Origin of the sequence: Paracoccus spongiarum, from assembly GCF_030732095.1 — a bacterium.
In the GTDB taxonomy this organism is placed as follows: Bacteria; Pseudomonadota; Alphaproteobacteria; order Rhodobacterales; family Rhodobacteraceae; genus Paracoccus; species Paracoccus spongiarum.
Genome location: NZ_JAVAMQ010000002.1, coordinates 55,211 through 166,646 on the forward strand (window position 1 = coordinate 55,211; position 111,436 = coordinate 166,646).

Consider the following 111,436-nt stretch of genomic DNA (forward strand, 5'->3'; position numbering starts at 1 on the left):
GCCGTTTTAGAAGCCGCAGAGCGCCTTGAGCATTATTCCTATGATGATGCCCCGGATATCGCTCCTGCCCCTCCTGCGCCCGCTCTGCCAGCCTCATCGCCCTTGGGCGCGGCGGTCGATGATTTCATCGCTGAGCATTCCCGCCAATGGGCTGGTAAGACCATCGGCCAGAACCGGGCCTACCTGAACATCCTTGTCGAATACTTTGGCCCGGATCGACTGCTTGCCACGATCACCAAGCAGGATGCGAGCGAGGTCAAGAAGGTGTTGCAAGCACTACCAGCTAGCCGGAACACCAAGCCCAAGTTGAAGGCCATGCCGTTGATGCAGGTCATCAAAGAACCGGGGCACAAGAAGATCGCGGCCAAGACTATCAACAGCCATATCCAGATGTTCAAGATGTTCTTCGACTGGGCGGAACGGCACGGCCATTCTCCGCACACGCTCTTTGAAGGTATGAAGGTGAAGAAGGACAAGGCCAGCGAGAGCGAGCGCAAGCCCTTCACACCGGATCAGGCGCGGTTGATCTACACCGAGTTGACGGAAAACCCGTCCGGGCTGGTGCGCAAAGACAGCCACAAGTGGGGAATGCTCTTAGGCATGTTCACCGGGGCGCGCCTGAACGAGATTTGCCAACTCGACATTGCCGATGTGAAGCAGGACGGCGACACATGGTTCCTGAACATCACGGACGAAGGCGACGACACCAAGAGCGTCAAGTCGAAAGCAGGACGGCGCAAGGTGCCGCTGCATTCCGAGTTGATCCGCCTTGGCTTTCTCGACTTCGTGGAAAGCCGCCGGAACGGCACACGCCTGTTCCCAGACTACAGTTACAGCGCCAATGGCGGCTACGGTCGCAACTTGGGCCGCTGGTGCAACGAGAGTTTCTTGCCCAAGTTGCGGATTAAACAACCGGGCCTAGTGTTCCATAGTCTGCGGCACACGATGGTAACGCGGCTTGGGCAAGCAAACGTGCCAGAGCCGATCATCCAGTGCATTGTTGGCCACGCCCGGTCAGGTGTCACGCAGGAAGTCTATCTGAGGGAAGGCTACACGCTGGCACAGTTGAAAGACGGCATTGACCGCTTCGCCATTGAACAGGCTAACTAGCCGGGCGGCTGGTCGGGGCCATCCCGCATGGCCCCTTCCATCGTGTAAGCAAAACGGCCAGCTACATCTGACGTGCAAGGTTATTCCACTACAGCCATGCAATCATTGAACATTGCAACGTCTTTGTGCTGGTCGAACCGGGCAAAGCAATGGTCGAAAATGGGCGTGCACGAAAGGTGGTTCATAGGCGTACATCTGTTCATCCCGCTTATCGCCACTGCTGCTCTCAACTCATGCCATGTCTGATCTTCGGGTGACACGGTTGCAGTGATTTGCAAGGCATCCTCAACAGCGGTGTGCAGACCGGACAAATCCCAGCAAGCATCTTGCTGGCCGCAAAATGTGACAAACCTCGCACAAAGCGTCTGACTATTTAGGATGTCACGAAACGTCTCCGCGCCTGCGGGTGAGGAGCTACGAGGAGCTGAACGCACTTCTGATCGACAAGTGCGTCGCCTGGGCCAAGGCCAATCCGCACCCCGAGATGACGGACCGGACCGTGTGGGAGGTGTTCGAAGCAGAACGCCCGCAGCTTGTGCCCTATGCCGGACGCTTCGACGGCTTCCATTCCGTGCCGGCGGCCGTGTCCAAGACCTGCCTCGTGCGGTTCGACAACAACAAATACTCGGTGATGGCCAGCGCGGTGGGGCGACCGGTCGAGATCCGCGCCTATGCCGAACGCATCGAGATCCGGCAGGACGGCCGACTTGTCGGGGATCACCCCCGCTGCTTTGGCCGGGGGCGGACCGGTTACGATCCATGGCACTATGTGCCGGTCCTGGTGCGCAAGCCTGGGGCGCTGCGCAACGGCGCGCCGTTCAAGGACTGGGTGTTACCCGGTGCCCTGGAGAAGGTGCGCCGCAAGCTGAAGGGCGTCGATGACGGTGATCGCCAGATGGTCGACATCCTCGCCGCCGTCCTGACCGAAGGCCTGCCCGCGGTGGAGGCCGCTTGTGCCGAGGCCATCGCGCAGGGCGTCCATTCCGCCGATGTCATCCTGAACATCCTGGCACGCCGCCGCGATCCGGCGCCGCCGCCCTTGCTGCTGACTTCATCCGCAACGGGGCCCGTGGCCGCTTCTTCAACGTCGTGGATCTGGTCAACAAGCTGGAGGCTGAAGCCCGCGCCGGGCGCGCCGGGCGCTTGGCCGAACATTTGATGCGCCTCGACTTCGTCGTTCTGGACGAACTGGGCTATCTCCCCTTTGCCCAATCCGGCGGGCAGCTCTTGTTCCACCTAATCAGCAAGCTTTACGAACAGACCTCGGTCATCGTCACCACAAACCTTGCCTTCGGAGAATGGCCGACGGTCTTCGGAGACGCCAAGATGACGACCGCGCTGCTCGACCGCCTCACCCATCACTGCGACATCGTCGAAACCGGCAACGAGAGCTGGCGCCTCAAAACCCGCGTCTGAACCCGGCTGAAACGCTGGCCCGAGACGGCTGCGCTACCTGAAAAGCTACGCCGCCTCGGGCCAGCTCACGTCCCGCCAGAGGGGTCCCTTTTGGACGCCGATCAGGGGGCCCAATTGGATGCCGATTGACAATCGGCGTGGATGACGCTGCCATTGCCACGCACACGTCCGGTCAACCCGACCCGGACTTTCATTCACTGGCCTATGATCCCGACACCCATGTTCTGATCTTCAAGGTGGCCGTGGCCACGGGCTTTGACGCGCCCCGCGCGTGGACGCTGGTTTCCGTGCGCCCGAACCGGGGCCGCGACTTCGGTATGCAGATCGTGGGACGGATCATGCGCGTGCATCCCTCCGTGCGGCCTATCCATGGGCAGGATGCGTTGTTGGACAGCGGCTATGTTCTGCTGACGGACCCGGACATGCAAGTTGGGCTGCAAGCGGCGGTGGACGAGTTGAAGGCGGTGCGCGAAAGCATCGAACTGATAACCGACAATCTGGACGTGTACGAGTTTGGCAATGCCGAGAAACAAGCCATCGCGTCGGATGTTCCAAAGCCGCCCTTCACACCCAAGCCACCGGAAAATGAAGCAGAGCGGCAAGAGCGCCTGACGAACCTGATCGAACAAGGCGTCGTCCGGGCAGATGTGCAGAACATGCCCGACACGGAAAAGGACCGTGCCATTGTCGCGGGTGAGACGTGGCAGAGCATGAGCGACACGCCGCTCTTTGGCGATCTGCCGGAAAGCAAGAAGCCTGATACCGACAAGGGGCCGAGCAAGCCGAAACTCCGGCCCTATCCGCTGCGCAAGGACTTGGACTTGCCCAAGGCACTGGTCCGGGAACTGCCACCCGACCCGATGAAGCTGAACGATCTGGTGCAGGACATAGCGCGCGAGTTTTGCCGCTCTGCCGATATGCCCGGTCTGCTACAACGCAAGCTGACAAAGGCGCATCTCGACTTGCGCGACTTGTTCGCGTCTGAGTTACAGGAAACGGTGGACCTGCGCTTGCGACTGTCCAATGCGCGGGTGGCTGAGAAGGCGCAACTGGCCTTCAACTTCAATGACGCCATCGACCCACGCCTTTTGAAGCGCGCACTGGTGGAGGAACTGCGCGGCATCGTGGACGACAAAGGCATCGAAGCCGAGGAACGTGACCTGCGCCGCGCTATTGATCTGGCCGGGATGATGGAACCCGAGAAGCTGAAAGAGGCCATCAAGACCGCACAGGCCCGCAATGTGCGAACCGACACCAGCGAACCTGTACCAGAGCAATACTTCGGACCGGATGGGCTGAGTGAAGCTGAGAAGTCAGCCTACGGCGTGTTCCCGCATCGTCTGAACAAGGAAGAACAGGACTTCGCCGCGTTTCTGGACGCAGACAAGACAGGGACAGTTAAGTGGTGGATGCGAAACCCAGAGAATGAAACTTGGGCAACTCGCCTGATACTGCCGTCCGGGCACCGGTTCTTTCCTGACTTCGTTGTGGGTGTCAGCGGTCGGACGACGCCAGACGCCATTGCATTGGTTGAGATCAAGGATGACGGCGAAACAGGGCGGCTACAGTCAGACCGGAACGTGGAGAAAATCCGCGTCCAGCATCGCGAATATCGGAATGTCTTCTGGACTTACCGTTCTGACGGCACGTGGATACGCGCGCGCTATGCGGAAGGGCTGCACAAGATCGTTCCCAATGACCGCTTTGACGTTAAGGAACTTGTCTACCTCGGATAAGCTATCAGTCAGAAAAATATGACGATTTTTTCCGTGGTCCCATCTACACATCGCCATGGGCCAACTTCCCCCATACCCCACCCGCGCGGGCAGGGATACGCCCCGCCTCGCGACCCAGCTTCACCATCGGACGGAAGAAGACGCCGGGTGTCAGCAGCCGCACCACCGATAGAGCGGACGAAGCGTCGCGTCGTGACCCGCCGCCACTATTGGACGAAGGGAAAGCCAAGGCGGCATTCGGGCCACCTATAGGACGACAGGAAGGCCACCTGAGCGGCACCCGGCGGTTGACAGAAACACAACCAAGACAGCATAAGTGTGACACGAAGTGCGACACACAACTCAACCTCGCACTCGATTTTTCAAGCCTACCAGTGGCTTAGAAAAATGGTAGCGAGTCCGGTACCCGCCTCCAATTCCTCCACCCATCGCCGGTTCGCCGCCAGCTTTCGCGGGACATGGGCATTGATGTGAAGCGCGAGGGTGGTCGTGGCGATGGGTCGCGGCAAGGCGCGCGAGGGCCTTGCACGCGTCGCGGCGGACGGCTGCGCACGTTCCCGCGAGATGCGGGATGCAGATGAGCCGCTGGCGCGATCCGTCCTCGCCTGCTGTCCAGAGGCATTTTGCCGCGTCCTTCCGATGGCTCGCCCCTCAACCCGGCCAAGCCGCGACGCCCTGCGCCTCTTGCCGTGGCGGCGGTCCGGACTGCACGGTGCAAGAGGCGCAGCGGGGGAATGCGCTGGCCGGACGGCGGTGACGGTCGCGCTGCGGCATCGGCACGCAGGCCGGCGTGACGCTTGCGACGGGCCGAGGAGGCTTCGGACCGTGCCAGCGGTCCGGGGCTTGCCGGTCGCGCCCGGAATGCCCCGATCATTCGAGTCCTGCGCAATCGCCTTGTGCGTCCGTCCTGCATCGCGGAGACGCCCCGCCTCGGCGCGCGCGCGGGCGACGCGTTCGGGCTTGCTTGCCGTCCAATCGAGCTGCCGCCGGTGTCTGTCCGGGAAATGGCGGCCCGGATCGAAAATCATGCCATCAATCAGGATTTCGCCCCCGCCGACGGTTTCGATCTCGATCTCCGCGTGCCGTGCACACTCAGAAAGGGGGGGCCGTGGCTGCGCCACCCCTGGACTTCTTCAAGATCGACATGCAGCAGCGCTGCCCCAGCCGCCCGGCAGATCGTCTCGAGCGGCGCCAGCGCATCCGGGACATACTGGCTGCCACGATCCGGCGCGATTTCCAGAAAGACCCTCTCGCTGACGAGATCGTCGCGGTTTTCCTCGGCGTGGCGTCGAATGACAGCGCTGATAGCGGATGGTGCGGCTTACCTTTGCGGCCTCGTCGATGTCGTCCGGCAAGGTCGTGAAGCGGGCCCATGGAACCGGCAGCGTCCAGTAGAAACCGACGGCTTTGCGCATGGATTGCCGATCCTCCGACCCGAACCGAACCGGAAAATCCCGAGCGATCCGCGCGCGCACCGATTCCGTCCCATCCATAAACCACCAAAGCAAAGGAGACCGAGATGATCCAGTCCGATGTCAGGCCGGCCGCCGCCGCGCTGCTGGCCGCCGTGATCGAGGCCGTGATCGAGGCCGTGATCGAGGCCGGCGCCATGATCCGCGCCGAGTTCCATCGCAGCGGCGGGCCGCGTGGCGGCTGGGCGACGGCGCCGATCGACATCGCGGTTGATGCCGTTCTGAATGCCAGCCTGCGCGCCCTGCTTCCCTGCGCCTTCGTCCAGAAATCAGCCATGTCACCCCCGGCCGCCGACAATGTCTGGGTGGTAGCCCCGCGGGACGGCACCCGCGGCTTCCTGGCCAGGCGTCGGGGCTCGGCGGTGTCGGTCGCGCTGCTGCGCGATTGCCGGTCCATCCTCGGCGTCGTCTTTGCGCCGGTCGGTCCGGACAATCGCGGCGACCTGATCGCCCGGGCCGAGGGCGCCACGCTGACCCGCGACGATCAGGCCATACAGCGCGGTGCTGCGGGCGAGCCGGCGGTGGTCGCGATGAACGCCGATGCCGCGAACTACGCCGCGCAAAATCACGAGACCCTGCCCGGAATCCGCATCCGCGCGCTGCCCAGCCCGGCCTGTCGCCCGGCGCTGGCGGCGGTGGCCGAGGTGGATGCCGCGGTCAGCCTGACGCGTGGCCTTGAACACTAGGACATCGCTGGGGCCACGCGCTGCTGATCGGCGCCGGCTGCACGCTGGTCGATCTGGCAGGGCGTCCGGTCAATTACCAGAGGCCCGGCCTCGACGGCTGCATCGGCGGACCGGCTGATCTGGTGACGCGCCTTGTCGCGCTGAAGCCGCAGGCGGGGCGGGCGGCGGCGCGCGACAGCGCGCGGCCCCGTCGCCGCAGCGCAGACGCGCAGCGTCTGGTGCGGGCGCAGGGTTGCCTTCCGGGCCAGCTTGCCGGCAACGCGCTGGGTTCGGCCTTCGAGTTCCGGTCGGCCGCCGACATGGCCCGCAGCCCCCCCCCCGGGGCAGGGCCCGGCTGACCGATGGCGGCTCGTGAGACCTGATCGCCCGGCAGGCCGCCGATGACAGCAAGATGGCGCTGGCGCTGGCCCGTGCGATCGCGTCGGAGGGCGGCTGCGATGCCGCAACGGTGGGCGAAGCCTAGTTGCGCCGGGGGCGCTCGCGGCCCTTCGACATCGGGGGACGACGTGCGATCGTATCCGGACGATCGACGAGGGTCGTCAGGCCCGGTCGGACAGCCAGTCGAACGGCGCCCTGATGCGGGTCAGCCCGATCGGACTCCTTGCCGTCGGCGATCCGGCGCAGGCCGTCCGCGATCGGCTGACGCTCGCCCGCTCCGCGGCGCCCGGCGATTTTCAGCGCCAGCTGGGCTGGGTGCTGACCGCCCTGCAGAACGCGTTCCTTCACCTGCTGGCCGGAACGCCGCTTGCCGACGCGGTCTCGACCACCGTTGCGCGGGCGGACACCGACACGAACGGGGCGATCTGCCGGGCGCTGCTGGGCGCTGCTGGGCGACTGCCAAGGCCGCGAGGCGATCGCGCGGCAGTGGCGCAACACCGTGCTGACGTGCCGGCCGGTGAACGCCTTCGGGGTCAAGCACCCCCGGCCGCAGGAATACTGGCCCGCCGCCACGCTGGAACTGGCCGAGGCCTTCATTGTCGCGGCCGAGAGAGACGCGGCCTGAGCGCCGGACCTGCCCGATACCACCGCCCGCGCGCCGTCTGGCGCCGGGCTCATCACAGCCAAGCTGACAGAAAGCGATCGCGCGATGCATGACATCCCTGATGCCGATGCCTATGGCGCGGTCATTTTCTGCGCCAGGGTCTGGGTTCTCCCGCGCGAATCGGCCGACCATTTCGGCGGCTGCGTCTGGACGTTCCCGAAAGGGAAGCCCCGTGCCGGGGAAAGCCCGGCCGGGACGGCGGCCGGCAGTGCCTTGGACAAAACCGGCTATCGCGTCGACCTTCTGGACGTGATCCGGGGCGTGTTTGCGGGCACAGCCTCGTCCTCGGCCTCCGTTCTGGCGGGCGCGCGGGGCAAGCAGCGCCAGACCACGCTCGAGACCGCATCGACGCGCTGGGTCCGTGTCGAGGAGGTCAAGGAGCATATTGCGCAGACCAGAGTGCGCGAGGGACGCGAACGTGACCTTGCGAATCTCCGCGCGGCCGGCGACCTGCACGCGCACATGCCTTGGGATCGGCGACCGGCAAGGAGGACTGAAACGCAAGGCCCCTGCCGCGCAAGCGGGCGACCATCAGGCGGGAGATGACCTTCGACGATGCCGCAATGGCCCGGATCCGCAGGGGCTATCTGCCGATGGTCATGGAGCGCTAATGGTTCGCCTGGTATGAGGCGCAAGTTCTGCACCTGCACTGCGGATGGCCGGGCTGGGGCATCTGTCAGGTCCGCTTCCGCAAGGAGGCCGCAGGATGGCGGGCGGTGTCAGCGACAGTCAACCGCGACCCCAGGCATTTCTGCAAGACCGATGACGACAGTGATCGTCGCATGATCGCCGAGGTCATCGAGATGTTCATGGTCAGCGGCCCGGCCGTTCCGCCGACCGACCCGCTGCTGGCGCTGCTGACGCAGGCCGCCAAGACGACCTATCTCGGCTCGCCGAAGGTGGTCTCGGACCCGATCCAGCAGATCCTCCCGGCATCCGTGGCGTATGTCAGGCAGGAGGCTGCTTCACCGCCGTCCGGGGTCTGATCCGGGATCTCGCCCGGAGGATGGCCGAGGGTGACGACCATGTGCGGATGGCCGGGTGGCACACGCCCCAGGGCCTCGGCAAGGCACTCTTGCCGTCCATGGGCGTTCGGGACGATGACGGCTTCGCCGACGATCCCGGCTAATTCCTGTCCGAGCCTTTCATGGCCCTGCTTCTCGCCGCCCCGAGAATACTGCAGGATGGCGCACACCACCCGGCGGCAGACCGGGATACGCATGTCCGGGACCAGCTGACCGAACTTCATCAATGGGCCGTTCAGGTTTTCCTCGGAACCGACAGGATCCTGCACCCGAATCTCACGCCGCAGGATTTCCGGTGGCGTCGGATCAACCGCGACTACGGGCGAGACGAAACGTCGATGCCATGCGAGGGAGCCCGCCCCGGACAAAGAGGCAACGGGGCCCTTCTCGCCTGCATCGCAGTTCCACCGGCCCGGCCCGCATGGATTGTGGGGGGGGCCGGACGGGCATAGCCCCGTTCGTCACAGGTGGCGGGGAAACTCGATCTTCGGGCAGCGGTCCTGAATGACGGTGACGCCCTGCGCCCGCGCGCGCCGGGCCGCATCGTCGTCGCGCACGCCCAGCTGTGTCCAGATCACCCTCAGACCTGGCAGTTGCGCCAGCGCCTCGTCCACGATCGCGGCCACCGCATCCGACCGGCGGAAGATGTCGACCATCTCGACCCCGGCATCGGCCGGGATGTCGGACAGCCTCGCGTGGACGGTTTCGCCCAGGATACTGTCGCCGGCATGGGTCGGATTGACCGGAATCACCCGGAAGCCCTGCGCCTGAAGATAGCGCGCCACGCCCCAGCTGGGCCGATCCTCCCTGGGCGACAAACCGACCATTGCGATCACGCGGGTCTCCCGCGCGATTCGCGCGATGTCCTGATCATCGTCCAGATCCAGCTCCACGGCGGGCCTCCCTCCTCTGCCATAGGTTGCGGCACCCTGACACAGAAAAGGCGCCCGGTCCAGAAAAGGCCGGGCGCAAGTCGCGGAACGAGGGACAGTGATCCGAACATGACCGTTCCGGGGCCATGTCCTGAAAAGGAAATGTGCATCGACCCCGGAAAGTTCCAGATCTGTCTCGATATCGTGAACGCGGGGGCCGGCCGCCCCTACTGGCGCAGCTTGATCCAGGTCCGCTTGGCCCGCATCAGGACGTCGCGGGGCGCCGCCATGATCTGCTGTTCGGCCAGTTGCGAGCGCAGGAGGTAGAGCCGCTTGCCGATGATGACGAAATGCCGCGGATCGCCCTCTTGCGCCCTGCCCATCGACAGCGACACCGGGCAAAGACCGCCGAAGCCCGGCATGTAGGCACGCGGATCGGCCTCGAAGCGGGCGCGATTCTCTTCGGTGGCGAAATGCCACTGCCGGCCCTTCCACATGGTCGCGATGTCGCTGCGCCCCGGCACCGGCTGGCCGCCGCGCAGGTAGGACACCACGTCATAGCCATCCAGCGCCCAGTCGTCCGCGACCGCAGGGACCACGGCGACGAGGCTCAGCAGCAGGGCAAGGACGATGTTTTTCATGGCGAATCGAATGGGTGCACCTGCCTAGTAGGCCGACTGCCGCGCGAATCTCAACGGATGGCCTCGATCTTTCGCAGGCTTGTGAACTCATCCCCGGGCGGCGGCGTACAGCGCGACCGCCGCCGCGTTCGAGACATTCAGCGATCCGAAATCCGCGGCGAAGGGAATCCGTGCCAGGTGGTCGCAACTCTTGAGGGTCAACTCGCGCATGCCCGGACCCTCGGCGCCCATCACCAGGCAGACCGCCCGGCCGGGCAGGGTGGCCAGCAGGTCGGGCAGCACGGCCTCGCCGGTGCCGTCCAGCCCGATCAGCGTGAAGCCCATGCCCTTCAGCTGTGACAGCGCCTCGGCAAGATTGGGGACGCGCAGATAGGGCTGACGTTCAAGCGCCCCTGACGCGGTCTTGGCCAGGGCGCCGGTCTCGGGGGCCGAATGGCGGGCGGGCGCGATGACCGCGCGGGCGCCGAACACCTCGGCCGAGCGCAATACGGCCCCGATATTGTGCGGATCGGTGACGCGGTCCAGCGCGACCAGCAGCGGCCGCGTCTCGCCGGGGGCCTCGCGCAGGGCAACCTCGCTGAGACTGCCCCATTTCAGCGGCCTGACCTCCAGCGCGGCGCCCTGATGCACGCTGTCGGGTGCCAGCGGCACCGCCTTGGCAAAGCTGCGCGGATCGGTGATCTCGGGCGTCATGCCGTGCAGATCGCCCAGCCGGTCCAGCGCGTTGCGGGTCACCACAAGCCGCAGCCTCTGCCGCGCCGCATTGGCCAGCGCATCGCGCACGGCATGCAGGCCGAACAGCCAGACCGTCTCGGCCGCCGCCGCCCGCCGGGCGCGTTCCTTGTCGATCACCCAGTCGGGCTTGCGGTTGCTGTGCGGGCGTTCGGCCATGATCGCATCCTTCTGTCCTGCCCCTCTCTGCGCGCGCGGGGACCGTGGCGCAAGCCCCGGAAATCCGCTTGACGCCCCCGGCAGGTCTCGCTAATCACCCCCCACGCCGACGGCGATCGGCGGGCGACGTGCTGCAAGGTGCGGCAGCGGACTGTAACTCCGCCGGGGAGACCCATGCCTGGTTCGATTCCAGGGTCGCCCACCACTCTCCCCCACTTTTCCCCGCATCATCCGACCTCTCAGCGTGAGGCCAGCGCGGCGGCCTCCTGATCGGGGTCGAGGGGCGCGCCGGCGCCCAGTTCGGCCAGGAAATCGTCAAGTCCCGCAAGATCGCCGCTGGCCGGCACGAAGCCGTCGGCGGCGATGGTGGCCGTGGCGAAACGCTGCGCCCAGGCCCCGGTCGCGCCGTCACCGCGGCAGGCGACCACCACCTCGATGCTTTCGGCCTGCCGGGTCTCGAACTCGCGGCAGAATTCGCCGCCCGCGGCGCGGTAGGACGCGATCAGTGTCAGGTCGCGCCCGTCCGCCAGCATCTGCCCCTCGCCCGAGGGCAGGCTGTCAAGCGCCGCCGCAAGTTCGGGGGCAAACCCGCCCCGCGGGTCCGCGCCCATCTGCCACCAGCCCAGCCCGACCACCGCCGCGGTCAGCGCGGCAGCCAGCGCCGCAAGGGGCGCGCGGTTGCGGTTGGCGGCAGGTGTGGCCGGCGGTGGCGGCGTCTGCCGCACCCGCGCGACGGCCGCCGCGCGGATCCGCGCGATCAGCGCAGCGTCGCCGGGGGCGGCCACCCCGTCCTGCGCCGCCAGTGCCTTCAGCCGTTCCCGGCTGTCGGTGAACCGGCGCAGACGCGCCTGCGCCTCGGGGTCCGCCGCGACCAGGGCGCCGAGGCGCGCGGCCTCGTCGGCATCCAGTTCGCCATCGGCCAGCGCCATCAGGGTGACATCATCGATCTGCACTGCCGCATCCTCGTCTCTGGCGGGTCATGCCGGGCCTACGCGCCGGGCCCTGATATATTCCTGCCATCGCCACATCACCGTCACTTTAGGCCAAGGGCCTGCGCCAGGGCCAGCCTTGCGCGCGACAGCCGGCTCATGACCGTGCCCCTTGGAATGTCCAGCACCTCGGCGGCCTCGGCATAGCTGAGGTCCTGAATGCAGACCAGGTGCAGGATCTCGCGCTGATCCTCGGGCAGGTCCTGCATCGCGCGGCGGGTGGCCTGCAGCATCAGCCGCGCCTCGATCGCGGCCTCGCCATCGGTGGCCACGGCATCGGGAAACTCGTGGATGTCGACCCGGCTGCCCTCGCTTTTCTGGCGGCGGGTCATGTCGATGAAGGCATTGCGGGCGATGCGCAGAAGCCAGGGCGCCAGCTGTGCGCCGGGCTGGAAACTGCCAGAGGCGGCGATCGCGCGCTCGACCGTGATCTGGACGAGGTCCTCGGCAAGATCGGGTCGCCGCGTCAGCGACAGCGCATAGCGCCGCAGGTTGGGCAGCAGCCGGATCAGGTCTTCGCCGAAGGCTGCGTCCATTCACTTTGCCTTGTGCAGATGCCAATAAATTCGTGGAATAATTGTCGCGCCAACGCGTAGCTGTCCAGACAGGTTGCATAACCGGAGGTCCCATGTCCAAGTTTATCGTCGCAGCCCTGACCGCCACGCTGATGCTGGCGCTGCAGCCGCAGCACGACTTCGGGCGGCTGACGCTGCTGGCCGCGGCCCATGCCGATGACGACGACGATGAGGGCGAAGGGCGCAGGCTGCGGCGCGGCTCGGACGACGACGACGACGACGCCCAGCCGCGGCGGCGCGCCCGCGCGCCCGCCCCGCCGCGCGCCCAGCCGGCCCCGCCGCCGCCGCGCCGGGCCGCCAACGAGATCCTGGCGCGCGGCCTCGACGAGCCCGACCTCGCGACCCTGCAGGCCGAGGGCTTCGAGGTCATCCAGCGCCGCGTGCTGACCGGCGGCGAAAGCCTGTTGCGGCTGCGCAAGCCCGCGGCCCTCGGCATGCAGGCCGCGCGCGGCCGGGTCCGCCAGCTGGCCTCGGCCCCGGCCGCCGATTTCAACCATTTCTATCGCACCGGGCAGGCCGAAGATGGCGGCCCCTGCCCCGGACGGCAATGCCTGATGCGCGAGATGATCGGCTGGGTCTCGGCGTCGGGCTGCGGGCCGCTGCCGCGCATCGGCATGGTCGACACCGGCCTGAACGAGGATCACATCGCCTTCCGCAGCGCCCGGCTGAGGGTGCATCGGCTGGGTGACGGCGCACAGCCCTCGGACGCGCTGCACGGCACCGCGGTCGCCGCGCTGCTGGTCGGCGACGAGGACAGCCGCAGCCCCGGCCTCGTGCCGGGCGCGGACCTGGTCGCCGTGGATGCCTTCAGCAAGGTCCGGTCGGACGAGCGCACCGACGCCTTCGCGCTGATCGACGCGCTGGACTACCTGGCCGCGCAGCAGGTGCGGATCGTCAACCTGTCGCTGGCCGGCCCGCCCAACGACGAACTGGAACGCCAGATCGGATTGCTGGCCGAACGCGACGTGATCATGGTGGCCGCGGCCGGCAATTTCGGCCCGCGCGCCGAACCGGCCTATCCCGCCGCCTATGACTCGGTGCTGGCCGTGACCGCAGTGGACCGGCGCGGTCAGGTCTATCGCCGGGCCAATCGCGGAGACTATATCGACCTGGCCGCGCCGGGGGTTGATGTCTGGACCGCCGCCTCGGTCAGCGGTGCGCGTACCAAGACCGGCACATCCTATGCCGTGCCCTTCGTGACCGCCGCCGCGGCGCTGTGGCTGCAGCAGCAGCCGACGCTGAGCCCGGACGAATTGCGCGCGCGGATGACCGGCGCGGCCCGCGACCTGGGGCCAAGCGGTCGTGACGCGACCTTCGGCAACGGCCTGCTGAGCCCGCCGCCGCCCTGCACGCGGCAAGCGCCCGCGCCGGCCCCCTAGCGGGGGCGGGCGCGGCGTCAGACCGCCTTGGCCTGGTTGACCCGCGCCGACAGCGCCGCGTGGCTTTCGACGCGTTCGGAATAGCGGTCCACAAGATCGTCGCGGATGTCGCGGGTCAGCAGGGTAAAGCGGACCAGCTCTTCCATCACGTCCACGATCCGGTCGTAATAGGCCGAGGGCTTCATCCGCCCGGCCTCGTCGAATTCGTCCCAGGCCTTGGCGACCGAGGACTGGTTGGGGATGGTCAGCAGCCGCATCCAGCGACCCAGAACGCGCAGCTGGTTCACGGTGTTGAAGCTTTGGCTGCCGCCACAGACCTGCATCACCGCCAGCGTCTTGCCCTGCGTCGGCCGGACCCCACCCAGCGACAGCGGAATCCAGTCGATCTGCGCCTTCATCACCCCCGACATGGCGCCGTGGCGTTCGGGCGAGGACCAGACCATCCCCTCGCACCAGCCCACCAGATCGCGCAGTTCGGCGACCTTCGGATGGTCGGCCTCGACCGCATCGGGCAGTGGCAGGCCGCGCGGATCGAACAGCCGAAGCTCGGCGCCGAAGGCGGTCAGCAGACGTGCGGCCTCCTCGGCGGCATGGCGCGAGAAGCTGCGGGCCCGCAACGAGCCGTAGAGGATCAGGATGCGCGGCGGATGGGTGCTGCGGCGGGCCGGAAACAGGCTGTCGGCGTCCACGGTGCGAAAGGCGTCCGGGTCGAGGTTCGGCATGTCAGTCAAGGAATTCCCCCCGCTCGTTCAGGATCATCTCGCCATCCTCCTTGTAAAGCGGCCCGGCGGGAAGCCTCTCCAGCAGCGGCAGCACCGCCTGCGACGGCCGGCACAGCCGCACGCCTTTCGGCGAGGCGACGATGGGCCGGTTCACCAGCACGGGATGCTCGATCATCGCCGCGATGATCGCCTCGTCACCCACAGCCTCGTCCAGAAGGCCCAGTTCGGCGGCAGGTGATTTCGTCCTGCGCAGCGCCTGCCGGGGCGTCAGTCCGGCCGCGGCGAACAGCGCCAGTAGCTGCGGCCGCGTCCAGCCCTCGGTGAGGTAGTCGATCACCACCGGCTCGGCGCCCGAGGCGCGGATCACGGCAAGCACGTTGCGCGAGGTGCCGCAGGCGGGGTTGTGGTGAATGACGATCATGGCGTCCCCGCGGGAAAATGCCGGCGCGTGCGGTTGGCAATGGCGACCAGCGACAGCATCACCGGCACCTCGACCAGCACGCCGACCACCGTGGCCAGGGCCGCGCCCGAATTCAGGCCGAAAAGGCTGATCGCCACCGCGACCGCCAGCTCGAAGAAGTTGGAGGTGCCGATCAGGGCGCAGGGCGCCGCGACGCGGTGCGGCACCTTCAGCGCCCAGGCCGCGCCATAGGCCAGCGCGAACATCGCATAGCTCTGGATCAGGATCGGCACCGCGATCAGCAGGATCAGCAGCGGCCGGTTCAGGATCGCCTCGCCCTGAAGGCCGAAGAGGATCGCGACGGTGGCGATCAGCCCCATCATCGACAGCGGCTTGATGCGCGCGGTAAACGCCGCGATCGCCTCGGGGCCGGCCAGCGCGCGGCGCGTCACAAGCCCCGCGACCAGGGGCAGCACCACATACAGCAGCGTCGCCAGAACCAGCGTCTGCCAGGGCACCGCGATCTCGGTCACGCCCAGCAGGAAGGCCACGATGGGCGCGAAGGCCACGACCATGATGAGGTCGTTCACCGACACCTGCACCAGCGTGTAGGTGGCATCGCCCCGGGTCAGTTGCGCCCACACGAACACCATCGCCGTGCAGGGCGCGGCGCCCAGCAGGATCAGCCCCGCGATGTATTGCGCGGCATCCTCGGGCGCGATCCGGGACGCGAAGACATGCTCGAAGAACAGCACCGCCAGCGCCGCCATCGTGAAGGGCTTGATGAGCCAGTTCACCGCCAGCGTGATCATCAGCCCGCCCGGCTGCCGCGCGACGCCCGCCACGGCGCCGAAATCGACATTGACCATCATCGGATAGACCATCGCCCAGATCAGCACCGCCACGACGAGGTTGATCGAGGCGACCTCGGCCCCGGCGATGGCGCCGACAAGGCCGGGCGCCACGATCCCGAGGACAAGCCCCGCCCCCATCGCCAGAGCGACCCACAGGGTCAGCCAGCGTTCGAAGGTGCCAAGCGGGCTTGAGTCCGGGCGGATGTCGGCGGTGCTGTCTGTCATGCTGTCCTCAGGTCGTGGCGGGTTCGGCGTCGGTCTTGCCGATCTGGTCCACGCGCGCCTGCAGCGACAGTCGATCCAGCGAGTCGACCGGCAGATTGGTGAAGATGCCGATGCGGTTGCGCAGCATCCGGTAGGTGTCGGCAAAGGCCAGGGCGCGCTCGGCCTCGCCGCCGGTCACGGCGGCCGGATCGGACATGCCCCAATGCGCTGTCATCGGATGGCCGGGCCAGACCGGGCAGGTCTCGCCCGCGGCATCGTCGCAGACGGTGAAGACGAACTGCATCTGCGGCGCGTCCGGGCCTGCGAATTCGTCCCAGCTTTTCGAGCGCAGCCCCTTGGTGGGGTGGCCCTCGCGGCGCAGCAGGTCCAGCGCCAGCGGGTTGACCTCGCCCTTTGGCCAGGATCCGGCCGAATAGCCGCGGAACCTGCCCGCGCCCTCGCGGTTCAGGATCGACTCGGCCAGGATCGAGCGGGCAGAGTTTCCGGTGCAGAGAAACAGGACGTTGTAGATCGTATCCGACATGGCTGACCTCAGCAGTTGCAGGCAATCTGGTCCACGACCGGCTGGCAAAGCTCGGGCCGGCCGCCGCAGCAATCCTGCAAGAGGAAGACCAGAAGTCCGCGCATCGCCTCCATCTCGGCGAAATAGCGGATCGAGCGTCCCTCACGGACCGACCGCACCAGCCCCGCCGCCGACAGGATGGCAAGGTTGTTCGACAGGGTATTGGGGCGGATCGCGCAGGCGGTGGCGATCTCGCCGGCGGCCATGCCCTCGGGTCCGGCCTGGATCAGTTGCCGGAACACGTCGAGGCGCGTGTCATGGGCCAGGGCCGAAAGCGAGTCGAGGGCACGTGTCTTTTCCATAGTTCATGTATTGTCGATTAATCGGGCCGGCGCAACCCCCGTCACCGGAAGCCCCGTCACCGCAAGCCCCGTCACCGCGGCCCTGCCCCGGCAGCCTCGCGGGCAGGGCCGCCGCAGCCGATTTCGGCAGGGAAAGACAGGGCAAGGGGCAAATGCGCTTGACCTTTGATGCCCCCTTCTGTTGAACCGGCGCGACTGACGCGCTGACAGTGGTGAGGGTATGGAAGACAACAACCGCAATCTGATCCTGGCGACAGTGCTGTCGTTCGTGGTGATCCTGATCTGGTATACTGTCTTTGCGCCCGAGCCGCCGGTCGAGCAGACCGCCGATGCGCCCGCCTCGCAGCAGATCGCGGCAGACAGCGCCGCCGCGCCCGCAACACCCTCGGCGGGCGGCGCGCCCGCGGAACTGGGCGACGCGGCCACCAGCCCCGAAACCCTGCGCGCCGGGCGCGTCCGGATCGAGTCGCCCGCGCTGAGCGGGTCGATCTCGCTGGCCGGCGGGCGGATCGACGACCTGCTGCTGACGCGCTATCGCGAGACGCTGGATGCCGGCTCGGCCGATGTGCGACTGCTGGCGCCCTCGTCGGCGACGGCCGATCCGTCGATCGCCGCGGCCGGCGCAAAGCCCTATTACGCGGTCTATGGCTGGACCCCGGGCGCGGGCACCGACCCGGCGCTGGTGCCCGGCCCCTCGACGGTCTGGGAACGGGAATCGGGCGAGGTGCTGTCGCCGGGCCAGCCTGTCACCCTGGTCTGGGACAACGGCGCGGGCCAGGTGTTCCGCCGCAGCTTCGAACTGGACGACAACTATCTGTTCACCGTCTCGCAAAGCGTGCAGAACAACGGCGACAGCGCCTTCAACGCCGCGCCCTACGGAATCATCGCCCGGCACGGCCGCCCCGACACGCAGAACTTCTTCGTGCTGCACGAGGGTGCGGTGGGGATGCATGACGGTCAGCTGATCGAGTTGAAATACAAGAACATCGTCGATCTTGAACCGGTCGACCGCGAGGGTCGCGCCGAGGTCATCGAGGTCAACGAGAACGGCTGGATCGGCTTTACCGACAAATACTGGATGACCACCCTCGCCCCCGCCCCCGGCCAGCCCTTCAGCGCCGTGGTGAAATACGCCGACGGCGCCGACATCTTCCAGGCCGAGGCCCGCTATCCGATGCAGACGGTGGCGCCGGGCGGCGAGTTCACCTCGCAGGGCTACCTGTTCGCGGGCGCGAAGGTCTGGGAGGTCGTGAGCGGCTACGAGGAAAGCCCTGGCATCCAGAGATTCGTCGACTCGATCGACTGGGGCTGGTTCTATTTCCTCACCAAGCCGATCTTCCGGCTGCTGCACTGGCTGAACGGCTTCATCGGCAACATGGGCTGGTCGATCATCGCGCTGACCTTCATCCTCAAGCTGCTGGTCTTCCCGCTGGCCCGCAAATCCTACATCTCGATGGCCAAGATGAAGGAATTGCAGCCGCAGATGGAGGCAATCAAGGAACGCACCGGCGACGACCGGATGAAGTACCAGAAAGAGGTGATGGAGCTTTACAAGTCCCAGAAGGTGAACCCCGCCGCGGGCTGCCTTCCGGTGCTGCTGCAGATCCCGATCTTCTTCGCGCTCTACAAGGTGATCTTCGTCACCATCGAACTGCGCCACGCCCCCTGGATCGGCTGGATCCGCGACCTTGCCGCGCCCGATCCGTCCAGCCTGCTGAACCTGTTCGGGCTGCTGCCCTTTGCGCCGCCCGCGCAGGGCACGCTGCTGCACTCGCTGTCGCTGCCGGCGCTGGCCATCGTGCTGGGCATCAGCATGTGGATGCAGCAGAAGCTGAACCCCGCCCCCGCCGATCCGGCGCAGAAGATGATCTTTGCGTGGATGCCGTGGATCTTCATGTTCATGCTGGGCGGCTTTGCATCGGGGCTGGTGCTGTACTGGATCACCAACAACCTGATCACCATCGTCCAGCAGTATTCGATCATGACGATGCATGGCCACCGCCCCGACTTCTTCGGCAACATCAAGGCCTCGGTCCCGAAACGGCCCAAGAAGGAAGCCGCCAGGGACAAGGGCAAGTGATCGCCCGCCTGGCCCATATCCACCGTCATCCGATCAAGTCGATCGGCGGCGAGGGGCTGGGCCGGGTCAGCCTGCGCGCGGCGCGCCGCCTGCCGGGCGACCGCGAATGGGCGGTCCTGACCGAAGCCGGCGAACGCAATGCGCAGGCCAGCCAGACCGGCGGGCAGCCCGATCGCTGGCTGCCGAAATCCTGCTTCGTGCGGGGCGTCGCCGCGGCGCCGGTGCAGGCGATCCGGGGCGGCTGGCAGGGCGCGCGGCTATCGCTGCGCCACCCCGACCGGCCCGATCTGGACTTCGACCCCGAGACCGAATCCGCGCGGCTGATCGACTGGCTGGCCCCGCTGTGGCCCGCCGAGGCCGCGCCGCCCACGCGGCTGGTGCGCGGCGCGGCGATCTGGACCGACCAGAAATGGCCCTGGATCTCGATCCTGTCGCTGTCGAGCCTGGTCGATCTGGAAGCCCGCGCCGGACAGCCGCTTGGCCTCGACCGCTGGCGCGGCAATCTGTGGGTCGAGGGCTGGGCGCCCTTCGCGGAGCGCGACCTGATCGGCCGGGTGATCCGCATCGGCGCGGTCGAGTTGCGCGTGACTGCCCACATCGGCCGCTGCGAGGCGACCAGCGCCAGCACCCGGACGGGTCGGCGCGACATCGACATGCTGAAAACGCTTGAGGAACAGTATGGCCACACCGATTTCGGCATCTTTGCCGAGGTGGTGACGGGTGGCGACATCGAGACCGGCGACGAGGTGACGGCATGAAGGTGGCCTTCCCGGTCGCGCCCGAGCCCGAGGCCGGACCGGCCGAGGCCGCCCGCCTGCTGTTCGCGGGGCCGGTCGATTTCCTCAAGGGCGTCGTCCACATGGACGGGCTGCCGCCGGCCGACCGTCCCGAAGTCTGCTTTGCCGGCCGAAGCAATGTCGGCAAGTCCAGCCTGATCAACGCGCTGACCGGGCGCAAGGGGATCGCGCGGGCCTCGAACACGCCCGGCCGCACGCAGGAGATCAACTATTTCACCCTGGGCGAACGCAGCTATCTGGTCGACCTGCCCGGCTATGGCTTTGCCAGGGCGCCGGTGGCGGTGGTCGCCAGGTGGCAGGCGCTGCTGAAGTCCTATCTCGCCGGTCGGCCGACGCTGCGGCGCGCCTTCTGCCTGATCGATTCGCGCCACGGCGTGAAGCCCGTCGATCACGAGATCATGACGCTGCTGGACCGCTCGGCCGTGCCGTTCCAGGTGGTGCTGACCAAGGCCGACAAGCTGGGGCCCAACGCCATCAGGCCGGTGCTGGAGCAGGTCGAGGCCGAATTGCAGAAACACCCCGCCGCCTTCCCGGAACTGGTGGTCACCTCCTCCGAGGGTGGGCAGGGCATCGCCACGCTGCGCGCGATCATCGCCGGGCTGGACTGATCGCGCCCCGCGTCCTAGGGTCCGCCCGTCGGCAAGGGACCCCGAGGATGAGAACGCAGAACATGAACCGTGACTGGATCGCCACCGCCCGCACGCTGTCCGAGGCCCTGCCCTATCTGCAACGCTATTCCGGGGCCGTGGTGGTGGTGAAATTCGGCGGCAACGCGATGGGCGACGATGACGCGATGGCCGAATTCGCCCGCGACATCGTGCTGATGAAGCAGGTCGGCATGAACCCCGTGGTCTGTCATGGCGGCGGCCCGATGATCAACCAGTTGCTGGACAGGCTGGGCATCGAAAGCCGCTTCGTGCGCGGCAAGCGCGTGACCACCAAGGAAACCGTCGAGGTGGTCGAGATGGTGCTGTCGGGCCTCGTCAACAAGCGCATCGTGCAGGCGATCAACGATGCCGGCGGCCGCGCCGTGGGCATCAGCGGCAAGGATGACGACATGATGGTGTGCGAGGCGGACGACCCGGAACTGGGCTTCGTGGGCCGACCGATCGAGATGAACGTGCAGATCATCCGCGACCTCTACACCGCCGGAATGATCCCGGTGATTGCGCCCGTCGCCACCGGCATGGAGGACAACGAGACCTTCAACGTCAATGGCGACACTGCCGCCGGCGCCATCGCCGGGGCGCTGCGGGCCGACCGGCTGCTGCTGCTGACCGATGTCGCGGGCGTCAAGGACGCGTCCGGGCAGGTGGTGACGCAGCTGCATCCCGACCAGGTCCGCAGCATGATCGAGGATGGCCAGATCGCCGGCGGGATGATCCCCAAGACCGAAACCGCGCTGAAGGCCATCGACGAGGGCGTGCGTGCGGTGGTGATCCTCGATGGCCGGGTGCGCAACGCCTGCCTGCTGGAACTGTTCACCGAACACGGCGCGGGAAGCCTGATCCGCACCACCGAGCCGCGGGTCAAGCCGCGCGGGCTGCGGCAGGGCGAGGATGGGCTGTGATCCGGCCGATCCCGAACGCCTGACCCCACCGGCGGGGCTTGTGGTCGCGGGGCGCTGCCGCGACGGCGCGGATGCGATCGTCCTGCTGTCCCCCGACGGGCCGGCCTTGTGGCGGATCTTTTCCGCCGCGCCCGAATTCGCCGATGGCGCGGCCGACCCGCTGGACCGATGGTCGCGGCGGATCGTGCTGCCCTGGGCCGCGGCGCTTGGCGGGCAGGCGCTGTTCCCCTCGGACGGGCCGCCGCATCCGCCCTTCGTCGCCTGGGCATTGGCCAGCGGTCGCTGCTGGTCGTCGCCGGTGGGGATGCTGGTGCATGACCGCCTGGGGCTGTTTGTCAGCTTTCGCGCCGCGCTGCGCCTGCCGGGGCGGGCGCCGGAGGAGGTTGCGGCTGCGACCGGCCCCTGCCAGACCGCCCCCTGCCAGACCTGCACCCGCCCCTGCCTTGCCGCCTGCCCGGTCGACGCCTTCCGGACCGGCTATGACACCGGGCGATGCCACGACTGGTTGAGCCGCCCGCAGGGCGTTGACTGCATGAATTCCGGCTGCCGTGTCAGACGCGCTTGCCCCCTCAGCAAGGGCTGTGGCAGGCTGCCCGAACAATCGGCATGGCATATGAGGCAGTTCCACCCATGACCCCCCTTGGACATCGACGCCTGATCCTGACGCGCCACGCCAAATCGGCCTGGGACGACCCGACGCTTTCGGATCACGACCGGCCGCTGAACGATCGCGGGCGCCGCTCGGCAAGGGCGCTTGGGGACTGGATGGCCAGCCGCGGCTATGAGCCCGAGGAGGTGCTGTGTTCCTCGGCGCGGCGCACGCAGGAAACCTGGGCGATGGCGGCCGGGGCGCCGCTCGAGGTGCGGCCGCTGCTGCGGATCGAGCCGGGCCTGTATCATGCGGGGCCCGACAAGATGCTGACGATCCTGCGCACCGCCAGCCACCCGACGGTCATGATGATCGGCCACAATCCTGGCATTTCGGAACTGGCGGCCCTCTTGCCGGCGCGGCCGCCGCTGGACCCGGACTTCCGCCGCTATCCGACCGGTGCGACGCTTGTGGTGGATTTCCAGGTCGACAGCTGGTCCGAGGTGCAGCCCGGCGAGGGCAGCGTGATGGATTTCGTGCGCCTCGACGGGCGGCACTGAGGCGAAACGGCGCGTCGCAGGAGGGGCGTGCGACCGACGCCCCCATCGAGGGGTCTGCGGCCGCCGGGGGCTGCGCCCCCGTGCGCGTCCCCGCAGCGCGGTCGGGCGCGGATCCGGGGTACGGTCGGGCGGGGTAAGACGTGCCGGGGATCAGCGGAAGGGCGGCGCGTACATCAGCCCGCCCTGAGTCCATTGCGCGTTCAGGCCGCGGGCAAGGCCGATCGGGGTCTGTTCGCCGATATTGGCGGCGAAGATCTCGCCGTAATTGCCGCCGGCCTGGATCGCCCGCCGCGCCCATGCGGCGTCGAGACCCAGCATCGCGCCCAGATCCTCGGTCACGCCCAGCAGGCGCTGGACCTCGGGGTTGGCCGAGGACTTGATGAGTTCCTCGATGTTCTTCGAGGTGACGCCGTATTCCTCGGCCGCGATCAGCGCGAAGAGGGTCCAGCGCACCACATCGGCCCAGCGCGCCTCGTCCTGCCGGACCACCGGGCCAAGCGGCTCCTTGGAGATGATCTCGGGCAGCACGATGTGGTTCTCGGGGTCGGCAAAGGCCGCCCGCGTGGCCGCGAGGCCCGAGGCGTCGGTGGTGTAGGCCTCGCATTCGCGGGCCGAATAGCGCCGCTCGCCCTCGGCATCGCTGTCCACATCGACCTGCTTCAGGGTCATCCCGTTGGCGCGGAAATAATCGGCCAGGTTCTGCGCGCTGGTCGATCCGCTTTGCACGCAGATCGTCACGTCGTTCAGTTCCTTGACCGAGGTGACGCCCAGATCCTTGCGCACCATGAAGCCCTGGCCGTCATAGTAGTTCACACCGGCGAATTCCAGTTCCAGCGCCGTATCGCGCGAAAAGGTCCAGGTCGAGTTTCGCACCAGCAGATCGACCTTGCCCTCGGCCAGCATCTGGAAGCGGCTGGCGAGGTCGGTCGGCTGGAAGCTGACCTTCGAGGGATCGCCCAGCACCACGGCGGCAACCGCCTTGCAGAAGGCGACGTCGAAGCCGGTCCAGTTGCCGTTGGCATCGGGTGCCGCAAATCCCGCGAGCCCCGCATTGACCCCGCAGGACAGCTGGTCGCGGGCGCGGATGTCGTCCAGGACATCGGCGCCCGCAGGACCGCAAGAAAGTCCGGCCGCGGCCACGGCGCCGAGTATCACGCGTTTCATCATTCCTGTCCCTTTTGCGGACCCGTCCGCAGGCTTGCCCCGGCCCTGCCCGTTACCCTTGGTCCCTTCCATCGCCCGGACGATCGCGGCGGCGTCATTTCCTGCGCCGCCCGCACCGCCGCGGATGAGCAGCATTGTGCCGATACGGGGTGTGAGGTCAAGCGGACCCTTGCCTTTCGCGACGTTTCAACTGCGGCGCGACAGCGACCAGAATCGCGCTGCCACAAGCAGCGCCTGACGGCGGTTTTCGGCGGCCTCGGCGGCCTCGTCGTCCTGTCCCCACTGCTCGGACTGGAAGGCTTCGTCGATCCGCGACAGCTGATGCGCCTCGTCCGCGCCCAGCCTTCCGCGCAGCACGGCCAGTCCCAGCACCAGCGAGCCGGGCAGGGTCACGAGATCGTGCAGAGCGGTCAGCCCGAAGACGTCCAGCGCCAGCACGGCGTCGTGCATCCGCTGCAGCGATGCGGCCGGCTGCGGCACCGGGATCACCCCGTGGGTGATGCGCAGCGGCGCGTGCAGTTCCGCGGCGGCCCAGTCGATCAGCGGGTCCCAGGCCTCGGCCTGCCGGCGGATCAGCCGGTCCGGGGCGGTGGCGCGGTAGCACAGCAGGTCGGTGCCGCCATAGTCCGCAAGCATCGCGGCCACGGCCGCGAATTGCGGGGCCACCTTCTCGATGGCCGCGTTGGCGGCGCGGGTCAGCGGCATCGTGGCGGGCCGGATGATCTGGTCCTGCGCGTCCCATTCGGCGGCCACCGCCGCGGCCAGCGCCTCGGTCGGCAGGATCAGCGCATGCTTGCCCGGCGTGCGCAGCGGGCGGTCGTCCAGATGCACCTGCCAGCCCGCCGCGCCGTCGGGGTGGACACCGGCGGCGGCCCAGAACCTGCGCGCCTTCCATTCGGTCATGCGGCCCAGTCCTCGATGGCGCGTGACAGCGCGGCAAAATCGGCGGCGACCATCGCGGCCCCTGCGGCCCGCAGCGCGGCGGCGGGATGATAGCCCCAGCCGACGCCGAAGCCGGTCATCCGCGCCGCCCGCGCCATCTCGATGTCGAAGGACGTGTCGCCGACCATCGCCGCCCGGTCCGCATCGATGCCGGTTTCGGCCAGCGCGGCCAACAGCATCGCCGGGTCGGGCTTCGAGGGATGGTCGTCGGCCGTCTGCAGCGAGACGAACCGCCCCTGAAGCCCATGCGCCTCGATCATCGCCAGAAGGCCGCGCCGCGACTTGCCCGTGGCGATCGCCAGCAGCATGTCGTCGCGCCCGGACAGCGCATCAAGGCAGGCCAGCGCGCCGGGATACAGCGGCGCGTCCTCGGCGATGCGCGCCATCATGAAGGCGGCGCGATAGCCTGCGACGATGCGGGCCTGCGTCGGCGGGTCGGCCTCGGGCGCCAGCTGGGCCACCGCGACCGGCAGCGACAGCCCGACGATGCCCAGCACGTGCGGCGAGGGCAGCGGCTCCAGCCCGGCATGTTCGAAGGCGATGTCCATGGCGCGGCAGATATGGTGCTGGCTGTCAACCAGCGTGCCGTCGACATCGAAGACGACCAGCTTCATTCGGCCTCCGAGAAGGGGTCTTCGGGCACGTCGCCGGCCTGCCAGCCCATCATCTGCCATGTGCGGGCCATGTGGTCGGGCAAGGGCGCGGTCAGGGTGATCCGCCGTCCGGTGACGGGATGGTCGAAGGCGAGGCTGCGGGCATGCAGGTGCAGCTTGCGGCTGACCTCGCCGCCCAGCTGCGCGCCCCAGCCGTCGCCCAGGTTCTCTTGCCCCGAGCCGCCATACTTGCCGTCTCCCACGATCGGGTGGCCCAGCTCGGCCATGTGGGCGCGCAGCTGATGGGTGCGGCCGGTGATCGGCACCAGAGCGCACCAGCTTGCGCGGGTGCCAAGCGCGTCCAGAACCGCGTAATCGGTGGTCGCGCGCTTGGCGCCCTCGGTCGCCTCGATGTCGCGCGGATGGATGGCAACCATCTTCTCGCCCTCGCCGCCGCGGCCCCGACCCGGCGCCTTGACGAGGCCATAGCGGATGGTGCCCTTGCGCGGGTTGGGGACCCCCGCAACGGCCGCCCAGTAGATCTTGCGGGTGCTGCGCAGGCGGAACGCCTCGGACAGGGCGCGGGCGATCCGGTCGGTGCGCGCCAGCAACAGCACGCCCGAGGTGTCCTTGTCCAGCCGATGCACCAGCTTGGGACGTTCCTTGTAGCCGAACATCAGCGCGCCGGTCAGCCCGTCCACATGCCGGCTGCCCTGCCCGCTGCCACCCTGCGAGGGCAGGCCCGGCGGCTTGTTCAGCGCGATGATGTGATCGTCCTTCCACAGCACGGCGGCCTGGATCATCCGGGCATCGTCAGGACCGATGCCGGGGCCGATGGGACGAGGCCGGGCCGCGACGGGCTGCGCCTCGGGCAGGGGCGGCACGCGGACCTCCTGCCCCGGCTGGATGCGGGTCGCGGCCTTCACCCGGCCGCCATCGACGCGCAGCTGGCCGGTGCGGCACATCTTCTCGACCGCGCCCTGGGTCAGCTGCGGGAAACGCTTGCGCAGCCAGCGATCCAGCCGCATGTCGCCGTCGTCGCCCGACACGGTGATGACCTGCACGCCGCTCATGCCCAGAGCCCCCGTCCGATGGCCAGCCCGGCGATGACCGCCGCCAGCGACAGCATCACCGATGCAGCCACATAGATCGCGGCGCCGACGGTCTGGCCCCGCTCCCACAGGGTCAGCGCGTCCAGCGAGAAGGCCGAGAAGGTCGTGAAGCCGCCCAGCACGCCGGTCAGCAGCAGGGGCGCGAACTGGGTGTTCCAGCGATGCGCCATCAGCGCGGCAACGAGGCCCATCAGCAGGCTGCCTGCGACATTGACCACGCCCGTCGCCACCGGGAAACCCGGGCCGTGCCAGCCGATGCCGCGATAGACCGCATAGCGCGCCGTCGCCCCGATCGCGCCGCCGATCGCCACCTGAAGATAGGGATTCATCATGCCGCGTAACTGTCGCCGGGCGCGGGCAAAGTCAACCGCCGCGCTTCAGCCGCTGCGACACGAACCAGTCAAGCCGCTTCTTCAGCTCGCGCTCGAAGCCGCGCTCGACCGGAAGGTAGAGAACCGGGCGCTTCATCCCGTCGGGAAAGTAGTTCTGGCCCGAAAAGGCGTCCTCGGCGTCGTGGTCATAGGCATAGCCCGCGCCATATCCCTGATCCTTCATCATCTTCGTGGGCGCGTTCAGGATATGGGCGGGCGGCATCAGGCTGCCGCTGCGCCGCGCCTCGGCGCGGGCGGCCTTGTAGGCCGCGTAGCCGGCATTGGATTTGGGCGCCAGCGCCAGATAGATCACCGCCTGCGCCAGCGCCAGTTCACCCTCGGGGCTGCCAATGCGTTCATACAGCGCCCAGGCATCCAGGCATTGCCGCTGCGCCGCCGGATCCGCCAGGCCGATATCCTCGATCGCCATGCGGGTGATGCGCCGCGCCAGATAGCGCGGATCCTCGCCGCCCTCCAGCATCCGCGCCAGCCAGTAGACGGCCGCGTCGGGATCGCTGCCGCGCACCGATTTGTGCAGGGCCGAAATGAGATTGTAATGCTCGTCGCCCGACTTGTCGTATTTCGCCGCCCGCCGCATCAGGCGCTGCGCCATCGCCGGGGCGGTCACCGGCTGGTCGGTCTTCCACGCCGCCACCTGTTCGATGAGGTTCAGGGCCGCGCGGCCGTCGCCATCGGCCATCTCCAGCAGCGCCGCCCGGGCCTCGGCGGTCAGGGGCAGCGCCCGGCCCAGTTCGCGCTCGGCGCGGCCGGCCAGCAGTTCCAGATCGGCGAGGCCAAGCCGGTCCAGCACGACCACCTGGGCGCGCGACATCAGCGCGGCATTCAGCTCGAACGAGGGGTTTTCGGTGGTGGCCCCGACCAGCAGGATGGTGCCGTCTTCCATATGCGGCAGGAAGCCGTCCTGCTGCGCCTTGTTGAAACGGTGGATCTCGTCCACGAACAGCAGCGTGCCGCGACCCTGCTGGCGGCGCAGGCGGGCGGCCTCGAAGACCTTCCGCAATTCGGGAACGCCGGTGAAGATGGCGCTGATCTGCACGAAGGCGAGGTCGGTCTCGTCGGCCAGGAGCCGCGCGATGGTGGTCTTGCCGACGCCGGGCGGGCCCCACAGGATCAGCGAGGACAGGCTGCCCGAGGCCAGCATCGACCCCAGCGGGCCGTCCGGGCCGAGGGCCCTGCCCTGGCCGATCACCTCGCTCATGCGCACTGGGCGAAGGCGATCAGCCAGAGGTCTCACCGCCGGGGCTGGCGGAGGACCTGAAGATGCGGGCGTGTCGAACAGATCGGCCATGGCCAGGCCATACTAGGGCCGCGACAGGGGGCCGAACAGCCCCGATCGGATCGCAGGCCGTCTCAGTGCATCTTGCCCGACAGGTCGATCGACACGCACTGGAAATCGCCATCGTCGATCCACATCTGCCGGCCGATCGCCTCGGCATCCAGCCCGCAGCGGCCATACCAACGCGGCCAGTTGGCGCCGGTCAGCGCGATCAGCCGGGTGGCGCCCAGTTCGCGGGCCGATCCGGTCATCGCCTCGACCATCTTGAAATGCACCTTGCGGCGATACATCTGCGGGATCGAGTGGCTGACAAACACGCGCGAGCATTCCCATGTATGCTCGTCGACCGGGGCCTCGCCGAACAGCAGGTCCTGCGGGATCGAGCCGCCGAGGATGCCCTTCTGCGCATCCCGGATCATGTAGCTGTAGATGCCGCAGCGCGCGGTGGTCGGGGTCAGGCGGATCCCGGCCATCACCTCGCCCTTGTCATGGATCGCGATCCACCGGCTTTGCGGCGTGTCGTACTGGTCGAACTCCATGTCGTCGGCTTCGGGCAGGTCCCAGTTCTTCTGGATGATGAAGCTTTGCTTGCGCGCCCGGAAAAGGTTGGCGAACAACTCTCCGTGGTTGTGGAGGTTCGAGAATGAAAGGGTGGTCGTCTGCATTTGTAACGTACTCCTGGGGTGTGAGGGGACCCCCCACTGCCTCACGGTTCCCCTGGGCGAACGCCTACAGCAGACGGTATTCCTTGGCCCGCTGCAGCGCCTCGGCGGTCGTCTTGGCCTTCAGTCTTTCGCGGACCGAGATCAGACGTGCCTTGAACGCGCTTTCGGTAATGCCAAGTTTGGCTGCCGCCGCCGCGTGACGATCGCCCTCCGCGATGCAACGAAGGGCTTCTTTCTGAGCCTTTGTCAGACTCGCCGGCGGCTCCGTGATGTCATGGAGCCGTCGAACCGTTGTCGAGATCTCGCCGATCTCGTCATCCGAGAACTCGCGGTCATCGCGCGCGAAGCTGGCGATGGTGCGAGAGGTGATGGGTCCGTGCGACACCGTCAGTCCGAAGGTCAGGCCGTGGGCGGCCGCGTCCTTGAGGATGTTGAACGGGTCGGGGATGGGCAGGCTGGACCAACGGCACGCACCGGTCGTCGAGAAACCCCAAGCGATCGTCGGGTCCCTGAGCGCATAGCCGTTCTGCGAGTAGAATTCCGACCATTCCTCGGCATAGGTCTGAAACTGCATCAGCGGCGCCGCAAAGCGGATGTGCAGGCCCACGAAATAGCCCGACGGGGCAATCTTGCCCAGTTTCCGCAATCCGGCGTTTATGTCTGCGCGTGAGGACATGGCTTTTTAGACAAATTGCGATCGTTACCGTCAACGTTCAAAGTAAACATGGAGCAATATAGTTGCTAGTAAGTTAATTGTGCCGGAGTTTGCGAGATGACCAATTCGGACGAGCCGACGACGCTTCCAGACAAGATCCGCCAACAATTGCTGGACTTCCGGCAGGCTGGGCTGATTGACGCCGATGAAATGGATCAGGCCGCCGTGGCAGTTTTGCAGCGGCTTGCATGTCCCGCAATTCGCCATAACCCGTGGACCGGCAACAGAAACGCCCCGCCACTTGCGCAGCGGGGCCTGTGATTCGGCCTCATGCGCGGGGCCTGCGGCCCGCGCGCGACCCGGTCAGGCCTGATCTTCGGCGGTCGCCTCGGCCTCGAGGCGGGCGCGGTCGGCGGCACCCTTGGCCGAGGTGTCGCGGTCGACCAGTTCGATGATCGCCATCGGCGCCATGTCGCCATAGCGGAAACCGGCCTTCAGGACGCGGACGTAGCCGCCCTGGCGATCCTTGTAGCGGCCGCCCAGCTCGTCGAACAGCTTGGCAACATGCATGTCCTGCTTCAGCTGCGATGCGGCCTGGCGGCGGGCATGCAGATCGCCACGCTTGGCCAGCGTGATCAGCTTCTCGACGATCGGGCGCAGTTCCTTGGCCTTGGGCAGCGTCGTCTTGATCTGCTCGTGCTCGATCAGCGAGCCGGCCATGTTGGCGAACAGCGCCTTGCGGTGTTCGTGGGTACGGTTGAGGCGGCGATAGCCGCGAGCGTGACGCATGATGGTCTCCTACAGCGTTTTTGCTTTGTCCGGCGGCCCATGCGTGCGGGCCGCTCTCCTTGGGGCGGGATGCCCGGTCGTCGGCGGGGGGGGCGCCCCCCGCCGCAATCCTCAGAACTGATCGTCGAAGCGCTTGGCCAGATCCTCGATGTTCTCGGGCGGCCAGTCCACGACATCCATGCCCAGATGAAGGCCCATTCCCGACAGCACTTCCTTGATCTCGTTCAGGGATTTGCGCCCGAAATTCGGGGTCCGCAGCATCTCGGCCTCGGTCTTCTGGATCAGGTCGCCGATATAGACGATGTTGTCGTTCTTCAGGCAGTTGGCCGAACGCACCGACAGCTCCAGCTCGTCCACCTTCTTCAGCAGGCGCGGGTCGAATTCCAGCCCGTCCTCGGCATCCTGGCGGTTGGCCGATTCCGGCTCGTCGAAGTTCACGAACACCGACAGCTGGTCCTGCACGATGCGCGCGGCATAGGCCACCGCGTCCTCGGGCGTCAGCGAGCCGTCGGTCTCGATCTTCATGGTCAGCTTGTCATAGTCCAGCACCTGCCCCTCGCGGGTCGGCGTGACCTCATAGCTGACGCGCTTGACCGGCGAGAAGATCGCGTCGATCGGGATCAGCCCGATGGGCGCATCCTCGGGGCGGTTCTTGTCGGCGGCCACATAGCCCTTGCCGGTCGCCACGGTCAGTTCCATGCTGAGATCGGCGCCGTCGTCCAGATGGCAGATGACGTGATCGCGGTTCAGCACGGTGATGCCGGCGGTTTCCTGGATGTCGCCGGCCTTGACCTCGCCCGGTCCCTTGGCGGACAGGGTCAGGCGTTTCGGCCCCTCGACATCCATCTTCAGCGTGACGCCCTTGAGGTTCAGCACGATGTCGGTGACATCCTCGCGGACGCCGGCGACGCTGCTGAACTCGTGCAGCACGTTGTCGATCTGGACCGAGGTGATCGCGCCGCCCTGCAGCGACGACAGCAGCACCCGGCGCAGCGCATTGCCCAGCGTCAGGCCGAAGCCGCGCTCCAGCGGTTCGGCGATCAGCGTTGCGGTCCGCGTCGCGTCGGCGCCGGGCTTGACCAGCAGCTGCGTCGGCTTGATCAGTTCGGCCCAATTCTTGTGGATCATGGATGTGCCTCCATACTTGTTCCCGGCCCATGACCAAGGTCGGAAACGCCCGAGGTGAAATGCGAAAAGCCCGGACCGCGCGGGGACGCGCGATCCGGCGAGGAATGATCCAGGATCAGACGCGGCGACGCTTCGGGGGGCGGCAGCCGTTATGGGCAATGGGCGTCACGTCGCGGATGGCGGTGATGTTGAAGCCCGCAGCCGCCAGCGCGCGCAGCGCCGATTCACGACCCGAACCGGGGCCCTGAACTTCGACTTCCAGCGTCTTCACGCCATGTTCCTGCGCCTTGCGGCCCGCATCCTCGGCGGCCATCTGCGCGGCATAGGGGGTCGATTTCCGCGAGCCCTTGAAGCCCATGGTGCCGGCCGACGACCACGAGATGGCGTTGCCCTGCACGTCCGAGATGAGGATCTTGGTGTTGTTGAAGCTGGAATTCACATGCGCCACGCCCGTGGCGATGTTCTTGCGTTCCTTGCGCTTCATGCGCGTCTTGTCGCGTGCCATTGTCCGTCCCCCTTATTTCTTCTTGCCGGCGATCGGCTTCGCCGGGCCCTTGCGGGTGCGGGCATTGGTGTGGGTGCGCTGGCCGCGAACCGGCAGGCCGCGACGGTGACGCAGGCCGCGATACGAACCGAGGTCCATCATGCGCTTGACGTTCATCTGCACTTCGCGGCGCAGGTCGCCCTCGACGGTCAGGTTGCCGTCGATATATTCGCGGATCTGCAGCACCTCGGCGTCAGACAGGTCGTTCACGCGGCGGGCGCGGTCGATCCCAACGGCCTCGCAGATCTGTTCGGCGAACATCGAGCCGATGCCGTGGATATAGGTCAGGGCGATGGGGACACGTTTCCCCGTCGGAATATTGACGCCAGCAATACGAGCCACGCGTTTTCCTTCTCGGTTGCGGTTCCGTAGCGCCGGAACCTTTTTTCACAACGTAAGGCCCGAAAGCCATGCCTTCGGGCCGGATTATGGTCCACCCGGCCTGCGGGTGATTCTCTTGCGAGATGCCGTGGTCTAAGCGCAGACCCCGGCGCCGTCAAGGGCGGGCCCTGAAAACACTTGACAAGAGGCGGAAACGGCGTTCGGGCCTATTTGCCGTTCAGCGCCGCGGCGATCTGCGCGCCCACCTCGTCCATCGCGGCGAGGCCGTCGACGGGCGCGAGCTTGCCCTTGGCATAGTAGTAGCCGATCAGCGGCGAGGTCTTCTTGTAGTATTCCAGCAGCCGGGTTTTCAGGCTGTCCTCGTTGTCGTCGGCGCGGCGCCCGAGGTCGGTCGAGCCGCAGGCGTCGCAGACGCCGGGCTTCGCGGTGGGCTTGGTCTCGTCGTGATAGACCTCGCCGCAATTGCCGCAGGTGAAGCGTCCGGTGATCCGGCGCACCAGCGCCGCGTCATCGACCTGCATCTCGATCACCGCATCCAGCGTCATGCCGGTCTCGTCCAGCAGCGCGCCAAGCGCGTCGGCCTGCGCCAGCGTGCGCGGGAAGCCGTCGAAGATGAAGCCGTTGCCGCCTTCGGCCAGTTTTTCGCGGATCAGGCCGATGACGATCTCGTCGGTGACCAGCTCGCCCCGGTCCATCACCTCGGCGACGCGCCTGCCCATCTCGGTGCCCGAGCTGCGGGCGGCGCGCAGCATGTCGCCGGTGGACAGCTGCACCAGGCCCCGTTCTTCCTCCAGCTTGCGCGCCTGCGTCCCCTTGCCGGCGCCGGGAGGCCCCAGCAGAATGATGTTGATCGTCATGTAGCCTGTCCCCCTCGGCTGGCCTTTGCGGCCGGTCTCAGCGACGCGACGGCGCGCGGCGCGGTTTTGCGCTTCCCGTCTTGCGTTTACCACGCAGCTGGGATTTCTCAATCAACCCTTCGTATTGATGGGCCAGCAGGTGGCTTTGCACCTGGTTGATGGTGTCCATCGTCACCGACACGACGATCAGCACCGAGGTGCCGCCGAAATAGAACGGCACCGACCACTGGTTGCGCAGGATCTCGGGCAGAAGGCAGACCGCGGCCAGGTAGGCCGAGCCGATGACCAGCACCCGGTTGACGACGTAATCCAGGTATTCCTCGGTGCGCTTGCCCGGCCGGATGCCGGGGATGAAGCCGCCCTGGTTCTTCAGGTTGTCGGCCACCTCGTCGGATTTGAAGCTGACATTCTGCGTGTAGAAATAGGCGAAGAACACGATCATTGCCGTGAAGAACAGCAGGTACAGCGGCTGGCCCGGCCCGAAATAGGCGAGGATCGTGGACATGATCGGCCCGGTCTGGTTGCCCGAGAAAGTCGAGATGGTGATGGGCAGCAGCAGCAGCGAGCTTGCGAAGATCGCCGGGATGACGCCCGCGGGGTTGACCTTGATCGGCAGGTGCGAGGACTGGCCGTCATAGATCTTCATGCCGACCTGGCGCCGCGGATACTGGATGCGGATCTTGCGCAGCGCGCGTTCCATGAACACCACGAAGGCGATGACCGACACGACCATCACGATCACGCCCAGGATCACCGGCGTCGAGATCGCGCCCGACCGGCCCTGCGCGAAGAAATTGGCCAGCGCCGCCGGGATCTCGGCGACAATGCCCACGAAGATGATCAGACTGATGCCGTTGCCGATGCCGCGGGCGGTGATCTGCTCGCCCAGCCACATCAGGAACATCGTGCCGCCAACCAGGGTGATGACCACCGAGGCCTGGAAGAACAGGCCGGGATCATGCGCCAGCCCGCCGGCCTCAAGGCTTTTTGCCAGGCCGTAGGCCTGGAACAGCGCCAGCGCGACGGTGCCATAGCGGGTATACTGGTTGATCTTCTTGCGGCCCTGCTCGCCCTCTTTCTTCATCTGCTCCAGCGCGGGCACCATCGAGGTCATCAGCTGCACGATGATGGAGGCGCTGATGTAGGGCATGATGCCAAGGGCAAAGACGCCCATCCGGCCCAGCGCGCCGCCGGTGAACATCGACAGGATGCCGCCGATGCCCGACTGCGCCTGTTCCATGAAGTTGCGCAGCGCCGCCCCGTCGATGCCCGGCACCGGGATGTAGGTGCCGAGGCGATAGATGATCAGCAGGCCGATCGTGAACCAGATGCGCTGGCGAAGTTCCGTGGCCTTGCCGAACGCCCCCCAGGAGAGGTTCGCGGCCATCTGTTCTGCGGCTGACGCCATGTGTATCCGTCCCGTGTCATGACAGCGCCGCCGACCCCTTTTCCGGGGACCGGCGGCGCCAGGAAAACCTGTTGGCTATCTATGAGGCGCGCGCGCCCCGTTCAACAGCTTATTCGGCTGCCGCGGCCTTCGCCGGCAGGCTGACCTTGCCGCCCGCCTTCTCGACCGCCTCGACGGCGGCTTTCGATGCGCCGGTCACGGCGATGGTCAGCGCGGCCTTCAGCTCGCCCTTGGCCAGCAGGCGGATGCCGTCCAGCTTGCGGCGCACCAGCCCCGACGCCACCAGCGCGTCCTCGGTCAGTTCCGCCGCGCCGTCAATCTTGCCGGCGTCGATGAAGGTCTGGATCTGGCCCAGGTTCACGACGGCGAAGGATTTCGCGTTCGGCTTGGTGAAGCCGCGCTTCGGCAGGCGGCGATACAGCGGCATCTGGCCGCCCTCATAGCCGCCCAGAGCCACGCCCGAGCGCGATTTCTGGCCCTTGATGCCGCGGCCCGCGGTCTTGCCCTTGCCCGAACCGGGACCACGCGCGACGCGTTTCTTGGCGCGGTTGGCGCCGTCATTGTCGCGGATTTCATACAGTTTCATGTCGCTTCTCCTTGGCCGGACGCGCCCCCGAAGCGAAGATGGGCGGACACGGCATAACGGTTGCTGTCAGGTCGGCCCCCTGCGGGGCACGGCGCGCTGATAGCCAAGGCGGCGGTCCGGGTCAAGGGCGCGGCATCGGCGAGGTGATGCGGAAGGGCACCGGACGAGGCGCGACGCCCCTAGTCGGGCCGCAGCGGAATTTCGAGGCTGCAATGACTGCCCACGGCCATCGCGACCGAGATCGAGCCGTCGCGCGGCCCGGCACCGAACTGCGACAGGCCGGCCCCCTCGGCCTTCTGCGCCGCGTCCAGCGTGAAGAGGATACCCTCGCCGGCGCCGCGCGGCTTGGGGCTGGCCCGCCAGATGCGGGTCTGGCCCGGCAGGCGCAGCGCGCTGCGCGCGAAATCGCCGGCGGCGCACCAGTAATCGGGATCGTCGCGACCGGGCCGGAAGGCGACCTCGATGCGCTGCGGACCCGCCTCGCGCACCGTCATGCCGTTGCGCGACAGCCAGGCCGCGGCAGGGCCGGCCTGCGCGCTTGCAAGAACCAGCGCCGCCAGCGCCGCGGGCATCCGCCGGCGCGGCGATGCGGCGCTGCTGCCCGCCCGCGATGGTCGGCGCGGCGCCATCTCAGTGGCGGTGGCCCGGAAACCACATCCCCATCCAGGCGTCGATCCAGGCGCGCTGCCATTCCTGCATCATATGGCTCTGGCTGCGGCTCATTTCGGCCATGATCTGGCCGCGCGCGGCGCCGGTCATGCTGTTGGCGGCCGACAGCCAGGCGCTCATCCAGGGGTTTTTCATCATGCTCTCCTGCGGGTGGGGCGATCCGGGACAACGGCCCGCGGGGCGGGGCGGTTCCGGCCATGATCGGGCGCGGCGCGATGCCTTGCCGCCGCCACCAGCCTGGGCCCCGGCGCGGCACAATGCAAGCGCGGCGATAACGCTGGCCTGCAGGCACCGGGCTCGGGGCCGCGCCCGGGCTGGTGCCGGGCGCCGAGACGCGGGCCGTTCACGGGGCGGTCTGGCGTCGCGATCGCCATGCCCGCCATCTTGATCGGCGCAGGATGGGGCCCGTCTCAGAACGCGACGCCGGACCACAGGCAGATATTGGCGTAGGGCGTGCATTCGCCGGTCCGGACCACCGCGCGCGCAAGGCGCGTCGCCTGCTTGAAGTGGTGATGCGGCAGGGTCTCGACCGCGCCGATCTCGCGCTGCTGGAATTCCGCCGCCAGCGCTGCATCGATCTCGGCCGCCAGGGCGGCGCGTTCGACGACCAGTTCCGACAGCACCGCGTCCAGCACCGCGAACAGGCCGGGCACGCCGCGGCTGACGGCCAGATCGATGCAGCGCACCCCCGGCGGCACCGGCAGCCCGGCATCGCCGATCACCAGCAGGTCGCCATGCCCCATCGCCGCGATCAGGCCCGACAGTTCGGCATGCAGCAGCGGACCGCGCTTCACGGCTGTTCCACGGGCAGCACCTCGGCCAGATAGCGCATCATGTTGCCTCCCATCACCTTGGCGATCCGGTCCTCGTCCAGACCGGCATCCATCAGCGCCTGCGTCAACGCCGCCATGTTCGCGGCATCGAAGGGCGCATCGACCGAGCCATCGTAGTCCGACCCCAGCGAGACGTGATCCTCGCCCACCACTGCGATCGCGGCGCGGATCGCCCCGGCGATGTCGGCGGGTGTCTCGCCGCAGACCACATCCGACCAGAAGCCGATGCCGATCACCCCGCCCTTCTCCGCGATCTGGCGCAGCAGCCCGTCCTCGAGGTTGCGCGGGCTGTCGCAATGGCTGCGGATCCCGGTATGCGACAGGATCGGCCGGGCGCCGTCGATGGCCAGCACGTCGCGCACCATCTGGGGCGAGGCATGGGCCAGATCGATGACCATGCCGCGCGCGATCATGCGGTCGACCACCTGCCGGCCGAACCCTGACAGGCCCGAGCCGGTGCCGCCCTCGCCATGCAGGCTGCCGCCCAGTTCGTTGTCGAAGAAATGCGTAAGCCCCAGCAGCCTGAAGCCGGCCTCGTGGAGGACGTCCAGATTGGCCAGATCGCCCTCCAGCGGATGCGCCCCTTCGGACCCGAGGATCGCCCCCAGCACCGCCTGCCCGCCGGCCCGGTCCTGAAGCAGCCGTTCCAGATCGTCGCGGGTGCGGATCAGCCGCAGGCTGCCGGACGAACGCGCGGCCATGTCGCGCAGCGCCGTGGCCTGCACCAGAGCGCGCTCGCGCAGCGAAAACCACGACTCCACGGGGCGCAGCTGGCCGATGAACAGGGGCGTGATGTTGTCGGGGGCCCCGGCGCTGTTCTGGTCGTAATTCTGCCCGCGCGGGCTTTTCGTCACGGTGGTGAAGACCTGCACCGCGACATTGCCTTCCAGCAGGCGCGGAATGTCGGTGTGGCCGCGATTGCCCCGTTCCAGCAGGTCGCGGTCCCACAGCAGCGGGTCGGCATGCCAGTCGCCGATCACCAGCCGGCGGTGCAGCGCCTCGGCCTCGGCCGAGACCGGCCAGCCCTCCTCGGGCATCCGCAGCGGGTTCAGCGCGCGTTCGACCTGCCCCGGTGCCAGCACGAAAAAGGCCGCGGCGGCGCCGACGAGGACGATCGCGAGAACAAGCAGGATCCGTCGCATCCTTCACCCCATCCTTCTTGGCGCAGCGCGGGCCCGCGCCGGCCCGTCAGTCCTCCAGCGCCTCGATCTGGTCGATCAGTCCCTCGATCATCGACAGCCCCTTGTCCCAGAAGGCCGGGTCCGAGGCATCCAGCCCGAAGGGCGCCAGCAATTCGCGGTGATGGCGCGATCCGCCCGCCGACAGCAGGTCGAAATACTTCTGCTGAAAGTCGGGCAGGCCGTCCTCATAGGCGGCATACAGCGCGTTCACCAGCCCGTCCCCGAAGGCATAGGCATAGACGTAGAAGGGCGAATGGACGAAATGCGGCACATAGGTCCAGAACGTCTCGTAGCCGGGCATGAAGTCGAAGACCGGCCCAAGGCTTTCGGCCTGCACGCTCATCCACAGCGCGTTGATGTCGTCGGGGGTCAGCTCGCCCTCGGCGCGGGCCGCATGCAGCCGGCATTCGAAATCATAGAACGCGATCTGGCGGACGACAGTATTGATCATGTCCTCGACCTTGCCGGCCAGCAGGGCTTTTTTCTGCGCCGGATCGGTGGTCGCGGCCAGCAGCGCGCGGAAGGTCAGCATCTCGCCGAAGACGCTGGCGGTCTCGGCCAGGGTCAGCGGCGTCGAGGCCAGCAGCTCGCCCTGCCCCGCCGCCAGCCGCTGATGCACGCCGTGGCCCAGCTCGTGCGCCAGGGTCATCACGTCGCGCGGCTTGCCGAGATAATTCAGCAGCACATAGGGATGCACGGTTGTGACGGTCGGATGGGCGAAGGCGCCGGGCGCCTTGCCGGGCGTCACCGCGGCGTCGATCCAGCCCTTCTCGAAGAAGGGTTCTGCCAGTTCGGCCAGCCGCGGCGAGAAGCCGGCATAGGCGTCCATCACGGTGGCCCGCGCCTCGTCCCAGCCGATCATCCGCGGCGTCTCGGTGGGCAGGGGCGCGTTGCGGTCCCAGACCTGCAGGCGCTCGAGGCCCAGCCATTTCGCCTTCATCGCGTAGTAGCGGTGCGACAGCCGCGGATAGGCCGCGGTGACGGCATCGCGCAGCGCGGCTACCACCTCGGGCTCGACATGGTTCGACAGGTGCCGCGCATGCTGCGGCGAGGGCATCTTGCGCCACTTGTCCTCGATGGCCTTTTCCTTGGCCAGCGTGTTGTGGATGCGCGCGAACAGCTTGACATTGCGGCCGAACACCTCGGCCAGCGCGCGGGCGCCCGCCTCGCGCCGCGACCGGTCGTGATCGGTCAGAAGGTTCAGCGTCGCCTCAAGGCCCAGCAGCTCGTCCCCGACCCGGAATTCCAGCGCGGCGGCGGTCTCGTCGAACAGCCGGTTCCAGGCGGCGGCGCCGACCACCGAATTGTCGTGCAGGAACTGCTCCAGCTCGTCCGACAGCTGGTGGGGCCGCATCGCGCGCATCCGGTCGAAGACGGGCTTGTAGCGGGCCGGCCCGTCCGCCGCCGCGAAGGTGGCCTGGTAGTCTGCCTCGGGGATGCGGTTGAACTCGAGGCCGAAGAAGACCAGCGCGGTGGTCATGTCGGTGATCCGCGCCTGCAGGTCGCCCATCATCTTGCTGCGCGCGGGGTCGGTGGTGTTCTGGTAATAGCGCAGCCCGGCATAGGACATGATGCGCCCGGCGGTGATGTCGATGCGCTGGTAATCCTCGATGCAGGCCAGCATCGCGGCGGGCCCCAGCTCCGCCAGCCTGCCTTGATAGCGCGCCGCGAAATCGGTCGTGGCAGCCGCCAGCCACTCGAGGTCCGCGGCCAGTTCGGGCGCGTCCGGGGCGGCATAGAGGTCGCTCAGGTCCCATTCGGGGAGGCTGCCGAAGGGGCGGTCCTTCGCGGGCTCGGCGGCATCGAAACGGGGCTGTGACGGCATGGCTGTTCCTCTGTTCTGCGCCCTAGATGTGGACCGGACCTGCACGGACTGCAACCCCGCACCCGGCGTCACGCGCAAGCCGTCGGCCGGACGGTCGGGTGGCGCAGCCACCCCGCGCCGCGCCCCCCTCGACGGGGGGCGGGGCGCGCCCCGGGCCGGGACGGACCCCCTGTACGGTCGGCATCCCCCAGCCGCAGTCACGGCCTTCGCCTCACATCGTGGCCGCGGATCGCAGCCCCGAACCCGCGCCCGGCGCCGCCTCAGCGGGCATCGCGCAACACCTCGGCCAGCAGCCCGGCCGGCACGTCGTCGCGGATCTCCGCCGCGCCGATCCCGCGCGCCAGCACAAAGCGCAGCCGTCCGTCCTGCACCTTCTTGTCCTGCCCCATCAGCGCGATCAGCGCCGCCTCGTCGGGCAGATCGCCGGCGATCTCGGACAGCCGCGCGGGCATCCCCATCCGCCGCAGATGCGCCAGCACCCGCGACGGCGCCTCCTGGCTGCACAGGCCCATCCGCGCCGACAGGTCGAACGCCAGCGCACAGCCGATCGCCACCCCCTCGCCATGCAGCAGGCGGTCGGAATAGCCGGTCGCGGCCTCCAGCGCATGGCCGAAGGTGTGGCCCAGGTTCAGCAGGGCGCGCTCGCCCTGCTCGGTCTCGTCACGCACCACGATGGCGGCCTTCATCGCGACCGAATGGGCCACCGCCTGCTGGCGCAGCGCCGGATCGTCGCGCAGGCGCGGCGCGTTTTCCTCGAGCCAGTCGAAGAAGCCCGCATCGCCCAGCAACCCGTATTTCGCCACCTCGCCATAACCGGCCAGGAAATCGCGCGGCGCCAGCGTCTCCAGCGCCGCGATGTCGGCCAGAACCAGCGCGGGCTGGTGAAAGGCGCCGATCAGGTTCTTGCCATGCGGGCTGTTGATGCCGGTCTTGCCGCCGACGCTGCTGTCCACCTGGGCCAGCAGCGTGGTCGGAACCTGCACGAAACGCACCCCGCGCCGCAGGATCGCCGCGGCGAAGCCGACCAGATCGCCGATCACCCCGCCGCCCAGCGCCAGGACCACGTCGCGCCGCTCGATCCGCTGCGCCAGCAGCCATTCGACACATTCGGTCAGATGCGCCCAGCCCTTGGTGGCCTCGCCGGCCGGCAGCACCAGGGCCTCCGCCTCGATCCCCGCGCGGGCCAGCGCGGCACGCAGCGGCGGCAGATGCAGCGGGGCCACCCTGCTGTCGGTGACGATCGCCACGCGCGGCCGCGCCAGCAACGGCGCGATCTCGGCCCCGGCCCGGTCGATCAGCCCGACGCCGATGCGGACATCATAGGCGCGGGCACCCAGGGGGACGTGAACGGTGACGGGATCGGTCATTTCGGCTCCAGGATCTGGGGATCGGCGGCGCGGATTTCCTCGATCAGCCGCGTCGCGGCGGCCTCGACCGAATCCGCGGGTCGCGCGTCGAAGGTCAGTTCGGCCTCGGCATAGACCGGATAGCGCTGCGCGATCAGTGCCGCCAGCGTGCCCTTGGGATCGGCGGTCTTCAGCAGCGGCCGGGTGCTGCGCTGGCGGACCCGGTGCCACAGCGTCTCGAGGTCGCATTTCAGCCAGACCGACAGGCCGTGCCGCCGGATCAGGTCGCGGTTCTCGCCGCGCATCCAGGCCCCGCCGCCGGTCGAGACGATGCCCGGCGCGCCGGCCAGGATCCGGCCCAGCACCTGCGTCTCGCGGTCGCGAAAGAAGCTTTCGCCGTCGCGGGCAAAGATCTCGCTGATGCTCATCGCGGCAGCGGTCTCGATCTCGGCATCGGAATCGGTATAGGGCACGCGCAGGCGCCGGGCCATCTCGGTCCCGATCGCGGTCTTGCCCGCACCCATCATGCCGATCAGCACGATCTGCCGTCCCAGACGCTGCCTCATCGCCCCCGCCCCGTTTCGCCGCGTGACTGAATGGCGTGATCTTTCGGAAATTGCCATATATATTCGGCCGCAACCGGTGCCCGAAGCATCGGAATCAACGTGAACGCAGGTCGAGCGAGGCGAAAATCGATGCGGGTCTTGAAGCTTCTGGTGGTGCTGGTCCTGGCGGCTGTCGTCGGTCTGGCGGGCTATGCCTATCTCGGCGACATGGAGCCAAGCCGGCAGGAAGTCCGCAGCCCCGTGGCGGGCGCCGGCGGGACTGCCGGCGGAACCGGCAGCGAGGCCGGCAGTGACTGATCCTTCCCGACGCCGGCCGCGTCGAACGGGGCTGCCGGCTGCATTCCCGGCCATCGCTCTCGCGCTGGCGGGCCTTGTTGTCGCCGGCCTGCCCGCCCCGGCCCCCGCCCAGACGCGCGAGCCGCTGTCGGCCAGCGACTGGCTGTCGGGCAGCGTGCGGGGGCCTCAGCGCGAAAGCTCGGCCTGGCGACCGGGCCAGCGGCCGCCGCAGCGCGACGCGGGGCCGAAACCCGTGGCCGCCAGCGGCGCGGTGGGCGCTGTGCAGGTCTCGCGCCTCGACGGCAGCAACCCCGATGCGACCGGCACGCTGACCGCGCGCAAGGCCGGGCTTGCCCCGGGGCTCTGGCAGGGCAGCGATGCCGGGGATCTTGCCCGGCAGATCCTGACCACGCCCGCGCGGCTGCCGGCGATGAATGCGCTGATGCGCCGGCTGCTGAGCGCGCAGCTTGCCCCGCCGGCCAGCGGCCGCAGCGGGCAACTGTTCCTGGCGCGCGCCGACCGCCTGCTGGACATGGGCGCGCTGGATCAGGCGCAGGCGCTGCTGCTGGCGGCCGGGCCGGGCGACCCCGAGGTGTTCCGCAGGCTGTTCGACATCGCCCTGCTGCAGGGCGACGAGGGCAGGGCCTGCCGGATCATGGACGGCACCCCCGGCGTCGCGCCCAGCTTTTCCGCCCGCATCTTCTGCCTCGCGCAGACCGGCGACTGGGCTGCGGCCGCGATCAGCCTGCAAGGTGCCGAGGCGCTTGGCCTGATCGAGGCCCGGCAGGCGGTGCTGCTGACGCATTTCCTGGACGATGCCTTCGTGGACGACCCCGGGGCGCTGGCGCCGCCTGACCGGATCACCCCGCTGGAGTTCCGCATCCACGAGGCGATCGGCCAGCCGCTGCCGACCACCGGTCTGCCGCTCGCCTTCGCGCAGTCCGACCTGCGGCTGAACAATGGCTGGAAGGCACGGCTGGAGGCGGCCGAGCGCCTGGCCCGTGCCGGGGCGATTCCGCCCGCCACCCTGCGCCAGATCTACGCCGAGCAGAAGCCGGCCGCCTCGGGCGGGGTCTGGGAACGCGCGGGCGCGATGCGCACCATGGAGGCGGCGATCGCATCGGGCGGGACACTGGCCGCCCTGCCCCGCGCCTTCGACGAGTTCCGCCGCGCCGGCATGGCCGATGTGCTGGCCGGGATGGTGGCGGCCGACCTGCCCGAGCCGGACCCCGCCGAGGACGGCGAGGCCGCGACCATTGCGGGCTGGCTGCGCCAGTGGCAGGGCCTGCCCGTGCCCGCACCCGTGGCGATCCTGCCCGAGCTTGGGGCCGAGGCGCCGCCCGTGCCCGACAGCCGGCAGGGCGAGTCGCTGCTGGCCGCGATGGCCGATGTCGATGCCGGGATCGAGGGCGACCTGCCCCGCGCCGCGCGCGGGCTGGCGATGCTGCGCGCGCTTGGCCTCGAGGGCGATGCCGCGCTGGCAGCGGCCCAGCTGTCGCTGCTGCCCGCGATGGGCGATGCGCGCTGATGCCACGGGGCGATCACGGCGCCATTTCGGCCTTTCTCGACGCGCAGGCAGCCGAGGCGGGCGCGGCGCGCAACACCCTGCTGGCCTATGGCCGCGATCTTCGCGACCTGTCGGACTGGCTGGCGCGGCGCGGCGCGGCGCTGTCGGACCTGACCCGCGCGGTGATCGAGGATTATCTCGCCCATTGCGACGCGCAGGGGCTGGCGCGCGCCACGCGCGCGCGGCGGCTCTCCTCGATCCGCCAGTTCAGCCGCTTTGCCCTGGACGAGGGCTGGCGCGCGGACGACCCGGCACTGCGCATCGCCGGCCCCGGACGCGCGCTGCGGCTGCCGCGAACGCTGGGCCGCGACGAGGTCGAGGCGATGCTGGCCGCCGCCCCCCGTGTCGGGCGCGGGCCGGCTGACCGGGCGCGCAACCTGTGCATGATCGAACTGCTTTACGCGACCGGGATGCGGGCCAGCGAACTGGTCGCGCTGCCGGTCGGCGCCTGCCGGGGCGATCCGCAGATGCTGCTGATCCGCGGCAAGGGCGACAAGGACCGCATGGTGCCGCTGACCCCGCCCGCCCGCCGTGCGCTGCACGCATGGCTGTCCCATCGCGACGCCCCCCCCGAGGACAGCCCGCTTGCGCGGCTGATCGCCGGCAAGGGCGCGCGCTGGCTGTTTCCCGCCACCGGGGCGGCCGGGCACCTGCCCCGCCAGACCCTTGGCCGGCTTCTGAACGAGATCGCGGTCGCGGCCGGGCTTGACCCGCGGCGCGTGACCCCTCATGTGATCCGCCATGCCTTCGCGACCCATCTGCTTGACGGCGGCGCCGACCTGCGCAGCATCCAGACGCTGCTGGGCCATGCCGACCTGGGCACCACGGAAATCTACACGCATGTCCTGGACCAGCGCATGCGCGACCTGGTGCTGAACCATCACCCCCTTGCCCGCCCGACCCCCGAGTCGGCACGCAGGGGCCGCAACGACCGATAAGGACCATGGACGACCCTTCGACGATGTTCGACGCCGCCTTCTGGATGACCTGCGGGGCCATCCTGCTGCTGCTGATGATGTCCGGCTTCTTCTCGGGCTCGGAAACCGCGCTGACGGCCTCGAGCCGGGCCAAGCTGCGGGCCCGCGCCGACCGCGGCGATCCGGGCGCCGAGGCCGCCCTGAAGGTCACCGAGGACAGCGAACGGCTTATCGGCGCGATCCTGCTGGGCAACAATGTCGTCAACATCCTGTCGGCCAGCCTCGCCACGGCGCTGTTCACCCGGCTGCTGGGATCGGGGGGCGTGGCGCTGGCGACGCTGGTGATGACGGTGCTGGTGCTGATCTTTTCCGAGGTGATGCCCAAGACCTATGCGATCTCGTCGCCCGAGACGGTGGCCAGCCGGGTCGCGCGGCCGATCCGCTGGGTGACGCTGATCCTGTCGCCGATCGTCGCGGTGGTGCGGCTGATCGTGCGCGGCATGCTGGGCCTCTTCGGGTTGAAGACCGACCCCGCCTCGAACATGTTCTCGGTCCACGAGGAAATCGCCGGCGCGCTGTCGATCGGCCACGCCTCGGGGGCGGTGCTGAAGGAGGATCGCGACCGCCTGCTGGGCGCGCTGGACCTGGGCAACCGCACCGTCGAGGAGATCATGCGCCACCGCTCGGAGATCGAGATGATCGACGCGGCCCTGCCCGCGACCGACATCCTCGACCGGGTGCTGGCCAGCGCCCATACGCGCCTTCCGGTCTATCGGGAGGAACGCGAGAACGTCGTCGGCGTGGTCCATGCCAAGGACCTGCTGCGCGCCGTCAACAAGGCCGTCCGCGAGGGCGCCGAGGCCGACGGGCTGCGCAACTTCGACATCATGGCCGTGGCGATGAAGCCCTATTTCGTGCCCGACACCACGGCGCTGGACGAACAGATGCGCGAATTCCTCAAGCGCCGGACGCATTTCGCGCTGGTGGTGGACGAATATGGCAGCCTGCGCGGCCTGATCACGCTGGAAGACATCCTCGAGGAGATCGTGGGCGAGATCACCGACGAACATGACGCCGATGACGACCAGACGCTGACCCCGAACGCGCAGGGCGACTATACGGTCGAGGGTGGCATGACGATCCGCGACCTGAACCGGCAACTCGACTGGACGCTGCCCGATGACGAGGCCAATACCGTCGCCGGGCTGGTCATCCACATGGCTCAGTCGATCCCCGACCAGGGACAGGTATTCTCGTTCCACGGTTATCGCTTCGAGGTCGTGACCCGCCGCGAGAACCGCATCACCCGGCTGCGCGTCCGCCCCCTGCAGCCGGTCCGGCCCGAGGACTGAGGCAGGCTGCCCGCCCCGCGCGGCGCCCGGCCTGCCCGTCCCGGCCCGCGCGCTTGCAACCGGCCGGCATCGCCCCTAACCATCGGCACTGCATCCCGAACCCAAGGAGCCGCCATGGACATCGACGCCCGCCGCAAGGCCGACCCCGCGCATTGGCGGCTGGCCACCGCCATCCGGGTGCTGGCGATGGATGCGGTCGAGGCCGCGAATTCGGGGCATCCCGGGATGCCGATGGGCATGGCCGACGTGGCCACGGTCCTGTTCCGCAAGCACCTGAAATTCGACGCCTCGGCGCCGCAGTGGTTCGATCGCGACCGCTTCGTGCTGTCGGCCGGGCATGGCTCGATGCTGCTTTATGCGCTGCTGCACCTGACCGGCTACCGGCAGATGACGATGCAGCAGATCCGCAATTTCCGTAAGCTGGGCCACATCACCGCAGGCCATCCCGAATACGGCCATGTCGAGGGCGTCGAGACGACCACCGGCCCCCTGGGTCAGGGGATTGCCACGGCGGTGGGCATGGCAATGGCCGAGGCCGCCATGCGCGCCGAATTTGGCGAGGAGCTGTGCGATCATCGCACTTGGGTCATCGCCGGCGATGGCTGCCTGATGGAGGGCATCAGCCAGGAGGCCATCGGCCTGGCCGGCGCGCAGGGGCTGGGCCGGCTGATCGTGCTGTGGGACAACAACGACATCACCATCGACGGCCGGGTCGGTCTGTCGGATCGCACCGACCAGCGCGCCCGCTTCGAGGCATCGGGCTGGCGCGTGCTGGCCTGCGACGGCCACGACGCCGCGCAGATCGACCGTGCGCTGCGCGAGGCGAGCGAGGATGACGGCCGCCCGGTGCTGATCGATTGCAAGACCATCATCGGCTTCGGCGCCCCGACCCGGTCCGACAGCGCCAAGGCGCATGGCTCGCCGCTGGGCGCCGACGAGATCGCCGGCGCGCGCAGGGCCTATGGCTGGGACGCCCCCGCCTTCGAGATCCCCGAGGACATCGCCGCCGACTGGCGCGCGATCGGCGCGCGGGCCGCCGCAACGCACAAGGCGTGGCAGGATCGCGTCGACGCGCTGGCCACCGACAGCGGCAGAGAGTTCGCCCGCCGCATCGCGAATGGGCCGAATCCGCATCTGGACCCGGCGATCGTCGCCCTGAAGGCGCAGTCCTCCGAGGCGCTGCCGAAGGTCGCGACCCGCAAGGCCAGCGAGACCGTGCTGGAGGCGCTGAACCCGCAGATGCCCGAGAATTTCGGCGGCTCGGCCGATCTGACAGGCTCGAACAACACCCGCACGGGCGGCATGTCCCCCTTCACCGCCGCGAACCGGCTGGGCCGATACGTCCATTACGGCATCCGCGAGCACGGCATGGCCGCCGCCATGAACGGGATCTGGCTGCATGGCGGCTTTCGCCCCTATGGCGGCACCTTCCTGACCTTCACCGATTACGCCCGCGGCGCGATCCGGCTGTCGGCGCTGATGGGGCTGCCGGTGGTCTATGTGATGACCCATGACAGCATCGGGCTGGGCGAGGACGGCCCGACCCATCAGCCGGTCGAGCATCTGGCGATCTGCCGGGCCACGCCCAACCTGCTGACCCTGCGCCCCTGCGACCAGGTCGAGACCGCCGAGGCCTGGCAGATCGCCCTGTCGCAGACCGACCGGCCCGCGGTGCTGGCGCTGTCGCGGCAGAATCTGCCGACGCTCCGCCACACCCACCAGGACGAGAACCTGTCGGCGCGCGGCGGCTATGTGCTGCGCGAGGCGGCCGGCGGCACCCCCGCGGTGGTGCTGATGGCCACCGGCTCCGAGGTCGAGATCGCGATCGCCGCGCGCGACGTGCTGGAGGCCGAGGACATTCCGACCCGCGTCGTCTCTGTCCCCTCGATGGAACTGTTCCGCGCCCAGCCCGCCGACTGGCGGCGGCAGGTGCTGGCCGAGGGCAGCGTGCGCATCGCCATCGAGGCGGCGGTCCGCCAGCCTTGGGACTGGCTGCTGCTGGGCGCGGGCGGGTGCGAGGAACGATCCGCGTTCATCGGCATGACCGGCTTTGGCGCCTCGGGCCCCGCGCCCGACCTCTATCGCGAATTCGGCATCACCGCCGAGGCCGTGGTCGCCCGCGCCAAAGCCCTGCTGTGAGCCGGCCCCCTCCCCGCGTCCCGCCCCGCTTGCGGGCCCGCGCCCGGCGCGGCGCCTGATGCGCGCCCTTGCCCGCGCCTTCGCGCTGATGGGGCGCGAGCGCGACGGCCTTCGCCGTCCCGGCCACGACCAGACGCTTGGCATCGCGCTGCTCTGCGCCGCGATCTTCAGCTTCACCCTGATGGACGCCACCGCCAAGCAGCTGACGCAAGCCTATTCGCCGCTGCAGGTGGTCTGGGCGCGCTTTATCGGCAATGTCGTCATTGTCGTTGCGCTGTATCGCGGCAGGATCCCGTCGCTGATGCGCAGCCGCAGGCCGGGCCTGCAATTCGGCCGTGCGCTGACCCAGCTGGCCTCGGTGGGGCTGTTCTTCACCTCGCTGCAATATATCGGGCTGGCCGAGGCGACGGCGATCATGGATGTGAACCCGGTGCTGATCACCCTGGGCGCGGCGCTGTTTCTGGGCGAACGGATCGGTCTGCGCCGCGCCCTCGGCATCGCCGCGGCGCTGGTCGGTGCGCTGCTGATCATCCGGCCCGGCATGGGCGTGTTCCAGCCCGCCGCGCTGCTGCCCCTGATCGGCGCCTTTACCTATGCCACCGGCGCGCTGCTGACGCGGGTGGTGCGCAGCGATTCCGTGGCCACCTCGGTGCTGTGGTCGGCCTTCGTGGGCGGCGTGCTCACCTCGCTGGCGGTGCCCTTCGTCTGGCAGCCGATCGCCGCCGCCGACCTCTGGGCCTTCGCGCTGCTGGGCCTGTTCGGCACGGTCAGCCAGGCGCTGCTGATCCGCGCCTTCGCCGTGGCCGAGGCGGGGGTGCTGGCGCCCTTCGGCTACACCGGGCTGATCTGGGCGGGCATCTGGGGCTGGCTGTTCTTCGGGCAGTTGCCGGACCGCTGGACCATCACCGGCGCGATGATTATCGTGGGGGCCGGGCTTTATGTGTGGTCCCGCGAGGCCCGCGCGGCGCGAAGGAAGCGATGAGCGAGGACGACAGCCGCCCCCCCTTCTCGGACCGGCTCGGCAACGGCGCCTTTCTGGCGGTGATGGCCCTTGCGCGACTGATGCCCTATGAACGGCGCATCCCGGCGGTCGGCTGGCTGTTTTCGCATCTGCTGGCGCCGCTGGCGGGCTGGCGGCGCCGCATCCGCGACAACCTGGCGCTGGCGCGTCCCGACCTTGGGCGCGACGAGGTCGCGGCGTTGCTGCGCGCGGTGCCCGACAATGCCGGTCGTTCCGTCGCCGAGATCTATTCCGGCAAGGAATTCACCGACCGCATCCATCGCGACGATCCCCTGGAGGGTCCGGGCCTTCCCGCGCTGGAGGCCGCCTTCGACGCCGGCCGGCCGGTCATTGTCGCCTGCGCCCATTTCGGCAATTACGACGCCATGCGCGCAGCCCTGGCGGGGCGCGGCTGGCCGGTCGGCGCGCTGTATCGGCCGATGAACAACGAGGCATTCAACGCCCATTACGTCCCCGCCATCACCGCGATTGCCGAGCCGCTGTTTCCGCGCGGGCGGGCCGGCCTGTCGGCGATGCTGCGCTTTCTGAAGGGCGGCGGCTGGCTGGCGCTGGGCTTCGACCAGCACGATCACAACGCACCCGAGCTGCGCTTCTTCGACCTGCCCAGCCGGACGGTGCAGACCCCCGCCGAACTGGCGCTGCGCTATGACGCGCTGATCCTGCCGATCCACGCCATCCGCCAGGCCGACGGGCTGCGCTTCCGGGTCCATGTCGGCCTGCCGGTGCCGCATTCCACGCCCGCCGCGATGATGCAGGCATTGAACGACGATCTGGAGATGCTGGTGCGCAGGCACATGGGCCAGTGGTTCTGGGTGCATCGCCGCTGGAAGTGACAGGGCGGCCCGCAAGCCGCCCTGTCGCCGTCTGGTGCTGTCGCGGCGCGGCTCAGCCGGCCTTGCTGTCGCGGCGCGGGTCGGCGCCGGCCTCGCGGCGGCTGCGCAGTTCCTCGGCGACAAGGAATGCGAGTTCCAGCGACTGGCTGGCGTTCAGCCGCGGGTCGCAGGCGGTGTGATAGCGGTCCGACAAATCCTCGTCGGTGACCGCGCGCACCCCGCCGGTGCATTCGGTCACGTCCTGCCCGGTCATCTCGAAATGCACCCCGCCCGGGATCGTGCCCTCGGCATTGTGGATCGCGAAGAACTCGCGCACCTCGCGCAGGATGGAATCGAACGCCCGCGTCTTGTAGCCGGTCGAGGACTTGATGACGTTGCCGTGCATGGGGTCGCAAGACCACACGACGTTCGCCCCCTCCTCGCGCACCGCGCGGACGAGGCGGGGCAGATGCTCGCCAACCTTGCCGGCGCCGAAGCGGGCGATCAGCGTCAGCCGGCCCGCCTCGTTCTGCGGGTTCAGCCGCGCCATCAGCACCTTCAGATCATCGGCGGTGGTGGTCGGGCCGCATTTAAGCCCGATCGGGTTCTGCACCCCGCGGCAGAATTCCACATGCGCGCCGTCCGGCTGGCGGGTGCGGTCGCCGATCCAGATCATGTGGCCCGAGCCGGCCACCGGCAGCCCGGTGGTCGAATCCGTGCGGGCCAGCGCCTCTTCATATTCCAGCAGCAAAGCCTCGTGGCTGGTATAGAAATCCACCTTGGACAGCTGGTGCGCGGTGTCGGAATTCACGCCGGCCGCCTGCATGAAGGCCATCGCATCGCTGATCCGGCCGGCGATGTCGCGATACTTGGCGGCCTCGGGACCGCCCACGAAATCGGCGATCCAGCTTTGCACGCGGTGCATGTCGGCATAGCCGCCGGTCGAGAAGGCCCGCAGCAGGTTCAGCGACGCCGCAGCCTGGGTATAGGCCGCCAGCATCCGCTGCGGATCGGGGATGCGGGATTCGGCGGTGAAGTCGAAGCCGTTGATGATGTCGCCGCGATAGCTGGGCAGCTCGACCCCGCCGATCACCTCGGTCGGGGCGCTGCGCGGCTTGGCGAACTGGCCGGCCATCCGGCCCACCTTCACGACGGGAAGTTGCGCCCCCCAGGTCAGCACGACCGCCATTTGCAGGATCACCTTGAAGGTGTCGCGCAGGTTGTCGGCGCTGAACTCGCTGAAGCTTTCGGCGCAGTCGCCGCCCTGCAACAGGAAGGCGCGCCCCGCCCCGACCTCGGCCAGCTGTTCGCGCAGGCGGCGCGCCTCGCCTGCAAAGACCAGCGGCGGATAGCGGCGCAGCTGCGCCTCGACCGCGGTCAGCGCCTCGGGATCGGTATAGTCGGGCATCTGGACGCGCGGATAGGCGCGCCAGCCGGCCTTGTCCCAGTTCTGGGTGGCGGTCTTGCGGTGATCCTGCGTCATGGCACGGCTCCTTGGGAAAACTGTCGCGCTGATATAGTCTGTTCGCACAGGCAGGGAAAGGGCCGGCGGGCGGACCCGCGCCTCATCCCGATGGTTGAGGGACCGATTCTGCGCTTGCGGTGCCGCCGGTTCCCTGATGTGAGGACGCGGAGTGCCACCCCCCTTGAGACAGCCCATGCCATCCGACAAGCCGCGCCGTTTCACTTTTCTTCTGGTCGACCGCTTCACGATGCTGCCCTTTGCGGCGGCGATCGAGCCACTGCGGCTTGCCAACCGCGCTTCGGGGGCGACGCTGTTCGAGTGGCGGCTGGTCGGACCCTTGGGGCAGCACGCGACCTGTTCCAACGGCGCGCGCATCCTGCTGGATGGGGGGCTGGACAACGACCAGCCGGCCGGGCGCGACGACGTGGTGATCGTCTGCGGCGGCACCGAGATCGCGCGCGAGGCCAGCAAGCCGGTGCTGAACTGGCTGCGGCGGCAGGCGCGCGGCGGCGCATCGGTCGGTGCAGTCTGCACCGGCGCCTGGGTGCTGGCGGAAGCCGGGCTGCTGGACGGCCGCAAGGCGACGATCCATTGGGAAAACCATGATGGCTTCGCCGAAGCCTTCCCCGAGGTGGACCTGTTCCGATCGGTCTTCGTCCACGACGGCAACCGGCTGACGGCGGCGGGCGGCACCTCGTCCATCGACCTGATGCTGCACCTGATCGCCGAGGCGCATGGCGACCAGCTGGCCGCCGAGGTGGCCGACCAGATGCTGCACACCGCGATCCGCACCGACCAGGATCGCCAGCGCCTGTCCATCCCGACCCGCATCGGCGTGCGCCATCCGCGCCTGTCGGCGGTCATCACCCGGATGGAGGCCAATCTGGAAGACCCGATCAGCCCCGCGCAGCTGGCCGCCGATGCGGGCATGTCCACGCGACAGCTTGAACGGCTGTTCCGGCGCTATCTGAACCGCAGCCCCAAGCGGTACTACATGGAAACCCGGCTGTCGCGGGCCCGCAACCTGCTGATGCAGACCGAGATGTCGATCATCGAGGTGGCGCTGGCCTCGGGCTTTTCCAGCCCGTCGCATTTCTCGAAATGCTATCGCGCCCAATATGGCAGCACCCCCTATCGCGAGCGGGGTACCGGCGCGGTCCAGAAAGGCGGCACGGCTGAGGCGTGACCGAATGCACCCGCACGGTGGTCAGCAGCTCGGATCGCCGAAATCCTGCAATTTAAAGTTGCGTTAACACTTCGTTAACGCAGTCTGGTTAACAAGGCCACCAGAGGACGTGCGACGTCCCATCGAGCAGGATTCCATGACCGCCGGGCGGGTCCCGGTCGGGACAGGCACGAGGTGGCAGGCGGCGATGGATTACAAGATCACGATGCTGACGGTCAGTCAGCCCATCCCCTCGGCCTCGTCCGGCACCGGCCTCTTCGCGCCCTGGTCCACCGTCAGCGGCAAGATCGTCTTTCAGAACCCGGTGCTCAGCACGATCAGCATCACCGACGACGATCCGGTGCTGACCTCCAGACAATATTCGCAGGACCCCAGCCAGCAGGCCCTGACCCACGACACCACCTTCGGGCACGGCGCCACGGCGGTGACGCTGCCGGCCGGCACGAAGATGCAGAACTTCATCTCGTCGGTGATCGCCGACAGCCAGGGCAACAGCTTCGTGATGCTGTTTCCGCGCACCTATGACGCCCCCAACTCGGCGCCGATCCTGGGCGGCAAGCACTCGGTCCTGGTCTTTCCGCAGCCCAAGACCAACCCCGACACCGGCGAGGTCACCTATCCGGTCTTCGACCTCCAGGCCTCTTACAGCTTAAAGAGCATCAAGACCATCCAGAACGCCGGCCGCGACGCCGAGCCCTACCCGCCGCAAAGCCCCGCCCCCTGCTTTGCGCAGGGCACCATGATCGACACGATCTTCGGGCCGCGCGCCATCGAGACGCTGTCGGTGGGCGACATGATCCGTACCCGCGACAACGGCTATCGCTGGCTGTCCTGGATCGGCGCCACCCCTCTGGACGCCGCGCGACTGGAATTGCAACCGAACCTGCGCCCGATCCGCATCCGGGCCGGCGCCCTGGCCAATGGCGTCCCGGCGCGCGACCTGACCGTGTCGCCACAGCACCGGATGCTGGTGCGGTCCTCGATCGCGCAGCGGATGTTCGGCGAGGCCGAGATCCTCGTCGCCGCCAAGCATCTGGTCGGGCTGCCGGGCATCGAGATCCTGCGCGCCGAGGCAGGCGTCACCTACTGGCACATGCTGTTCGACGGGCACGAGGTGGTCATGTCCGACGGCGCGTGGACCGAAAGCCTGTTCACCGGCCCGCAGGCGATGGAGGCCGTCGGCCCCGCCGCCCGCCGCGAGATCGTCGCGCTGTTTCCGCAGCTTCAGGATCCCGGCTTCACCCCCGACGGCGCGCGGCGGATGCTGAACGGCCGCGAGGGGCGGCGGCTGGCCGAGCGCCATGCCCGCCATCAGCGCCAGCTGGTCGAGGAGATCTGACACCGGCAGACGGGGAACGGCGGGCCTAGCTGAGTTCCAGCCGGTCCAGCACCCGTCCCACCGCCTGCATGAACAGCTGCTGCGCGGGGCCGTCGGTGGAATCGGCGCGGGTCATCATGCCGACCGGCCCCTCGGTCAGGCCGGTGGCGACGGGCAGGCGCACCAGCCGCCCCGCCGCCACCTCGCGCGCCACGACCCCGGCCGAGATGAACCAGACCGCGTCGCTGTCGGGCACCAGCGCCCGGCCGAAGGCGCCCGAGACGGTCTCGATCCTCTGCTGCGGCGGCGCGATCCCCTCGGCGATCAGCAGCCGCTCGACAAAGGGGCGGATCGCCGATCCGGGCGAGGGGTAGATCACCGGCCAGTCGCCGATCCGCCGCAGGTCGGGATCGGCGAGGATAGGATGGCCGGGTCGCACCACCACCGCGACCTGCTCCAGATACAGCTGGGTAAAGCGCAGCCCGCGCATCGTGTCCGGCGCGCCCAGCCGGCCGATCACCATGTCCAGCGCGCCGCCGCGCAGCTGCCCGGTCAGATAGCCATGCGGCCCGTCGACGATCACAAGCCGCAGCTGCGGGGCCTCGGCGGCGATCTCGGTCGCCACCTCGGGCATGAGCCGCGCCGCCACCGAGGGCAGCGCGCCCAGCCGCAGCTGCAGCGCGCCGGCCCGGCCGGCCTCGTCGATGCCGGCCAGCCCCTGCTCCAGCGCCGACAGGCTGGCCTGCGCATAGCGGTGAAAGAATTCGCCCTGCGCGGTCAGCGTCACCCCGCCGCGCCCGCGGTTCAGAAGCTCGGCCCCGACGATCTCCTCAAGTTCGGCCAGCGTGCGCGAGATGGCCGGCTGGGTCAGATACAGCCGTTCGGCCGCCCGCTTGAGGCTTCCCTGCCGGATGATCTCGGTCAGGGCCTGAAGATGACGGATCTTGATGCGTCGGTCCATGCTGATCGATTCTGGTAACTATCGCTGCGATTATCTCATTTTACTTGGCGAATTCCATATGCAATCCTGATCTCGATCGGGAGGAACCATGCGGACACAGGTCGTCATCATCGGCGGCGGACCTTCGGGCCTGCTGCTGGGACAATTGCTGCACCGCCGCGGCATCGAGGCCGTGGTGCTTGAACGCAAGACCCGCGACTACGTGCTGGGCCGGATCCGTGCCGGGGTGCTGGAAACCGGACTGGTGCGGCTGATGGAGGAAGCCGGCGTCGCCGAGCGGCTGCACCGCGAGGGCCATGTGCATGACGGCACCCGGATCGCCGCGGGCGGCGAGATGTTCCACCTGGACTTCAAGGCGCTGACCGGGACGCCCGTCATCGTCTATGGCCAGACCGAGGTGACGCGCGACCTGTACGACGCCCGCGAGGCCGCCGGCGCGCGCACCGAGTTCGAGGTCGATCACGTCGCCATCCACGATGCCGACAGCGACCGCCCCCATGTCACCTACACCCAGCAGGGCAAGGATCACCGCATCGACTGCGATTTCGTGGCCGGCTGCGACGGCTTCCACGGCGTCAGCCGCCAGACGATCCCGCTGAGCGTGCGGCGCGAATACGAAAAGACCTACCCCTTCGGCTGGCTTGGCATCCTGTCGCGCACGCCGCCGGTCGATGACGAGTTGATCTACGCCAATTCCGAACGCGGCTTCGCGCTGTGCTCGATGCGCAATGCGAACCTGTCGCGCTATTACATCCAGTGCGCGCTGTCGGACCACCCCGAGGACTGGACCGACGCGGCCTTCTGGGGCGAATTGCGCCGGCGCATCCCCCGCGAGGTCGCCGAACGGCTGGTCACCGGGCCCAGCATCGAGAAATCCATCGCGCCGCTGCGATCCTTCGTGACCGAGCCGATGCGGTGGGGCCGGTTGTTCCTGCTGGGCGATGCGGCGCATATCGTGCCGCCGACCGGGGCCAAGGGGCTGAACACCGCGGCCAGCGATGTCCATTACCTCTATCACGGGCTGTGCCAGTTCTACGAGGACAGCGACCCCGAGGGCATCGACCGCTATTCCGAACGGGCGCTGCTGCGCGTCTGGAAGGCCGAGCGCTTCAGCTGGTGGTTCAGCGGCTTGCTGCACCGCTATCCCGACCAGAGCCCTTTCGACCTGAAGATGCAGCAGGCCGACATCGCCTTCCTGCGCGACAATGAAAGCCAGCAGCGCGCCTTTGCCGAAAACTATGTGGGATTGCCCTACTGATGATGCATGCAATCGTGAACGGGGTCGGCCTGCACCATGCCGACCAGGGACCGAAGGACGGCCCGGCGCTGGTGTTCGCCAATTCGCTTGGCACCGACCTGCGGGTCTGGGACGCGCTGCTGCCGCATCTGCCCGCCGGGCTGCGGCTCGTGCGCTATGACAAGCGCGGGCATGGCCTCAGCGAAGAAACCGCAGGTCCCTGCGACATCGCCCTGCTGGCCGACGACGCCGCCGCGCTGATGCGGCATCTCGGCCTTGGCCGCGCGGTCTTCGTGGGGCTGTCGATCGGCGGGCTGATCGGGCAGTCGCTGGCCGCCCGCCATCCCGACCTTCTGGCCGGGCTGGTGATCTCGAACAGCGCGGCGAAGATCGGCGAGGCACAGATGTGGCGCGACCGCATCGCCGCGATCCGCGCCGACGGCCTGTCCGGCATCGCGCCCGCCACGATGGAACGCTGGTTCTCGCCCGCCTTCCGCGCGCGGGGCGAGGCCGCGCCCTGGCAGCGGATGCTGGAACGCCAGCCGCGGGAAGGATACATCGCCTGCTGCGAGGCCATCGCCGCGGCCGACCTGCGCGCCGACAGCGCGGGGCTGGACCTGCCGGTGCAACTGATCGCCGGCTCGCTGGATGGCGCCACCCCGCCCGCCATCGTGCGCGCCACCGCCGCGCTGATCCCCGGCGCCCGCTTCGACGAGATCGAGGGCGCGGGCCACATCCCCTGTGTCGAGACGCCGCAAGCCCATGCCGCGATCATCACCCGCTTCCTGAAGGAGATCGGCCATGTCTGACACCCACGCCACCGGCATGCGCGTGCGCCGCGAGGTGCTGGGCGATGCGCATGTCGATCGCGCCGAGGCGCAGAAGACCGATTTCGACGCACCCTTCCAGGATCTGATCACCCATTCGGCCTGGGGCACGGTCTGGGCCAGCGACGGCATCAGCCGGCGCGAACGCTCGATGATCACCCTGGCGCTTCTGGCCGCGACCGGAAACTTCGAGGAAATCCCGATGCATGTCCGCGCCACCGCGCGCACCGGGGCCAGCCGGCGCGACGTACTGGAGGCGTTCCAGCATGTCGCCATCTATGCCGGCGTGCCGCGCGCCAACCACGCGCTGAAGCTGGCCCGCGACACCTATGCCGAAATGGATGCCGCCGTATCCGCCGGCCAAAGCCCCGCCACCCAGCCTGCCGAGGAGGGCAAGCCATGACCGCAGCCACCGCCGCCGCCGAATATCACCAGCGCGACCGCCGCCTGCATCCGCCCGCGCTGACGCCGGGCTACAAGACCTCGGTGGCGCGCAGCCCGCGCTATTCGATGATCTCGCTGGAGAATACCCTCAGCGAGATCACCGGACCGCGCTTTGGCCATTCCGACATCGACGCGCTGGACAACGACCTGATCCGCAACTACGCGCGCAGCGGCGACCCGGTCGGCGAACGCATCATCGTTCACGGCCGGGTGCTGGACGAGCATGGCCGCCCGGTTCCCAACACCCTGGTCGAGATCTGGCAGGCGAATGCCGGCGGTCGCTATCGGCACAAGAAGGACAGCTACCTCGCCCCGATCGACCCGAATTTCGGCGGCTGCGGGCGCACGCTGACCGATGCCGAGGGCCGCTATGTCTTTCGCACCATCAAGCCGGGGGCCTATCCGTGGCGCAACCTGGTCAACAACTGGCGGCCCGCGCATATCCATGTCTCCGTGTTCGGATCTGGCTTCCTGCACCGGCTGATCACCCAGCTTTACTTCGAGGGCGATCCGCTGATCCCGATCTGCCCCATCGTGCAGACCATTCCCGATCCCGACGCGATCCAGCAGCTGATCGCGCGGCTGGACCTGAACGCGACGATCCCGCTGGATTCGATCGCCTACAAGTTCGACATCGTGCTGCGCGGACGCCGCTCGACCCTGTTCGAGAACCGGCTGGAGGGGAACTGATCATGCCGCAAACACTGGATTATCTGCGCGAGACCGCCTCGCAAACCGCCGGACCCTATGTCCATATCGGCCTTGCGCCGGGGGCCGCCGGCTTCGACATCTACCGCGAGGAACTGGGCCGCGACATCGCCGGGCCCAATGCGACGGGCCAGCGGATCCGGGTCGAGGGGCTGGTGATCGACGGCATGGGCAGCCCGGTCAAGGACGTGCTGCTGGAGGTGTGGCAGGCCAATTCCCAAGGCCGCTATGCCCATCCCGAGGGCGGCGGCGCGGTCGAGGACGGATTTCGCGGCTGGGGCCGGGTCATCACCGATTTCGCAACCGGCGAATGGGGCTTCGACACCGTGAAGCCCGGCCCGGTCCCCGGACGCAACGGCACCCGCCAGGCCCCGCATCTGAACTTGTGGCTGGTCGCGCGCGGCATCAATATCGGCCTGAACACGCGCATGTATTTCGCCGACGAGGCGCAGGCCAATGCGGATGACCCGGTGCTGAACCTGATCGAATGGGAAAACCGCCGCGCCACGCTGATCGCCCCGCGCGGCGAGGATCGCGACGGGCTGCCCGTCTATCGCTTCGTCATCCGCCTGCAGGGCGATGGCGAGACCGTCTTCTTCGACATCTGAGGCATGCCATGACCGACACCACCACCGCACCCTGCATCCTCTGCGTGGCGATCACCGGATCGCTGCCGACCAAGGCCGACAACCCGGCCGTTCCGATCACCATCGAGGAACAGGTCGCCTCGACGCAGGAGGCCTTCGAGGCCGGCGCCACCATCGCCCATTGCCATGTGCGCGACGATGCCGGCAAGCCGACCAGCGATCCCGAACGCTTCGCCCGGCTGAAGGAAGGCATCGAGGCGCATTGCCCCGGCATGATCGTGCAGTTGTCGACCGGCGGCCGGTCCGGCGCGGGGCGCGAGCGGGGCGGCATGCTGGGTCTTGCTCCGGACATGGCCAGCCTGTCGGTCGGGTCGAACAACTTTCCCACGCGGGTCTACGAGAACAGCCCCGACCTGGTGGACTGGCTGGCCTCCGAGATGCGCAGCCACGGCGTCAAGCCCGAGATCGAGGCCTTCGATCTTGGCCACATCTTCCAGGCGGCGGCGATGTGGCGCGACGGCCGCATCCTCGACCGGCCCTATGTGCAGTTCGTGATGGGCGTCAAGAACGCCATGCCGGTCGATCGCGAGGTGTTCGACTTCTACATCCACACCGTCAAACGCCTGTTCGGCGAGGACGCGCCGTGGTGTGCCGCCGGCATCGGCCCGAACCAGATCGTGCTGAACGAATGGGCGATCGCGGCCGGCGGCCATGCGCGCACCGGGCTCGAGGACAATATCCGGCTGGATCGCGACAGCCTTGCGCCCTCGAACGCGGCGCTGGTGAAACGCGCGGTCGCGCTGTGCGAGAAATACGGCCGCCCGGTCGCGACGCCGCAGCAGGCCCGGCAGATCCTCGGGCTGAGGGCCGCATGATCCTGACCGACGGCCTGTTCGGCGATGACGAGCTTGCGCGCATCATGGGCGCGCAGGGCCAGTTGGCCGCCATGCTGCGGGTCGAGGCCGCGCTGGCCCGCGTCCAGGGGCGGCTGGGGATCATCCCGGCCGATGCCGCCGAAGCCATCGACGCGGCGGCGGCGGCCCTGCGTCCCGACCCGGCCGACCTGGCCGCCGCGACCGCGCGGGCCGGCATCGCCGCACAGGCGCTGGTGGGCGCGCTGAAATCGGCCTGCGGGCCGCATGGCCCCTGGGCGCATTTCGGCGCCACGTCGCAGGACATTCAGGACAGCGCGCTGGCCCTGCAACTGCGCGAGGCCCTGCTGCCGATCGAGGACCGCTTGCGCAGGCTGGACGCGGCGCTTGCCTGCCGGGCGCGCGATCACGCCGCCCTGCCCATCGCCGCGCGCACCCGCTTCCAGATCGCCGCGCCGACGACGCTTGGCGCCAAGATCGCCGTCTGGCGCGCACCGCTGGCCCGCCATCTTCAGCGCCTTGACGAACTGCGGCCCCGGCTGCTGGCGGTGTCGCTGTTCGGAGCCGCCGGCACAGGCGCCGCGCTGGCCCCGCGCATGGCCCAGACGCGCCATGCCCTTGCGGCGGAACTGGGCCTGACCGCGACCGACACGCCCTGGCACGCCGCCCGCGACGCGATCTGCGAGACGGGCGGCTGGCTGGCGCTTGTCACCGGCTCGCTCGGCAAGATCGGCGCGGACCTGATCCTTCTGGGCCAAAGCGAGATCGGCGAAGTCACCGCCGGCAGCGGCGGCGGCTCATCCACCATGCCGCAGAAGTCGAACCCGGTTGCGGCCGAGGCCCTGGTCGCCCTCGCGCGGCTGAACGCGGGCAACTGCGGGACGCTCTTCCAGGCGATGATCCACGCGCAGGAACGCGACGGCTCGGCCCTTGCGCTGGAATGGTCGTGCCTGCCCGACATGGTGATCCGCACCGGCGCCGCGCTGCGGCTGGCGCTGAACCTGGCCGAGACCCTGGCGCCGCGCCCCGAGGCGATCGCCGCGACCTTCGCGGCCGATCGCGGCGCCATGCTGGCCGAGGCGGCGGGCTTTCACCTGGCGCGGCACATGCCGCGCGCCGAGGCGCTGCGGATCGTCGGCGCGGCGCTGGCCGATCTGTCGGCCGACGGCACGGAAACCCTGGCGGGGGCGCTGTCGCGCCGCCAGCCGGGCCATGACTGGGCGCGGATCCTCGCGCCCGGCGACAACACGGGCGATGCCGAGGCTCAAGCCCGAGGATGATGCAGTTCAGGGAGGAACGCAGATGAAGACTTTGCTGATCGCGGGGGCCGCGCTGGCCGCCATCGCCGGGCAGGCCGGCGCGCAGGAGGTGACCCTGCGGGTGCATCACTTCCTGTCGGCCGAGGCGCCGATCCAGACCGGCGTGCTGGCGCCCTGGGAAGCCGCTGTCGAGGAACAGTCCGGCGGGCGCATCGACGTGCAGATCTTCCCGTCGATGCAGCTGGGCGGCAAGCCGCCGCAGCTGTTCGACCAGGCCCGCGACGGGGTGGTGGACGTGGCGTGGACGCTTCTGGGCTATACCCCCGGCCGCTTCCCGGTCTCCGAGGTGTTCGAGCTGCCCTTCATGTCGGGCAGCGCGACCCAGACCACCACGGCGCTGCAGGGATATCAGGCCAAATACATGGCCGATGAGCTGAAGGACGTGCATCCGCTGCTGATCCACGCCCCCGCCGCCTACAAGATCCACACCAAGGACAAGCCGGTCGCCGCGATGGCCGACATGGCGGGGCTGAAGATCCGCGCGCCATCGCGCACCATGACCGACGCGCTGAACGCGCTCGGCTCGACCGCCGTCGGCATGCCGGTTCCCGAGGTTCCGCAGGCGCTGACCACCGGCGTCATCGACGGCGCGGTGATCCCGTGGGAGGTGTTCGGCAGCCTGCGCATCGAAAGCGTCACCCGCGACCACACCGAATTCGGAACCGAGAATGGCGGCATGTCCACCTCGGTCATGGCGCTGGTGATGAACAAGGGCGTCTATGACGGCCTGCCCGACGACCTGAAGGCGGTGATCGATGCCAATTCCGGCGCCGCGCTGGCCAAGATCGCGGGCGAGGCCTTCGACGCGGCCGAGGATGCGGAACGTCAGAAGGCCGTGGATGCGGGCAACACCATCACGCTGATCCCCGAGGCCGAACTGGCCGAATGGCAGACCGCCAGCCAGCCGGTCGTCGACGCCTGGGTGGCGGCGATGAACGATGCCGGCCAGGACGGACAGGCGATGCTCGAGGATGCCCGCGCGATGCTGTCGGCGGCGTCGGGCAAGTAGCCGGGCAACAACAACGGGAATGGAGGGGGCGGAATGGCCGAGGAACTGACCGAACATGCACACAAGGTGCCGTTGCCGGGCTGGCTGACCGCCCTCTGCCGCCTGTTCGCCGCGCTTGGCGGGCTGACCCTGCTGGCGATGATGCTGATGACGGTCGTCAGCGTCACCCGCCGGACCATCCTCGGCGCGCCGATCCCCGGCGATTTCGAACTGGTCGAGATCGGCAGCGCGATCGCGATCTTCTGCTTCCTGCCCTGGTGCCAGTCCAGCGGCGGCAACGTGCTGGTCGATTTCTTCACCCAGAAGGCCTCGCCCCGCACCAACCACCTGCTCGAGGCCGCGGGCGACCTGCTGTATCTGCTGATCGCCGCGCTGCTGGCATGGCGCCTGTGGCATGGCGGGCTGGAGATGCGCGAATACGGCGAACAGTCGATGGTCCTGCGCATCCCGGTCTGGTGGAGCTTTACCGTGATCCTGCCGGCGATGGCCTTGCTGGTCGCGACCTGCGCGGCGACCATGGCGGGCCATCTGCGGATGGCGCGGGCATGACCGGAATCGCCGCCGGGCTGACGGGTTTCGCGGTGCTGCTGGCGCTGATGGCGGTGCGCGTGCCGATCGGGGTCGCGATGCTGGCGGTCGGGGTCGGCGGCTACGGGCTGCATACCGGCACCACGCCGCTGCTGGCCTTTCTCAAGACCTCGACCTACTACCAGTTCTCGACCTATTCGCTGTCGGTCATTCCGCTGTTCGTGCTGATGGGCGAATTCGCCACCAAGGCCGGGATGAGCCGCGCCCTCTACCGCACCGCGGCCGCCTTCCTCGGGCATCGCAAGGGCGGGCTGGCGATGGCCTCTATCGGCGGCTGCGCGGCCTTCGGCGCGATCTGCGGATCGTCGCTGGCCACCGCCGCGACAATGGGCCAGGTCGCCCTGCCCGAGATGAAGCGATACAATTACAGCGGCGCGCTGGCGACCGGCTCGCTGGCGGCGGGCGGCACGCTGGGCATCCTGATCCCGCCATCGGTCATCCTTGTCCTCTATGCGCTGATGGCCGAACAGAGCATCGCCAGGATGTTCGTGGCGGCCATGGTGCCGGGCGTTCTGGCTGCGGTCGGCTACATGCTGGCGGTGGCGGTCTTCGTGCATCGCAACCCCGCCGACGGCCCCGCCGGCCCGCGCCAGACATGGCCCGAACGCCTGGCCGCCCTGCGCGAGACATGGTCGCTGATCCTGATCTTCGCGCTGGTGATCGTGGGCATGTATCGCGGCTGGTTCACGCCCACCGAGGCCGCCGCTGTCGGCGCCTTCGGCACCGGGCTGCTGGCGATCCTGCATGGCGGCATGCGCCTGCGCGGCATCGCCGACTGCCTGCGCGGCACGGCCACCACCTCGGCGATGATCTTCCTGATCCTGCTGGGCGCCGAGACCTTCAACGCCTTCCTCGCCCAGACCCGCACCCCGATGCTGCTGGCCGAGGCGATCCAGCAATCGGGGCTGACGCCCATGCTGGTCCTGCTGGCGATGCTGCTGCTGTATCTGGTGCTGGGCTGCGTGATGGATTCGATGTCCATGCTGCTGCTGACCATCCCGATCTTCTATCCGATCATCGCCGGACTGGATTTCGGCATGCCGCGCGAGGACACGCTGATCTGGTTCGGCATCCTGGCCGTCGTGGTGGTCGAGGTCGGGCTGATCACCCCGCCGGTGGGCATGAACGTCTTTGTCATCAACGCGATGGCCCGCGACGTGCCGATGCTGGAAAGCTTTCGCGGCGTCCTGCCCTTCCTCATCAGCGACATCATCCGCATCGGCGCGCTGATCGCCTTTCCGGTCATCACCCTGGGGCTTGGCCGGCTGCTGGGCTGAGGCCCTCCCACCAGCAGACGAGGCGCTTCCCTGCGGACGGCGAAGCGCCTAGTCTGGCGTCAGTTCCGGCGGTTGCGACAAAGGGGAGGAGACGCGATGCCTGTCTATCTGATTGCGGATGTCACGGTGACGGACGACGCCTGGGTGCCCGACTATGCCGCGAAGGTGCATGACATCGCGGCCCGGCATGGCGGCCGATACCTGTCGCGCAGCGGCAATATCGAGACGATCGAGGGCGCGCCCCCCGGCAGCACCCTGATCGCGCTGATCGAGTTCCCGTCGCGCGAGGCGGTTGCGGCCTTCGCGGCGGACCCCGACTACGCGCCCTTCGCCGAAGGCCGCAAGGCCGGCAGCATCAGCAACTTTCACGTCATCGACGACACCGATCTGGCCGGCGGCATTCCCTATCTTCCGAAGGGCTGACCCGCCGGGCAGCCCCGCGCGGCCGGCTCAGCCGCCGATCACCATGTGCGACATCCCCGCGAAGGTCACCAGCAGGCCAACCGCGGCGAACAGCGCGTCATGCAGCGGGTCCCAGACCCGGTGCCGGATCGCCAGACGGATGATGAACAGATGCAGCACCCAGCCGGCCAGCATCTGCCCGATGATGGCCCCGGCAAGCCCGCCCATCTCGGCGCCGATCAGGAAGGCCGCGATCTGCACCCCGGCCCGCAGCATGGTCAGCAGAGACGGGCTGCGGCTGTCGCCGGCCGCCAGCGCCGCCTGCGGGTAGGTCATGCCCAGAACGACCGGCACCTGCGCGCAGGCGATCAGCGCCACGATCGGGCCTGCGCCCTGGTAGCGGATGTCATAGAGCAGGTCGATGATCCACGGCCCGCCAAGTGCCATCACCGCGATCATCGACATGACGATCGCCGACAGCCCCATCCGCATCCGCCGCACCGTCGCGAAGTTCTGCGCCGACTCCTGCGGCGGGCTGTCGCGATAGACCGGGATGATGGTGCGGCCGGTGATGTTCTCGGCCAGCGCCATCGGGAATGAAGCGAGGAAGAAGCCGATATTGTAGACGCCCAGCTGCTCGAGGCTCAGATACTTGCCCAGCACCGCCTTGTCGCCCTGCGACAGCACGAAACCGCAGGCCGAGCTGAGGGTGATCCACTTGCCGAAATGGATCAGCTCGTGCAGGGCGTCGCGGTCCATCTCGAACCGGGTGGCGGGCCCGGGCAGATAGTGACGGGTCAGCGCCGCCTTGACGCCCGCCGCGACGAACTGCCCGAAGACCAGCGCCCAGATGGACCGGGTGGCCAGCGCGAACAGTACCATCGCCGCGACCGAGGCTGCCTGGCTGGCAAGGTCGATCTTGGTGACCATGCCCAGCCGGATATGGCGCATCGCATGTTCGATATTGGGCGACACCAAGCCGCCGATCAGCAGGCTTGCCCCGACAGCGGGCATCAGCTGCACCAGCTGCGGCGCGTCGTAGAACTGCGCCGCGGGCCAGGCCAGCAGGCAGATCACCACGAAGTAGAAGCCGTGCAGCATCATCTTGACCGACCAGGCGGTGTTGAGGAATTTCGGGTCGTCGCCCCGCTTGCTCTGCATGATCGAGGGGGTCAGCCCGACATCGGTCATCATCACCACGCCGAGGACGAACATCGTCACCAGCGCCATCAGCCCGAAGGCGTCGGGAAACAGCAGCCGTGTCAGGATCAGGTTGCTGGCCAGCCGGATGCCCTGGCTGAGAAAATACCCCATCCCCGAGATGGCCGAACCGCGCAGCACCCTCTGGGTGATGCTGGTTCCCGAAAGATAGCTGGTCAGGGGTCTCATGGCCGCATCGCTTCCTCGATCAGGCGGGCCAGCCTCGCGGCCTCGCGGTCTATGTCATGGCGCTGCATCACCCGCGCCCGCCCGGCCCGGCCCATCTCGGCCAGTCGCGCGGCCGGCGTGGCGGCGGCGGTGGCGAACAGATCGGCCAGCGCCTCGGCATCGCCCGCCGGCACCAGCCAGCCGGTCTCACCCGGCAGGACCAGTTCGGGATTGCCCGCGATCGCCGTGGCGATCACCGGCCGGCCCGCGGCCATCGCCTCCATCACCACCATCGGCAGCCCCTCGGCAAAGCTGGGCAGCACCAGCGCATGGCTGTCGGCCAGCACCCGGCGCACGCCGGCCTCGTCCAGCCAGCCGGTCAGCGTCACCGCATCGGCCACACCATGCCGGGCAATCGCAGCCTCGATCTCGGCGCGCATCGGGCCGTCGCCCACCAGCGTCAGGTGCAGGTCGACCCCACGCGCGCGCGCCATCGCGAGGGCCTCGGGCAGCAGCAGCTGGCCCTTCTGCTCGGCGAACCGGCCGATAGTCACCAGCCGCAGCGGCCCTTCAGCGGGCATCGGTCCGGGTTCGGGAAAGCGACCGGGCTCGATCCCGCAATGGATCACCCGGATGCGCGGCCAGTCGGCATAGGCAGCCCAGCGGCTCAGCTGGCTGCGGCCATGCCACGAGATCGCGACGGCAAAGGCCGACGCCGCCACCTTCTCGCCAAGGCTCAGGGCCTGCGGGCTGTCGAATTCCTCGGGGCCATGCACGGTGAAGCTGAAGCCCGGCCCGCCCAGATCCTGCACCAGCGCCGCCACGGTGGCCGAGTTGGTGCCGAAATGGGCGTGCAGATGAACGAGTCCCAGGGCTTCGGTCCGGTGGGCGACATGGGCCGCCTCGGCCAGATAGATCATGTGCCGCAGCCGGCCCTGCGCCGACCTGCCGCCCATCCGCCAGGCACGGGCAAGGGCACGGGCGAAGCCGTGGGGCCGCGTCAGCGCAAGGCGCAGCGCAGCCTTGGCCAGCCGAGGCGCACCGGCCTGCAGGACCAGTTCGGTGCGGTCGTATTCCGCGACGTCGGCCGGATCGACCAGGGCCGCGCGGTCGCTGCGCATGGCAAAGCGATGCACCTGCCAGCCCAGCCGTTCCAGCGCGTGGATCTCGCGCCGCACAAAGGTCACGCTGGACTGGGGATAGGTGTTCAACAGATACCCGATACGCACGCCGAACCTCGTCTCAGGCCGCGACCGGCGGCGCCACCGGCCTAGCCTGTCCGGCGTCGCGGCGATAGTCGAAGATCGCAGCCATTCGAGACAAATTCATCGGCCGCGCGACCAGCCGGCACCGCCGCCGCGCCGCAGGCGCACCGCGACCGACACCGCCGCATAGACCGCAAAGCCCACCGGATCGCGCAAGGCCAGCCGCAAGGCCCCGCCCGTGCCCAAGGCAGGCTTTCCCTCATTGGCCAGCAGATGCGGCCAGCGTTCCGCGATCTCGGTGACGCCGGCATCCTGCCGCCGGCGCACCCGCACCAGCCGCGACCAGCCCTCGACCATCGGCCAGCTGTAGGGGGCGGCGACGCCGATGCGTTCCTGCGGCGCGAAGTGCAGCCGCACGAAGGTGTCGTCCGAGATGATCCGCGGAAACGTACCCCACCGGGCCCGGCCGGCGGCGTTGACGGCGAAAAGCCCGTAGCCGGGTGCCTCGCTGCGCGCGAAGGGCAGCCGTTGCCACAGCCGCGCATAGGCGCGGGTCACGGCGCTGTCGGCGCGGGGAATTGTCGCGGTTCCGCTGGCATAGGCGGCACCGGGCGCATCGGCCAGTGCCGTCGCTAGATCGGCCATCAGCGCGGGGCTGACGATCACGTCGGCATCCAGATAGGCGCGCAGCGCGCCCCGCGCGGCGGAGTCGCCGGCGTTCAGCGCACCGATCTTGTCACCCTCGGCCCGTTCGATGACCTGCAGCGGCCAGCCTGCGGCGGCGGCGGCGGGCGCCATGGTCCGGGCCACATCGGCGGTGCGGTCGCGACAGCCATTCGCGACCACGATCACCTCGGCGCCGCCCGGCACCGGATCGCCCGCGATCAGCGCGGCGAGGCAGTCGCCCAGCCATGCCTCTTCGTTGCTGGCCGGCAGGATCACGCTGAGGCGCGGCGCGGGGGTCATTTCTGGGGCTCCGCGACGGCGTCCCAGCGGGGGTTCTGGTCGTCCAGAAAGCGCAGCACGCCCCAGCTGCCGTATTCTCCGGGTGTGTCGATGGCGGTGTAGAAGTTGAAGGGCTGATCGCTGACCTTGCGCCAGCCCGCCAGCAGGCGGCGGTAAAGATCGCCCATGCCCGGCGCATAGTTCAGCGCCACGAGGAATTCCGTCAGTTCCGCGTCGTTCATCGCGGGTCCAGAGGCGACGACATGGCTGCCGCCCTCATACATGACCAGTTCCAGCCCAAGCTGCGCGGCGGCGCGGCGATGATAGGGGAACAGCTGCGAGATCGTCCACTGCACCGTGCCCTCGGGCTTGCCGGACAGCGCGCCGGCGCGCAACTCGGTGATCGCCTGCTCGATCGCCTGATCGAAGCGATGCGCGGACACATAGCTGTCGCGCCCCGCACCCGACAGGCCGCGCTGGCGCGCCTGCGCCTCGGCCCTCTCGCGGCTGGCCTTCAGCGCATCGCGCAGCATCGCCATGCGTCCGGGATCCTCGAGATTGGCGTAGAAATAGCCGGTGATCGCATAGGCATCGAATGATTCCGCGAGAGGTTCCCAGCTCTCGGGATCGGCGGCCTTCCAGGCAGGCGCCATCAGCATGTCCTGCTCAGAGCCGGTCGCGCCGGTGAAGGTGCCGATCACCCGCACCAGCCGGCCCGCGGCCGAGGGCGCGAACTCCTCGGCCCAGATGTCGGCGACCTGGGCCGCCCGCCAGGCGCCATATTGCATGCCCGCCCCCTCGACGCCCCACAGCGCCAGCGCCTGTTCGTCGGCCCATGCCCTCTGGTCGAAGGCCCAGTTCCAGACCTCGTTCGAGAACTCGACCCAGGCCCGGCGCCCCGAATCCAGCCGGTCGCGCACGCGCCTCGCATAGCTGCGCATCAGCTCGTCATCGCCCAGATGCGGCAGGGTGAACCACGGGTCCAGTTCCAGTTCGTTGGCCAGCGCCACCATCACCTCGGGCGGCACGCCGCGGTCGGTGCTCCAGACATAGTCATCGACCGAGGGCAGGTCGGCGACCGTGCGCAGCGTCGCGTTGTTGGTGCGCATCCAGCCCATGAAGCGCAGCACCTCGGCACCGCGCAGGCGGGCCAGGAAATCGGGGTTGAAGATCTGCCCGGCATCCGCCAGCGGCAGGCGGTCCTGCCGCACCACGCTGATGCGCCGGACAGGATCGCCGGGGTCGGTGGCCCGCAGATGGATCATCACGCTGCCCGGGCCGGGGGCGTAGTCGAACGAGATGCGCCCCGGCTCGTAGCTGATGTTGCGGGCCCGGCCCTCGATCTCGATGCGGCCCGATCCCTGATAGCGCAGCACATAGCGCCCCGCGACCGAGATCATCCGCGCGTCCAGCCCGCTGAGGATCAGCGTGCTCAGATGCGTGACCTCGCCGGGCATCCGCAGCGGCCAGCCCTCGGCATCGAGATATCCCGCCTCGCGCAGCAGCGGCGCGTCGAAGCCGCCCCACTGGCCCGGCAGGTGACCGATCCAGGGCCGCGCGGTCTTGAACACGTCCAGAAAGGGCTGCTCGACCGACCAGTCGTTGACGCTGGACAGGTTGTACGCGATGCCGGGCTGGTTGACGCCGCCCAGATAGGACGCCTCGGGGTCCTGCCACAGCGGCCGCTGCGCCGCGTCCGAGACGGTCGCGTTGACCAGCAGTTCGGCCTGACGGCGCTGCGCCGCGTCGCGGGGGCCCGTCGCCTGACCGCTGACCCGCAGGGCGATGCGCTGCATCGCCTCGGCCATCGGCGCGGTCACCGCCTCGTCAAGGCTGGCGGGGCGGTTGCGGCCCAGCCAGACCGGCAGCCCGGTGGGGTCCTCGCCGCTGAGCGAGGCATGCATCAGCATCGCCGCAAAATAGGTGCCGCGCCCGTTCAGCTGGCGGTTGTCGGAAAACAGCTGCGACAGATCGTCCAGCCCCGGCACCTCGCCCGCGGTGATCGCATCGGACAGCGCCAGCAGCCCCTGCGCCAGCGGGATCAGCCGCATCGGCGGAGCGTCGCCCGGCTTGCGGCCATCCTTGTTGACGGCGGCCACGAAGGCCTGCCACAGCGGCGCCGCCTCGGCCACCGCGTCGCGCCAGGGCTGCGGGCCGACGGCGGTCAGCGCCGGCCAGCTTTCGTAAAGATAGGTCTGCGCATCGGGATTGGCCCGCAGCGCCAGGTCGCGGAAGCGGCTGGCGTAATCGACGCTGCGGTGCCGGCGCAGGCTGTCGGCCAGTGGCAGCGCCTCGGTCATCACCACCTGGTCGATGCGGCCCGAGGCCAGCGCCAGGCGCGGATCGATGCCCGGCCCGGCCGCGGCGTTCAGCCAGTGATAGCCCAGCGGCCCTTCGGGCGCGGTGCGCGTCTCGACCACGGTCTGCTGACCCGACATGCGCCCCGCCGCCTCGACCATCTGCGGCAGTTCCGGGCCCAGAAGGCCCAGACCCACGAAGAGGATGTCGTTCAGCAGGGCAAGCGGCGTCATGCGGCCACCCCGGTCAGCGGATCGCCCGACACCACCTGCCAGACCAGCTGCTGCGCCCGGGCCGCGGCCTCGGGCGCGAGGGCCTGCGCCGCGCTGCCATCGGCGCGCAGCAGCGCGGCGGGCAGGCCCTCGGGGCTGCGATGATACAGCACCGCATAATGCGCCAGCGCGACGACATAGTTGCCAAGGTCGCCGGCGTGGATCTGGTCGACCTCGCCTTGGGGCGTGCGGGCGAACAGGTCCTCGCGGCGGGTCAGCCCCGGCAGTTCGCCCGCCTCGGCGGCCAGCGCCACCGCCGCCAGCGCCGCGCCACCCGGGATGCGGTAGATGACCCCCACGCCGTCGGCCCCCATCGCGCGGCGCATCACCTCGTCCTGCCACAGCGGCTTCGAATCCGCGGCGATGCGCTGGCTCCAGCCCGCCTCGTCGTCAAGCCGGTGCCAGGTCTCGTAGAGATACAGCCGGATATCGGGCCGCGCCCCCCGCGCCAGCCGCGCCCATTCCGCCAGGTAATTGCCGCTGGCATGCCATTTGATCGCGTCGCGGATCTCGACCATCTCGGTCAGCACCAGGGCGTCATAGCCGCCACCGCGCAACTCCTCCTGAGCAGGGCGGTAGGCCGGATGGTCATTTTCCTCGGCAAAGCCGGGCACCTCGTCGGGACCAAGCCAGTGCGACCGCAGCGTCGCCCCCCAGCCAAGCTGCGAGGCATAGTCGTGCCCGGGCGGTGCAAGCTGGGCCAGCATCGCCGGCATGTCGCGCCCGACGAGGCTGTGGCCGAGATGATAGACCCGAAGCGGCCCGGACGGGGGCGACAGCGGACGATGCGCGGCGGCGAAGGCCTCGGCCGGCATCATCGGCAAGGGAGCCGGGGCCCCCGCGCGGCGCTGGCGCACCAACAGGCCGGCGCCAAGGGCCGCCGCCCCCAGCAGGCCGAATCCGCCCAGAATTCCCAAACGCCGGTTCATCGCACGCCCCCCTGACCGCTCATCTCAGCCGACCTGCCGCAGGAAGCCTGCGACGACAAGCCCGCCGGTCCGGGCAAAGCGGCCCTGCAGGCGTGCGCCGGCCGGAAAGGGCGCATAGGCGCGGTTGAACACCGCCTCGAGCGCGCCGGCGGCGGGATCGACGCGGACCGACATGGCGTCAAAGCCGAACAGGGCGCAGCTGGCCGGATACTGGCACTTGAACGCTGCCTCCTTGGCGCAAAAGATCAGCCGCGCCCATCGCAGCGGCTCGGTCTGGCCGGCAAGCCAGGCGCATTCGCCGCCGTCGCAGATCTCGGACAGCACATCGCGCGGCAGTGGCGCGTCGGGCTCGACATCGAGGCCCAGCCCCGCCACCAGCGTGTCGGGCGCCGCCACCGCCAGCGCGACATCCTCGGCATGGGTGATGCTGCCGACCACCCCCTCGGGCCAGACCGGCGCGCGATCCGGCGCGGCGGGGATCGCCGCCCCGGACAGCCCGGCCGCGGCCATCGCACAGCGCGCCGCATGGCGTCCGGCCGCGAATTCGGCACGGCGGTGATCGACCGCGCCGGCCACCGCCTCGGCCTCTCCGGGCCACAATTCACCGCCGGCACCGATCGGCACGACCCCATGCCCGACACCGTCGGGAAAGAGGCCGGCCAGGATCCGCGCCAGCCCGATCATGGCTAGCCCTGCCCGCGTCCGGCGCGCAGCGCGCGGCGATCGGACATCGCCTTGGCCCGCGCCGCGGCGCGATCCTCGGCGCCCGCCGCCGCCTCGGCCGTCGGTTGCGCAGCGACATTGGCCGCCTCGCCGCCGCCCAGATGCCCGGCCAGCGCCTCCAGCGTCGGGAACTGGAAGATGTCGGTGATCGACAGCCTGACCCCGCCGCCCAGCGCCTGCCTGATCTCGCGATGCGCCTGCACGGCCAGCAGCGAATGGCCGCCGAGGGCGAAGAAATTGTCCCTCGCGCCGATCTGCGGGCGGTTGAGGATGCGCGACCAGACCTGCGCGATGGTAGCCTGCACGCCAAGCGCCGGTGCCACATATTCGCCGGTCGGGGGCGCCGCGGCGTCGGCCGGCGCCGGCAGCGCCTTGCGATCGACCTTGCGATTCGGGGTCAGCGGAAACTCGGGCAGGCTGACCACATGGGCGGGCACCATGTGCGCAGGCAGGACCTGCGCCAGATGCTGGCGCAGCGCCTCGGTCGACAGCCAGCTGTCGCCGGTCACATAGGCCACCAGCCGCATGTCGCCGGGCTGGTCCTCGCGCGCCATGACCACCGCCTGCCGCACGCCGGCAAAGCCCTCGGCCACGGCCTCGATCTCGCCCAGCTCGATCCGGTAGCCGCGCAGCTTGACCTGATGATCGGCCCGTCCCAGGAATTCCAGCCGCCCATCGGCCTGCCAGCGCACCAGATCGCCGGTTCGGTACATGCGGCCCGGATGGAACGGGTTCGCCTTGAAGCGTTCGGCGGTCAGATCGTCGCGGCGCCAATAGCCGCGCGCCACCCCTGCCCCGCCGATCCACAACTCGCCCGGCGCGCCGACCGGCACCGGCTGCATCGCCTCGTCCAGCACATAGACCTGCGTGTTGACGATGGGCGTGCCGATGCTGGCCACCGGCTCGGCCGCGTCGGCGGTCGCGGTGGTGGACCAGATCGTCGTCTCGGTCGGGCCATACATGTTCTCGATCCCCGCCGGACTGGCCCGGTTGAGATCGGCGACCAGCGATCCCGACAGCGCCTCGCCGCCGATCATCAGGTGCCGGACGCGGGCCAGCGCGGCGCGAGCATCGTCGTTCATCGCGATCATCCGCGCCATCGAGGGCGTGCATTGCAGATGCGTGACGCCGTGGCGCCGGATCTGCGCCGCGATCGAGAAGTCATCCGCGGCCGGCGCGCTGCCGGCATTGCTGCGGGCCAGCAGTTCGGCCAGCGGCTTCAGCCCCTCCAGCACCTGATCGCGGGAGATGCCGTAGTCGATCAGCGCCGCGATCTCGGTCACGCCGATCCGCTTCAGCTGCTCGACGCGCGGCAGCATCTCGTCGACGGTGCCGAACAGGCCCGAATCCTCGAAATAGCGGTTGAAGGCGAAGTCGAGGATCGCCTCGTTCTCTTCGTCGCTGAGGCTGCCGAGGTCGATCTGCATCGGGTTGCTGACGCCCTGCGGCTTCTTGAAGGCCGGGAAGGCCCAGGCATACTGCTTGACCAGCGCCGCCGCCGAGGCGAGGTAATCCTTCATCGGCTGTCGGGCGACCTCGCGCGCGGTGTCGCGGTCCGCCGCCAGATAGCTGTGCAGCATCAGCGTCACCCGGTATTTCGACGGATCGCGGCCGCTGTCGCGCAGCGCCTGGTGGTAGATGGCGATCTTCTCGCCCACCTCCTCAATGGTCTGGCCCAGAAGATGGGTCAGCACATGGGCACCCAACTCGCCCGCCTCGCGCCAGGTTGCCGGATTGCCGGCAGTCGTCACCCAGATGTTGATCTCGTCCGAGACCGGGCGCGGCTGTGTCAGCACATCGACCATCTTGCCGCCGGCCATCGGAAAGGCCACCGTCTCGCCCCGCCACAGCCGCCGCAGGATGTCGATGCTGTGATACATCGCGGGCTTGTTCTCGGGCGGCGTGTTCTCGGGACGCAGCACGAAATCCTCGGGGTGCCAGCCCGAGGCGATGGCCAGTCCGGTGCGGCCATTGGTCAGGTTGTCGATCACCGCCCATTCCTCGGCGATGCGGATCGGATGGTGCAGGGGCGCCACGCAGCTGCCGGCCCGCACCTCGAGGTTGCGGGTCACCGCCGCGACCGCCGCGCCGGTCACCGAGGGGTTCGGATAGGGGCCGCCGAAGGCGTGGAAATGCCGCTCGGGCGTCCAGACCGCGCAGAAGCCGTGCTGGTCGGCGAATTTCGCGCCCTCCAGCAGCAGGTGATACTTCTCGCGTCCCACGCCGTCGTCATTGCCCCAGTAGAACAGGCTGAAATCCATCCTGGTGTCGCTGACCGCCGCGCCGCCCGAGACCAGCCCGCGTTCGGCATCGCCCATCAGCACCAGCCGGAAGCCGCGTGCCAGCGTCCAGAACAGTTCCAGCACCGAGATGTCGAAGGACAGCGAGGTGACGGCCAGCCAGACCCCTGCGGGGTCATGCTGAATGCGGTCATCCATGCCGGCGAAGAAGTTCGCGACATTGCGATGTTCCAGCATCACGCCCTTGGGCCGCCCGGTCGAGCCGGAGGTATAGATCAGATAGGCCAGGTCGTCGGTCGTCACGCCGCTGTCGGGATTGTCCGAGGCCGCGGCCCCGATGCGTGCGTCCTGATCCAGCACCAGAAGGCCCGCGCCATGGGCCGGCAGCCCCTGCGACAGCGCCGCCTCGGTCACGATCACCGGGCAGCCGCTGTCCTCGACATACAGCGCGATCCGGTCGGCGGGATAGCTCGGGTCCAGCGGCACATAGGCGCCGCCGGCCTTCATGATCGCCAGCGTCCCGACCAGCAGATGTTCGTTGCGGCCGGTATGGATGCCGACCAGCGTGCCGGGACCGACGCCCATCTCGCGCAGCACATGGGCCGCGCGGTTGGCGCGGGCATTCAACTGGGCATAGCTGAGATCGCGATCCTCGACGGTCAGCGCGACGGCATCGGGCGTGCGCGCCACCTGCGCCTCGAAAGCGTGGTGGATGCAGATGTCGGGGATCTCGCGCGCCGTCCGGTTCCAGCCGGTCACGACCTGCTCGCGTTCGGTCGCGGGCATCGGCGCGATGTCGCCGACCTGGCCGCCCTGCGCCGTCGCACGGGCCAGATGCGACAGACGCGCGGCCAGCAGTTCCGCCGCGCCGCGCCCGATCCGGGCGGCGTCGACATGCAGCCGCCCGCTTTCCGGCGCCAGCGAGATCACCGTGCCGGGGACGGGGGCATCGCCCGCCGCCGCCACACCGATCTGCGGGCGTTGCGGCAGGTCGATCGCCGGGTCGCGCAGCGGCAGGTCCAGCGCGAAGGCCGGATGGAGGCGCGCCCGTTCCACCTGCGCGGCCATGCGCGCGCGCAGCGCCGCCGTCGTCTCGGAGGGGTCGGCATGGGCGCGCAGCGGCACCCAGTCGGACAGATAGCCGGGCGCCCGCGGCCCGGCCGGATCGTGCAGGGCCAGATCCACCGCCTCGCCGCCCGACAGCGTGCTGGCCAGCAGCGCGACCGCCACCAGCAGATCGCCCGGCGCGCCCTCGACCGGCAGCGCCTGCCAGTCCGCGTCGCCCTGCGCGGCCCGCGCCAGGGGCACCGTCGCCGCGGCGAATGATTTCAGCGCCGTGCGCCAATAGCCCTCGCCCGGCGCCACCGCAGCCATCGCCCCGGTCAGGTCAGGTCCCTCGGCCGGCCTCGGGATGACCCGACCCGACAGCGCGGCCGGGTCGATCTCGCCGCCGTCAAGCGGCTTCAGCCCGGTCAGCCGCAGCGCGCCATCGGCGAACATCACCGTCAGGGCGTCGGCCGATGCGGCCAGGATGGTGCCGGCCGCGCCCGCGCCCTCGGCCGGTTCGCCATGCGACACGGCGATGACGCGGCCGTCCAGCGCCACCTTGGCCAGCGCCAGCGGATTCGGATAGTCGCCGTGATCCAGACCCCGGATCAGCCGCCATGCGGCCTCGCGCGGACTGCCGACATCCAGAAGCGCGGCCGCGGCAGGGCGGTCGGCGCGGGCGTGGTAACCACGCTGCGACAGGTCCTGCGGCTGCCGGCGCAGCCCGGTCTCGACCTGGTCGATCACCGCGCCAAAGCTGTCGATCGCCGCCTCGAAGGCGCGGGCATTCAGGGTCAGGGTGGTGTCGTCGGGGGCGATGTCGAACAGCCGCTGTTCGAGGATGTCGCCCTCGTCCACGCCGCCCTCGATCAGGTGCCAGGTGATGCCGTGCCGGCTGTCGCCCTGAAGGATCGCCCAGGCCGGCGTGTTCAGCCCCGCCCGGCGCGGCAGCGGGCCGTCGTGAAAGTTGATCGCCCCCCTCGCCGCCCGCGTCAGCAGCGCATCGGGCACCAGCGACAGGTTGGCCACGCTGAACAGCCAGTCATAGGCCAGATCGCCCGGCTCGCGCGTCGTGGCCTGCGCCGCCACCCGGATCCCCTGCGCCTCGGCCCAGCTGCGGATCGCCGGGTCGCGGGTCAGGATCGCGGCGATGCCGTGACCGCGGTCGCGCCACTGGCTGGCGCATTGGATCAGCAGGGATTCATTGCCGATGAACAGGGCGGTCTGCGTCATGTCGTCCTCTCGGTGACGGAAACATCGTCGGGATGAATGGCGGCCGGGCGGATGCCGGTCGCCAGCGCGCGGATGTCATGGGCCAGCAGGTCGCGGGCAAATCGCCGGCCGCCACTGCGCCGCGACGATCCCAGCATCAGGCGCAGCCGGTTGATCGCAAGCCCCGCCGATTGCGCCAGGGTCGCCGCGATGGCCGTCGCGAGGCCGTGGTTCTTGCGGAAATAGCGCCACCGGCTGTCGAACCAGTAGCCCGGCGTCCGCGCCCATTCCTTCATGCCCGTCGAGGCCGAGCCGATATGCGCCACCCGGCTGGCGGGCACGTAATCGGTCTGCCAGCCCGCCCGCGCGGCGCGCAGGCACAGGTCGGTCTCTTCGAAGTAGAGGAAATACTCCTCGTCGAAGGCGCCGATCCGGTCCAGCATGTCCTGTCGCATCATCAGGCTGGCGCCCGCGACCCAGTCCATGCGGGTGGTCCGCTGGGGGATCGGCTGGGGGATGATCGCGTGGCGCAGAAGCCGGCTGATGGGGCCGGTCTGCGCGGCACCCTCGAGTTCCGAGGCGACCGAGGGGAAGCGGAAGCAGGTCACATGCGGTGCATCGTCGGTGCCGTGGATATAGCTGCCCGCCATGCCGCTGCCCGGACTGGCCTGCAGGTGATCCAGCAGCAGCCGGATCGCGTCGGCCGCGGGAAAGGCGTCCGAGTTCAGCAGATAGACGAAATCCGGGCGTCCGCCATCGGGCAGGCCGGCGCGGATGCCGACATTGTTGCCGGCACCAAAGCCGCCATTGCGGCCGGACTGGATCACCCGCACCCGGTCCCAGCCGCGTTCGGCGACCGCGCGCCGCAACACCTCCTCGGAGCCGTCGCCACTGTCGTTGTCGACGATGACGATGCCGCCCTCGATGCCGTCCATGGCGCGGATCGCCGCCTCGGCCGAGCGCAGCGTCATCGGGGCGGTGCGCCAGTTCAGGATGACCGTCAGGACCCGAGCCATCGCCTACTCCGCCGCCTGCGCCATCGGCGGGGCGATGCCCGCCTCGGCCTCGGCGATCACCTCGCGCATCCGGGCGGCCATCACCCGGACATTCGGTTCCAGAACCATGCTGTCATGATCGCCGGGCACCTCGATGACCTGCAATTGCGGGGCAAAGCGGGTCAGATCGTTGTCGGGGAACACATATTCCTTGGCAGAACTGACCCATCGGCCGCCCGAGACCTGCCAGTGGCGGTCCAGCGGCGGACGGAACAGCACCACGCGACCCTCGCGCGGCTGCATGTCATAGCCCGGCAGCGCGGCCCGGAACGCGGCCTCGATGGCGGTGTTGTGGAACTGGTTGGCGGCCTCGGGCGCAGCCTCCGCGCGTTCGGCCTGCTGCCGCTTCCACGCGGCCCGGGCCCGCGCCCATTCCACCACATAGCCCGGCCCCTTGCGGCGCAACTCGGCCATCTTGATCAGCGCCTTGTCCTGCCGGCTGAGCCAGGGGCGCATCGGCAGGGGCGTGTCGAGGAGCACCGTCAGCGCCACCTCGTCGCCCCCGGCCTCAAGCTGGCGGGCCATCTCCCAGGCGATCAGGCCACCGCCGGAGAAGCCGCCCAGAAGATATGGCCCCTCGGGTTGAACCTGCTTCAACTCGGCAATGTAATCCCTTGCCGCATCGACGAAATTGTCATGCGGCTGATCCTCGCCAAACAGTCCGCGGGCCTGCATCCCGTAGAAGGGTCGGTCGCCGCCCAGAAGTTGGGCCAGGTGGCGCAGGTTCAGCACGTTGCCGAACATGCCCGCCACCAGGAAGAAGGGCCGCTTGCCGCCGCCCTCGCCCTGATGCATCGGCACCAGATGGGTAAAGCGCCGCGCCGGAGCCTTTCGGGGCGTCGCCGCCGCCTCGCCGTCCTGCGGGCCGATGCGATCCTCGATCATCGCGGCGCAGGCGGCTATGGTCGGCGCCTCGAACAGCACCGAGATCGGGAAATCGACCGAGAAGGTCTTGCGGATCATCGCGAACAGCCGGACGGCGATCAGCGAATGACCGCCCAGGTCGAAAAAGCTGTCCTCGACCCCCACCTGCCCCACGCCCAGCAATTCCTGCCAGAAGCCGACCAGCGTCCGTTCGATGCCGTTGCGCGGCTCGACATAGTCGCTGTCAAGCTGCGGACGCTCGAAGCCCTGACGCTCGACGGTTTCCCCGGCGCCCTGCGCGGCCTGCCGGATCAGGTCCGGCAGCGGCATCGACGACACCACCACCTGCGACTGCCCGGTTGCCAGCGCCCGCAGGAAACCCTCGGCGCCCTCGTCGGGGCGGATGCCCTGCGACAGGTTGTGCTGCAGCCGTTCCTCGGCCGGCGACAGGCGCCGGTCGGCCTGCTGCGCATCAGGGAAGACGACGTCCCGCCGGCCGGTCTGGCCGGTGAAATCCAGTTCGCCGTCAAGGCGATGGATCGTGAAGCCGGAAATGTCGATCAACACGCGGCCCGCGGGATCGGCCAGCGTCACGTCGAAGCGCGCGAAGGGGTTGTCGCTGCGATTGTCGGCGCCGTTGCGCACCCAGCTGCGGATCTCGGCGGTCAGCGGGGCGTGAACCCGGATCGTGCCATAGCTGACCGGCACCCAGAGGTGATGGGCCTGATAGCCCTCGATCAGCCCCATGGCCCAGCCGGTGGCCAGGTCCATCAGCGCGGGATGGATCGGATAGCCCTGCTCGGGCTCCGAGCGGAAGGCGTCGGGCAGCGCCAGCTCGGCCAGACCCTCGCCCGCGCCATAGGCCCGGCGCCGGATCACCCGCCAGCGCGGACCAAAGCGCAGATGCGCCTCCTGCGGGCTGACAAGGCCCTTGGGATCGGCCTCGACATTTTCTGAACAACGGTCCGAAATTGATCCGATATCAATATGTTCCGCAGTCTGCGGCGCGAACCCGATCTGCGCCTGCGCGTTCAGCTCGAACCCCTTGCGTCCATCGACCACCGCATCGCTGCGGATCTGGACCGCATAGCCCTCGTCATTGCGCGCCAGCGTCAGGCGCAGGTCGCGCGAGGTGCCGTCATCGACCGCCAGCGGACGGAAGAAATACAGGTCGCGGATCTCGAAGGGACCGGTCTCGCCATGGGCGCGCAGGGCCTCGGCGATCAGTTCAAGATAGCCCGTGCCGGGCACCAGCGCCTGCCCCTGCCGGGTGCGGTGCCCGTCCAGCAGCCAGTGCCGCGTGGTCAGCCGGGCGGTAAAGATCCGATTGCCCTCGGCATCGAAGCTGGCCTCGTCCAGAAGCGGTGTCCCGGCGTCGGTCACCGGTGCCGGCTCGGGCGCGGCCAGCGCCTCGGCGGCCATCCCGACCTCGGCCCAGATACCCCAGTTGATCGCCGTCACCGCGGTCTTGCCGCCGCCGCGCGACCTGGCCCAGGCATTCAGGAACTCGTTTGCGGCGACATAGTCGACCTGCCCGGCCGGGGCGATGGCGGTCGAGGTCGAACTGAAGACCACGATCCGGCCCACCGAGCCGTCCGGGAACACCTTGTCCAGCACCTCGGTGCCGTGGACCTTCGCGGCAAAGACGTCCTCGACGCTGGCCGGGGTCTTGGCGAGGATCGGCATGTCGTCGACCACGCCCGCGCCGTGGATCACGGCATCGACCGGGCCGAACCGCGCGATCGTGGCATCGCGCGCGGCCTGCATGTCCTGAAGGTTGCAGACATCGGCAGCCAGGCAGATCACCTCGGCCCCCGCCTCTTCCAGTGCCCGCACGCCGCGGATCCGGGCCGCGATGGCATCGCCCGGCGCCGCGCCGCGCAGCACGCGGTCCCATTGCGCGCGCGGCGGCAGGGCGCGCCGGCCCACCAGCGCGATGCGCGCCCCAAGGTCGCGGGCCAGCCGTGTGGCGACCGTCAGGCCGATGCCGCCGAAGCCGCCGGTCAGCATCACCACCGCGCCCTGCGGCAGTCCGGCCCCGGCCTCGGGCAGCGGCAATTGCCGCCATGACATCTCATAGCGCCGCTCGCCCCGCAGCGCGGCCGAGCGGTTCGCGGGCTCGGCCAGCATCTCCTCCAGCACGCGGTCGCACAGCCCCTGCCATGCCGCCTCGTTGCGCCGGCCCTCGGGCAGGACCAGATCCAGCGCGGCACAGGTCACGCCCGGCAATTCGCGCGGCATGACCCGCAGCGGACCGGCGATGGTGGCCTTTTCCGGGTAGGGCAAGGCCTCGTCGCGGACCTGCACAGCGCCGCTGGTGACGGCCAGCAGATGCACGGGACGGGGCAGGTTTTCCTCGGCCATGGCCTGGGCCAGGAACATCAGGCTGTAGAAGCCCTGTTCCTGGTTGCGATGGAAGAAGCTGGAGCCGGGGCGAAAGCTTTCGCCCGCCGTCACCAGCCAGAAATGCGCGATGCGTTGCGGGGCGAGGCCGGCGGCGACAAGATCATGGACCAGCCGGTCGTAATCCTCGCGCCCCCGCTCGGGCGAGATGGTAAAGCTGTCCTCGCCGATCCGGGCATAGGCGTCGCCCGCGCGCAACTCGACCACCCGGTGCCCGGCCTCGCGCAGCCGGGCGATGGCGCGGGCGGCCAGCCCGGCCTGATCGGCAAAGACCAGCCATGTCCGCGGCTCGGCCCGGTCCAGCTCATCCGCCTCGACTTCGGATTCGGCTGCGCGGGGGCGCCAATGCGGCTGCCAGCCCCAGTTCTGGACGCCCTCGAGGCGTTCGATCAGCGGCTCGTCCGACGGGGTGGCGATCCGGCCCGGCTCGATGAAATAGCTTTGGCGCTGGAACGGGTAGGTCGGCAGCGGAACCCGTTTGCGCCGCGCCTCGCCCCAGATCGCCGACCAGTCCACGGCCACGCCAAGCGCCCACAGCCGGCCGACCGTCGCGATGAAGAATTCGTCGTCGGGCACGTCCTGTTGCGGATGGCGGAGCGCCGGCACCACCTGGTTCGAGGGGATGCCGTTGGCCTGGGCCAGCGAGGACAGCGCCCGGCCCGGCCCCATCTCGACATAGACCCGGCATTTGCGCTGTGCCAGATGGGCGATGCCGTCGGCGAAGTTCACGGTGTTGCGCAGATGGGCGACCCAGTAATCGGGGTTGGTCGCCTCGGCCACGCTCAGCGGCTGGCCGCTGCGGTTCGAGATCACCGGCAGGCGCGGCGCCGACAGGGTGATGCCGCGCAGATAGTCGCCAAAGCGCGCGAGGATCGGTTCCAGCATCCGGCTGTGGGCGGCGATGTCGATCTGGATCCGCTGCGCCTCGATCTCGTCGCGGGCCAGCCGAGCCTCCAGCGCGTCAAGCGCCGCCTGCGGGCCCGAGACGACGCACAGATCGGGGGCGTTGACCGAGGCCATGTCCAGATCGTCGGCCCAATAGGGCTGCAGCGCATCCCGCGACAGCGGCACCGACAGCATCCCGCCCGGCGCGATGGTGTCGAACAGCTGGCCGCGCAGATGCACGAGGCCGATGCAATCCTCGAAGGATATCACGCCGGCGAGGCAGGCGGCGGTATTCTCGCCCATCGAATGGCCGATCAGCGCGGCGGGCTGCACGCCCCAGCTGATCCACAGCTGCGCCAGCGCGTATTCGGTGATCATGATCAGCGGCAGCTGCACCGAGGGGGTCTTCAACCGCTCGGCCGCGGCGGCGGCGCCGTCGGCATCGGGCAGCCACAGCCCGCGCAGGTCGTAATCCAGATGCGGCGCCAGGTGATCCAGCCCGCGATCCATCCAGTCGCGGAACACCGGCTCGGTCTCGTAGAGGTCGCGCGCCATGCCCACGAACTGCGCGCCGCCCCCGGGGAACATGAACACCGTCTCGGGCGGTTCGGGCAGTTCCTGATGGGTGAACACCTGCCGCGGATCGCCCTCGTCCAGACGGGCCGCCGCCTCGTCATGGCTGCCAGCCACCAGCACGCGGCGATGTTCGAAGGCGCGGCGGCCATGCTTCAGCGTCCAGGCCACATCCGCCAGCGGCTGGTCGGGATGGGCGCGCAGATGGGCCGCCAGGTTGCGGCTGGCCTGATCCAGCGCCGCCTTGCTGCGCGCCGACAGCACCAGCAGCTGGAACGGCCAGTCGCTGTCCTCCGAGGCGGCACGTTCGGGCGCCTCCTCGACGATCGCATGGGCATTGGTGCCGCCGACGCCGAGGCTGTTGACGGCCCCCCGCCGCGGCGCCCCGCCAAGGCGCGGAAACGCAGACAGCCGGTCATTCACGCGAAACGGCGAATTCTCGAAGTCGATGGCGGGGTTCGGCGCCTCGTAGCCCAGCGAGGGCGGGATCTGCCCGTGATGCAGCGCCATGCCGACCTTGATGAGGCTGGCGACACCCGCCGCGGTGTCGGTATGGCCGATATTCGTCTTGACACTGCCGATGCCGCAGAAGCCGCGCTGCCCGGTCGTCTCCTCGAAGGCCTGGGTGAGGGCCGCCACCTCGATCGGATCGCCCAGATAGGTGCCGGTGCCGTGGCATTCGACATAGCCGATCGTCTCGGCGCTGACGCCGGCGACGGCATGGGCCTCGGCGATGGCGCGCGACTGGCCTTCGACCGAGGGCGCCAGATAGCCGGCCTTGGCGGCGCCGTCGTTGTTGACCCCGGTGCCGCGGATCACCGCCCAGACATGGTCGCCATCGGCGATCGCATCCTCCAGCCGGCGCAGCACGACGCAGCCGGCGCCCGAGCCGAACACCGTGCCCTGCGCGCGATGGTCGAAGGCGTGGCAATGGCCGTCGGGCGAAAGGATCTCGCCCTCCTCGAACAGATAGCCGCGGGCATGGGGCAATTCGATCGTCACCCCCCCCGCCAGCGCCATGTCGCATTCGCCGTTCAACAGCGATTGTGCGGCCTGATGCACCGCCACCAGCGAGGTCGAGCAGGCCGTCTGCACCGAGATGCTGGGCCCCTTGAGATCGAAGATGTGGCTGACCCGGGTCGACAGGAAATCCTTGTCGTTGCCGGTGTGGCGCAGCAGGAACATGCCGGTGTTCCGGACCAGATCGGCATTCGAGCAGATGTTGAAATAGAAATAGCTGCCCATGCCGCAGCCGGCAAAAACGCCGATCGGGGCCTTGAATCCCTCGGGCGTGTGGCCGGCGTTTTCCAGCGCCTCCCACGCGCATTCGAGGAACTGCCGGTGCTGCGGGTCCATGATCGCCGCCTCCTTGGGCGACAACCCGAAGAACTCGGCATCGAATTTCTCGAAATCCTGAAGGATCGAGGCGGCGGGAACATAGTTCTTCTGCCGCATCCGCGCCGGGCTTTCGCCATTGGCGGTCAGTTCCTCGACACTCAGCTGGCGGATCGATTCGATCCCGTCGCGGAGATTGGCCCAGTATTGCGCGATATCGGGTGCGCCGGGCAGATGCGCCGCCATGCCGGTGATCGCGATGGCCCCTGCGGGAAGTTGCGCCGAAGCGTCCTGAGCGGTCATGGCGCCATCCATTCCGGTTTGTTGCGTGTCGCGGCGGGGTCGGCCAGGGGCCGCCGCGCCGCCATCAGTCTATCCAACTGCGCAGGATCTGCACCAGCTTGAGGCAACGGAAAAGACGGCATTTCTGTCAAATGCCAAGGCGTGGCGGCGGACCCCGCATCTGTCGTCATTTGCCTAACCAATTCAACATCAACACACAGACATAACAGCTAATTCGCAACACGCCGGGATTGAACCTGCCGCTTTGGACAGGTGGCAAGGCCGATCGGTTGCATCTGCGGCGATCCTAGCATGAATGCCCATGCCCAACGAGAAAAACCGCCGCCAAGGGTTAACGATCCGGGCGCCATGCCGCCTACAGCAGGCTGCGCGGTCCCTGCGGCAGCTGGCCGACCAGCCCGGACCATGCCGGCGCGCCCCGGCGCGGTGCCGCGGGCCGGGGCTCTGCCTCGGCCTGCCCCTCGGGCAGGCGGCGCAGGCTTTCGACATAGCCCAGCATCGCCCCCGAGAACATCCAGGTGAACGGGCTGATGGTCGCATTGGGCAGCAGGTCGACGAGGTTGACCGCCAGCACCAGCGCCGCCCCCGCCGGCAGGATCTCGACGGGCCGGCCGGCTGCCCGGTATGCCCGCCCCAGCAGCAGGATCGGCAGCACCAGCAGGCCGAACTGCGCCAGAAAGCCGAAGAAGCCGGAATAGCCCATGGCGATCACCCACAGCCCGTCGGTGGTCGAGACGGTCTCGCCGCTGGCCGGGTCGTGGATGCTGCTGCGTTCCCAGCCGCCCCAGCCGAAGGCCGGCCGCCTCATCGCATGGGCCAGCAGCGCGTCCTCGTTGTCGAAGCGGAATTCCAGCGATTGCGCCCGTTCCTCCGACACCCGCGCCGCCGCCTCGATCAGCCGGTCGGTCGGGATCACGTCAAGCGTGCGCAGCGTCGGATAGCTGAGGATCAGCACGGCCATCAGCATCGCCGCGTTCAGGATGCGCCGCGCACCGGCCAGCGCCAGCAGCGGGATCATCAGCGCCGCATAGATCAGCGCGGCCATGCTCTTGCACAGGACCAGCACCGCCAGCAGATAGACCGCGGCCAGCCGCCAGCGGCCGGCGGTCTCGGGCGGGGCGGTGCGCGCCAGCACCACCGCCAGCATCGCCGACATCGAGGTGAGGATCGCGATCCACAGCCCGTGTTCCAGGAAGACGATCGGCCGGAAGCCCCCCTGCCGCATCATCTGGGCGAAATCATGCTGGAAGAAGCCGTAGATGCGGATGTGCAGCTGCGGCGACATCCGCACCTCGTACAACATCGGCAGCGTGTAGCACAGGAAGGCCACGACGAGGGCCATCAGCAGCTGGCGCAGCGCCGCGGCGTCATTCAGGATCTCACGCGACAGGGCCCAGATGCACAGAAAGCCCAGCTGGCCCACCACCATCGAGGCCGCATCGTAAAGCCGCAGGGCCGGCAGCACCTTGTCGCTGTTGATATAGATGGGATCGCCATTGGTCAGCACGGTCAGGAACGGCCCGGCCAGCAGCACGACCGCGAAGACCCGCCCGATCCGGCTGGCCGGAAACAGCGGGATGCGCCGGCCCAGCACCATCCAGGCGAAGAAATAGCCGAACAGCGACGGGATGCTGTGCTTGCTGAGGCCGGGCAGCGCCGGCAGGTCCAGCGACATGCCCGCCGGCAGCAGCATGTAGCCCGCGAGGATCGACCAGATCACCGCCGATCGCGGCGGCAGCCGCAGATACATGGCCAGCGTGACAAAGGGCCAGCTGGTCATCATCAGGACGGCGAGGCTGTTGGGCATGGCTGAAATCGTCGGCAATCGTGACAGGCTACCCGACCAGACCTATCACAGCCGCGCCCGGCGACAAAGCGTCCGCGATTGCCCCTGCCCCGCAAAAATGCCAGATAACGCGAAGAATGCTGCCGATCCTCGCTTTGGCGGCTCCAGCGCATGACGGGCAGCATGAACTTCACCTATGGCGACCGCACGATTCGCGTGAACATGCCGGACCAGACGGCCCTGATGGCCGAGCTGACGCGGCGCTTCCGCGGGGGCGAGGGCTTCGCGCTGGCCACGATCAACCTCGATCACCTGGTCAAGCTGCGCGGCGACAGCGGCTTCCGCCAGGCCTATGCGGCGCAGGATCTGGTGGTCGCGGACGGCAACCCGATCGTCTGGCTGTCGCGGCTGGCGCGGCATCCGGTGACGCTGGTGCCCGGCTCGGACCTGGTGGTGCCGCTGGCGCGGCTGGCCGCCGCCGAGACGGTGCCCATCGCCCTCGTCGGCACGACCGAACTGGCGCTGGATGCCGCGGCGGCGCGGATCACGGCCGAGGCGCCGGGCACCCGCATCGTCGCGCGCATCGCCCCGCCGATGGGCTTCGACCCCGACTCGCCGGTCGCCGGCGAGATGCTGCGGCGGATCGAGGCAAGCGGGGCGCGGCTGTGCTTTCTGGCGCTGGGGGCGCCCAAGCAGGAACGGCTTGCGGCCCGCGGCCGGCGCGAGACGCCCGGCATCGGCTTTGCCTCGGTGGGCGCAGGGCTGGACTTTCTCGCCGGCAACCAGCAGCGCGCGCCCCGATGGGTGCGCCGGATCGCGATGGAATGGGTCTGGCGGATGCTGTCGGCCCCGCGTCGCCTGGTGCCGCGCTATGCCAGATGCGCGGCGATCCTGCCGGCCGAGACGATCAGCGCCCTGCGCCAGCGCCCCGGCCGATAGGCTATTTGTATTCGATCAGCCCGGCCCGCCTGCCGCGCAGCCGGTTCAGCAGGTAGGACAGCACCCCCTGCGCCTCGGCGAAGCGGCCCAGCACGGCAAACAGCGCGATGTCCCATGACAGCCGGTCGGACAGCCCGCGCCGCGCCGCGAGCCGCAGGATCTGCGCCGGATAGGCCAGTGCGAGCAGCAGCGCCAGCGCCGGCGACACCAGCGCCGCCAGCAGGATCGCCAGCGGCAGCGCCACCCCCCACAGCAGCGCGCGGCGGGCCTCGGCCACCCAGTGGCGGTCGGGCGGCGCGCCGTGCAGGGCCGCACCCTCGGCGAAGGCGTGGCCGGCCCGGCGGGTGCGCCGCCACCATTGGCCAAGGCGGGTCATTGCGGCGTCGTGCAGGGTCATCTCGGCATCCAGCCGCCAGACCGTGCCGCCGGCGCGGCGCAGCCGCAGGCACAGTTCGGGTTCTTCGCCGGCAATCAGATCCTCGCGATAGCCGCCCGACGCCGCCAGCGCCGGCAGCCGCATCAGCGCGTCGCCCCCGCAGGCCAGCGACTCGCCGACCGGCGTGTTCCATTCGGCATCGCACAGCCGGTTGAAGACCGACACCCCCGGAAAGCGTTCGCGCCGCCGCCCGCAGACCACCACCACCGCGGGGTGAGCGTCCAGAAAATCGCGCGCCTGATCCAGCCAGTCGGGTTGCAGGATGCAGTCGCCGTCGATCATCTGCACATAGCCGGGCGGCTCGGGGTGGGCCATGATCGCGGCCAGCCCGGCATTGCGCGCGCGCGCCGCCGTGAAGGGCCGCGCCATGTCCAGCAACACCACCTGCGCGCCCGCCGCCTCGGCGGCCAGCACGCTGCCGTCGGTCGAGCCGCTGTCGACATAGACGATCCGGCGCACGCCCGCGCGGCGCAGGGAGGCCAGACATTCGACCAGCCGGGTCCCCTCGTTGCGGCCGATGGCGATGGCATCGACCGCGTGCGGCCCGGACCCGTCCCGCTGCGTCACTGCGTCCAAGGCTTCCCCCATCGTCACATTCCGCTTACCATGTTCCGGAAATGCCCTAACATCGCAGTATCATGCACCAAACATGTTCTATTGTATAAATTGATTCCAATGCAGCATCTGTTACGCAGGCCGGGCATCGTCCAGACTGCACATGTGTTAGCGATCGGGTAGCGAGTAATGACCTCTGAGACGCCGCAGACCTCGCAAAGCGGGACCACGGTCGTGCCAGCGCCGACCAAGGTCGCACGTCTGCGTCTTGACCGCAGTGCGAAGCCCGCGCCATCGGTCACCGCCACGATCCCGCCCGCGATCCTCAGCGGGCGCGACTGGGCGACGATCCGCAGCCTGCGCACCGATGCCGCGACCATGCGCCGCCACAAGCTGTTCGTGGACAGCAGCGACGACGAGGTGACGCGCCGGTTCGACCTGCTGCGCACCCTGCTGACCGGCGCGATCGAGGAGCATGGCATCCTGCGGCTTGGCGTGACCGCGCCGACCTCGGGCTCGGGCACCTCCTTCATCGCGGCCAACCTGGCGCTGTCCATGGCGCGGCGGCCCAGCGCGCGGGTGCTGCTGGCCGACATGAACCTGCGCGATCCCGGCCTCGCGCGGCTGTTCGGCGCCAATGCGCCCGGCCCGCTGGCCGAGATCCTGTCGGGAAGCCAGCCGATCACCGATCAGCTGCGCCTGTTCGGCGGCAATCTCGCACTGCTGCTGAACACCCAGGCCGCGACCGGCAGCGCCGAGATCCTGCAGGAGCCGGCCACCGGCGAGGCGCTGCGCGACATGCGCCACCAGTTTGCCCCGACCATCGAGATCTACGACCTGCCGCCGGTCCTCGGCGCCGACGACACGCTGTCCTTCCTGCCCCAGCTTGACGGCGTGCTGATGGTCGCGGACGGCACCCGCAACACCGCATCGCAGCTGCGCGCGGCCGAGGAACTGCTGACCGGCCGGACCCGGCTGGTCGCCGTGATCCTGAACCGTGGCGAGATCCGGCGATCGCTGGCCGAGATCATTCAGAACATTCGTCCCCGCTGGCTTGGCGGGCGCAGGAAGGGATAGCCGATGGGCAGCCTTGGATCGATCAGTGACATCATGTCGGCGCTGTGGCGGCGGCGCTGGCTCATCGGCACGACGATTCTTGCCGGCAGCGCGGCCAGCTATCAGTTCGCGGTCAGCCGGCCGCACAGCTATGCCGCCTCGGCCGTGCTGCAGATCGAGACGCCGCGGTCGCTGGCCGAGGGGCCGCGCAGCACCGGGGGCATCGCAGCCGGCTACTGGCTGCAGCTGGTGCAGGCCCGGCTGATGGTGCGCGACAATGTCGTGACGCTGATCGACAAGTTCGACCTGTTCGCCGACATGCCGCAGATGAGCGAGGCCCAGCAGGTCGAGATGGTGCGCCGCGCCTTCCGCATCGAGCCGATCACCGGCGGACAGTATTACGCCAATGCCGATCAGTGGCCGGGCGTGCTGCGGGTGACCGCCACGATGGCCTCGCCGGAACTGGCTGCCGACATGGCCAACGAGATGGCCGAGAGCGTGCTGGAACTGAACGCCAGCACCCAGAACGAACGTACCCAGGAGACGCTGGAATTCTACAGCCGCGAAGAGGCGCGCATCGCCCGCCAGATCGACGCCGTGGAAAGCGAGATGGCCGCCTTTCGCAACGAGAACCTCGAGGTGCTGCCGACCACGCTGGACAACCGCCCCGAAGAGATGCGCACCATCGACACCGAGCTGAACGAATTGTCGGGCGATCTGCTGGAGGCGCGCAGCAAGCGGGCCGAACTCGAGGCCCGCGGCAATCTCAGCACCGTCGAACGGCGCGAGGCGCAGCAGCTGGACAGCCGCATCGACCTGCTGTCCACCCGCCAGCAGCAATTGCAGGACCGCATGGCCGAGATCCGGGCATCGGGCCGGCGCAGCGTGAATGCCGAGGCGCAGATCGAAGCGTTCGAGCGGCGCCTGCTGCAACTGCGCGAACAGCAGGCCGAGATGAGCAGCCGTCGCGCCGCCGCCGAAACCTCGCAGCGCCTGAACGCCGAACAGCAGGGCGAACAGTTCATCCTGCTGGAACGCGCGGTCGAGCCCGAATACCCGCTGTCCTCGGGGCGCCGCAAGATCATGGTCTTCGGCCTCGCCGCCTCGATGGGCCTCGCCCTCGGCCTGGCCCTGCTGATGGAACTGCTGAAGCCGGTCCTGCGCTCGGCAGGCAAGATGGAGCGCAGCACCGGGTTGCGCCCGGTCATGACGATCCCCGACATCCCCGACCGCCGCAAGGGCTGAAGCCCCGCGCCCGCCGTCGGGCCGGCACCGGGTTCGCACCGGCCGCGGACCTCGCGTCAGGCGCGGGCTGGCCCCCGGCCCGCATCACGCCGATCGGTCTCATGCAAAGCGCCGCCCCTCGCGGGGCGGCGCTTTGCATCTGCCGGGTCGGTCGGACGTGCGTCGCGCGCCGGGGATCAGCAGCCCGTGGCGCGGAACACCACACCGAAGGTCCGGACCAGGATCGCAGCGTCGCTGGCCAGCGACAGATCGCGCTCATAGCGGTCGTCATACCAGGCACGCGCCGCGAACGACGTGGCATTGCGGCCCGCGGTCTGCCAGAAGCCGGTGATGCCGGGACGCAGGCGATAGTAGCCACTGCCGGAATACATCTCTTGCTGCTCGGGCAGCATGGGGCGCGGTCCGACAAGGCTCATGTCGCCTTTCAGAACGTTCCAAAGCTGCGGCAGCTCGTCCAGCGAACTGCGGCGCAGCATGCGGCCCAGCACGGTGACGCGCGGGTCGTCGCGCAGCTTCTGCGTCTCGTCCCATTCCTTCCGCGCCGCGGGATTCTGGTCCAGATAGGCCGAAAGGCGCTGATCGGCGTCGACGACCATGCTGCGCAGCTTCCACATGCGGTAACGCTTGCCCTCGCGGCCAATTCTCTCTTGCGAATAGAACGGATTCCCGCCTTCGCGCATGATGAGAACCGCCAGCAGCAACACCAGCGGCAGCATGAAGGGCGAGCCGAGAACAACCAGCAGGATATCGAGGGGGCGCTTGAGGGCCTTGCGATAGAACCAGGGCCTCTGATCTTCGACAATCTTCACGCCTGCGACAGGAACAACGGCAACCATTTGATTTTCCAGCGTCATAGTGTCCACACCATTCACTTTTGACAGCCCTCCTGGCGACCGCACGAACCCGGCTCGTCAACAACACTGACAAGGGGCAACTTCGCCAAAACACGCATTTGGCGCCGTTCGGGGTCAGAGAGGGGATGTCTTTTACTGGAAGGACAATAACACTTCGGCGTCTTTCCGCCCATCGTTAAAGTTTTATTAAAAGGCAAAGTGACCTGACTTTTGGGACAGGTGAGGGGCCGCGAAACAATTCGGAATTGGTGGAACGTTTTGGAATACAACCTTGGGGTGTTTCCGGGTGCGCGGCGAGTCGGCGGCGCTGTGCCCACGGGCCGGGCCTTGATTCGTGACCGCCTGATGCGACGGTCAATGCGACAATCGTTGCAACGGCAAGGTTTCGCCCGGAACGGGCGCGGGCACGACTCCTCGGCCGCCGGGGCGGAGGGCAGGGATCCGGCGATCGAAGGGTGTCAGATCTGCCGCTCGGGCATCTGCACGACAAGGCCGTCCAGCTGGTCGGTCACCTTGATCTGGCAGGTCAGCCGCGACCGGTCGGGATCGGGCTCATAGGCGAAGTCCAGCATGTCCTCCTCCATCGGATCGCGCGGCGGCAGCCGGTCGATCCAGGCGGGGTCGACATAGACATGGCAGGTGGAACAGGCGCAGGCTCCGCCGCAATCGGCGTCGATGCCGGGGATGCCGTTGTCGCGCGCGCCCTCCATGACGGTCATGCCGGGCTTCACCTCGACCTCGTGGCGGGTGCCGTTATGTTCGATATAGGTGATCTTCGCCATGTCCATCTTTCCTTGCCTGGCGCCAGATAGGCGATCCGGCGCCCGATGAAAAGGGGCAGACCTTGCGGCCCGCCCCCCGTTCTCGCGGTCGGTGCTGCGGCGGCGCGGGCTATTCGGCCGCCTCGATCGGCAGCGCGACGAAGCGCGGCTCGCCGGCGCGACGGATCAGCATCAGCAGCGACTTCCGCCCGGCCTCGCGGGCCTCGTCGACACGCGCGTTCAGATCGGCGAGGTTCGCCACCGGCTGCTGGCCGGCCTCGGTGATGATGTCGCCCGCGGCGAGGCCCTTGTCGGCGGCGACGCCCTCGGGATCGACCGATTTGACGACCAGCCCCTTCATGTCGCGCGCAACGCCCAGTTCCGCCGCCAGATCGGGCGTCAGCGTCGCCAGCGTCATGCCCAGCATCTCGGATTCGCCCGGCGTCTGCGGGCTGACATCGGCGGCGCTGCCCTCGGCCAACTCGCGCCGGCCCAGGGTGACCCTCAGCGTCTGCGGGCCGCCATCGCGCTGCACGACGACCTCGACCGCCTCGCCGGCCGGCGCCTCGGCCACGCGGCGCACGAGGCCGCGGGTGTCCTCGACCTCGACGCCGTCAAAGCTGGTGATGACATCGCCCGCCTTCATGCCGGCATCGCGCGCCGGGCCCTCGGGGACATCGGTGATCATCGCACCGCGGCTTGCCCCCAGCCCCAGCGCCTCGGCCATGTCGGGCGTCACGTCCTGGATCTTGACGCCCAGCCAGCCGCGCCGCGTCTCGCCGTATTCGCGCAGCTGGTCGACGACCTTGCTGACCACGTTCGAGGCCATCGAGAAGCCGATCCCGATCGAGCCGCCATTGGGCGACAGGATCGCCGTGTTCACGCCGACCACCTCGCCGTTCAGGTTGAACAACGGGCCGCCCGAATTGCCGCGGTTGATCGCCGCGTCGGTCTGAAGATAGTCGTCATAGGTGCCCGACAATTCGCGATTGCGCGCCGAGACGATCCCCGAACTGGCCGAGAAGCCCTGCCCCAGCGGATTGCCGAGTGCCAGCACCCAATCGCCCACCCGCGCCTCATCGGAATCGCCGAAGGTCACGAAGGGGATCGGATCCGGGCTTTCAACCTTCAGCACCGCGACATCGGTGTTGGGGTCGGTGCCGACGACCTCTGCCGGCAGGGTCTTGCCCGAATAGAACTCGATCTCGATGGCATCGGCCCCGTCGATCACGTGGTTGTTGGTGACGATATAGCCATCGGCCGAGATCACGAAGCCCGAGCCGAGCGCGTTCGACCGCTGCGGCGGGCCGCGGCGCTGTTGCTGGCCGTCCGGTCCGGGCATGCCGGGAAAGCCGAAGTCGCGGAACAGGTCCGAAAACGGGCTGCCCTCGGGGAACATCGGGCCCTGCCCGCCGGCCGGGGCGGCCACGACCGAGGTGGTGGTGATGTTCACCACCGCCGGGGACACCTTCTCGACCAGATCGGCAAAGCTGTCCGGCATGACCTGCGTGCCGCGATCCTCGGCCACCGTCGCGCCAAGGGGCTGGTTGTTGTTCGCCGCCTCCTGTGCCTGCTGATCGACCTGCGGCGGGGTCTCGGTGGCGACCTGTTGTGCGCCCGCAAAGCCGAGCCCGACCGTCACGGCCAGCGCCGATGCGGTCAGGAGATGCCGGGGGGAAAGCGTCTTCATGCTGGATGTCCTCATCTGTCCGTGTCTGTCGGCATGTCTGAGGCACGGCCGACGGGTGATGTGAAAAGGATTTAGGGATCCGTGGCAAATAAACCACGCTCTCGCATGGTGAACTGATCGTGACTTTCATGTCGGACCGCGCGGCCCGCAGGGGGCCGCGCGTCACGGCGCATCTCAGTTGGCCGGGGCCTCGCCGCCATCCCCTGCCCCTGCCTCTGCCCCTGCCTCTGCGTCTGCGTCAGTCCCGGCAGCGGCGGGGGCCTCGGCGGGGGGAACCACCGCCGAGGGCTGCTCGGGCGGGGTCGCAAGGCTTTCGGGCACCGGCGTCAGCTTGACCCCGGCGGATTCGCCCAGGGGGTTGCCCTCGCGATCCGTCACGGTCGGCGTCACCAGGTCCTCGCCCTCGTCGCCGCCGGCCGCCGCGGCATCCGCACCCGCGGCGGGCTGCGCGTTGCGCGCGGGCACCGGGGTCGGCGAGGGATTGGCGCGGCTGGCGCCGTCATCGCGCAGATAGGTGAAGAACTCGCCGTCGGGCTGCATGACGATGCTGCTGTTCTCGCCGCGCAGGGCGCGTGAATACGAGGTCATCGACCGCGTGAAGGCGAAGAATTCGGGGTCGCGGCCGAAGGCGTCGGCATAGATCGCGTTGCGTTCGGCATCGGCTTCACCGCGCACGATCTCGGCGCGTTTCTGCGCCTCGGAGGTCAGCTCGACCACGGTCCGGTCGGCGGCCGCGCGGACGCGCTGCGCCGCCTCGCCGCCGCGGGCGATCTCGTCGGCGGCCTCGCGCTGGCGTTCGGCGCGCATCCGGGCATAGGTTGCATTCAGGTTCTGCTCGGGCAGGTCGGTCCGGGTCAGCCGCACGTCGATGATCTCGACCCCCAGTCCCGACGAGTTGTTGCGCGCCTCGTCGCGGATCTGGTTCATCAGCGCGGTCCGGTCGTCCGACAGCACCGTGGTCGAGGGCACCGCACCCAGAACCTCGCGGATGGCAGCGTTCACGATGGGCTCAAGCCGGCCCTGCGCCGCCTGGATGCCGCCGGTGCCGACCGCCTGGCGGAAGCGGACCGGATCGGTGATCCGCCAGCGCGCGAAGGCATCGACCACCAGCCGGCGATCGTCCAGCGGCGTCACCTCCAGCGGCGAGGTCGGCAGGCCGAGGATGCGGTCGTCATACTTCACCACATTGTCGAGGAACGGCACCTTGATGCCCAGCCCCGGTTCCTCCTGCACGTCGACCACGCGGCCGAGGCGCAGAACCAGCCCCTTTTCGCGTTCGTCCACGATGAAGATCGACGACATCGCCACTACGCCGGCGACGATCAGGGCGGGAACGGCAAGCGCCGAAAGGGTCAGTCTGCGGGTGGCCATCAGTTGCCTCCTCCGGTCGTCGTCATGCTGTTGCCCGGGGCGGCGTCGGCCCCGCCCCTCGGCCGGCGCAGCTGGTCAAGCGGCAGGTAGGGCACCACGCCCGAGCCCGAGCCCGCGCCCTGCCCGCCGATCCCGTCGCCGAGGATCACCTTGTCCACATCGCCCAGCACCTGCTCCATCGTTTCGAGATACATCCGCCGGCGGGTCACGTCGGGCGCCTTGACATATTCCTCGTAGATCGAGTTGAAGCGCGCGGCCTCACCGGCGGCGGTGTTCACCGCCTCGGCGCGATAGCCCTCGGCCTGTTCCAGCATCTGCGCGGCGTCACCGCGGGCCTGCGCAAGCACGCGGTTGGCATAGGCATCGGCCTCTTTCTCAAGCCGGTCGCGCTCCTGCTGGGCGGCCTGCACCTCGCGGAAGGCGTCGATCACCTCGCCGGGCGGGTCGGCGCGGTCAAGGTTGACGCGGACGACATTGATGCCCGACTGATAGGCGTCCAGCGTGCGCTGCACCGCCTCGCGCAGGTCGGTGGCGATCGCGCCGCGGTCGCGGTTCAGGATCGGTGCCAGTTCGCTGCGGGCGATGATGTCGCGCATGGCGGATTCGGCCACGGCGCGGATCGTGTCGGCCGGGTCCGCAAGGTTGAACAGGAATTTCTCGGGATCGGCGATGTTCCAGACGACCTGGTATTCCATGTCGACGATGTTCTGGTCGCGGGTCAGCATCAGGCCGCTGTCCATCGGACCGGACCGGCCGGTGCCGATCTCGGTGACGCGTTCGTTCGTGACCGGCACGACCTCTGCGGTGACGAAGGGCCAGGGCGCAAAGTTCAGACCCTCGCTGCCCACCGCCACGGCGCGGCCGAACAGGAACTCGACGCTCTTTTCGTTGGTCTGCACGCGGTAGAAGCTGGAAAACGCCCAGAGCCCGACCGCGACGAGCCCGGCGATCACCAGGGTCGAGCGGTTCAGCCCGAAGCCCGGCCCCGCAGGCCGACGCCCGCCGCCGCCCGTCGGGCCGCCGCCGCCGCGCCCGCCCATCAGCACGCGCAGCCGTTCCTGGCCCTTCTTCATCAGCTCCTCGATCTCGGGCAGGGGCTGTTCGCCCTGCCCCGGCCGGCGCGGTCCCTTTGGCGGCTGCTGTTCGCCCCAGGGGCGGTTGGATGGCCGCTTGCCGCGATCCTCGTCGTCTCCGCCGCCATTGCCGCCGCCGCCCCAAGGGCCCTGATTTGCCATCCGCTCGACCTTCTTTCCCTGATTATTCCGCTTGTTGCAAACTGGGGGCGGGGGGCGAAATGTCAACCCTGCCCCGCCGCGCGCCGCCCGGAAACAGCCGCGGCACAGGGCCGCGCCGGATCACGTTTCGGTTGCCCCGGCGCCATGCCGCCGCGCGGGGTGGCGCATGGTGACCAGTTCCTCGGCCGCCGTGGGATGCACCGCCATGGTCGCGTCGAACTGCGCCTTGGTCGCGCCCATGGTGATCGGGATGGCGGCCAGCTGGATCATCTCGCCGGCCTCGGGGCCGAAGATGTGGCAGCCCAGAACCCGGTCGCTGGCCGGATCGACCAGCAGCTTCATCGCCGTGCGCGCATCCGATCCCGCGAACATCGACCGCATCGGCCGGAACACGGTGCTGTAGACATCGACCGCGCCTGCGGCCCTCGCCTCGTCCTCGGTCGGGCCGATGCTGCCCAGCTCGTGCGGGCGCAGATAGACGGCACTGGCCACCGGGTCATGACTGACCTTGCGGGGGCGGGCGCCGAAGATCGTGTCGGCGAAGGAATGTCCCTCGCGGATCGCCACCGGCGTCAGGTTCACCCGGTCGGTCACGTCGCCCACCGCGAAGATCGAGGGGACCGCGCTTTGCGACCAGTCGTCGACCTCGATGGCGCCGTTCGGCCGCAGCCGGACCGCGGTGTTCTCCAGCCCCAGATCGGCGGTATAGGGGGCGCGCCCGATTGCCAGGAACACCGCGTCGAACTGGTCCTCGCTGCCGTCGTCGAACCGGGCCAGGATGCGCCCGTCCCGCCGTTCCAGGGCCTTGGGCGTCAGCCCCAGGCGCAGGTCGACGCCGATGTCCAGCAATTGCTGCGTCGCCATCTCGCGCATCTCGCGGTCGAAGCCGCGCAGCACAGCGTCCCCGCGATAGGCCATCACCGTCTGCACCCCCAGCCCGTCGAGGATGGTGGCAAACTCGCAGGCGATGAAGCCGCCGCCGACCAGCAGGGCGCGGCGCGGCAGCCGGTCCAGCAGGAACAGGTCGTCCGAGATCAGCGCCAGCTCGTCGCCGGGAATGCCGAGCCGGCTGGGCCGCCCGCCCACCGCGATCAGGATGTGCCTGGCGGTCTTGCGGGTGCCGTCGGCCAGTTCGACGGTGTGGTGGTCGGCAAGGCGGGCGCGCTGGTGATGGATCTCGACGCCGGCCCGTTCGGCATTGGCGGTGTAGGCCAGTTCCAGCCGGCGCAGCTCGGCGTCCAGCTTCTCGCGGAACAGTGTCCAGTCGAAATGGCCGCTGTCGGCGTCGCACCAGCCATAGCCGCGCATCTCGGCGGCCATCAGAGGCGCGCTGGCGGCAAAGACCATCAGCTTCTTGGGCACGCAGCCGCGGATCACGCAGGTGCCGCCCATGCGGCTTTCCTCGGCCAGCCCGACCCGCGCGCCGTATTCGCCCGCCGCGATGCGCGCCGCGCGCACCCCGCCCGAGCCGCCACCGATCACGAAGAGATCATAGTCGAAACTCACGAGCGGGCCTCGGCCTCGTGGGCCAGCATGTCGGCGTCGATGTCGGCGCTGCGATCGAGGGTGACCACATCGCCGTCGGGCTTGCCGATGATCGCCAGATCGCACATGCCAAGAAACAGCCCGTGTTCGACCACGCCGGGGATCGCCGACAGCGCCCGCGCCAGCAGCACCGGGTCGGGGATCGCCTGCAGATGCAGGTCGAGGATGAAGTTGCCCTCGTCGGTGATCCAGGCATCGCTGCCCTTCAGGCGCTGCATCACCTCGCGATCGCCCAGATCCAGCCCCTCGAGGGCGCGCCGCACCAGCGTGCGCGTGGTCTCGAATCCGAATTGCAGCACCTCGACCGGCAGCGGGAAGGCGCCAAGCCGGTCGACGATCTTGCCGGGGTCGGCGATCACCACCATCCGGTCGCTGGCCGCCGCCACGACCTTCTCGCGCAGATGCGCGCCGCCGCCGCCCTTGATCAGGTGCAGGTCGGGATCGACCTCGTCGGCGCCGTCGATGGTCATGTCCAGCCAGCCGATCTCGTCCAGCGTCTCGACCCGCAGGCCCAGCCCCGCGGCCAGTTCGGCCGTGGCCTTCGATGTGGCCGCGCAGCGCAGCGACAGCCCCTCGGCGCGGACGCGCCCGGCCAGCAGCTCGACCATGATGCTGGCGGTCGAGCCGGTGCCAAGTCCCAGCTTCATGCCATCGCGCACCAGCGCGACCGCCGCGCGCGAGGCGGCAAGCTTGGCCGGATCGGGTTGAGGGTTCTGCGTCATCGAAGGCTCCTGGCTGCCGGGGATCGTGGCCCATGGTCGTGGCACATATAGGACAGGGCGCGCCGAAGGGCGAGGGACTTTGCCCCGGCCGCCCCGGATCGGCGCCGCTCAGGCGCGGGTGGTCGTCTTGGGCAGGATGACCGTGAAGCGGCTGCCGGCGCCGCGCTGGCTGTCGATCTTCAGCCGGCCGCGATGGCGGTTCACGATGTGCTTGACGATGGCCAGCCCCAGCCCGGTGCCGCCCTGCGCGCGCGACCGGTGGGTGTCGACGCGGTAGAAGCGTTCGGTCAGGCGCGGCAGGTGCATCTCGTCGATGCCCTCGCCGCGGTCGGCGATCTCGACCGCCCAGGCCGGGCCGCGCAGCATCGGCTCGTAGGCGATGCGGTGCAGCCGCACGCCCAGATAGCCGCCGCCGCCGCCGTATTTCAGCGCGTTCTCGATCAGGTTCTGGAACACCTGCACAAGCTGGTCGGCATCGCCCGGCAGGCTCTGGCTGCCCTCCAGCCCGCCGGTCTCGACCGTGACCCCGGCGGCCGAGATGGCCGGCGACAGCGTCGCCAGCACGCCCCGCAGCAGCAGCGGCAGATCGACATCGGCCGAGGGCCTGCGGCGTTCCTCGGACTGCACCCGGCTCAGCGACAGAAGATCGCTGACCAGCCGGTTCATGCGGCTGGCCTCGGCCTCCATGATGTCGAGAAACCGGCCGCGCGCCTTCACGTCGTCGCGGGCCGGGCCGCGCAGCGTCTCGATGAAGCCCATCATCGCGGTCAGCGGGGTCTTCAGCTCGTGGCTGACATTGGCGACGAAATCGCGGCGCATCTGCTCGGCCTCCTCGGCCACCGAGATGTCGAGGACCGCCACCGTCGCCCCGCGGCCCAGCGCCGCGGGCAGCGCCGCCACGGTGATCTCGGCGGCGATGTCGCGGCCGTCGGCCAGGATCTGCGCGCGCAGCAGGGCCACCCCCTCGGCCGGGGGCGGCAGCGTCGGATCGGGCAGCGGCGCCGGATGCAGGTCGGGGCGGATCGCCCAGTCCAGCGCCGCGACCACGGCGGGATGGCGGATCACCGTGACGAAGGGCCGGTCGGCCAGGTCCGTGCCGAACAGCGCCGCGGCGGCGGGATTGGCGCCGATCACCCGGGCGCGCTGGTCCACGGCCAGCATCGGCACCGGCACGCCGGCAAGGAACTCGGCCGCCCGGCGCTGCGCCTCGCGCGTCATTCGATGCGCCGCAGCCCGGCGCGGAAGCGGGCGGCATTGGCGCGATAGCGCGCCGCCGAGGCCAGCAGGCCCGCCCGCGCCGCATCGTCAAGCTGGCGCACCACCTTGCCGGGCGCGCCCATCACCAGCGCGCCGGCCGGGATCTCCTTGCCCTCGGCGATCAGCGCCCCGGCACCGATCAGCGCGCCATCGCCGATCACCGCGCCGTTCAGGATCGTCGCGCCCATGCCGACCAGCACGCCGGCCCCGATGCGGCAGCCATGCAGGATGGCGCGATGCCCGATCGTGCAGTCCGGCCCGACCAGCAGCGGATGGCCGGGATCGGTGTGCAGCACGCAAAGGTCCTGCACGTTGCTGCCGCGTCCGACGCGGATCTCCTCGGTATCGCCGCGCAGAACCGCACCCCACCAGACCGACGACCCGGCCTCCATCACCACGCGCCCGATCAGCCGGGCGTCGGGCGCCACCCAGGCATCCCCGGCCAGTTCCGGCGCCAGCCCGTCCAGTTCCCAGATCATCCCTCGTCCTCCTCCATCAGCCGGCGCACGAATCCGCTGAGCCCGGCCTGCCGGATCCGGCGCAGCCGCTCGGCGGTCAGGATCGCGCGCAGCCGCGCCTCGGTCGCGTCCAGATCGTCATTGACCAGCACGTAATCGTATTCGGCCCAGTGGCTGATCTCGGCGCGGCTTTTCTGCATGCGGCCGGCGATCACCGCGTCGCTGTCCTGGCCGCGGCCGCGCAGCCGCCGCTCAAGCTCGGGCAGCGAGGGCGGCAGCACGAAGATCGACACCACATGCCCGCCCAGCGCCGAGGCGCGGATCTGCTGGCCGCCCTGCCAGTCCACGTCGAACAGCGTGTCGCGCCCCTCGCGCATTGCCGCCTCGACGGGGGCGCGCGGGCTGCCATAGAGATTGCCGAACACCTCGGCATGTTCCAGCATCTGCCCCTCGGCCACCAGCGCGCGAAAGCTGTCGGGACTGGTGAAATGGTAATGCTGCCCGTCGATCTCGCCGGGGCGCGGCGCGCGGGTGGTGGCCGAGACGGAAAAACGCAGGCTGTCGTCCCACGCCATCAGCCGTCGCGCGAGGGTCGATTTTCCCGCCCCCGAGGGCGACGACAGGATGATCAGCAACCCGGTCCGGTCCATCGGCGTCTTTCCTTGCGGCCAGCGTCGGGTGCGGGATGGACCAGCCGCAACCGGGGGTCAAGCCCCGCGGCCAAGATCCTGCTGGCCGCGCAGGCGATCATGCCTTAACCATTTGTTAGGAAACGACTCGGTCCGGGCATCGCTTCCGGGCTATTCTGCGGCCACTGGGGCTGGTCCGCGCATCGCGGCGGCCGTGTTCGGTCAAGGGTCAACGGGGTTTCGGCGTGTCCGACAGGAAAGGCAAAGACGATCCGCAAATGCCGCCCGCCGGGACGGGCGCGGCCTCGGCCCAGCTGATCCGGCTGGCCGATTTCGACCGCGCCCAGCCCGCCCGGCTGCTGATCGAGATGCGCGACTACTGGCAGGGGCTGCGGCGCGGCCGGGCGGTGCCGGCGCGCGCCGACATCGAGCCGCGCGGCATCCACCGGGTGCTGGACTACGCCTTCATCCTGGAACGCATCGCGCCCGGCGCGGCGCGGTTCCGTCTGGCCGGACGCCACCTCATCGACCTGATGGGCATGGAGGTGCGCGGGATGCCGGTCTGCGCGTTCCTCAACCCGCGCTCGCGCGGGCGGTTCTCGGACGTGCTGGAAAGCGTGTTCAAGGCCCCGCAGATCGCCGAGCTGCGCCTGCACGGCAAGGCCGAATATGCCCGCCCCCAGCTCGAGGCGCGGATGCTGCTGCTGCCCCTGCGCTCGGATCTGGGGGATGTCACGCGGGCGCTTGGCTGCCTGATCGCCGAGGGAACGCCGGGCGTCGCGCCGCGCCGCTTCGACCTGATCGAGGATGCGGTCAGCCCGATCATCGAGGGCGGCAGCACGCTGGCCCCGACCCCCTCCGCCTGCGGCATGGCCGAGGACGCGGCCCCCTATGGCAGGGTCGACCGCATCCTGTCGCGCGGCCGCGACCGCCGGGCGCAGGCCGCCCCGCCGGCCGAGGCGCCGCCGGCCGGGACCATGCCCGCCACCGATCCCGCCGCCAGACCCGCCGCCAGCCCTGCCCGCCATCCCGACCCGGCCCCGGCGGCCACGCCGCAGGACCGGCGGGCGCTGTTCCGCATCGTCTCGACCGACGGCAGCTAGGCGCCCTTCAGCTGCGACCGCCAGTGCCAGCGATAGATCGCGGCGGGGGCCGGCGCCTCGCGCGCCATCGAGGCCAGCATCTGGTCCTCGTATCGCAGGAAACCCAGGTTCTTCAGCAACCGGCGCGAGGCCGGGTTGTCCAGAAACACGTCGGCCAGCAGTTCCTGCGGATCGAAGCGGGCCACGATCTCGGCCAGGAAGGCCGCCACCATCTCCTGCCCCAGCCCCTGCCCGGCCAGCCGGTGATCGAGGAAATAGAAGATCCGGCCGGGCGCCCCGCCGCTGATCCCGACCGAGCCGGCGACCTGCCCCTGATGGCGCACGACCAGCCGCATCGGCGGCAGCAGCCCGTCGCCCTCGAAGATCGCCGCGAACGCCTCATCGGCCATGCCGGGACGAAAGCGCAGCAGGTTGCGCGCGACCTCGGGCGCCGTCGCGATGCGCTGCAGCGCGGGCAGGTCGTCCTGCCGCACCGCGTCGATCAGCAGCCGCGGGGTCGTCAGCCTGACGCCGTGCAGCCGGGCGAAATCGGCCCGCGACAGCTGCAGCGTGATGCCCGGCAGATGGCGGCCCTGCGGCTGCGACCACAGCCGTGCGGTGCCGGTCTGCCGGAAGCCCAGCCGCTGCATCAGCCGCGCCGATCCGGCATTGCCCTCGAGATGGGTGGCCTCGATCACCTGCGCACCGGCCAGGAAGCGCCGCGACAGGGCCAGCACGGCGGCGCGCAGCCCCGCGCCCCGGCGCTGCTGGTCGGGGGCGATCCAGATGCCGAAGGTCTGGCCGGCCCGCACCATGCCGATCAGCCGGTCGCCCTGCCGCACGGCATGTTCGTCAAGGCCCGCACCGGCCACGAAGGCGGCCGCGTCCTCGGCGCCGTAGGGCCAGCGCGCCGCCGTCAGCCATTGCGTCACCTGCCAGTCGGCCAGCGCCGCCGCGATCGCCGCCGCATCCTCGGGCCAGGGTCGGCTGAGGATCAGCTGCGGGGCCATCGGCTCAGCTGACCGTCACGACGCGCACCACGCCGCCGCGCGCCGACAGCGCGATCTCTCCGGCGGCAAGGCGCAGCGCGTCATGGCCGAACACCTCGGCCCGCCAGCCATGCAGCGCCGGCAGGTCGCGCTCGCCTGTGGCGATGGCGTCAAGCTCGGCCGACGAGGCGATCAGCTTGGGCGCCACGCCCGCCGCATCCGCCTTGGCCTTCAGCAGCACCCGCAGCAGGTCCGACAGCGCGGCATTGCCCGGCCGCCCCGGCTCGTCCGATTTCACCTGCGGCAGGTCGCGCGCCTCCTGCCCGGCCTTCACCGCCGCCAGGATTCCGGCGGCGATGTCGCCCTTGCGCGCCTCGCGCAGCAGCAGCCGCGAGCGGCCCAGATCGGCCTCGTTGGCGGGCTTGGTCGAGGCCAGCTCGATCATCGCGTCGTCCTTGAACACCCGCGAGCGGGGAATGTCGCGATCCTGCGCATAGGATTCGCGGAACCGCGCCAGCTCGCGCAGGATCGCAAGGAAACGCGGCGAATTCGTGCGCGTGCGCACCTTCATCCAGGCTTCCTCGGGCCGCGTGATGTAGGTCTCGGGGTCCTCCAGCACGGCGACCTCCTCGGCCAGCCAGCCCTCGCGGTCGTTCTTGCGCAACTCGGCCGCGAGGAATTCGTAGATCACCCGCAGATGCGTGACATCGGCCAGCGCATAGGCCTTCTGCGCGTCCGACAGCGGCCGGCGCGACCAGTCGGTGAAGCGCGAGGACTTGTCCAGATTGGCCTTGGCGATCTTGCGCACCAGCGTCTCGTAGCCGGCCTGCTCGCCAAAGCCGCAGACCATCGCCGCCACCTGCGTGTCGAACAGCGGCTCGGGAAACAGGCCCGCATCGTGAAAGAAGATTTCCAGATCCTGCCGCGCGGCGTGAAACACCTTGACCGTCGCGGTATGGCGGAACAGGTCGTAAAGCGGCTCCAGCGACAGCCCCTCGGCCAGCGGATCGACCAGCACGGCCTCGCCTCCGGCCTCCTTCGGGGTCGAGGCGGGCGGCAGCGCCATCTGGATCAGGCACAGCTTCGACCAGTAGGTGCGCTCTCGCAGGAACTCGGTATCGACGGTGACATAGGGCGCCGATTTCGCCGCCTCGCAGAAACGGGCAAGGTCTTCGGTGCGGGTGATGGTGATGATGTCGTCGCTCATTCGGCTCTTTCGGGGTCGGGCGGTTCGTCCGCCAATCGCAACGGGATAGGCGCAAGACGCCGAAAAGGGAAGAGTGATTGACCTGCCGCGCGCGCCCTGCGGCGTTTCGCGAATCGGCGGCAGATGCGAGGCTGGACCCTGACCGCCGCGCTGCCGACGCGATCCGTGCCGGCGGGCCTTCACCAGGAAAGGACATTCCTTGAGACATTTCATGACATTGGCCCTGCTGGGCTGGCTGGGCCTTGGCGCCCCCGCCCATGCCTGGGAGTTGACCAAGGGGCCCGATCACGCAGCCACCTTCACGACGGATGGCGACTATCTGCTGAGCATTTCCTGCCAGCGCGGCCGCGACCACCTGGAATTCGGCCTGAACGACCGCACCTTGCGGGGGGACGGGTTCGAGGCCGTGCGCGCGGTGATGATGTGGATCAAGGCGCCGGACGGGCGGACGGACAAATGGTCCATCGAGGTCAGCCAGGAGGGCCCGAGCCTGACCGGGCGGATCGCCTTTTCCGCTCGGACCCTGGATTTCTTCGGCAATGCCGAAAGCCTCGAGGTCGAGGATATCTTCGGTCGCCGGACGCTGCTGCGTTCCGACATGAAGGGCACCGGCGCGGCCCGCATCGCCTTTCGCGAACGCTGCGGGATCTGATCAGAGGGGCGCGATGTCGCCCCCGGCCCGCAGGGCGTGGAAATCGGCCACGAAGGCATCCAGCCGGCCCGCGGCGATGGCGGCGCGCAGCCCGGCCATCAGATCCTGATAGTAATGCAGGTTGTGCCAGGTCAGCAGCATTCCCGAGATCATCTCGCCGGCGCGGAAGACATGGTGCAGATAGGCCCGCGAATAGCCGGTGCAGGCCGGGCAGGTGCAGCCCTCGTCCAGCGGGCGCGGGTCGTCCTGGTGGCGGGCGTTCTTGATGTTGACCTGCCCGCGCCGGGTCCAGGCCTGGCCGGTGCGCCCCGACCGCGAGGGCAGCACGCAATCCATCATGTCGATGCCGCGCTGCACCGCGCCCACGATGTCGTCGGGCTTGCCGACGCCCATCAGGTAGCGCGGCCGGTCGGCGGGCAGCAGGTCGGGCGCATAGTCGAGGACGCCGAACATCGCCTCCTGCCCCTCGCCCACGGCCAGCCCGCCGATGGCATAGCCGTCAAAGCCGATCCCGCGCAGCGCGGCCGCGCTTTCCTCGCGCAGCGCGCGGGTCACGCCGCCCTGCATGATCCCGAACAGCGCATGGCCCGGCCGGTCGCCGAAGGCGTCGCGCGACCGCTGCGCCCAGCGCATCGACAGCCGCATCGAGGCCGCGACCTGATCCTCGGTCGCGGGCAGGGCCGGGCATTCGTCGAAGGCCATCACGATGTCGCTGCCCAGCAGGCGCTGGATCTCCATGCTGCGTTCGGGCGTCAGGACGTGGCGCGAGCCGTCGATATGGCTGGCGAAGGTCACGCCCTCTTCGGTCAGCTTGCGCAGCGGGCCGAGGCTCATCACCTGGAAGCCGCCCGAATCGGTCAGGATCGGGCCGTCCCAGTTCATGAAGCGGTGCAGCCCGCCCAGCCGGTCGATGCGCTCGGCCCCGGGGCGCAGCATCAGGTGGTAGGTGTTGCCCAGCAGGATGTCGGCGCCGGTGGCGCGCACCGACTGGGGCAGCATCGCCTTGACGGTCGCGGCGGTGCCGACCGGCATGAAGGCCGGGGTGCGGATGGTGCCGCGCGGGGTGTCGATGCTGCCGCTGCGGGCGCGGCCGTCGGTCGCGGACAGGGTGAAGGCGAAGCGGTCGGACATCGGCGGGGCCTGCGCGGTCGGGGTCGGGAAACGGCGCTGCATAGCCCGTCCCGCCGGTCGGCGCAACGCGCGGCGGGCATGCCGGGCGGACTGGACCCGGGGCGGCGGGTGCCCTATATAAACTCTCGGAATTGACAGGATGACGCCATGACCGAGCCGATGATGGAAGGCGCGCCGCTGATCGCGCCGTCAAGCACCGACCACCCTCTGTACGAGGCGGTGGTCGAGGCCTGCAAGACGGTCTACGACCCCGAAATTCCGGTGAACATCTATGATCTGGGGCTGATCTACACGATCGAGATCACCCCCGCCAACGAGGTCCGGGTCATCATGACGCTGACCGCGCCGGGCTGCCCGGTGGCCGGCGAGATGCCCGGCTGGGTCGCCGACGCGGTCGAGCCGCTGCCCGGCGTGAAGCAGGTCGATGTCGAGATGACCTTCCAGCCGCAATGGGGCATGGACATGATGTCCGACGAGGCGCGGCTGGAACTGGGCTTCATGTAGGCAGGCCGGGATCTGCGTCCCGCGACCGCCGGGGGCTTTCTGCCCCCGGACCCCCGAGGATATTTCGGCCAAGGCAAGGCGGGGTCGGGGCTTTCGCGCGGCGGCCTTGAGGGCGGGCGGTCGAGGGCCTATCTTGGGGGCAGGATATGAGGAAGGTTCGACCATGTTCGCCATGCCCGGCGCATCGCCTGTCACCATCACCCCCGCCGCCGAGCGGCAGATCGCCCGGCTGATGGCCGGTCGCGACGCCTTCGGGCTGCGCATCGGCCTGAAGAAGGGTGGCTGTGCGGGGATGGAATACACGATGGAGCTGGCCGAGGCGGCCGGGGCCAACGAGGAGGTCATCGAGCAGGGCGCGGCGCGGGTGATGATCGCGCCGATGGCGCAGATGTTCCTGTTCGGGACCGAGATCGACTATGAGACGGGCCTGCTGGAGGCCGGGTTCCGCTTTCGCAACCCGAATGTGACCGATGCCTGCGGCTGCGGCGAATCCGTGCGGTTCGAGCCGATCGCGGGCAGCCGCGCCGGCGAGGGCTGAGGAAGGGGGTCCGAGGCGGGGGTCCGAGGCGGGGGCAGGGCCAGTCCGGGGCTAGTCCGGGCGGGGCCGGTCGTCCCATTCGTCACTGAGGATGCGCTCGGAATCGCCCTTCGGGTCCTCGAACTGGCGCGCGCGCAGCGCCCAGAGGAAGGCAAGGAGGCCGATGGCGCCAAGCCCGAGCGAGACCGGAATGAGGATCGCGAGGATTTCCAACTGCGTCCCCCCCTAGCGCCGCAGCCGCAGCGCGTTCAGCGTGACGGTGATCGAGCTGGTCGACATGGCCAGCGCGGCGATCAGCGGCGTGGCGAGGCCCGCGATGGCGACCGGCACGGCGACGAGGTTGTAGATCACCGAGATGGCGAAGTTCTCGCGGATGCGGGCGGTGGCGCGGCGGGCGATGACCAGCGCCTCGGCCACCGGGGCGAGGTCGTGGCCGGTCAGCACCATGTCGCTGGCCACCCGCGCGGCGTCCAGCGCCGAGGCCGGCGAGATCGAGGCATGGGCCCGCGCCAGCGCGGCGGTGTCGTTCAGCCCGTCGCCGACCATCAGCACCCGCGCGCCCGCCTCGGCCAGCGCCGCGACCGCCGCCGCCTTGCCCTGCGGATCGACGCCCGCGTGGCATTCCGCGATGCCCAGTTCGGCGGCCAGCGCGGCCACCGCAGCCGGGCGGTCGCCCGACAGCAGGATCACCCGCCGGCCATCGGCGCGCAGCCGGGCCACGCAGGATGCGGCGCCGGGGCGCAGGCGGTCGGTGAAGTCCAGCCGGATCGGCGCGCCCCGACCCTCGACCGACAGCCAGGCGGCGCTGCCCGGCCGATCGGCGCCGTCCTCGGCTATGCCCAGCCAGTCGGCCCGGCCCAGCCGCACCCGGCGCCCCTGCCACAGCGCCGAGACCCCCTGTCCGGGCCATTCCCTCTGCGCCTCCAGCGCGGCGGCGCGATCGCCCGCCAGCGCCTCGGCCAGCGCCCGCGACAGCGGATGCGCCGAGCCCTGCGCCAGCGCCAGCGCGACGGGGCGCAGATCGGCCGGCAGCACCTCGGCCGCCGCCAGGCGGGGCTGGCCCATGGTCAGCGTGCCGGTCTTGTCGAAGACCACCGTGTCGACCGCGGCCATGCGTTCCAGCGCGGTGCCGTCCTTGATCAGCAGCCCGCGGCGGAACAGCGCGCCCGACGCCGCGGTGGCCACCGCCGGCACCGCCAGCCCCAGCGCGCAGGGGCAGGTGATGATCAGCACCGCCGCCGCGATGTTCACGGCGAGGCGCAGATCGCCCGTGGCCCAGACCCAGCCCGCGAAACTGGCCAGCGCCAGCAGGTGCACCGCCGGCGAATAGGCCCGCGCCGCCCGGTCGGCCAGCGAGGCATGGCGGCCGCGCGCGGCCTCGGCGGCCTCGACCAGCGCGGTCAACCGCGCCAGCGAGCTGTCGCGCCCCGCCGCCGTCACCCGCAGAACCAGCGGCCCGGTCAGGTTCACCTCGCCCGCCGACAGCATCTGGCCGGGGCCGGCCGGCACGGGCAGCGTCTCGCCGGTCAGCAGGGCGCGGTCGATCTCGCTGCGGCCCTCGGTGATCTCGCCATCGGCGGGCACGCGCGCGCCGGGCCGCACGCGGATCAGGTCGCCGGGGCGCAGGCTGGCCACCGCCACCGCCTGCTCGCCTTCGGGGCCGATGCGCAGGGCGCGCGGCACCTCGAGCGCGGTCAGCTCGGCCGCGGCGGATCGCGCGATGGCGCGGGTGCGGTGGTCCAGATAGCGGCCGATCAGCAGAAAGAAGCACAGCATCACCGCCGCGTCGAAATAGGCGTGATGGCCCGATTGCGTCGTTTCGTAGACCGAAATCGCGGTGGCCAGCACCAGCGCCAGCGAGATCGGCACGTCCATGCCCAGCCGCCGCGCCCGCAGCGAGGCCGCCGCGCTGGCGAAGAAGGGCCGGCCGGCAAAGGCGATGGTGGGCAGCGCGATCGCCGCCGAGATCCAGTGGAACAGGTCGCGGGTCGCGGCCTCGGCGCCGGACCAGACGGCAACCGACAGGATCATGATGTTCATCATCGCAAAGCCCGCGACGCCGATCCGCATCAGCAGGTCGCGCCCCTGCCGGTCGGCGGCGGTCGCCGACAGCGCCTCGGGGTCCAGCTCGTGCGCCTCATGGCCGATGCGCGCGAGAACCGGGATCAGCTCGTCGGCGGCGAGGCCGGGCGCATCGACGGTCACCCGGCGCAGCGTCAGGTTCACGCGGGCCGTGCGGACGCCGGGATGGCCGGTCAGGGCCCGTTCCACATCGCTGATGCAGGCCGCGCAATGGGCGGCCGGCAGCGACAGGATCAGCGTGCCGCCCGCATCGCGCCCGGCCCCGCCCGCCTCGGCCAGCCGACCGGCCAGCGGGGCGGCGTCGCAGGCCGGGCAGGCGCCGAGGCGCGGCGAAACGGCGGGCGCGGGGCGCCGGGCGGCCGGCCCCGCTGCGGCTGCGCCCATGTCACTCATCGCGGCCGGCCCCGCCGCTCACCCGCAGGCCGAGGCGCTGGCGGAACGGCGTGCCGTCCGGGGCGGTGGCGCGCAGATGGATGGTCCACAGCCCCGGCTCCAGCCGCAGCGGCGCGGTGTAAAGCCCGCCCTCGGGGCGGAAGGCCGGGGTCTGGTCGTCGCGGATATGGGTCGGCCGCCCGACCGTCGCGGTCAGCGCCTGCGGCCGCACCGGCATCCCGTCCGGGCCGGTCAGCGCCAGGCTCAGCGTCGCGCCGTCATGGCTGGCACTGGCGGTCCAGCCCAGCGATTGCTGGGCGTTGCGGTCCCGATCGAACTGCTGCGAGGCGACATAGGAATTGGGCACCTCCAGCCCCGGAAAGGTGCCGACCGCCAGGAATGCGAGGGCCAGGTTCACCGCGATGATGACGCCGAAGGCCGCAAGGGTGATCGCCAGGACATGCCGGCCGGTCAGTTCGCGCTGCATGGCCTAGTCCCTTCCGTGAAACACCGTCTCGACCGAGGCCGAGCCGTCGCCGTCGCGGTCCCTCACCACCAGTTCCAGCGGCGCGCTGGACGCCTGCGCCAGCGCCGAGCCGGCGGGCGCGGTCAGGTAAAGCCGCGCGCTCAGCGTCGCGTCGGGGGCGACCTCGACACTATTGCCCTCGGCGCCCTCGATGGCCAGCGCCAATTCCCCGGCCCCCGCGCCGGCGACCGCGAATTCATAAAGCCGCGCCTGGTTCTGCATGTTGCGCAGGCGCAGCTCGTAGGTGTTGCGGACCGATCCGTCCGACATCGTGACGAATAGCGGATTGCGCACCGGCGAGACGTTCAGCGCCACCGGAGAGCGCAGGAACAGCGCCACCACCAGCAGCAGCCCGATGCCCGCCCACAGCGTGAAATACAGGATCGTGCGCGGGCGCAGCAGATGGCGCAGCAGCGGCCGGGGGCTGGCCCCGGCGCGCTCGGCCGTCTCGTCGCTCAGGGCCATGTAGTCGATCAGCCCGCGCGGCTTGCCGATGCGGTCCATGATCTCGTCGCAGGCGTCGATGCACAGCGCGCAGGTGATGCATTCCAGCTGCTGGCCGTCGCGGATGTCGATGCCCATCGGGCAGACATTCACGCAGGCCAGGCAGTCGATGCAGTCGCCGCGCGCCGCCGCAGGCGAAGGGGCGGCTACCGCGGGCGCAGGGGCGGGCGCCGCGGGCGCAGGGGCGGGTGCAGATGCGGGGATCGTGATCGGCGCCGCGGCCTTGCCGCGCGGCTCGCCCCGCCACTCGCGATAGGCCACGGTCAGCGTGTCCTCGTCCATCATCGCGGCCTGGATGCGCGGCCAGGGGCAGGCATAGATGCAGATCTGTTCGCGCGCGAAGCCGCCGAACAGGAAGGTCGTCGCGGTCAGGATGGCGATGGTGACATAGGCCACCGGATGCGCCTGCATCCGCAGCAGGTCGGCAAGCAGCGTCGGCGCGTCGGTGAAATAGAACACCCAGGCGCCACCGGTGAACAGCGCGATCAGCAGCCAGGTGGTCCACTTGATCGCCCGCAGCCGCGCCTTGCGGGCGTCCCAGGCCTGCCGGTGCAGGCGGATGCGGTTGTTGCGGTCGCCCTCGATCCAGCGCTCGACCAGGATGAACAGGTCGGTCCAGACGGTCTGCGGGCAGGTATAGCCGCACCAGACCCGGCCCAGCGCCGAGGTGAACAGGAACAGCCCCAGCCCGGCCATCACCAGCAGCCCGGCCACGAAATAGAACTCATGCGGCCAGATCTCGATCCAGAAGAAGAAGAAGCGCCGGTTGGCCAGATCGACCAGCACCGCCTGGTCGGGCATGGCCGGGCCACGGTCCCAGCGGATCCACGGGGTGACGTAATAGATCGCCAGCGTCACCGCCATGACGATCCATTTGAGGTTGCGGAACCGGCCCCTGACCCGCTTGGGAAAGATCGGCTCGCGCGCGGCGTAAAGGCTGGGCGGCTCCGTCTGCGGCGTGGACATGGGACATCGCTCCTGTTGCGCGGGCCGAGGCATACCCCGCAGTATGGGCCGCTGCCTTGACTTGCATCAAGCATCCAGCACGGTGATACGCCCGGGACGGCGGCGCGAAAGCCCGGCAGGATGTCGCAGCCACGGCCCGACCGGGACGGCGGGCGGCGCCGCAGCGGCCCGCGGCGCTGCCACAACCGGCAGCTTTCCGACGCGCCCCGGCTTGCGTAACCTGCCGGCCAGCGACCGCCCCCGAAACAAGGACCGCGCCCCATGCTGACCATCCACGGTGTCACCCGTTCGCGCGCGTCGCGCATCATCTGGCTGTGTCACGAGATCGGCCTGACCTACCGGCAGGTTCCGGTGATCCAGGCCTATCGACTCGCCGATCCCGACGCGCCCGACGCGCCGCTGAACACCCATTCGCCCGGTTTTCTCAGGCTGTCGCCTGCCGGCGCGATCCCGGTGATCGAGGATGACGGGCTGGTGCTCAGCGAATCGATGGCCTGCACGCTGCATCTGGCGCGCCGCTATGGCCAGCCCTTCGGCCCCGCCGACGCTGCCGAGGATGCGCTGATGATGCAATGGAGCTTCTTTGCCGTCGCCGCGATCGAGCCCGACGCCCTGACCCTGCTGTTCCTGCACGGATCGGGCCGGGCCGCCTCGGGCGCAGAGGCCGCCGCCATCGCCACCGCCGCCGAACGGCTGATGCGCCCGCTGGCGGTGATCGAGGATCACCTCGCCGCACGCGGCCAGATGGTCGGCGGCCGCTTCACCGTGGCCGACATCAACACCGCCGAGGTGCTGCGCTATGCCCAGGGCCACGCGCCGCTGATGCAGGGCTTCCCGGCGATCCGCGCCTGGCTGGCCGACTGCCAGGCCCGTCCCGCCTTCCGCCGCATGTGGGAGATGCGGCTGGCCGAGCCAGAGTGATCCGGACGATCCGCAAGGGATGGGGCCCGCCCCCTGCCCGTCCACAAGCCCTTGCCCGGACCGCCCCCGCCATGAGATAGTCCGCGCCAACGCCACGACCAGAATGACGAGCAG

At 69.3% G+C, this 111,436-nt stretch carries 108 protein-coding genes, 1 tRNA gene and 2 pseudogenes (1 of these 111 only partly in view); 48 read left to right on the top strand and 63 right to left on the bottom strand.

From position 1 onward, the window contains the following. The 6 genes and pseudogenes from Q5Y72_RS02265 to Q5Y72_RS02290 form a co-directional block, all read left to right on the top strand. On the top strand, positions 1-1,110 hold the 3' portion of the coding sequence (locus Q5Y72_RS02265; protein ID WP_305961798.1) for a site-specific integrase. 345 nt of this gene lie to the left of the window's left edge; the window shows 1,110 of its 1,455 coding nt (coding positions 346-1,455); its start codon lies beyond the left edge, outside the window; it ends in the stop codon at positions 1,108-1,110. Positions 1,111-1,501: 391 nt separating this feature from the next. Beyond that, positions 1,502-2,161: pseudogene (locus Q5Y72_RS02270) on the top strand (Mu transposase domain-containing protein); the annotation flags it as partial. Next, positions 2,140-2,526: pseudogene (locus Q5Y72_RS02275) on the top strand (ATP-binding protein); the annotation flags it as partial. The pseudogenes Q5Y72_RS02270 and Q5Y72_RS02275, both read left to right, overlap by 22 nt. A gap of 137 nt (positions 2,527-2,663) precedes the next feature. Next, the gene (locus Q5Y72_RS02280) at positions 2,664-4,262 is read left to right on the top strand and encodes a hypothetical protein (protein WP_305961799.1); all 1,599 of its coding nucleotides are present in this window, start codon (positions 2,664-2,666) and stop codon (positions 4,260-4,262) included. Positions 4,263-5,781: 1,519 nt separating this feature from the next. After that, a complete protein-coding gene (locus Q5Y72_RS02285) occupies positions 5,782-6,420 on the top strand; it encodes an inositol monophosphatase family protein (protein ID WP_305961800.1) in 639 nt (212 codons plus the stop codon). A gap of 122 nt (positions 6,421-6,542) precedes the next feature. Next, positions 6,543-6,758: a hypothetical protein gene (locus Q5Y72_RS02290; RefSeq protein WP_305961801.1), complete on the top strand. Its 216-nt coding sequence runs from the start codon at positions 6,543-6,545 to the stop codon at positions 6,756-6,758. 121 nt (positions 6,759-6,879) lie between these two features. Here the strand turns inward: Q5Y72_RS02290 and Q5Y72_RS02295 are convergent, their stop codons facing one another. Further along, positions 6,880-7,146, bottom strand: coding sequence for a hypothetical protein (locus Q5Y72_RS02295; protein ID WP_305961802.1), 267 nt, complete (start codon positions 7,144-7,146; stop codon positions 6,880-6,882). A gap of 43 nt (positions 7,147-7,189) precedes the next feature. Here Q5Y72_RS02295 and Q5Y72_RS02300 point away from each other — a divergent pair, with 43 nt between their 5' ends. From Q5Y72_RS02300 to Q5Y72_RS02315, 4 genes are all read left to right on the top strand, one after another. After that, on the top strand, positions 7,190-7,423 hold the full coding sequence (locus Q5Y72_RS02300) for a hypothetical protein (protein ID WP_305961803.1): 234 nt from the start codon (positions 7,190-7,192) through the stop codon (positions 7,421-7,423). Between the two features lie 84 nt (positions 7,424-7,507). Beyond that, the gene (locus Q5Y72_RS02305; protein WP_305961804.1) at positions 7,508-8,008 is read left to right on the top strand and encodes an NUDIX hydrolase; all 501 of its coding nucleotides are present in this window, start codon (positions 7,508-7,510) and stop codon (positions 8,006-8,008) included. Between the two features lie 236 nt (positions 8,009-8,244). Next, entirely contained in the window at positions 8,245-8,448 is a 204-nt protein-coding gene (locus tag Q5Y72_RS02310; protein ID WP_305961805.1) for a hypothetical protein, read from the top strand. Positions 8,449-8,468: 20 nt separating this feature from the next. After that, positions 8,469-8,591: a hypothetical protein gene (locus Q5Y72_RS02315; RefSeq protein WP_305961806.1), complete on the top strand. Its 123-nt coding sequence runs from the start codon at positions 8,469-8,471 to the stop codon at positions 8,589-8,591. Between the two features lie 357 nt (positions 8,592-8,948). Here the strand turns inward: Q5Y72_RS02315 and Q5Y72_RS02320 are convergent, their stop codons facing one another. The 3 genes from Q5Y72_RS02320 to rlmB all read right to left on the bottom strand — a co-directional run bounded on the left by Q5Y72_RS02320 (position 8,949) and on the right by rlmB (position 10,891). Further along, positions 8,949-9,314, bottom strand: a complete 366-nt coding sequence (locus Q5Y72_RS02320; protein WP_305962073.1) for a CoA-binding protein — start codon at positions 9,312-9,314, stop codon at positions 8,949-8,951. A 272-nt stretch (positions 9,315-9,586) separates the two neighbouring features. Beyond that, the gene (locus Q5Y72_RS02325; RefSeq protein WP_305961807.1) at positions 9,587-10,000 is read right to left on the bottom strand and encodes a YHS domain-containing (seleno)protein; all 414 of its coding nucleotides are present in this window, start codon (positions 9,998-10,000) and stop codon (positions 9,587-9,589) included. A gap of 87 nt (positions 10,001-10,087) precedes the next feature. Next, positions 10,088-10,891 carry a 23S rRNA (guanosine(2251)-2'-O)-methyltransferase RlmB gene (rlmB, locus tag Q5Y72_RS02330; protein WP_305961808.1) on the bottom strand — a complete coding sequence of 268 codons (804 nt, stop codon included), beginning with the start codon at positions 10,889-10,891 and terminating at the stop codon, positions 10,088-10,090. Between the two features lie 121 nt (positions 10,892-11,012). On the opposite strand from rlmB, the gene Q5Y72_RS02335 reads away from it, so the two are divergent. After that, a tRNA-Tyr gene (locus Q5Y72_RS02335) sits at positions 11,013-11,096 on the top strand. A gap of 34 nt (positions 11,097-11,130) precedes the next feature. On the opposite strand, the gene Q5Y72_RS02340 is transcribed toward Q5Y72_RS02335, so the two are convergent. Continuing rightward, positions 11,131-11,844 carry an anti-sigma factor family protein gene (locus Q5Y72_RS02340; RefSeq protein WP_305961809.1) on the bottom strand — a complete coding sequence of 238 codons (714 nt, stop codon included), beginning with the start codon at positions 11,842-11,844 and terminating at the stop codon, positions 11,131-11,133. A gap of 80 nt (positions 11,845-11,924) precedes the next feature. After that, entirely contained in the window at positions 11,925-12,416 is a 492-nt protein-coding gene (locus Q5Y72_RS02345; protein ID WP_305961810.1) for an RNA polymerase sigma factor, read from the bottom strand. A gap of 92 nt (positions 12,417-12,508) precedes the next feature. On the opposite strand from Q5Y72_RS02345, the gene Q5Y72_RS02350 reads away from it, so the two are divergent. After that, positions 12,509-13,834, top strand: a complete 1,326-nt coding sequence (locus Q5Y72_RS02350; RefSeq protein ID WP_305961811.1) for a S8 family serine peptidase — start codon at positions 12,509-12,511, stop codon at positions 13,832-13,834. A 17-nt stretch (positions 13,835-13,851) separates the two neighbouring features. Here Q5Y72_RS02350 and arsH read toward each other — a convergent pair whose 3' ends face one another. From arsH to Q5Y72_RS02375, 5 genes are read right to left on the bottom strand one after another with little or no spacing between them, the layout of a single operon-like run. Beyond that, positions 13,852-14,556, bottom strand: a complete 705-nt coding sequence (gene arsH, locus Q5Y72_RS02355; protein ID WP_305962074.1) for an arsenical resistance protein ArsH — start codon at positions 14,554-14,556, stop codon at positions 13,852-13,854. A gap of 1 nt (position 14,557) precedes the next feature. After that, on the bottom strand, positions 14,558-14,977 hold the full coding sequence (locus tag Q5Y72_RS02360; protein ID WP_305961812.1) for an arsenate reductase family protein: 420 nt from the start codon (positions 14,975-14,977) through the stop codon (positions 14,558-14,560). Further along, entirely contained in the window at positions 14,974-16,035 is a 1,062-nt protein-coding gene (gene arsB, locus Q5Y72_RS02365) for an ACR3 family arsenite efflux transporter (protein ID WP_305961813.1), read from the bottom strand. The genes Q5Y72_RS02360 and arsB overlap by 4 nt, the downstream gene beginning before the upstream one ends. A gap of 7 nt (positions 16,036-16,042) precedes the next feature. Beyond that, positions 16,043-16,558 carry an arsenate reductase ArsC gene (locus Q5Y72_RS02370; protein ID WP_305961814.1) on the bottom strand — a complete coding sequence of 172 codons (516 nt, stop codon included), beginning with the start codon at positions 16,556-16,558 and terminating at the stop codon, positions 16,043-16,045. A gap of 8 nt (positions 16,559-16,566) precedes the next feature. After that, positions 16,567-16,899, bottom strand: a complete 333-nt coding sequence (locus Q5Y72_RS02375) for an ArsR/SmtB family transcription factor (protein WP_305961815.1) — start codon at positions 16,897-16,899, stop codon at positions 16,567-16,569. 220 nt (positions 16,900-17,119) lie between these two features. Between Q5Y72_RS02375 and yidC the strand changes: the two genes are divergently transcribed. From yidC to Q5Y72_RS02405, 6 genes are all read left to right on the top strand, one after another. After that, positions 17,120-18,979 carry a membrane protein insertase YidC gene (gene yidC, locus Q5Y72_RS02380; RefSeq protein WP_305961816.1) on the top strand — a complete coding sequence of 620 codons (1,860 nt, stop codon included), beginning with the start codon at positions 17,120-17,122 and terminating at the stop codon, positions 18,977-18,979. Beyond that, complete coding sequence (locus Q5Y72_RS02385) at positions 18,976-19,737, top strand: MOSC domain-containing protein (RefSeq protein WP_305961817.1); 762 nt, start codon at positions 18,976-18,978, stop codon at positions 19,735-19,737. The genes yidC and Q5Y72_RS02385 overlap by 4 nt, the downstream gene beginning before the upstream one ends. Beyond that, positions 19,734-20,384 carry a ribosome biogenesis GTP-binding protein YihA/YsxC gene (gene yihA, locus Q5Y72_RS02390; protein ID WP_305961818.1) on the top strand — a complete coding sequence of 217 codons (651 nt, stop codon included), beginning with the start codon at positions 19,734-19,736 and terminating at the stop codon, positions 20,382-20,384. Before Q5Y72_RS02385 ends, yihA begins: the two co-directional genes overlap by 4 nt. Before the next feature lie 62 nt (positions 20,385-20,446). After that, positions 20,447-21,346, top strand: coding sequence for an acetylglutamate kinase (gene argB, locus Q5Y72_RS02395; RefSeq protein ID WP_305962075.1), 900 nt, complete (start codon positions 20,447-20,449; stop codon positions 21,344-21,346). Next, on the top strand, positions 21,336-21,980 hold the full coding sequence (locus tag Q5Y72_RS02400) for a ferredoxin (RefSeq protein WP_305961819.1): 645 nt from the start codon (positions 21,336-21,338) through the stop codon (positions 21,978-21,980). Before argB ends, Q5Y72_RS02400 begins: the two co-directional genes overlap by 11 nt. Further along, complete coding sequence (locus Q5Y72_RS02405; RefSeq protein ID WP_305961820.1) at positions 21,977-22,495, top strand: SixA phosphatase family protein; 519 nt, start codon at positions 21,977-21,979, stop codon at positions 22,493-22,495. Before Q5Y72_RS02400 ends, Q5Y72_RS02405 begins: the two co-directional genes overlap by 4 nt. Before the next feature lie 150 nt (positions 22,496-22,645). Here the strand turns inward: Q5Y72_RS02405 and Q5Y72_RS02410 are convergent, their stop codons facing one another. The 8 genes from Q5Y72_RS02410 to Q5Y72_RS02445 form a co-directional block, all read right to left on the bottom strand. Then, the gene (locus Q5Y72_RS02410) at positions 22,646-23,662 is read right to left on the bottom strand and encodes an amino acid ABC transporter substrate-binding protein (RefSeq protein ID WP_305961821.1); all 1,017 of its coding nucleotides are present in this window, start codon (positions 23,660-23,662) and stop codon (positions 22,646-22,648) included. 183 nt (positions 23,663-23,845) lie between these two features. Then, complete coding sequence (locus Q5Y72_RS02415; RefSeq protein ID WP_305961822.1) at positions 23,846-24,562, bottom strand: ATP12 family chaperone protein; 717 nt, start codon at positions 24,560-24,562, stop codon at positions 23,846-23,848. After that, a complete protein-coding gene (locus tag Q5Y72_RS02420; RefSeq protein WP_305961823.1) occupies positions 24,559-25,215 on the bottom strand; it encodes an HAD-IA family hydrolase in 657 nt (218 codons plus the stop codon). The genes Q5Y72_RS02415 and Q5Y72_RS02420 overlap by 4 nt, the downstream gene beginning before the upstream one ends. Next, complete coding sequence (locus Q5Y72_RS02425; RefSeq protein WP_305961824.1) at positions 25,212-26,267, bottom strand: RluA family pseudouridine synthase; 1,056 nt, start codon at positions 26,265-26,267, stop codon at positions 25,212-25,214. Before Q5Y72_RS02425 ends, Q5Y72_RS02420 begins: the two co-directional genes overlap by 4 nt. Next, a complete protein-coding gene (gene crcB, locus Q5Y72_RS02430; protein ID WP_305961825.1) occupies positions 26,264-26,638 on the bottom strand; it encodes a fluoride efflux transporter CrcB in 375 nt (124 codons plus the stop codon). The genes Q5Y72_RS02425 and crcB overlap by 4 nt, the downstream gene beginning before the upstream one ends. Positions 26,639-26,669: 31 nt before the next feature. Then, complete coding sequence (locus Q5Y72_RS02435) at positions 26,670-27,986, bottom strand: replication-associated recombination protein A (protein WP_305961826.1); 1,317 nt, start codon at positions 27,984-27,986, stop codon at positions 26,670-26,672. Between the two features lie 62 nt (positions 27,987-28,048). Then, positions 28,049-28,639 (bottom strand): acyl-homoserine-lactone synthase, encoded by a 591-nt coding sequence (locus Q5Y72_RS02440; RefSeq protein WP_305961827.1) that lies wholly within the window; start codon positions 28,637-28,639, stop codon positions 28,049-28,051. A gap of 64 nt (positions 28,640-28,703) precedes the next feature. Beyond that, the gene (locus Q5Y72_RS02445; protein ID WP_305961828.1) at positions 28,704-29,315 is read right to left on the bottom strand and encodes a helix-turn-helix transcriptional regulator; all 612 of its coding nucleotides are present in this window, start codon (positions 29,313-29,315) and stop codon (positions 28,704-28,706) included. A gap of 96 nt (positions 29,316-29,411) precedes the next feature. Here Q5Y72_RS02445 and Q5Y72_RS02450 point away from each other — a divergent pair, with 96 nt between their 5' ends. Then, positions 29,412-29,615 carry a hypothetical protein gene (locus Q5Y72_RS02450; RefSeq protein ID WP_305961829.1) on the top strand — a complete coding sequence of 68 codons (204 nt, stop codon included), beginning with the start codon at positions 29,412-29,414 and terminating at the stop codon, positions 29,613-29,615. 42 nt (positions 29,616-29,657) lie between these two features. On the opposite strand, the gene rplQ is transcribed toward Q5Y72_RS02450, so the two are convergent. The 14 genes from rplQ to Q5Y72_RS02520 form a co-directional block, all read right to left on the bottom strand. Further along, positions 29,658-30,083 carry a 50S ribosomal protein L17 gene (rplQ, locus tag Q5Y72_RS02455; RefSeq protein ID WP_305961830.1) on the bottom strand — a complete coding sequence of 142 codons (426 nt, stop codon included), beginning with the start codon at positions 30,081-30,083 and terminating at the stop codon, positions 29,658-29,660. A 111-nt stretch (positions 30,084-30,194) separates the two neighbouring features. Next, entirely contained in the window at positions 30,195-31,211 is a 1,017-nt protein-coding gene (locus tag Q5Y72_RS02460; protein WP_305961831.1) for a DNA-directed RNA polymerase subunit alpha, read from the bottom strand. 115 nt (positions 31,212-31,326) lie between these two features. After that, positions 31,327-31,716 carry a 30S ribosomal protein S11 gene (rpsK, locus tag Q5Y72_RS02465; protein ID WP_305961832.1) on the bottom strand — a complete coding sequence of 130 codons (390 nt, stop codon included), beginning with the start codon at positions 31,714-31,716 and terminating at the stop codon, positions 31,327-31,329. Positions 31,717-31,728: 12 nt separating this feature from the next. Continuing rightward, entirely contained in the window at positions 31,729-32,097 is a 369-nt protein-coding gene (rpsM, locus tag Q5Y72_RS02470; protein ID WP_305961833.1) for a 30S ribosomal protein S13, read from the bottom strand. 206 nt (positions 32,098-32,303) lie between these two features. Next, entirely contained in the window at positions 32,304-32,954 is a 651-nt protein-coding gene (locus Q5Y72_RS02475; protein WP_305961834.1) for an adenylate kinase, read from the bottom strand. A gap of 37 nt (positions 32,955-32,991) precedes the next feature. Next, positions 32,992-34,362, bottom strand: coding sequence for a preprotein translocase subunit SecY (gene secY / locus Q5Y72_RS02480; protein ID WP_305961835.1), 1,371 nt, complete (start codon positions 34,360-34,362; stop codon positions 32,992-32,994). A gap of 109 nt (positions 34,363-34,471) precedes the next feature. Next, the gene (gene rplO, locus Q5Y72_RS02485; protein ID WP_305961836.1) at positions 34,472-34,948 is read right to left on the bottom strand and encodes a 50S ribosomal protein L15; all 477 of its coding nucleotides are present in this window, start codon (positions 34,946-34,948) and stop codon (positions 34,472-34,474) included. A 179-nt stretch (positions 34,949-35,127) separates the two neighbouring features. Next, positions 35,128-35,520 carry a hypothetical protein gene (locus tag Q5Y72_RS02490; protein ID WP_305961837.1) on the bottom strand — a complete coding sequence of 131 codons (393 nt, stop codon included), beginning with the start codon at positions 35,518-35,520 and terminating at the stop codon, positions 35,128-35,130. A 58-nt stretch (positions 35,521-35,578) separates the two neighbouring features. Beyond that, positions 35,579-35,752 carry a hypothetical protein gene (locus Q5Y72_RS02495; RefSeq protein ID WP_305961838.1) on the bottom strand — a complete coding sequence of 58 codons (174 nt, stop codon included), beginning with the start codon at positions 35,750-35,752 and terminating at the stop codon, positions 35,579-35,581. A 275-nt stretch (positions 35,753-36,027) separates the two neighbouring features. Then, positions 36,028-36,411: a D-ribose pyranase gene (gene rbsD / locus Q5Y72_RS02500; RefSeq protein WP_305961839.1), complete on the bottom strand. Its 384-nt coding sequence runs from the start codon at positions 36,409-36,411 to the stop codon at positions 36,028-36,030. After that, on the bottom strand, positions 36,408-37,592 hold the full coding sequence (locus tag Q5Y72_RS02505; RefSeq protein WP_305961840.1) for a dipeptidase: 1,185 nt from the start codon (positions 37,590-37,592) through the stop codon (positions 36,408-36,410). Before Q5Y72_RS02505 ends, rbsD begins: the two co-directional genes overlap by 4 nt. A 46-nt stretch (positions 37,593-37,638) precedes the next feature. After that, positions 37,639-39,456 (bottom strand): M3 family oligoendopeptidase, encoded by a 1,818-nt coding sequence (locus Q5Y72_RS02510; protein ID WP_305961841.1) that lies wholly within the window; start codon positions 39,454-39,456, stop codon positions 37,639-37,641. A gap of 260 nt (positions 39,457-39,716) precedes the next feature. Further along, positions 39,717-40,823 (bottom strand): 3-dehydroquinate synthase, encoded by a 1,107-nt coding sequence (gene aroB / locus Q5Y72_RS02515; protein WP_305961842.1) that lies wholly within the window; start codon positions 40,821-40,823, stop codon positions 39,717-39,719. Then, positions 40,820-41,425, bottom strand: a complete 606-nt coding sequence (locus tag Q5Y72_RS02520; RefSeq protein WP_305961843.1) for a shikimate kinase — start codon at positions 41,423-41,425, stop codon at positions 40,820-40,822. Before Q5Y72_RS02520 ends, aroB begins: the two co-directional genes overlap by 4 nt. A gap of 72 nt (positions 41,426-41,497) precedes the next feature. Here Q5Y72_RS02520 and Q5Y72_RS02525 point away from each other — a divergent pair, with 72 nt between their 5' ends. The 7 genes from Q5Y72_RS02525 (at position 41,498) to Q5Y72_RS02555 (ending at position 49,473) form a co-directional block, all read left to right on the top strand. After that, positions 41,498-41,665 (top strand): hypothetical protein, encoded by a 168-nt coding sequence (locus tag Q5Y72_RS02525; RefSeq protein ID WP_305961844.1) that lies wholly within the window; start codon positions 41,498-41,500, stop codon positions 41,663-41,665. After that, a complete protein-coding gene (locus tag Q5Y72_RS02530; RefSeq protein WP_305961845.1) occupies positions 41,658-43,172 on the top strand; it encodes a hypothetical protein in 1,515 nt (504 codons plus the stop codon). The genes Q5Y72_RS02525 and Q5Y72_RS02530 overlap by 8 nt, the downstream gene beginning before the upstream one ends. Further along, entirely contained in the window at positions 43,172-44,149 is a 978-nt protein-coding gene (locus Q5Y72_RS02535) for a tyrosine recombinase (RefSeq protein ID WP_305961846.1), read from the top strand. The genes Q5Y72_RS02530 and Q5Y72_RS02535 overlap by 1 nt, the downstream gene beginning before the upstream one ends. Before the next feature lie 5 nt (positions 44,150-44,154). Beyond that, entirely contained in the window at positions 44,155-45,480 is a 1,326-nt protein-coding gene (locus Q5Y72_RS02540; RefSeq protein ID WP_305961847.1) for an HlyC/CorC family transporter, read from the top strand. A 114-nt stretch (positions 45,481-45,594) separates the two neighbouring features. Next, on the top strand, positions 45,595-47,619 hold the full coding sequence (gene tkt / locus Q5Y72_RS02545; protein ID WP_305961848.1) for a transketolase: 2,025 nt from the start codon (positions 45,595-45,597) through the stop codon (positions 47,617-47,619). A gap of 58 nt (positions 47,620-47,677) precedes the next feature. Then, positions 47,678-48,601, top strand: a complete 924-nt coding sequence (locus tag Q5Y72_RS02550; RefSeq protein WP_305961849.1) for a DMT family transporter — start codon at positions 47,678-47,680, stop codon at positions 48,599-48,601. Then, positions 48,598-49,473, top strand: a complete 876-nt coding sequence (locus tag Q5Y72_RS02555; protein WP_305961850.1) for a lysophospholipid acyltransferase family protein — start codon at positions 48,598-48,600, stop codon at positions 49,471-49,473. The genes Q5Y72_RS02550 and Q5Y72_RS02555 overlap by 4 nt, the downstream gene beginning before the upstream one ends. Positions 49,474-49,525: 52 nt before the next feature. On the opposite strand, the gene Q5Y72_RS02560 is transcribed toward Q5Y72_RS02555, so the two are convergent. Next, a complete protein-coding gene (locus Q5Y72_RS02560; RefSeq protein ID WP_305961851.1) occupies positions 49,526-50,935 on the bottom strand; it encodes a class II 3-deoxy-7-phosphoheptulonate synthase in 1,410 nt (469 codons plus the stop codon). 175 nt (positions 50,936-51,110) lie between these two features. Between Q5Y72_RS02560 and Q5Y72_RS02565 the strand changes: the two genes are divergently transcribed. Continuing rightward, positions 51,111-52,103 (top strand): GlxA family transcriptional regulator, encoded by a 993-nt coding sequence (locus Q5Y72_RS02565; protein ID WP_305961852.1) that lies wholly within the window; start codon positions 51,111-51,113, stop codon positions 52,101-52,103. Positions 52,104-52,290: 187 nt separating this feature from the next. Then, entirely contained in the window at positions 52,291-53,442 is a 1,152-nt protein-coding gene (locus Q5Y72_RS02570; protein WP_305961853.1) for a Hint domain-containing protein, read from the top strand. 25 nt (positions 53,443-53,467) lie between these two features. Here the strand turns inward: Q5Y72_RS02570 and pcaQ are convergent, their stop codons facing one another. After that, positions 53,468-54,382: a pca operon transcription factor PcaQ gene (gene pcaQ, locus Q5Y72_RS02575; protein ID WP_305961854.1), complete on the bottom strand. Its 915-nt coding sequence runs from the start codon at positions 54,380-54,382 to the stop codon at positions 53,468-53,470. Between the two features lie 88 nt (positions 54,383-54,470). On the opposite strand from pcaQ, the gene pobA reads away from it, so the two are divergent. The 11 genes from pobA to Q5Y72_RS02630 all read left to right on the top strand — a co-directional run bounded on the left by pobA (position 54,471) and on the right by Q5Y72_RS02630 (position 63,673). Then, positions 54,471-55,640, top strand: a complete 1,170-nt coding sequence (pobA, locus tag Q5Y72_RS02580) for a 4-hydroxybenzoate 3-monooxygenase (protein ID WP_305961855.1) — start codon at positions 54,471-54,473, stop codon at positions 55,638-55,640. Further along, on the top strand, positions 55,640-56,428 hold the full coding sequence (pcaD, locus tag Q5Y72_RS02585) for a 3-oxoadipate enol-lactonase (RefSeq protein WP_305961856.1): 789 nt from the start codon (positions 55,640-55,642) through the stop codon (positions 56,426-56,428). Before pobA ends, pcaD begins: the two co-directional genes overlap by 1 nt. Further along, on the top strand, positions 56,421-56,849 hold the full coding sequence (pcaC, locus tag Q5Y72_RS02590; RefSeq protein ID WP_305961857.1) for a 4-carboxymuconolactone decarboxylase: 429 nt from the start codon (positions 56,421-56,423) through the stop codon (positions 56,847-56,849). The genes pcaD and pcaC overlap by 8 nt, the downstream gene beginning before the upstream one ends. Then, complete coding sequence (gene pcaH, locus Q5Y72_RS02595; RefSeq protein WP_305961858.1) at positions 56,846-57,580, top strand: protocatechuate 3,4-dioxygenase subunit beta; 735 nt, start codon at positions 56,846-56,848, stop codon at positions 57,578-57,580. Before pcaC ends, pcaH begins: the two co-directional genes overlap by 4 nt. 2 nt (positions 57,581-57,582) lie before the next feature. Further along, positions 57,583-58,206, top strand: coding sequence for a protocatechuate 3,4-dioxygenase subunit alpha (gene pcaG / locus Q5Y72_RS02600; protein ID WP_305961859.1), 624 nt, complete (start codon positions 57,583-57,585; stop codon positions 58,204-58,206). Positions 58,207-58,214: 8 nt separating this feature from the next. After that, positions 58,215-59,060 (top strand): 3-oxoadipate:acetyl-CoA acetyltransferase, encoded by an 846-nt coding sequence (locus tag Q5Y72_RS02605; protein WP_305961860.1) that lies wholly within the window; start codon positions 58,215-58,217, stop codon positions 59,058-59,060. Then, positions 59,057-60,337: a lyase family protein gene (locus Q5Y72_RS02610; protein ID WP_305961861.1), complete on the top strand. Its 1,281-nt coding sequence runs from the start codon at positions 59,057-59,059 to the stop codon at positions 60,335-60,337. The genes Q5Y72_RS02605 and Q5Y72_RS02610 overlap by 4 nt, the downstream gene beginning before the upstream one ends. A gap of 22 nt (positions 60,338-60,359) precedes the next feature. Then, positions 60,360-61,385 (top strand): TRAP transporter substrate-binding protein, encoded by a 1,026-nt coding sequence (locus tag Q5Y72_RS02615; protein WP_305961862.1) that lies wholly within the window; start codon positions 60,360-60,362, stop codon positions 61,383-61,385. A 33-nt stretch (positions 61,386-61,418) separates the two neighbouring features. Next, entirely contained in the window at positions 61,419-61,934 is a 516-nt protein-coding gene (locus Q5Y72_RS02620; protein WP_305961863.1) for a TRAP transporter small permease, read from the top strand. Beyond that, positions 61,931-63,250 carry a TRAP transporter large permease gene (locus tag Q5Y72_RS02625; protein WP_305961864.1) on the top strand — a complete coding sequence of 440 codons (1,320 nt, stop codon included), beginning with the start codon at positions 61,931-61,933 and terminating at the stop codon, positions 63,248-63,250. Before Q5Y72_RS02620 ends, Q5Y72_RS02625 begins: the two co-directional genes overlap by 4 nt. A 96-nt stretch (positions 63,251-63,346) precedes the next feature. After that, positions 63,347-63,673, top strand: a complete 327-nt coding sequence (locus Q5Y72_RS02630) for a DUF1330 domain-containing protein (protein ID WP_305961865.1) — start codon at positions 63,347-63,349, stop codon at positions 63,671-63,673. Positions 63,674-63,700: 27 nt separating this feature from the next. Here the strand turns inward: Q5Y72_RS02630 and Q5Y72_RS02635 are convergent, their stop codons facing one another. The 10 genes from Q5Y72_RS02635 to Q5Y72_RS02680 all read right to left on the bottom strand — a co-directional run bounded on the left by Q5Y72_RS02635 (position 63,701) and on the right by Q5Y72_RS02680 (position 85,116). Beyond that, complete coding sequence (locus Q5Y72_RS02635) at positions 63,701-65,041, bottom strand: oligosaccharide flippase family protein (protein ID WP_305961866.1); 1,341 nt, start codon at positions 65,039-65,041, stop codon at positions 63,701-63,703. Next, a complete protein-coding gene (locus tag Q5Y72_RS02640) occupies positions 65,038-66,249 on the bottom strand; it encodes a glycosyltransferase (protein ID WP_305961867.1) in 1,212 nt (403 codons plus the stop codon). Before Q5Y72_RS02640 ends, Q5Y72_RS02635 begins: the two co-directional genes overlap by 4 nt. A gap of 96 nt (positions 66,250-66,345) precedes the next feature. Beyond that, positions 66,346-67,191, bottom strand: a complete 846-nt coding sequence (locus tag Q5Y72_RS02645) for a glycosyltransferase family 2 protein (RefSeq protein WP_305961868.1) — start codon at positions 67,189-67,191, stop codon at positions 66,346-66,348. Then, on the bottom strand, positions 67,188-69,701 hold the full coding sequence (locus tag Q5Y72_RS02650) for a hypothetical protein (RefSeq protein WP_305961869.1): 2,514 nt from the start codon (positions 69,699-69,701) through the stop codon (positions 67,188-67,190). Before Q5Y72_RS02650 ends, Q5Y72_RS02645 begins: the two co-directional genes overlap by 4 nt. Beyond that, complete coding sequence (locus Q5Y72_RS02655; RefSeq protein ID WP_305961870.1) at positions 69,698-70,669, bottom strand: hypothetical protein; 972 nt, start codon at positions 70,667-70,669, stop codon at positions 69,698-69,700. Before Q5Y72_RS02655 ends, Q5Y72_RS02650 begins: the two co-directional genes overlap by 4 nt. A 24-nt stretch (positions 70,670-70,693) precedes the next feature. Beyond that, the gene (locus Q5Y72_RS02660) at positions 70,694-71,353 is read right to left on the bottom strand and encodes a 4'-phosphopantetheinyl transferase family protein (RefSeq protein ID WP_305961871.1); all 660 of its coding nucleotides are present in this window, start codon (positions 71,351-71,353) and stop codon (positions 70,694-70,696) included. A 2-nt stretch (positions 71,354-71,355) separates the two neighbouring features. Then, positions 71,356-75,912 carry a MupA/Atu3671 family FMN-dependent luciferase-like monooxygenase gene (locus tag Q5Y72_RS02665; RefSeq protein WP_305961872.1) on the bottom strand — a complete coding sequence of 1,519 codons (4,557 nt, stop codon included), beginning with the start codon at positions 75,910-75,912 and terminating at the stop codon, positions 71,356-71,358. Further along, a complete protein-coding gene (locus Q5Y72_RS02670) occupies positions 75,909-76,907 on the bottom strand; it encodes a glycosyltransferase family 2 protein (RefSeq protein WP_305961873.1) in 999 nt (332 codons plus the stop codon). The genes Q5Y72_RS02665 and Q5Y72_RS02670 overlap by 4 nt, the downstream gene beginning before the upstream one ends. A gap of 3 nt (positions 76,908-76,910) precedes the next feature. Beyond that, positions 76,911-83,309 carry a type I polyketide synthase gene (locus Q5Y72_RS02675; protein ID WP_305961874.1) on the bottom strand — a complete coding sequence of 2,133 codons (6,399 nt, stop codon included), beginning with the start codon at positions 83,307-83,309 and terminating at the stop codon, positions 76,911-76,913. 355 nt (positions 83,310-83,664) lie between these two features. Continuing rightward, entirely contained in the window at positions 83,665-85,116 is a 1,452-nt protein-coding gene (locus Q5Y72_RS02680) for a hypothetical protein (RefSeq protein WP_305961875.1), read from the bottom strand. Here Q5Y72_RS02680 and Q5Y72_RS02685 point away from each other — a divergent pair. Together Q5Y72_RS02685 and Q5Y72_RS02690 are read left to right on the top strand one after the other, a co-directional pair. Further along, entirely contained in the window at positions 85,115-85,270 is a 156-nt protein-coding gene (locus tag Q5Y72_RS02685; protein WP_305961876.1) for a hypothetical protein, read from the top strand. The two genes, Q5Y72_RS02680 and Q5Y72_RS02685, sit on opposite strands and share 2 nt — an antisense overlap. After that, entirely contained in the window at positions 85,267-86,034 is a 768-nt protein-coding gene (locus Q5Y72_RS02690; protein WP_305961877.1) for a WecB/TagA/CpsF family glycosyltransferase, read from the top strand. The genes Q5Y72_RS02685 and Q5Y72_RS02690 overlap by 4 nt, the downstream gene beginning before the upstream one ends. Before the next feature lies 1 nt (position 86,035). Here Q5Y72_RS02690 and Q5Y72_RS02695 read toward each other — a convergent pair whose 3' ends face one another. Continuing rightward, positions 86,036-87,058 carry a glycosyltransferase family 2 protein gene (locus Q5Y72_RS02695; RefSeq protein WP_305961878.1) on the bottom strand — a complete coding sequence of 341 codons (1,023 nt, stop codon included), beginning with the start codon at positions 87,056-87,058 and terminating at the stop codon, positions 86,036-86,038. A 156-nt stretch (positions 87,059-87,214) separates the two neighbouring features. On the opposite strand from Q5Y72_RS02695, the gene Q5Y72_RS02700 reads away from it, so the two are divergent. Continuing rightward, complete coding sequence (locus Q5Y72_RS02700; protein ID WP_305961879.1) at positions 87,215-88,102, top strand: CpsD/CapB family tyrosine-protein kinase; 888 nt, start codon at positions 87,215-87,217, stop codon at positions 88,100-88,102. A 3-nt stretch (positions 88,103-88,105) separates the two neighbouring features. Next, a complete protein-coding gene (locus tag Q5Y72_RS02705; protein WP_305961880.1) occupies positions 88,106-89,326 on the top strand; it encodes a GumC domain-containing protein in 1,221 nt (406 codons plus the stop codon). A gap of 176 nt (positions 89,327-89,502) precedes the next feature. Here the strand turns inward: Q5Y72_RS02705 and Q5Y72_RS02710 are convergent, their stop codons facing one another. The 10 genes from Q5Y72_RS02710 to gmk form a co-directional block, all read right to left on the bottom strand. Further along, a complete protein-coding gene (locus tag Q5Y72_RS02710; RefSeq protein ID WP_305961881.1) occupies positions 89,503-90,135 on the bottom strand; it encodes a sugar transferase in 633 nt (210 codons plus the stop codon). A gap of 503 nt (positions 90,136-90,638) precedes the next feature. Continuing rightward, on the bottom strand, positions 90,639-90,962 hold the full coding sequence (locus tag Q5Y72_RS02715; protein ID WP_305961882.1) for a 2Fe-2S iron-sulfur cluster-binding protein: 324 nt from the start codon (positions 90,960-90,962) through the stop codon (positions 90,639-90,641). Positions 90,963-91,071: 109 nt separating this feature from the next. Next, positions 91,072-92,631: a DegQ family serine endoprotease gene (locus Q5Y72_RS02720; RefSeq protein ID WP_305961883.1), complete on the bottom strand. Its 1,560-nt coding sequence runs from the start codon at positions 92,629-92,631 to the stop codon at positions 91,072-91,074. A 174-nt stretch (positions 92,632-92,805) separates the two neighbouring features. Beyond that, positions 92,806-93,987, bottom strand: a complete 1,182-nt coding sequence (gene hflC, locus Q5Y72_RS02725; protein WP_305962076.1) for a protease modulator HflC — start codon at positions 93,985-93,987, stop codon at positions 92,806-92,808. 14 nt (positions 93,988-94,001) lie between these two features. Continuing rightward, positions 94,002-95,237, bottom strand: a complete 1,236-nt coding sequence (gene hflK, locus Q5Y72_RS02730; RefSeq protein ID WP_305961884.1) for an FtsH protease activity modulator HflK — start codon at positions 95,235-95,237, stop codon at positions 94,002-94,004. 120 nt (positions 95,238-95,357) lie between these two features. Then, positions 95,358-96,743, bottom strand: coding sequence for a glutathione-disulfide reductase (gene gorA / locus Q5Y72_RS02735; protein ID WP_305961885.1), 1,386 nt, complete (start codon positions 96,741-96,743; stop codon positions 95,358-95,360). After that, positions 96,740-97,504 carry a ribose-5-phosphate isomerase RpiA gene (gene rpiA / locus Q5Y72_RS02740; protein ID WP_305961886.1) on the bottom strand — a complete coding sequence of 255 codons (765 nt, stop codon included), beginning with the start codon at positions 97,502-97,504 and terminating at the stop codon, positions 96,740-96,742. The genes gorA and rpiA overlap by 4 nt, the downstream gene beginning before the upstream one ends. A gap of 108 nt (positions 97,505-97,612) precedes the next feature. Beyond that, positions 97,613-98,722 (bottom strand): sensor histidine kinase, encoded by a 1,110-nt coding sequence (locus Q5Y72_RS02745; protein WP_305961887.1) that lies wholly within the window; start codon positions 98,720-98,722, stop codon positions 97,613-97,615. Continuing rightward, on the bottom strand, positions 98,719-99,240 hold the full coding sequence (locus Q5Y72_RS02750) for a gamma carbonic anhydrase family protein (RefSeq protein WP_305961888.1): 522 nt from the start codon (positions 99,238-99,240) through the stop codon (positions 98,719-98,721). The genes Q5Y72_RS02745 and Q5Y72_RS02750 overlap by 4 nt, the downstream gene beginning before the upstream one ends. Further along, positions 99,237-99,869 (bottom strand): guanylate kinase, encoded by a 633-nt coding sequence (gene gmk, locus Q5Y72_RS02755; RefSeq protein ID WP_305961889.1) that lies wholly within the window; start codon positions 99,867-99,869, stop codon positions 99,237-99,239. Before gmk ends, Q5Y72_RS02750 begins: the two co-directional genes overlap by 4 nt. A 257-nt stretch (positions 99,870-100,126) precedes the next feature. Between gmk and Q5Y72_RS02760 the strand changes: the two genes are divergently transcribed. Continuing rightward, the gene (locus tag Q5Y72_RS02760) at positions 100,127-100,951 is read left to right on the top strand and encodes a PAS domain-containing protein (protein WP_305961890.1); all 825 of its coding nucleotides are present in this window, start codon (positions 100,127-100,129) and stop codon (positions 100,949-100,951) included. Here Q5Y72_RS02760 and Q5Y72_RS02765 read toward each other — a convergent pair. Next, positions 100,948-101,940, bottom strand: coding sequence for a GNAT family N-acetyltransferase (locus Q5Y72_RS02765; RefSeq protein WP_305961891.1), 993 nt, complete (start codon positions 101,938-101,940; stop codon positions 100,948-100,950). The two genes, Q5Y72_RS02760 and Q5Y72_RS02765, sit on opposite strands and share 4 nt — an antisense overlap. Positions 101,941-101,944: 4 nt before the next feature. Beyond that, positions 101,945-103,114 carry a ribonuclease D gene (gene rnd, locus Q5Y72_RS02770; protein WP_305962077.1) on the bottom strand — a complete coding sequence of 390 codons (1,170 nt, stop codon included), beginning with the start codon at positions 103,112-103,114 and terminating at the stop codon, positions 101,945-101,947. Positions 103,115-103,325: 211 nt separating this feature from the next. Between rnd and Q5Y72_RS02775 the strand changes: the two genes are divergently transcribed. Next, on the top strand, positions 103,326-103,778 hold the full coding sequence (locus tag Q5Y72_RS02775) for a hypothetical protein (RefSeq protein ID WP_305961892.1): 453 nt from the start codon (positions 103,326-103,328) through the stop codon (positions 103,776-103,778). On the opposite strand, the gene tgt is transcribed toward Q5Y72_RS02775, so the two are convergent. Continuing rightward, on the bottom strand, positions 103,779-104,909 hold the full coding sequence (gene tgt / locus Q5Y72_RS02780; RefSeq protein ID WP_305962078.1) for a tRNA guanosine(34) transglycosylase Tgt: 1,131 nt from the start codon (positions 104,907-104,909) through the stop codon (positions 103,779-103,781). A gap of 147 nt (positions 104,910-105,056) precedes the next feature. On the opposite strand from tgt, the gene Q5Y72_RS02785 reads away from it, so the two are divergent. Then, entirely contained in the window at positions 105,057-105,413 is a 357-nt protein-coding gene (locus Q5Y72_RS02785; protein WP_305961893.1) for an SUF system Fe-S cluster assembly protein, read from the top strand. 163 nt (positions 105,414-105,576) lie between these two features. Continuing rightward, positions 105,577-105,951 (top strand): HesB/IscA family protein, encoded by a 375-nt coding sequence (locus Q5Y72_RS02790; RefSeq protein WP_305961894.1) that lies wholly within the window; start codon positions 105,577-105,579, stop codon positions 105,949-105,951. Positions 105,952-106,002: 51 nt separating this feature from the next. Here the strand turns inward: Q5Y72_RS02790 and ccoS are convergent, their stop codons facing one another. From ccoS to ccoG, 4 genes are read right to left on the bottom strand one after another with little or no spacing between them, the layout of a single operon-like run. Continuing rightward, positions 106,003-106,164 (bottom strand): cbb3-type cytochrome oxidase assembly protein CcoS, encoded by a 162-nt coding sequence (ccoS, locus tag Q5Y72_RS02795; RefSeq protein WP_305961895.1) that lies wholly within the window; start codon positions 106,162-106,164, stop codon positions 106,003-106,005. A gap of 12 nt (positions 106,165-106,176) precedes the next feature. Next, positions 106,177-108,417: a heavy metal translocating P-type ATPase gene (locus Q5Y72_RS02800; protein WP_305961896.1), complete on the bottom strand. Its 2,241-nt coding sequence runs from the start codon at positions 108,415-108,417 to the stop codon at positions 106,177-106,179. A gap of 1 nt (position 108,418) precedes the next feature. Continuing rightward, positions 108,419-108,892, bottom strand: coding sequence for a FixH family protein (locus Q5Y72_RS02805; RefSeq protein ID WP_305961897.1), 474 nt, complete (start codon positions 108,890-108,892; stop codon positions 108,419-108,421). A gap of 3 nt (positions 108,893-108,895) precedes the next feature. Then, positions 108,896-110,401, bottom strand: coding sequence for a cytochrome c oxidase accessory protein CcoG (gene ccoG / locus Q5Y72_RS02810; RefSeq protein ID WP_305961898.1), 1,506 nt, complete (start codon positions 110,399-110,401; stop codon positions 108,896-108,898). A 261-nt stretch (positions 110,402-110,662) separates the two neighbouring features. On the opposite strand from ccoG, the gene Q5Y72_RS02815 reads away from it, so the two are divergent. Beyond that, positions 110,663-111,322 (top strand): glutathione S-transferase family protein, encoded by a 660-nt coding sequence (locus Q5Y72_RS02815; RefSeq protein ID WP_305961899.1) that lies wholly within the window; start codon positions 110,663-110,665, stop codon positions 111,320-111,322. Positions 111,323-111,436: the final 114 nt, after the last annotated feature.

Excerpts from the sequence above, each read along its gene's own strand:
- Q5Y72_RS02285 (WP_305961800.1), top strand. The coding sequence starts at position 5,782 with ATGATCCAGTCCGATGTCAGGCCGGCCGCCGCCGCGCTGCTGGCCGCC.
- Q5Y72_RS02305 (WP_305961804.1), top strand. The coding sequence starts at position 7,508 with ATGCATGACATCCCTGATGCCGATGCCTATGGCGCGGTCATTTTCTGC.
- Q5Y72_RS02310 (WP_305961805.1), top strand. The coding sequence starts at position 8,245 with ATGATCGCCGAGGTCATCGAGATGTTCATGGTCAGCGGCCCGGCCGTT.
- Q5Y72_RS02315 (WP_305961806.1), top strand. The coding sequence starts at position 8,469 with ATGGCCGAGGGTGACGACCATGTGCGGATGGCCGGGTGGCACACGCCC.
- Q5Y72_RS02320 (WP_305962073.1), bottom strand. The coding sequence starts at position 9,314 with ATGGTCGGTTTGTCGCCCAGGGAGGATCGGCCCAGCTGGGGCGTGGCG.
- Q5Y72_RS02325 (WP_305961807.1), bottom strand. The coding sequence starts at position 10,000 with ATGAAAAACATCGTCCTTGCCCTGCTGCTGAGCCTCGTCGCCGTGGTC.
- rlmB (WP_305961808.1), bottom strand. The coding sequence starts at position 10,891 with ATGGCCGAACGCCCGCACAGCAACCGCAAGCCCGACTGGGTGATCGAC.
- Q5Y72_RS02345 (WP_305961810.1), bottom strand. The coding sequence starts at position 12,416 with ATGGACGCAGCCTTCGGCGAAGACCTGATCCGGCTGCTGCCCAACCTG.
- Q5Y72_RS02350 (WP_305961811.1), top strand. The coding sequence starts at position 12,509 with ATGTCCAAGTTTATCGTCGCAGCCCTGACCGCCACGCTGATGCTGGCG.
- arsH (WP_305962074.1), bottom strand. The coding sequence starts at position 14,556 with ATGCCGAACCTCGACCCGGACGCCTTTCGCACCGTGGACGCCGACAGC.
- Q5Y72_RS02360 (WP_305961812.1), bottom strand. The coding sequence starts at position 14,977 with ATGATCGTCATTCACCACAACCCCGCCTGCGGCACCTCGCGCAACGTG.
- arsB (WP_305961813.1), bottom strand. The coding sequence starts at position 16,035 with ATGACAGACAGCACCGCCGACATCCGCCCGGACTCAAGCCCGCTTGGC.
- Q5Y72_RS02370 (WP_305961814.1), bottom strand. The coding sequence starts at position 16,558 with ATGTCGGATACGATCTACAACGTCCTGTTTCTCTGCACCGGAAACTCT.
- Q5Y72_RS02375 (WP_305961815.1), bottom strand. The coding sequence starts at position 16,899 with ATGGAAAAGACACGTGCCCTCGACTCGCTTTCGGCCCTGGCCCATGAC.
- yidC (WP_305961816.1), top strand. The coding sequence starts at position 17,120 with ATGGAAGACAACAACCGCAATCTGATCCTGGCGACAGTGCTGTCGTTC.
- yihA (WP_305961818.1), top strand. The coding sequence starts at position 19,734 with ATGAAGGTGGCCTTCCCGGTCGCGCCCGAGCCCGAGGCCGGACCGGCC.
- argB (WP_305962075.1), top strand. The coding sequence starts at position 20,447 with ATGAACCGTGACTGGATCGCCACCGCCCGCACGCTGTCCGAGGCCCTG.
- Q5Y72_RS02400 (WP_305961819.1), top strand. The coding sequence starts at position 21,336 with ATGGGCTGTGATCCGGCCGATCCCGAACGCCTGACCCCACCGGCGGGG.
- Q5Y72_RS02405 (WP_305961820.1), top strand. The coding sequence starts at position 21,977 with ATGACCCCCCTTGGACATCGACGCCTGATCCTGACGCGCCACGCCAAA.
- Q5Y72_RS02410 (WP_305961821.1), bottom strand. The coding sequence starts at position 23,662 with ATGATGAAACGCGTGATACTCGGCGCCGTGGCCGCGGCCGGACTTTCT.
- Q5Y72_RS02415 (WP_305961822.1), bottom strand. The coding sequence starts at position 24,562 with ATGACCGAATGGAAGGCGCGCAGGTTCTGGGCCGCCGCCGGTGTCCAC.
- Q5Y72_RS02420 (WP_305961823.1), bottom strand. The coding sequence starts at position 25,215 with ATGAAGCTGGTCGTCTTCGATGTCGACGGCACGCTGGTTGACAGCCAG.
- Q5Y72_RS02425 (WP_305961824.1), bottom strand. The coding sequence starts at position 26,267 with ATGAGCGGCGTGCAGGTCATCACCGTGTCGGGCGACGACGGCGACATG.
- crcB (WP_305961825.1), bottom strand. The coding sequence starts at position 26,638 with ATGATGAATCCCTATCTTCAGGTGGCGATCGGCGGCGCGATCGGGGCG.
- Q5Y72_RS02435 (WP_305961826.1), bottom strand. The coding sequence starts at position 27,986 with ATGGCCGATCTGTTCGACACGCCCGCATCTTCAGGTCCTCCGCCAGCC.
- Q5Y72_RS02440 (WP_305961827.1), bottom strand. The coding sequence starts at position 28,639 with ATGCAGACGACCACCCTTTCATTCTCGAACCTCCACAACCACGGAGAG.
- Q5Y72_RS02445 (WP_305961828.1), bottom strand. The coding sequence starts at position 29,315 with ATGTCCTCACGCGCAGACATAAACGCCGGATTGCGGAAACTGGGCAAG.
- Q5Y72_RS02450 (WP_305961829.1), top strand. The coding sequence starts at position 29,412 with ATGACCAATTCGGACGAGCCGACGACGCTTCCAGACAAGATCCGCCAA.
- rplQ (WP_305961830.1), bottom strand. The coding sequence starts at position 30,083 with ATGCGTCACGCTCGCGGCTATCGCCGCCTCAACCGTACCCACGAACAC.
- Q5Y72_RS02460 (WP_305961831.1), bottom strand. The coding sequence starts at position 31,211 with ATGATCCACAAGAATTGGGCCGAACTGATCAAGCCGACGCAGCTGCTG.
- rpsK (WP_305961832.1), bottom strand. The coding sequence starts at position 31,716 with ATGGCACGCGACAAGACGCGCATGAAGCGCAAGGAACGCAAGAACATC.
- Q5Y72_RS02475 (WP_305961834.1), bottom strand. The coding sequence starts at position 32,954 with ATGACGATCAACATCATTCTGCTGGGGCCTCCCGGCGCCGGCAAGGGG.
- secY (WP_305961835.1), bottom strand. The coding sequence starts at position 34,362 with ATGGCGTCAGCCGCAGAACAGATGGCCGCGAACCTCTCCTGGGGGGCG.
- rplO (WP_305961836.1), bottom strand. The coding sequence starts at position 34,948 with ATGAAACTGTATGAAATCCGCGACAATGACGGCGCCAACCGCGCCAAG.
- Q5Y72_RS02490 (WP_305961837.1), bottom strand. The coding sequence starts at position 35,520 with ATGCCCGCGGCGCTGGCGGCGCTGGTTCTTGCAAGCGCGCAGGCCGGC.
- Q5Y72_RS02495 (WP_305961838.1), bottom strand. The coding sequence starts at position 35,752 with ATGAAAAACCCCTGGATGAGCGCCTGGCTGTCGGCCGCCAACAGCATG.
- Q5Y72_RS02505 (WP_305961840.1), bottom strand. The coding sequence starts at position 37,592 with ATGCGACGGATCCTGCTTGTTCTCGCGATCGTCCTCGTCGGCGCCGCC.
- Q5Y72_RS02510 (WP_305961841.1), bottom strand. The coding sequence starts at position 39,456 with ATGCCGTCACAGCCCCGTTTCGATGCCGCCGAGCCCGCGAAGGACCGC.
- aroB (WP_305961842.1), bottom strand. The coding sequence starts at position 40,823 with ATGACCGATCCCGTCACCGTTCACGTCCCCCTGGGTGCCCGCGCCTAT.
- Q5Y72_RS02520 (WP_305961843.1), bottom strand. The coding sequence starts at position 41,425 with ATGGCAATTTCCGAAAGATCACGCCATTCAGTCACGCGGCGAAACGGG.
- Q5Y72_RS02525 (WP_305961844.1), top strand. The coding sequence starts at position 41,498 with ATGCGGGTCTTGAAGCTTCTGGTGGTGCTGGTCCTGGCGGCTGTCGTC.
- Q5Y72_RS02535 (WP_305961846.1), top strand. The coding sequence starts at position 43,172 with ATGCCACGGGGCGATCACGGCGCCATTTCGGCCTTTCTCGACGCGCAG.
- Q5Y72_RS02540 (WP_305961847.1), top strand. The coding sequence starts at position 44,155 with ATGGACGACCCTTCGACGATGTTCGACGCCGCCTTCTGGATGACCTGC.
- tkt (WP_305961848.1), top strand. The coding sequence starts at position 45,595 with ATGGACATCGACGCCCGCCGCAAGGCCGACCCCGCGCATTGGCGGCTG.
- Q5Y72_RS02550 (WP_305961849.1), top strand. The coding sequence starts at position 47,678 with ATGCGCGCCCTTGCCCGCGCCTTCGCGCTGATGGGGCGCGAGCGCGAC.
- Q5Y72_RS02555 (WP_305961850.1), top strand. The coding sequence starts at position 48,598 with ATGAGCGAGGACGACAGCCGCCCCCCCTTCTCGGACCGGCTCGGCAAC.
- Q5Y72_RS02560 (WP_305961851.1), bottom strand. The coding sequence starts at position 50,935 with ATGACGCAGGATCACCGCAAGACCGCCACCCAGAACTGGGACAAGGCC.
- Q5Y72_RS02565 (WP_305961852.1), top strand. The coding sequence starts at position 51,111 with ATGCCATCCGACAAGCCGCGCCGTTTCACTTTTCTTCTGGTCGACCGC.
- Q5Y72_RS02570 (WP_305961853.1), top strand. The coding sequence starts at position 52,291 with ATGGATTACAAGATCACGATGCTGACGGTCAGTCAGCCCATCCCCTCG.
- pcaQ (WP_305961854.1), bottom strand. The coding sequence starts at position 54,382 with ATGGACCGACGCATCAAGATCCGTCATCTTCAGGCCCTGACCGAGATC.
- pobA (WP_305961855.1), top strand. The coding sequence starts at position 54,471 with ATGCGGACACAGGTCGTCATCATCGGCGGCGGACCTTCGGGCCTGCTG.
- pcaD (WP_305961856.1), top strand. The coding sequence starts at position 55,640 with ATGATGCATGCAATCGTGAACGGGGTCGGCCTGCACCATGCCGACCAG.
- pcaC (WP_305961857.1), top strand. The coding sequence starts at position 56,421 with ATGTCTGACACCCACGCCACCGGCATGCGCGTGCGCCGCGAGGTGCTG.
- pcaH (WP_305961858.1), top strand. The coding sequence starts at position 56,846 with ATGACCGCAGCCACCGCCGCCGCCGAATATCACCAGCGCGACCGCCGC.
- pcaG (WP_305961859.1), top strand. The coding sequence starts at position 57,583 with ATGCCGCAAACACTGGATTATCTGCGCGAGACCGCCTCGCAAACCGCC.
- Q5Y72_RS02605 (WP_305961860.1), top strand. The coding sequence starts at position 58,215 with ATGACCGACACCACCACCGCACCCTGCATCCTCTGCGTGGCGATCACC.
- Q5Y72_RS02610 (WP_305961861.1), top strand. The coding sequence starts at position 59,057 with ATGATCCTGACCGACGGCCTGTTCGGCGATGACGAGCTTGCGCGCATC.
- Q5Y72_RS02615 (WP_305961862.1), top strand. The coding sequence starts at position 60,360 with ATGAAGACTTTGCTGATCGCGGGGGCCGCGCTGGCCGCCATCGCCGGG.
- Q5Y72_RS02620 (WP_305961863.1), top strand. The coding sequence starts at position 61,419 with ATGGCCGAGGAACTGACCGAACATGCACACAAGGTGCCGTTGCCGGGC.
- Q5Y72_RS02625 (WP_305961864.1), top strand. The coding sequence starts at position 61,931 with ATGACCGGAATCGCCGCCGGGCTGACGGGTTTCGCGGTGCTGCTGGCG.
- Q5Y72_RS02630 (WP_305961865.1), top strand. The coding sequence starts at position 63,347 with ATGCCTGTCTATCTGATTGCGGATGTCACGGTGACGGACGACGCCTGG.
- Q5Y72_RS02635 (WP_305961866.1), bottom strand. The coding sequence starts at position 65,041 with ATGAGACCCCTGACCAGCTATCTTTCGGGAACCAGCATCACCCAGAGG.
- Q5Y72_RS02645 (WP_305961868.1), bottom strand. The coding sequence starts at position 67,191 with ATGACCCCCGCGCCGCGCCTCAGCGTGATCCTGCCGGCCAGCAACGAA.
- Q5Y72_RS02650 (WP_305961869.1), bottom strand. The coding sequence starts at position 69,701 with ATGACGCCGCTTGCCCTGCTGAACGACATCCTCTTCGTGGGTCTGGGC.
- Q5Y72_RS02655 (WP_305961870.1), bottom strand. The coding sequence starts at position 70,669 with ATGAACCGGCGTTTGGGAATTCTGGGCGGATTCGGCCTGCTGGGGGCG.
- Q5Y72_RS02660 (WP_305961871.1), bottom strand. The coding sequence starts at position 71,353 with ATGATCGGGCTGGCGCGGATCCTGGCCGGCCTCTTTCCCGACGGTGTC.
- Q5Y72_RS02665 (WP_305961872.1), bottom strand. The coding sequence starts at position 75,912 with ATGACGCAGACCGCCCTGTTCATCGGCAATGAATCCCTGCTGATCCAA.
- Q5Y72_RS02670 (WP_305961873.1), bottom strand. The coding sequence starts at position 76,907 with ATGGCTCGGGTCCTGACGGTCATCCTGAACTGGCGCACCGCCCCGATG.
- Q5Y72_RS02675 (WP_305961874.1), bottom strand. The coding sequence starts at position 83,309 with ATGACCGCTCAGGACGCTTCGGCGCAACTTCCCGCAGGGGCCATCGCG.
- Q5Y72_RS02685 (WP_305961876.1), top strand. The coding sequence starts at position 85,115 with ATGGCTGAAATCGTCGGCAATCGTGACAGGCTACCCGACCAGACCTAT.
- Q5Y72_RS02680 (WP_305961875.1), bottom strand. The coding sequence starts at position 85,116 with ATGCCCAACAGCCTCGCCGTCCTGATGATGACCAGCTGGCCCTTTGTC.
- Q5Y72_RS02690 (WP_305961877.1), top strand. The coding sequence starts at position 85,267 with ATGACGGGCAGCATGAACTTCACCTATGGCGACCGCACGATTCGCGTG.
- Q5Y72_RS02695 (WP_305961878.1), bottom strand. The coding sequence starts at position 87,058 with ATGGGGGAAGCCTTGGACGCAGTGACGCAGCGGGACGGGTCCGGGCCG.
- Q5Y72_RS02700 (WP_305961879.1), top strand. The coding sequence starts at position 87,215 with ATGACCTCTGAGACGCCGCAGACCTCGCAAAGCGGGACCACGGTCGTG.
- Q5Y72_RS02705 (WP_305961880.1), top strand. The coding sequence starts at position 88,106 with ATGGGCAGCCTTGGATCGATCAGTGACATCATGTCGGCGCTGTGGCGG.
- Q5Y72_RS02715 (WP_305961882.1), bottom strand. The coding sequence starts at position 90,962 with ATGGCGAAGATCACCTATATCGAACATAACGGCACCCGCCACGAGGTC.
- Q5Y72_RS02720 (WP_305961883.1), bottom strand. The coding sequence starts at position 92,631 with ATGAAGACGCTTTCCCCCCGGCATCTCCTGACCGCATCGGCGCTGGCC.
- hflK (WP_305961884.1), bottom strand. The coding sequence starts at position 95,237 with ATGGCAAATCAGGGCCCTTGGGGCGGCGGCGGCAATGGCGGCGGAGAC.
- rpiA (WP_305961886.1), bottom strand. The coding sequence starts at position 97,504 with ATGACGCAGAACCCTCAACCCGATCCGGCCAAGCTTGCCGCCTCGCGC.
- Q5Y72_RS02745 (WP_305961887.1), bottom strand. The coding sequence starts at position 98,722 with ATGACGCGCGAGGCGCAGCGCCGGGCGGCCGAGTTCCTTGCCGGCGTG.
- Q5Y72_RS02750 (WP_305961888.1), bottom strand. The coding sequence starts at position 99,240 with ATGATCTGGGAACTGGACGGGCTGGCGCCGGAACTGGCCGGGGATGCC.
- gmk (WP_305961889.1), bottom strand. The coding sequence starts at position 99,869 with ATGGACCGGACCGGGTTGCTGATCATCCTGTCGTCGCCCTCGGGGGCG.
- Q5Y72_RS02760 (WP_305961890.1), top strand. The coding sequence starts at position 100,127 with ATGCCGCCCGCCGGGACGGGCGCGGCCTCGGCCCAGCTGATCCGGCTG.
- Q5Y72_RS02765 (WP_305961891.1), bottom strand. The coding sequence starts at position 101,940 with ATGGCCCCGCAGCTGATCCTCAGCCGACCCTGGCCCGAGGATGCGGCG.
- tgt (WP_305962078.1), bottom strand. The coding sequence starts at position 104,909 with ATGTCCGACCGCTTCGCCTTCACCCTGTCCGCGACCGACGGCCGCGCC.
- Q5Y72_RS02785 (WP_305961893.1), top strand. The coding sequence starts at position 105,057 with ATGACCGAGCCGATGATGGAAGGCGCGCCGCTGATCGCGCCGTCAAGC.
- Q5Y72_RS02790 (WP_305961894.1), top strand. The coding sequence starts at position 105,577 with ATGTTCGCCATGCCCGGCGCATCGCCTGTCACCATCACCCCCGCCGCC.
- Q5Y72_RS02800 (WP_305961896.1), bottom strand. The coding sequence starts at position 108,417 with ATGGGCGCAGCCGCAGCGGGGCCGGCCGCCCGGCGCCCCGCGCCCGCC.
- Q5Y72_RS02805 (WP_305961897.1), bottom strand. The coding sequence starts at position 108,892 with ATGCAGCGCGAACTGACCGGCCGGCATGTCCTGGCGATCACCCTTGCG.
- ccoG (WP_305961898.1), bottom strand. The coding sequence starts at position 110,401 with ATGTCCACGCCGCAGACGGAGCCGCCCAGCCTTTACGCCGCGCGCGAG.
- Q5Y72_RS02815 (WP_305961899.1), top strand. The coding sequence starts at position 110,663 with ATGCTGACCATCCACGGTGTCACCCGTTCGCGCGCGTCGCGCATCATC.